This window comes from Streptomyces sulfonofaciens, from assembly GCF_014656295.1.
Lineage (GTDB): Bacteria > Actinomycetota > Actinomycetes > Streptomycetales > Streptomycetaceae > Streptomyces > Streptomyces sulfonofaciens.
This window is the reverse complement of sequence record NZ_BNCD01000018.1, coordinates 1-115343: the sequence shown is the minus strand read 5'-3', so window position 1 is coordinate 115343 and position 115343 is coordinate 1. Positions and strand designations below refer to the sequence as shown.

The window sequence follows — 115343 nt, the reverse complement described above, 5'->3', positions numbered from 1 at the left end:
GCGGTGCATATAGCCGATGACGGGCTCGGCCTCGACGATGCGCTCACCGTCCAGCACCAGGCGCAGCCGCAGCACACCATGGGTCGACGGGTGCTGCGGGCCGATGTTGAGCACCATGTCGGTGCTCTCCGCGGCGCCGCCGACGCCGACCGTGGTCTCCGTGGTGGGACTCATGCCGCCGCTCTCTCCTCCGTCGCTCCTCCAGGGGGCCCCGGCCAGTGTCCCCTACGTAGGCTTGCGGCATGGAGACGGGGACTGGGACGGGTACGGGCGCCGGTGGCCCCGGTGCCGGGTCCGGAACGGGTGCGGCCGCTTCCGGTCCCGTGTGGGTGGGGCTGCCGCCCGGACTGCTGCGCATGCGGCGTCTGATGCTCGTGGTGTGGCTGGTGCCGGTGGCGGTGGCCGCGGGGGTGGTGCCGTGGCTGCTCGCGGGGGCGGTCTGGGCGCCCTGTGCGGCCCTGCCGGCCGCGGTGCTGCCGGCCGGGTGGCGGATGCTGGGCCGCAACTGGCGCTCGTGGCGGTACGCCGAACGGTCCGACGACCTCCTCATCAGCCGGGGCGTGCTCTGGCGCGAGGAGACGGTGGTGCCGTACGGCAGGATGCAGCTCGTGGAGGTCACCTCGGGACCGGTGGAGCGGTACTTCGGCCTGGCGAGCGTGCAACTGCACACCGCGGCCGCGGCCACGGACGCGCGCATTCCCGGACTGCTGCCCGAGGAGGCCGAGCGTCTTCGCGACCGCCTGACCGAGCTCGGCGAGGCCCGATCGGCGGGACTGTGAAGGGGGCGGGGCCCGATGGCGGCACCGGGTCCCGCGAAGGCTCGGAGGCCGACGACGGCGCCGCCGACGCGGCGCCCGGCGGCGGGGACGGAACCGGGGGCGTGCTCGGGGGCATGACCGGGGGCGCGCCCGAGGCCGGTGCCTGCGCCGGGGGCGTCGAGAGCCCGGTGCCGGGCGCGTCAAGCCCGGTGCCGGGCGCGTCAAGCCCGGTGCCGGGCTCATCCCGGGTGCCCGGCGAGGCTGTGGTGTCGGGTGAGGGCGCGGTGTCCGCCGATGTCGGGGTTCTCGGTGAGGCCGGAGGGCCCGGTGAGGAACGGGTGACGCCGATGGCCGACGGGGGCGGTGCGCTCAGCGGCAGCGGCGAGCCCGGCGGTGGCGGCGCGACGACCGTGGCGGCCGGGGGTGCCGCGTCCGCCGCGTCCGCCGAGGACACCGCGTCCGCCGAGAGCGCCGGTCCTACGGAACGGGGCGACGCCCCCGCGGAGGGCGGGCGCCCGCCCACGAAGGACGGTGGCGAGGGCGCGGTGGACGAGGGCGGGAGCAGGCCCGCAGAGGGCGGGAGCGAGGCCGCGGAGCAGCGGCTGCACCCCGTCACCCCGCTGCGCCGCGCCTGGGCCCCCATCGCGCTGATCATCGGCTGGGCGGTGCACGACCCCGACCAGGCGCAGCACCGGGTCTCCCAGTTGACCACCACCACACTGGTCACGGGCCTGGCGCTACTGATCCCCGCCGCGGCCCTCTACGGCTTCCTGAGCTGGTGGTACACGCATTTCGCGGTCACCGACACCGAGCTGCGCATCCGCACCGGGCTGCTGTTCCGGCGCACCGCGCACATCCGGCTCGACCGGCTGCAGGCGGTGGACGTCACCCAGCCGCTGCTGGCCCGCTTCATCGGCGTCGTCAAGCTGAAGCTCGACGTCGTCGGCACGGAGAAGAAGGACGAGCTCGCCTACCTGGGCGAACGGGAGGCGCGCGGCCTGCGCGCCGAACTCCTCGCGCGTGCCGCCGGTTTCGCGCCGGAGGCGGTCCGCGAGGTCGGAGAGGCCCCGGCCCGCCAGGTGCTGCGCATCCCGCCGCGGATGCTGGCGCTGTCGGTGGCGCTGACCGGCACCGCCTGGGGCCCGGTACTGACGGCGCTGGTGATCCCGCCGGTGCTCTGGTCGCTCACCCACAGCCCCTGGACGGTGATCGCGGTGGCCGTGCCGCTGCTCGGCGGAGCGGGCGCGCGGACGGTGGGCCGGTTCGTCGCCGAGTACGACTGGACGGTGGGCGAGTCGCCGGACGGCCTCCGCATCGACCACGGACTGCTCGACCGTACCCACGAGACGGTGCCGCCCGGGCGGGTGCAGACCGTGCGGCTGGTCGAGCCGCTGCTGTGGCGGCGCCGCGGCTGGGTCAGGGTCGAGCTGGACGTGGCCGGGTCGGCGAACTCGGTTTTGATGCCGGTTGCGCCGCTCACCGTGGCACAGGACGTGGTCGCCCGGGTGCTGCCCGGCGTGACGGTGCCGCAGGACTTCGCCCCGGCACCCCGGCGGGCACGCTGGTGCGTGCCGGTGTGGTGGCGGGGCCACGGGTTCGCCGTCACCGACAGCGTCTTCGCCGCCCGGCGCGGACTGCTGAGGCGCACCGTGTCTCTGGTGCCGCACGCGAAGGTGCAGAGCGTGCGGCTGGTACAGGGCCCCTGGGAGCGGTTCGCGGGCCTCGCGGACGTGCGGGTGGACACCGGCGCCGGGCGGACCGTTCCGGCCCGGCTGCGTGCCACCGAGGAGGCCGAGGCCCTCCTGTACGCCCAGGCGGACCGCTCCCGCACGGGGCGGCGCACGGCGCGACCGGATCGGTGGATGGCGTAGGCGCCCCTCGCGGCGCCGCTCCTAGGAGACGGCGCCGCGCAGGTCCGTGACGTCCAGTCGCTCCGTCTCGTCGTGCGCGGTGAGGTCGATGATCTGGCCGACACCACGCTCGGCCGCGCCTGCGGGCCTGAACGTCGCCTCCTCCTCGGCCTTGTGCAGGGCCAGCGCCTCGTCGCCGACCACGTCCGCGAGATCCGTGTTGTGCACGGCGTCCAGGGCGGACGGCTCCGCCACGGCCGCGGCCTTGTTGCCGAAGAAGTCGAAACCGCCCGCCAGGGCAGGGCGCATCGGCGCCGCCGGCGCCACCACCACCGCCGCCGCCGCGGCCGGGACAGCGCAGGGCCCCGCCTGCTGGGTCTCCCCGGCGCGCTCATGGCCCTCACCGGCACCGGGGGCGTCCGCCGGGGCCACCTGACCCGCGGCCCGCGCCGCCTCCTCCCGGGACGCCCCCTCCCGAGCCGACGCGGCCTGCGCCGCACCGGCCCGCTCGGGCCCGTCCCCTGCCGACGCGACGTCCGCCTGCGCGGTCCCCGGGGCGCCCAGGGTCCGTACCGAGGCGATCCGCGCCGCCCCGGCGGGCGTCGGCCGCGCCGCCGTCCGCACCCGGGCCAGGCCCTGCCCGTCCTGCGGACCCGCAGGGCGCTCCGCCCGCTGGGCCGGTCCCGGCGCGGGCGTCCGCGGCTGCCGCTGCGCCTGCTCCGGAACCCGGTGCGCGCCCTGCGCCCCGGGTGCACCGGGCCGCCGCGGCCCGGGAGCACCGGGGCCATGGGGTCCGGCCGGTGCGGTCCTGCCCCGTGGCGGTGTGGGTTGCGGTCCCTGGGGGGTGGGCGGTGCGGCCCTGCGAGCCAGTAGTTCGAGCGCGGCGTTCGCACGCAGGAAGAGCGAGGCGGGCGGGGTCGTGCCGCGCGCCCTCGCGGCCTCCGCGCTGCGCCGCACGGCGGGCAGCCGCTCCTCCGGCGTCAACTCGGGCACCGGCTCCGGTGCGGGCTCGGGACGTACCTCGGATTCGGGACCCGGCCTGCCGCCCGCCGCGTCGTCCGCCGCCCCGGGAACCGCCTCGATCGCGAGCAGACGGCGCCCTTCGAGCGCACTGGCACGCTCCGTCTCCGCGGTGGCGTACCGCCGCAGCAGCGCGGCGTGCTCATTGCGCAGTCCCGCCAGCTCCGCCCGCTTCGAGCGGAGCTTCCTCTCCAGCTTCTGCCTGAGCTCGCGCGACTCGTCGAGGTCCGCCTCCAGCTCGGCCACCCGCTCCTCGTGGGTCCAGCCGTCGCTCTCCCGTGCCCGCACCAGGTCGGCCACCTGTCTGCCCGCCAGCCGGTCCCAGCTCCGCATCACGACCGAGCCCACGACGGCGGCCGCCGCGGCACCCACCGCAAGGCCGCGCAGCACCACGGGCTCCGCCGAGAACCAGGTGCCCGCGGCGCAGACGACGGAGACGCCCGCGATCGCCGAAGGCGGCAGCAACTTGTGCAGAGGGGGGGAATGGCGGTGACGTCCACGTGGCATGGCCAGAAACTTACCGCGCAAGGGGTGCCCGTGGTGGGCCGCCCGGCAAAAACCCAGTACCAGATGCCGAAGAAGAGCGCCAGATACACAAAAAGAGACTCCGGCCACTCCAACATCCACACAAAAGCCCCCGAACATCGCAGACTTGGGGCAGTCGGCGCCGGGGCGCGACAGCGCACCGCGGCACGCCCCCCACGACGGGACGAGCCGTGAGGGGGCAGGGAAGCGCAACGGGACGCGGCCGACTGAGCACGATGACGACGCCGACGGTCCTCCTCCCTCACCGCCCGCCGGTGGGGCGGCCTCCACCCGGCGGTCTGCACGCGCCGGTCTCCACGCGCCCGTCTGCACCCGGCGGTCTCCACGCGCCCGTTCCCGAGCAGGGGGCCCCACCCCCTGGGGCCACCCGGCGGAGCCACCCGGCCGGGCAACCCCGGCGGGCCCCGCCGCCGGACAACCCCGGCGGGGCGGCCGTGTACGGGGGCCGGGCCTCCCGGCCTCCCGCCGCGCGGCCCCCGGGCTCCCGCACCGCACGTCCCCGGCCCAGGACGCCCCGCACGTCCCCGGCCGAGGCGCAATCGGAGCGAGCCGCACGCGGCCGGGTGTCGGACGGCGGGCCTAGGCTGGAGGCATGAGTACGTTGCGTGGCCACGGCCGAGTCGCGGGGCTGCCCGAATGGGACCGCTGCGCGGTCATGGGGGTCGTGAATGTGACACCCGACTCCTTCTCCGACGGCGGCCGCTTCTTCGACGCCACGACCGCGGTCAAGCACGGCCTCGACCTGGTCGCCCAGGGCGCGGACCTGGTCGACGTGGGCGGCGAGTCCACCCGACCGGGCGCCGCCCGGGTGGACGAGGCGGAGGAGCTGCGCCGGGTGGTGCCGGTGGTGCGGGGCCTGGCCTCGGAGGGGGTCGCCGTGTCCGTGGACACCATGCGCGCCTCCGTCGCCGAGCGGGCCCTGGCCGAGGGAGCCCTGCTCGTCAACGACGTCAGCGGCGGCCTCGCCGACCCCGCCATGATCCCCGTGGTGGCCGAGGCGGCCGCACCGTTCGTGGTGATGCACTGGCGCGGCTTCCTGGAGGGCCCGAACGTCCGCGGCGTCTACGCCGACGTGGTCTCCGAGGTCGTCACCGAGCTGCGCGCGCGCATCGACGCCGTCGTCGACGGCGGTGTCCGCGCCGACCGGATCGTCATCGACCCCGGCCTCGGCTTCTCCAAGGACGCGGAACACGACCTGACCCTGCTGGCCCACCTCGACCGGCTGGCGGACCTGGACCGCCCGGTGCTGGTGGCGGCGTCGCGCAAGCGGTTCCTCGGCCGGGTGCTCGCCTCCCCCGACGGCGCTCCACCGCCCGCCCGCGAGCGGGACGCGGCCACCGCCGCGGTCTCCGCCATCGCGGCGCACCAGGGCGCCTGGGCGGTCCGGGTCCACGAGGTGCGCCCCACCGCGGACGCCGTCCGCGTCGCCCGCGCCGTAGCGGGTGCCCGCACCGCGACCGGTGCCGGCACCACGGAAGGAGCCCTGTGACCGGCGCAGCCCGTACCGATGCCGAACGGGTGGAGGGCGTCAACACCGCCTTCTACGAGGCGCTGGAGCGCGGTGACTTCGAGGAACTCGCCACCCTCTGGCTGGGCGACGGCGAACCGCAGGTCTCCTGCGTGCACCCGGGCTGGCCGGTACTGACCGGCCGCGGCGAGGTGCTGAGGTCCTACGCCCTGATCATGGCGAACACGGACTACATCCAGTTCTTCCTCACCGACGTCCAGGTCGCCGTCACCGGCGGTACCGCCCTGGTGACCTGCACGGAGAACATCCTCAGCGGCGGCCCCGCCCCCGATGACAGCGACGAGCCGGGACCGCTCGTGGGCCAGCTCGTGGTCGCCACGAATGTGTTCCTGCGCACACCGGACGGCTGGAAGCTCTGGTCCCACCACGGCTCCCCCGTTCTGGCCGAATCCGAGGACGACGAAGGTGACGACACCGCCGTCTGAGTGGGTAAGGGCTCTGATACGCCGAACGGTCCGGCCTGGTCGTCCGGCCTGAACAAGCTCAGCCGCGCCGCCCCGGACGCCGCGCGACGACGTCGTCCGGAGCGTCGGCCGGGGGCACCTGCACGGTGTTCCCGGGCCGGTGTGCCAGGACGGGGGTTACGCCCGGTCACGGTCCCGGCCCGGGGCACTGTCGGTGCCCACGGGTAGATTCCCTCCCGGGCCGGTGACCGACCGCACCGCACACGGCCCGGCCATGACCGACGACTGCAGGAGTGATTCGCGTGGATCGTGTCGCGCTGCACGGACTCAGAGCCCGAGGGCACCACGGGGTCTACGCGCGGGAGCGCGAGGAGGGCCAGCCCTTCGTGGTGGACCTCGTCCTGGGCCTGGACACCCGCGCGGCCGCGGCCGACGACGACCTCACGAAGACCGTGGACTACGGCACCGTGGCGGAAGAGGTCGTGGGCATCGTCGCCGGGGAGCCGGTGGCCCTCATCGAGACGCTGGCGGAGCGCATCGCCCAGGCGTGCCTGACCCACGAGGGGGTGCTGGAGGCGGAGGTCCGCGTGCACAAGCCGGACGCACCGATCACGGTCCCCTTCGACGACGTGACCGTCACCATCATCCGGAGCCGAGCATGACCGCATTCTTCGCCGAGGGGCAGGGCGACCCGACCGTACAGCCGGTACCGGCCTCCGTGGTGCAGCAGGTGGACGCGGCAGACGTCACGCTCAGCAACCCCAAACGCGCGGTGATCTCCCTGGGGAGCAACCTCGGCAACCGCCTGGAGAACCTCCAGGGCGCCGTCGACGCCCTGGAGGACACCCCGGGCCTGCGCGTCAAGGCCGTCTCGCCGGTGTACGAGACCGAGCCCTGGGGTGTCACGCCGGGCAGCCAGCCGACGTACTTCAACGCGGTCGTGGTGGTGAGGACGACCCTGCCGCCGTCCTCCCTGCTGGAGCGTGCGCAGGCCGTGGAGGAGGCCTTCCACCGGGTCCGCGAGGAGCAGTGGGGGCCGCGCACCCTCGATGTGGACATCGTCGCCTACGCCGATGTGGTCTCCGACGACCCGGTGCTCACCCTCCCCCATCCGCGCGCCCACGAGCGCGCCTTCGTCCTGGTCCCCTGGCACGACGTCGACCCGGAGGCGCAGTTGCCGGGCCGGGGGCCGGTGGCGGGGTTGCTGGAGGCGGTGCGGCAGGAAGGCGTCGCAGTCCGTGTCGACCTGGAACTCCGGCTGCCCGAGTAGTCGTTAAGGTCTACCGGAAAGGTCCGCGGGGACGGGACCGGTCACGTCCGGTGACCCACCGGCCGCTCCGGCGGCCCCGCGGACGAACCAGCGTGCCCGCACCCACCGCGCGCTCCGGCCGGAGCGGGTGTACGGCCGCCGTCGGTGAAGGGGCGAAGTGAAGCAGCTGCGCATCAGGATGCTGGCCGGGGTTTTCGTCGTCGCCGGGGTGCTGTCCTGGGCCGGCGCCCGGCTGTGGGACTCGGTGGGCACGCTGCCCCGGGTCCCGCTGGCCGCACCCATCGTGCTGGCGGTCATCGCCGTCGTCCTGCTCGCCACCGCACTCTCGCTGCGGGCCAGGTTGCGCGCCCAGCGTGAGCGCCGGCCGGGAGCCAAGGGCGTCGATCCGCTGATGGCGGCCCGTGCCGTGGTCTTCGGCCAGTCGAGCGCGCTCGTGGCGGCCCTGGTGGCGGGCCTGTACGGGGGCACGGGCGTCTTCCTGCTGGAGTCGCTCGACATCCCCGCGCGCCGTGACCAGGCCGTCTATGCGGGCCTGTCGGTGGTCACCGGTGTCGCGGTGATAGCGGCGGCGTTCTTCCTCGAGCGCGTCTGCAAGCTCCCGGAGGACGACGACGAGAACTCCGGTTCGGGGGCGACCCGCGCCGAGTAGCGGACCGACTCCCCCGCCCCCACCGCGGTGGGACACCGAACCGCACGGCCGGCCACGGCGAGACCGGGCACGGTGGGAAATGGGCCCGGCACGGCGGCGGATGCCGGAGACGGCCGGCCGGACGCGACACCTGCCCGAAGGGGCGGATGCGCTCGCGTCCGGGCCACCGGCCGGCCGGGCGCCCGGGACACGGCCGGAGCAGGCGCGCAGGCATCCGCTTCGGCAAGCAGACGTCCGCTCCGGCGAACAGGCGCGTGCTCCCGGCAAGCGCGCAGGGGCTCCGCTCAGTGCGCCATGATCAGGCTCATCGCCTCGTTGCGGGTCGCGGGATCGCGTAGCTGGCCCCGCACCGCGGATGTGATCGTCTTGGCCCCGGGCTTGCGCACTCCCCGCATGGTCATGCACATGTGCTCGCACTCGACGACCACGATCACCCCGCGCGGCTCCAGGATCTTCATCACCGAGTCCGCGATCTGGGTGGTCATCCGCTCCTGCACCTGGGGCCGCCGGGCATAGACATCGACCAGCCGGGCCAGCTTCGACAGTCCCGTGATCTTGCCGTCGGCGGAGGGGATGTACCCGACGTGCGCGGAGCCGACGAACGGCACCAGGTGGTGCTCGCAGGTGCTGGTCACCTCGATGTCCTTGACCAGCACCATCTCGTCATGGCCGAGGTCGAAGGTGGTGGTGAGCACGTCCTCTGGCTGCTGCCGCAGGCCCGCGAAGATCTCCTTGTACGCCCGCGCCACCCGCGCCGGGGTCTCCCTGAGGCCCTCACGGTCGGGGTCCTCGCCGACGGCGATCAGCAACTCGCGTACCGCACGTTGGGCACGCTGCTCGTCGAATTCGCCTATCGGCCCCTCGCCGGCCAGCGTCACGGGGTCGGTCATGTGTCATCGCTCCTGTGCGTACGTCTGCGCAGTGCCCGGTGCCCTGCGCGCTGTTGCGATCCACGCAGGGCCGTCTGCTGTGCGCCTCGCGGGGCCACCTCGCCGCCCGCCCCAAGCAGCCTGCGGCGGGGCACGCGGCAACGCCGCGTCCCCCAGGCTAGAACCTGGGGGACGCGGCGTTCATTCCGGCCTCGGACCGAGGGGCCCTGGGCCCGGCGTTCAGTTCTCCGGGCGGTCCTCCGGGACCTGCTCGGTGGGAGTCGCCGGACCGGTCTCCGTGGGCGCTCCGGTCGCGATCGCCGGCGCGGTGCCGTTGGCCCCGTTCGTCAGCGAGAGCTCCTTGGGCGAGAGCACCGGCGGACGGGTCGAGGGCGTGCGCCGCGAGGAACCGGTCCACGCAGGGCGGGCGGGGCGCTTCACGATGGGGGCGAAGATCTCTGCGATCTGCTCCTTGCCGAGGGTCTCCTTCTCGAGCAGCGCGAGGACCAGGTTGTCCAGGACGTCGCGGTTCTCGACCAGGATCTCCCAGGCCTCGTTGTGCGCGTTCTCGATGAGCTTCTTGACCTCCTCGTCGACCAGGGCGGCGACCTCTTCCGAGTAGTCCCGCTGGTGAGCCATCTCACGGCCGAGGAACGGCTCGCTCTGGTCACCGCCGAACTTGATCGCGCCCAGCCGCTCGGTCATGCCGTACTGGGTGACCATGGAGCGGGCCGTGGAGGTGGCCTTCTCGATGTCGTTGGCCGCGCCGGTGGTCGGGTCGTGGAAGACGAGTTCCTCCGCGGCCCGGCCGCCCAGCATGTAGGCGAGCTGGTCGAGCATCTCGTTGCGCGTGGTCGAGTACTTGTCCTCGTCGGGGAGGACCATGGTGTACCCGAGCGCCCGGCCGCGGGACAGGATCGTGATCTTGTGTACCGGGTCGGAGTTGGGAGAGGCCGCCGCGACCAGGGCGTGGCCGCCCTCGTGGTACGCGGTGATCTTCTTCTCCTTGTCGGACATGATCCTGGTCCGCTTCTGCGGGCCCGCCACGACGCGGTCGATCGCCTCGTCCAGCATCTGGTTGTCGATCAGCTTGCGGTTGCTGCGGGCGGTGAGCAGGGCGGCCTCGTTGAGGACGTTGCTCAGGTCGGCTCCGGTGAAGCCGGGGGTGCGGCGGGCCACGGCCGACAGGTCGACGTCGGGAGCGACCGGCTTGCCCTTCTGGTGGACCTTGAGGATCTCCAGACGGCCCTGCATGTCCGGGCGGTCGACGGCGATCTGGCGGTCGAACCGGCCCGGGCGCAGCAGCGCGGGGTCGAGGATGTCCGGGCGGTTGGTGGCGGCGATCAGGATCACGCCGCCCTTCACGTCGAAGCCGTCCATCTCGACGAGGAGCTGGTTCAGCGTCTGCTCGCGCTCGTCGTGGCCGCCGCCGAGGCCCGCGCCGCGGTGCCGGCCGACGGCGTCGATCTCGTCGACGAAGACGATGGCCGGGGCGTTCGCCTTGGCCTGCTCGAAGAGGTCGCGCACCCGGGAGGCACCGACACCGACGAACATCTCGACGAAGTCGGAACCGGAGATCGAGTAGAACGGCACGCCCGCCTCGCCCGCGACGGCGCGCGCGAGGAGCGTCTTGCCGGTTCCGGGCGGGCCGTAGAGGAGCACGCCCTTGGGGATCTTGGCGCCGACCGCCTGGAACTTGGCCGGCTCCTGCAGGAACTCCTTGATCTCCTGGAGCTCTTCGACGGCCTCGTCCGATCCCGCGACGTCGTTGAACGTCGTCTTCGGGGTGTCCTTGGTGATCAGCTTGGCCTTGGACTTCCCGAAGTTCATGACCCGGGAGCCGCCGCCCTGCATCTGGTTCATCAGGAACAGGAAGACCACGACGATGAGCACGAACGGGAGCAGGGAGAGCAGGATCCCGACGAACGGGTTCTGCTTCGAGGGCGAGACGGTGTAGCCGTCGGGGATCTGCTTGCCCTCGAACTTGGCCTGGAGCGACTTGGCGAGGTCCACGCCCTGGTCGCCGATGTAGCTCGCCTGGATCTTGCTGCTGCCCTCCACCTTCTGGCCGTCCTTGAGCTGGACCTTGACGGTCTGCTCATCGCCAGTGGTGATCTTGGCCTCTTGTACCTGGTTCCTGTCGATCGCCTGTACGACCTGACCGGTGTCCACCGTCTTGTAGCCACCGGACGAACCGACGACCTGCATCAACACGACCACGGCAAGGACGGCCAGCACGATCCACATGACCGGCCCACGGAAGTATCGCTTCACGTCCATCCATACGGAGCGGTGCCGCCCCGTCCCTCCTGCCATAGTGAGTTTGATAAAAACTGTTCTTCGGACGGTACCCCAGCATTGTGGCCCGTAGCCGCTGGGGATGACGGGCAGTCCCGTCCTCGCATGCTCCAACGGCTCAAGCCCCGCGAGGGTTCCCGGCCGAGCTTCCCGGCTCCGTCGCCGGGTCCGCGGCCCGGGTGCGCACCGGGCCGCGGGGTGGGGAATCAGCCGCCGTAGACGTGCGGGGCCAGGGTGCCGACGAAGGGGAGGTTCCGGTACTTCTCGGCGTAGTCCAGGCCGTAGCCCACGACGAACTCGTTGGGGATGTCGAAGCCGACCCACTCCACGTCGATCGCGACCTTGGCCGCCTCCGGTTTGCGCAGCAGTGTGCACACCTTGAGCGAGGCGGGCTCGCGCGAGCCGAGGTTGGACAGGAGCCAGGACAGCGTCAGCCCCGAGTCGATGATGTCCTCGACGATGAGGACGTGCCGGCCCTTGATGTCGGTGTCGAGGTCCTTGAGGATCCGCACCACACCGGAGGACTGGGTGCCCGCGCCGTACGAGGACACGGCCATCCAGTCCATGGTGACAGGGGTGGACAGCGCACGCGCCAGGTCCGCCATGGCCATCACGGCGCCCTTGAGGACGCCGACGATCAGCAGGTCCTTGCCCGTGTACGCCGCGTCGATCTTCGCGGCCAGCTCGGCCAGCTTCGCGTCGATCTCTTCTTTGGTGATGAGCACCGCCTTGAGGTCGGTGCCCATGTCTTTCGCGTCCACCCGCATCACTTTCGTCGTCCGAGCCGCTGCCGCCGTCTTCCGGGAGCCCCTCTCCCGTGGGGACGGGGGCGCGGGGAGGCGGCGTCAGCCTTGCCGGATAACCAGTCTGCCATCCTGCCGCTGGGCGACGACGCGGCCCGGGAGATTGATGGCTCCCTGGCCCCGCCACCCGGTGATCAGGCGGTCGACTTCCTCGATGTGCCGGGCGAAGAGCGAGCCGGCCGGGGCGCCGGCTCCGATCGCGGCCCTGCGCAGCACCCTGCGGCGCACCGCGGGCGGCAGGGCGCAGAGCTTGGCGCACTCCAGCAGGCCCGTGGCGTCGCGCACGGCCGACTCGGCCTGGTCGGCCCAGGCGTCGAGGGCGTCCGCGTCGTCGCGGGAGAGCTGGGCGGTGCGGGCGAGCGCCTCCACGACGCCCTTGCCGAGGGCCTTCTCCAGGGCGGGCAGGCCCTCGTGGCGCAGCCGGGAGCGGGTGAAGGTGGGGTCCGTGTTGTGCGGGTCGTCCCAGACGGGCAGGGACTGGGCGAGGCAGGCCCGGCGGGCGGTCTGCCGGTCGAGGTGCAGGAACGGCCTGCGGTAGCGGCCGGCGGCCCCCGAGACCGCGGCCATGCCGGACAGCGAGCGGGTGCCGGAGCCGCGGGCCAGGCCGAGCAGGACGGTCTCCGCCTGGTCGTCGCGGGTGTGGCCGAGCAGGACCGCGAAGGCGCCGTGCCGCTCGGCGGCCTCGTCGAGGGCGGCGTAGCGGGCGTCGCGGGCGGCGGCTTCGGGGCCCGCACCGCGTCCGACCGTGACGGCGACGGACTCGACGGGGTCGAGGCCCAGGGCGGTGAGGCGGGCGGCGACCTCGGCTGCGCGGACGTCTGAGCCGGCCTGGAGGCCGTGGTCGACGGTGATGCCGCCGGCCCGGATGCCGAGCTTGGGCGCCTCGAAGGCGAGCGCGGAGGCCAGCGCCATGGAGTCGGCGCCGCCCGAGCAGGCGACCAGCACGAGGGGGGCGGGGGAAGCGGGGGCGTCGGCGGTGGGGTCGGTCAGGGCGTCGGCGATCAGGGTGTCGGCGGTGTAGGCGCGCACGGGGAGGGCGCCTCGGGCGGCGGGGGGCGCGGGGAAGGGAGCGGGCGCCGGGTCGGTGCCCTGGGCGGAGCCGGTGGTCGGGGTGGCGGGGACGGGGGCGGCGTCGGTACGGGGGGCGGGGCGGTGAGGGGCGGCTGATGCGCGGAGTCCGGTGTCCGCGCGGGTGTCCGCGCCGGTGTGCGGCGAGGTGCCCGCGTTGGGGGCTGCGCCGGCCCGCTGGGCGGCGGCGTGGTCGGAGAGGACGTCGTGGAGTACGCGGCGGACCGCCAAACGTATCGCCGCGACCGCAGGATGGGGACCCATGTCCGGTTCCCTTCGTGAAGTTCGAGGGTGGGCCTCGGTGTCTGACACTCGGTGGCTGGGCGACGGTGGCGGTGGCGGTGGCCTTGGGGTCATCGCCGCAGCCGCCGGCCCACCGACCGGGCCGTCACTCAGAGTGTGTTGATGGTGACAGAACCGAGCCGTTCACCGAGCATTGCACGCCTGCCTATGACCCACGGTCCCTCGGACGGGTGATTGTCCGGGCGTTCTTCTGCCCCCGGCCGGATCCGGTGCGGGCCGCTCACTACTCGGCCTTGCGGTGCACCCGCGCGATCCAGTCCGCCGGTTTGGCGATCTCGTCCTTGGTCGGAAGGGTGTTCGGGGAGGTCCACACGCGGTTGAACCCGTCCATACCGACCTCGCCGACGACGGCCCGCACGAACCGCTCGCCGTCGCGGTACTGGCGGAGCTTGGCGTCCAGGCCGAGCAGCCTGCGCAGCGCCTGGTCCAGGCGGGACGCACCGCGGGCCCTGCGCTGCTGGAACTTCTCGCGGATCTCGGCGACGGAGGGCACGACGTCGGGGCCCACGCCGTCCATGACGTAGTCGGCGTGCCCCTCAAGGAGGGACATCACGGCCGTCAGCCGGGAGAGGATCGCGCGCTGGGCCGGGGTCTGGACGATCTCCACCAGGGAGCGGCCGCCCTCGCCCTTCTCGCCCTCGGGCCGGCCGCCCGCGAGGGACTGCGCCGCCTCCCTGATGCGTTCCAGGAAGGTCATCGGATCGACGTCGGTCTCGGCGAGGAACGACTGGATCTCGCCCTCCAGGTGGTCCCGGAGCCAGGGCACCGCGGTGAACTGCGTGCGGTGCGTCTCCTCGTGCAGGCAGACCCAGAGGCGGAAGTCGTGCGGTGCGACGTCCAGCTCGCGTTCCACGTGGACGATGTTGGGGGCCACGAGCAGCAGCCGGCCGCCGCCGTTCGCGCCCGCGGGCAGGTCGCGGGAGGCGGGGGCGAACGTCTCGTACTGGCCGAGGACGCGCGAGGAGAGGAACGACAGGAGCATGCCGAGCTCCACGCCGGTGACCTTGCCGCCGACCGCACCCAGCACGACACCGCCGGGTCCCGTGCCGCGGCGCTGCTGCATCTTCTCCAGCAGCGGGGCGAGGATCTCCCGGAAGCCGGCCACGTTCGCACGGACCCAGCCCGGGCGGTCCACGACGAGGACCGGGGTGTCGTCGGCCGCGTCGGCGGCCAGCCGGGTGAAGCCGCGGACGTGCTCCTCGGAGGCCCTGGCATGCCGGCGCAGCTCCGTGACGACCGCCCTGGCCTCGTCCCGGGTCACTTCCGGGCCCGGGCGAACCAGCCTTGTCGCGGTTGCCACCGCGAGGTTCCAGTCGACCATCTCCGCACCACCGATGCTCGTCATGCGTCAACGGTACGTGCTCGGGTTCCGGAACGACGTGGCGTTCCTCCCACCTGCACGGTCGTGACGGCACCGGGGACCCCGGCCGCACGGGGGCCGGGGCGATCGCGCGAGGCGATCAGCGACAGCCGCAGCCCGCCAGGGCCGCGGCCAGGTGGTCGAGGGTGGCCTGGGTGGCCGCCGGGGAGTCGGCGCCCGTCGTCATGAAGGCGAACGCCAGCAGGCGGCCGTCCGCGTCGACGACCGTGCCCGCGAGCGAGTTGACCCCGGTCAGCGTGCCGGTCTTGGCGCGCACCAGACCCGTGCCGCCCCGGTCCACCCCGTCGGCGTAACGGTGCTCCAGCGTGCCGGTGAACCCGGCCACCGGCAGCCCCGTCAGCACCGGCCGCAGCTCGGGCCGGTCCGGGGCGCCGGCCCTGGCGAGCAGCTCGGTGAGCAGGCCCGGAGTCAAGAGGTCGGCCCGGTCGAGCCCGCTGCCGTCCCTGAACCGGGCCCCCGCCACCGCGAGCCCCAGCCCGGCCAGCCGCGCCCCGACCGCCTGCTCGCCGCCCGCGAAGCTGGCAGGCCGGTGCATGGCCAGCGCCGTCTGCCGGGCCAGCGCCTCGGCGATGTCGTTGTCGCTGTTCGTCAGCATCCGCTCGACGAGCGCCGACAGCGGCGGCGACTGCACGGCCGCCAGCCGCCGCGCCCCGCCGGGTGCCTTCGCCGCGGCCGGCCCGCCCTGCACCCCGATGCCCTGCTGCGCCAGGAAACCCGCGAAGGCGGTGGCCGCGTCGAGCTGCGGTTCCGCGGAGCGCGGCGCGGGCCCGGCGGCGGAGTGGTCGAGCCGTCCTTCGTCGACCATCAGCGCGGTGACCGGCGCCAGGTTCTCGTTCGGCCCGATCGGATGCATCCGCGGGCCGGTGTACAGCGAGTCGTCGTAGCCCACCGCGACCCGGCGGACATGGCGGGCCGTCAGCGCGCGGGCGGTGGCCGCTGCGAGCCGCTGGAGGGCGGCGGCGCCCTTGGGGTCCGGCCGGGCGGTGAGGGTCGGGTCGCCGCCGCCGACCAGCACGACCCGCGCCGGTGCCCGGCGGCCGCCCCCCGCCAGGACGGTGCGGGTGGTGATGCGGTGGTCGGCGCCCGCGGCGGAGAGCGCGGCGACGGCGGTGGCGAGTTTGGTGGTGGACGCGGGCGTCAGCGCCTGCCCCGCGTTCCTGTCGTAGACCCGCCTGCCGGTGGCCACGTCGACGACCGCGGCCGCGCGGGTGCTGCCGAGCGAGGCGTCCGCGAGCAGCGGGTCGAGCAGGGCCCCGAGCGACCGCTCGGACGGTCCGCCGGCGGCTGCCGCGCGCCCTGGGCCGCGCCCCGGCGCACCGAGCGCGGTGAGCACCGGCGGGGCGCTCGGGGCGGCTCCCGGCTCGCCGCCGGGCCCGTTCCGACCGTGATCTGCGCCACCCCAGGGACCCCGCCCGACGGCCCTGTCGCGCTCCGCCGTACGCTGGCCGGAGGAGTCCCAGGGCCCCGCGGCGAACACGGTCCCGGCCGCGACCGCCATGCCGAGCACGGCCGCACCCGCTGTGACCTGCCAGGTTTTCAGGGCCATGGGATTCACGAGATCCGCGAGCCGCGCCGCGGCGGGCAGGGACGGTCGCCGGGCGAGCAGCCGGGTCCGCAACCCCGGCCCGCGTTCCGGCTCTGGCAGCTCCGGCACGACAACCAGCCCCTTTCGCGATCACACACCTGCGTGAGGGACACTTAACCATCAGAAGTATGTGCTGATCATGGAGGAGCCACCGGTGGAGTTCGACGTCACGATCGAGATCCCGAAGGGTTCGCGGAACAAATACGAGGTGGACCACGAGACCGGTCGTATCCGCTTGGACCGTCGCCTCTTCACGTCCACCAGCTACCCGGCGGACTACGGCTTCGTCGAGAACACGCTCGGCGAGGACGGCGACCCGCTCGACGCGCTGGTCCTGCTGGAGGAGCCGACCTTCCCGGGGTGCCTCATCAAGTGCCGCACCATCGGCATGTTCCGGATGACGGACGAGGCCGGCGGCGACGACAAGCTGCTGTGCGTGCCGGCGTCCGACCCGCGGGTCGAGCACCTGCGCGACATCCACCACGTGTCCGAGTTCGACCGCCTGGAGATCCAGCACTTCTTCGAGGTCTACAAGGACCTGGAGCCCGGAAAGTCGGTCGAGGGGGCCAACTGGGTGGGCCGCACCGAGGCCGAGAGCGAGATCGAGCGGTCGTACAAGCGTTACAAGGAGGAGGGCGGTCACTGACCTCCGGTTCCCCGCTGGACCAGGCCGCGCGATCCTCGCCCCGAGGACGCGCGGCTTCTTCGTGTGCCCGTTCGACGCACGGCCGTACGAACCCGGGGACCGCTTTGTGCCTCCCAACCCTGTATACGACATCCTGTACGACTATTGGGCTTCATATACCCAAATCCACCCATTACCGCAACCATCGAGCGTGTAACCCAAACGGCGCGCAACCACCCACGCGAGAGCGGCGCCCGTTCAGGCGCACAGAAAGGGCAAGTCCGGTGACCGATTCGGGCTCCGCGGGTACTGCCGGGCCCCCGGGCCATGCAGAGGACCGCAAACCGCCGTCGGACGAGGCGAGGAGCGCGTTCGCCCCGCCGGGAGGCGTGCCATCCCCCGCGCACTCCCCCGAGGACGAACCGCACACCACCTCGGAGTTCGCGATCCCCCAGGGCCTCGCGCCGCCGGGGGGACCCCAGGACCGGGAGCACTCGGGGTTCAGCGCCCCGCGGACCTACAGCGCGCGCAACGCGCCTCCCGCCTTCACCCCGCCGTCCGGGATCCCCGTGTTCCGGATGACCAAGGAGGTGCCCTGGCAGGACCGGATGCGCACCATGCTGCGGATGCCGGTCGCCGAGCGCCCCGCGCCCGAGCACCCCTACAGACCCGTCGAGGACGAGGTGGGGCCCGCGGTGCCACGCGTCCTGGACCTGACGCTGCGTATCGGGGAGCTGCTGCTGGCGGGCGGGGAGGGCGCGGAGGACGTGGAGGCGGCGATGTTCGCCGTCTGCCGGAGCTACGGCCTGGACCGCTGCGAGCCGAACGTCACCTTCACACTGCTGTCCATCTCCCACCAGCCGTCGCTGGTGGAGGACCCCGTGACCGCCTCGCGGACGGTACGGCGCAGGGGCACCGACTACAACCGGCTCTCGGCGGTCTTCCAGCTTGTCGACGACCTCAGCGACGCGGACACCCAGATCTCCCTGGAGGAGGCGTACCGGCGCCTCGCGGAGATCCGGCGCAACCGCCATCCGTTCCCGGGCTGGGCACTGACCGTGGCCAACGGCCTGCTCGCGGGCGCCGCCTCGATACTGGTCGGCGGCGACCTGGTGGTGTTCGTGGCCGCAGCGGTCGGGGCCATGCTGGGCGACCGGCTCGCCTGGCTCTGCGCGGGGCGCGGGCTGCCGGAGTTCTACCAGTTCACGATGGCCGCGATGCCGCCCGCGGCGCTGGGCGTCACGCTCACGCTGCTGCACGCGGACGTGGACACCTCCGCGGTGATCACCGGTGGCCTCTTCGCGCTGCTGCCGGGCCGCGCGCTGGTCGCGGGCGTGCAGGACGGCCTGACCGGCTACTACATCACCGCCTCGGCACGTCTGCTGGAGGTCATGTACTTCTTCGTGGGCATCGTGGTCGGGGTGCTGCTGGTGCTCTACTTCGGCGTCCGGCTCGGCGCCAAGCTCAATCCCGACGAGGCGCTGGGGGTGGTGGACCGGCCCGGTGTGCAGATCGTCGCCTCCATGCTGGTGGCGGCGGCCTTCGCCGTCCTGCTCCAGCAGGAGCGGTCGACGGTGCTGATAGTGACGCTGAACGGCGGCGTGGCCGGGCTGATCTACGGTGCGCTGCACTACACGGGCCACATCTCGCCGGTGGTGTCGACGGCGGTGGCGGCCGGTCTGGTGGGCCTGTTCGGGCAGCTCTTCTCGCGCTACCGGTTCGCGTCCGCGCTGCCCTACATCACGGCCGCTATCGGGCCGCTGCTACCGGGTTCCGCGACGTACTTCGGGCTGCTGGGCTTCGCCGAGAACGATCCGATCGCGGGGCTGGTCTCGCTCACCAAGGCGGTGGCCCTCGCCATGGCCATCGCGATCGGGGTCAACCTGGGCTCCGAGGTCTCCAGGCTGCTCATCAGGGTGCCGTCCGCGGCGAACCGGCGGGCGGCCAAGCGGACCCGCGGGTTCTGAGACCTCGCTCCCCGGCCCGCCCCGCCCGCCGTCGACCCCCTGGGCGGCGGTCGGTGCCGGCCCTGCGCGGCCCGACGGCCGGTGCGGACGCTCCGCGGCCCACGGCCGGTGCGGGCGCTCGGCGGCGGTGGTCCGGCTTCCCGGTCCTCGGACGGCGGCCGCGGGTCCACCGCCCGTGCCGGCGTACTAGCGCTTGGCGTGCCGGCCGCGGCTGCCCGCCGACGGGCGCGGGGGCTGCCCGGGCCGTGCCTGGACGTACGCGGATGCGGTGGCGCCGGACGGGGCGCGGCCGGCGCCCACGGGCCCCGGTCCCGCGGCACCGGGCCCCGCGGGACCCGGACCTGCCGGGCCGGGGCCCCGGTCCCCCTCGGCTTCGGCTCCCTCGCCCGCCTCCCGCTTGGCCTTTGAGCGGGCCCGCAGGAACTCGATGCCTATCGGGACGACGGAGACCAGCACGACGAGGACGAGCATCGCCTCGATGTTGTCCCGGACGAAGGCGTGCCTGCCGAGCCAGGCGCCCAGCAGGGTGACACCGGAGCCCCAGAGCACCCCGCCGATGACGTTGAAGAGCAGGAACGGGCGGTACCTCATCCCGCTGACGCCGGCGATGATCGGGGTGAAGGTGCGCACGACGGGCACGAAGCGTGCCAGCACCAGGGACTTCGGGCCGTGCTTGGCGAAGAACTCGTGCGCCTTGGCCACGTTCTCCTGCTTGAAGAGGCGGGAGTCGGGGCGGTTGAAGAGCGCCGGGCCGACCTTCTTGCCGAAGAGGTAACCCGCCTGGTCGCCGAGGACCGCGGCCAGCGAGACCAGGGCGCAGACCGCCCAGAGCGGGAAGTGCAACTGGCCCGTGGTGATCAGCAGGCCGGTGGTGAACAGCAGGGAGTCACCGGGCAGGAAGAAGCCGATGAGCAGGCCGGACTCGGCGAAGACGACGAGCAGCAGACCGTAGATCCCGAACTGGTTGATCAGGTGGTCGGGGTCCATCCAGCTCGGTCCGAGCGCAAGCGTCATCACGGTTCCGGGCTCCTGTGAGGGTGGTGGGGGCGGGGCGGGCGCCGCTGCGTGTCCGACAAAGTTATCAACGCCCGGTGCCCCCGCCGGGTTCCACCACCCTCATGGGGCCGCGACTGTGCGTACGCCGGTTGGGGCGCACCGGGCGCCACGCGTCCGTTCGGGCGCCGCATGCGCCGGCTCGGGCTCCGCGCGCCTGCTCCGGCCCGGTGTCCGCCGGACCGTACAGGACCCCTCGGGCCACCGGCCGGGCGCGGCTCCGCGCCCCGGCCGGGCGGGGCCGGTCCCGGCGTGCCGCGTTCGCCGCCCTCGGCCCACCGGGCCGGCCGCCGTCCCCGGGCCAGTGGCCCGCCGCGGGTCCGGCGCGGGTGCCCCTGCGGCGACGGCCCGGCGGGCGGGCAGGCGGGTTCGTTCGTATTCTCGGTTCCTGAGGACGGACACGTCCCCGGTCCCGGTCCCCGAGGACGGACGGGCCCCGGCCCGGCGAGGAGGCCCCGATGCCGCTCCACCGCGGACCCCAGCACGGCGAGGATGGCCGGCCCGCCCTGGTCAACCCCTTCCACGGGGAGGCCAACCCCGTCGGCGGCATGACGGAGGCGCCGCCCAAGCACCGGCTCCCCGACGGCCCGCTGCCGCCCATCACCGCGTACCGCCTCGTGCACGACGAGCTGATACTCGACGGCAACTCCCGGCTGAACCTGGCCACCTTCGTCACCACCTGGATGGAGCCGCAGGCGGCCGAGCTGATGCGGGAGTGCCAGGACAAGAACATGATCGACAAGGACGAGTACCCGCGCACCGCCGAGCTGGAGCGGCGCTGCGTCGCCATGCTGGCCGACCTGTGGCACGCACCCGACCCTTCGGCGGTCGTGGGCTGCTCGACGACCGGCTCCAGCGAGGCGTGCATGCTCGCCGGCATGGCGCTCAAGCGCAGGTGGGCGCGGCGCCCCGGGGCGGCAGGCGGCAGACCGAACCTGGTGATGGGCGTCAACGTCCAGGTCTGCTGGGAGAAGTTCTGCACCTTCTGGGAGGTGGAGGCCCGCCAGGTGCCCATGGAGGGCGACCGCTTCCACCTCGACCCGGTGGCCGCCGCCGAGCTCTGCGACGAGCACACCATCGGCGTGGTCGCGGTCCTGGGGTCGACCTTCGACGGCTCCTACGAACCGGTGGCGGAGCTGTGCGCGGCCCTGGACGACCTCCAGGAGCGCACCGGTGTCGACGTCCCCGTGCACGTGGACGGCGCCTCGGGCGCCATGGTCGCGCCGTTCATCGACCAGGACCTGGTCTGGGACTTCCGGCTGCCCCGGGTGGCGTCGATCAACACCTCGGGGCACAAGTACGGGCTGGTGTACCCGGGGGTGGGCTGGGCGCTGTGGCGCTCGACGGCGCAACTGCCGGAGGAACTGGTCTTCCGGGTCAACTACCTGGGCGGCGAGATGCCCACGTTCGCACTGAACTTCTCGCGGCCCGGTGCGCAGGTCGTGGCGCAGTACTACACGTTCCTGCGGCTGGGCCGGGAGGGCTTCCGGCTGGTCCAGCAGTGCGCCAGGGACGTGGCGGGCGGGCTGGTCGACCGCATCGAGGAGCTGGGCGACTTCCGCATGCTCACCCGGGGCGACGAACTGCCGGTCTTCGCCTTCACGACCCGGCCGGAGGTGACGGCGTACGACGTCTTCGACGTCTCGCGCCGGCTGCGGGAACGCGGCTGGCTGGTGCCCGCGTACACCTTCCCGCCGCACCGCGAGGACCTGGCGGTGCTCCGCGTGGTCTGCCGCAACGGGTTCTCCAGCGAACTGGCGGACCTGCTCGTGGACGACCTGGAACGGCTGCTCCCGTATCTGCGCGCCCAGCCTCGTCCGCTCACCCACGACCGGGCGGCCGCCACCTCGTTCCACCACTGACGCGCGTGCCGACGCCCGGCCCCCGCGGGGACCGGGGGCTCCCGTACGGGTTCGGCGGTAGGGCGCCGGCGCTCCACGGCGGGCTCTTCGGCGGTCCTTCGCGACCTTCGTTCGCGACCTGCGTTCGCGACCTTCGTTCGCGACCCGTGTTCCGCGCCCTGTGATCCGCGTCCCGTGTTCGCGACCCCTGTTCGCGACCCCTGTTCGCGTCCCGTGTTCGCATCCCGTGCTTGCTACCCGCGTCGGCAGCGGTTCCGGGCGGGCGGGGCGAGGCTCCGGCGGTCCGGGCCGGCGGGCCACGGGTAGCCGGGGCGAGCGTGAGGTGGTCCGGAGCGCCGCGTCGACCCCTCCGGCGCGCCCGCGGGTCCCGCGGGCCCGCGCGCCCGCGGCACCCGGTCGGCGCGGGGCCCTCGGTGTCAGTCCCCGGCCGCGCCGCGCTCCATGGCGAGGAGTTCGAAGGCGGTCCTGCCGTCCAGGGACTCCCGCACGATGTCCGCGTGGCCGGCGTGGCGGGCCGTCTCCTCGATCAGGTGGAGGACGAGCCAGCGCATCGAGACCTTGCCCTCCTTCGGGAACCAGGGCGCCTCGGGCAGCGGGAAGGTGTCGTCGAGACTGGGGACGGAGCGTACGAACTCCTCGGTCCTGGCGGCGACGTCCGCCCAGAAGTCGAGCATCCCGGCCAATGTCTCGCCTTCGGCGAGGCGGAAGCCCTCGGCCCAGGTCTCCGGGGTGCGCGCCCTCTCGTTCGGCCGCTGCTGCGCCATCCGCAGCCAGTTCAGCTCCGTTTCCGCGGCATGTTTGACCAGGCCGGACAGCGACAGCTCGCTGGCGCTCGGACGCTGCGCGGCCTGCTCGTCGCTCAGCCCGAGCACGGCACGCCGGATCCCGCCGCGCTGCGCCGCCGCGAACGCCAGCAGCGCCGTGCGCTCGTCTCCGCGGGGCTCCGGGGGAACGTGGGTGACCATGGGGGACCGCCTTCCGGGGTGGTGCCGTCTTCCTCTGACGCTCAGGAAGGTACGGCCCCTTGCGGTCAGTTCCGGTCCGCGATCGCCGGCGGTCGGCGCCGCGGGCGGTGGCGGGCGGTGGCTTCAGAACGGGAACGCGCTCCGGCCGTGCTGTACGGAGATCCACTTCTGGGTGGTGAACGCCTCCACCATCTGCTCGCCGTTCAGCCGCCCCAGACCCGAGTGCTTCTCACCGCCGAAGGCGACGGCGGGCTCGTCCTGGACGGTGCCGTCGTTGACGTGGATCACGCCCGTGGCGATCCGGCGGGCGAAGTTCACGCCGCGCTCGACATCGGAGGTGTGCACGGCACCGCTGAGCCCGTAGGGGTTGTCGTTCACCAGGCGCACCGCCTCCTCCTCGCCGTCGAAGGGGATGAGCAGCGCCACCGGGCCGAAGATCTCCCGCCCCATGACCGCGGAGTCGGACGGCAGGCCGGTGAGCACGATCGGCTCGACGAGGTTGCCGCTGATCCTGCCGTTCACCAGGGCGGTGGCACCCTCGGCGACGGCCTGTTCGACGGCGGCGGCGACGGCGTCCGCCTGGGCGGAGTTGATGACCGGGCCGATCACGGTCTCCGGGTCGCTCGGGTCGCCCGCCTTGAGCGCCCTGACCTTGGCGACGAACTTCTGCGTGAACTCCTTCTCCACCTTGCGGTCCACCAGGATGCGGTTCGCCGCCATGCAGACCTGGCCCTGGTGGACGTAGCGGCTGTAGACGGCGGCGTCGACGGCGTAGTCGACGTCGGCGTCGTCCAGGACGGTGAGGGCGCTGTTGCCGCCGAGTTCGAGGATGGCGTGTTTGAAGTGGGCGGCGCAGACGGTGGCGACGTGTCGGCCGATGGTGTCGGAGCCGCTGAAGGAGATCACCTTGGGCACCGGGTGGTCGATCATCGCGTCGCCGATCTCGGCGACATCGGTGATCACGACGTTCAGCAGGCCGCCCGGCAGCCCGGCGTTCTCGAACACCCTCGCCAGCAGTGCCCCGCCGCAGACCGGCGCCTCCTCGTGCGGCTTGAGCACCACCGCGTTGCCGAGCGAGAGCGCGGGTGCCACCGACTTGACGGCCAGCAGGAAGGGGAAGTCGAAGGGCGTGATGACCCCGACCACACCGACCGGGACGCGGTAGACGCGGTTCTCCTTGCCGTCCACCGGCGAGGTGATGAGCCGGCCCTCGGTGCGCAGCGGCAGGTGGACCGCCTCCCGCAGGAACTCCATGGCGAGGTGCACCTCGTAGGCGGCCTTTTGCCGCGTGCTGCCCAGCTCGGCCACGATGGCCTCGGTGATCTCCTGCTCGTGCTCCTCGATACAGCGCAGCGCACGCTCGAAGACCAGTCTGCGCGTGTACGGGTTGGTGGCGGCCCACTCCTTCTGGGCGCGCTCCGCGGCGCGGTAGGCGAGGTCGACCTCGCCGCGGGTGGCGATGGTGATCGAGGCGAGTTTCTCGCCGTTGTAGGGGTTGACGTCGATGTTGTCCCAGGAGCCGCTGCCGTCCCGCCACTCGCCGTCGATGTACTGCCGGGCCAGGTCGGTGAAGAAGGACATGTGATCCCCTTACTGCAGAACCTCTCCGCAGGAGGTGCAGGCTCCCGATGTCCGGTCATCGTATCGGCGACGCACGGAAGTTGGCTGTGAATGATCGGAGGTCCCGGCACTTTGTATACAAAATTTTAGTGCAGATGGCGTGTGCGCGGAGCCGCGGGGCGGCGTGCGGAGGGCACCTTGGAACGACACTGACCTTCGAACGACACTCGGGCGCGGCGCATGAGCGCGGCGTGTGGGCGCGGCGTGTGGGCGCGGCGCATGAGCGCGGCGCTCCGTGACGGCTCCCTCGGGTGGCCGCGGTCGGGAGCCGCGGGGGCCGTGATCCGCGTGGCCGGTGCCGGAGCCCCTCAGAGCAGCCGCTGGAGGTCCCTGAGCAGGTCGCGGGTCTCCGCGGGGCTCGGGGCCGCCCGCTGCAACTCCCGCATGACGTGCTCGTACTGCTCGACGTCCTCGCCCTTGTCGAGGTAGAGCGCGCTGGTGAGCTGCTCCAGGTAGACGACGTCGGAGAGGTCGGACTCCGAGAAGCTCAGCATCGTGAAGGAGCCGGACTCCCCTGCGTGCCCGCCCGCGCTGAAGGGCATCACCTGGAGTCTGACGTTGGGCCGCTCGGAGACGTCTATCAGGTGCTGGAGCTGGCCGCGCATCACCTCGGGGCTGCCGTACGGACGCCGCAGGGCCGCCTCGTCCAGGACGACGTGGAAGTCGGGGGCGTTCTCGGAGACCAGCACCTTCTGCCGCTCCAGGCGCAGCGCGACCCTGCGCTCGATCTCCGCGGGCTGCACCTCGGCGTTGCCGCGCGAGACGACCGCGTGCACGTATGCCTCGGTCTGGAACAGGCCGTGCACGAACTGCACCTCGTACAGCCTGATGAGGGACGCGGCGCCCTCCAGCCCCACGTAGGTCTGGAACCAGCCCGGCAGCACGTCCGAGTAGCTGTGCCACCACCCCGCGACGTTGGCCTCCTTGACGAGCGACAACAGCGCCTCGCGCTCGGTCTCGTCGGCGACGCCGTAGAGCGTCAGCAGGTCCTCTACATCCCTCACCTTGAAGCTCACCCGGCCCAACTCCATGCGGCTGATCTTCGATTCGGAGGCCCGGATCGAGTAACCGGCGGCCTCGCGGGTGATACCGCCCGCCTCCCGCAGCCGCCTCAGGTGCGAGCCCAGCAGGATGCGCCGAACCACCGAGCCGCCGCCGGTGCCGGACGCCTGGGGATAGCCCCAAGACTCTCCTGCGCTCACTTCGTCAGCCCTCCCACAACGTCTTCAAGGAACGAAGTCTGCCACTAAAACGCTCCAGCCCGTACTCATGCGGTTACGGAAACAGAGAATCCCCGAAAGGGCAGTACAACATGGTGCGAGAAGAAATGGTGTGCAACTGGCGCGGGTGATCACATAACCGGCGCGTGCACGTGCATCTGCCCTTGCATCTGCTGGGGGCATTGGGAACCATGGTCGGCGCACCACAGCACCACAGCACCACCGCGCACCACCACAGCACCGCAGTAGCGCTACGGCCGCTCATCACGGGAGTGCCTCGCATGGGGACGAAGAGATCGACCATGCTCGTCGATCCGTTAAGGCAGGGGCTCCCTCCTGTCGACCCCGCGTCCGCTTCCAGCGCCGCGTCCTGCGCGCTTCCGGCACGCTACGAAGCGGTCCGCGAGGCCAGGCAGTTCACCGCGAGGACACTCGCCCACTGGAAGCTGGGCGACCGCTCCGAGGACGTCTGCCTCGTCGTCTCCGAGCTTGTCACCAACGCCCTGCGGCACGCACTGCCTTCGGACACCCCGCGCGATCACGAGCCGCCCGTGCGGCTGCATCTGATGCACTGGAGCTCCCGACTGGTGTGCGCCGTGCGCGACCCGAGCGGGGACGGCCCCCTCGCCGCCGAGCCGGACGGCGCGGACCTGGCCGCGGAGTCGGGGCGCGGATTGTTTCTCGTCGAATCGTTCAGCGACGGCTGGGGATGGCATCCGCTCGCGGGCACGCTGCGCGGGAAGGTCGTCTGGGCGCTGTTCCATCTGTGAGCGGGGCGGTCTCGGGACGGCTCAGGGCCCGGCTATGAGGTGGTCGAACTCCCCGTCCTTGACGCCCAGCAGCATGGCTTCTATCTCGGCACGCGTATAGACGAGCGCGGGGCCGTCGGGGTCCCGGGAATTGCGTACGGCCACTTCTCCGCCCGGCAGCTTGGCGAACTCCACGCAGGCGCCCTGGGAGTTGCTGTGCCTGCTCTTGTGCCAGGCCACCCCGCAAAGCTCCGTGGCCGCCATGCCGTTGTACACGTGGTGCACAGGTCGCTCCCAGGTGGTGCAGTGGCCAATATGGCGATTGATGCAGCGGTCAACTGCTTCGGATCATAGCTGCGACCCCAAGCCAATGCATGGGCATATGCGCCCCGCAGATGCATGCGCAGATGCACGTGCACGGGGGGTGTTCCGTTGATTACAGTCGACCGTTCCCGAACTAACGGTTCTCCGGTGTCCGTTCCCGCTCACCAGGAGCGCAGTCCTGCCTTTGCCGAAACAGCGGCCCCGAGCCGCTTCGTACGCCTCCCCTTGGCGGAAACAGATGCCCCGTAGGAATGACGAATAAGGCGCCGTTCGTGTTCCGTCGGCTTCATGCGGACGGCATCTGGCTCAATCCCGCCTATGGAACCACCCCTTCCTTCTCCTTCCGCCGTCGGCCGACGAATCATGGAGAATTCGGATCGAACGGGAAAGAAGTGAAGAGAAGTACAGAGAAGCACTGAGAAGTGCCGAGAAGCGCAGAGAAGTGCCACGAAGTGAGGAGCGGGAGAAAAGCCCGGGAAACAGGGAAGGGAGGCGCGGGCGGGAGGCCCGGGTCCCGGAAGCGGACGGGAAGCCCCGCGCCCCGGAAACCCGGCGGACGAGGGAAGCCCTGCGGGTGGGCCGGAGGGCGAGGACGGTGGGCGGAGGGCGAGGACGGGGGCAAGGCGAGGACGGGACGTGGGGGCGAGGACGGGGGCGGGGCCTGGCGGAGCCGGAGGGTTCCGGTCGGAGCACCGCCGGGCGGTCCGCTTATCCTGACTGGCGTGAGTTGGCTCCGGGCGCTGAAGGAGACCGGGCGCTCCGGGCTGACGGTCGAGCGCAAGCGGCTGGAACCCCTGGTCGCCGCCCGGGGTGCCGTGGGCCTGGCGCTGGTGATCGCCTTCAGCCAGTGGGCGTTCGGCCCGGCGGTCGCGGCCGGTTCGGCGTTCGGCGCGTTCCAGGCCGCCATCGCGACGTTCCAGCGCAGTTGGCGCCCCCGCCCCGAACTGGCCATCGCCTCCGGGACCAGCCTCGGCGTCTCCACGTTCCTCGGCTACCTCACCGGCGCCCACCACCTGCTGTTCCTCGCCCTGCTGGCGGTGTGGACGTTCCTCGCCGGGCTGAGCTGGGCCGCGGGGCCCACGGTGGGCTTCATCGCCTCCACCAACGTGGCGATCATGCTGGTCACGGTCACCCTGCCGACCTCCGTGGCGCAGGCCGCCGCGCACGGCGCCATGATGATCTTCGGTGGTCTGGTGCAGGCGGCGCTCGTGGTGCTCCTCCCCGTCCGCAGATGGGGCGCGCACCGTGACGTCCTCGCCGACGCGCTGGCGGCCGAGGCGCACTACGCGCGCCGGTTGCGCGACGACCCGGTGGCGCCGTTCGACCCGCAGCCGCTGATGCAGGCGAGGGACGCCGCGGCCCTCACGTCCCGTCAGGCGCGCACCCGCCCGGCCGAACTGCACGGCGCCCGTGGCCTCGCGGAGCGGATCCGCCCGGTGCTCGCGGCGCTGGCCGACCCGGCGGTGGGCGCCGCGGAGTCGGGCCGGCAGCGCGAGCGGGTGCACGAGCTGCTCGGCGCCGCCGCCGCGATCCTGGACGCCGTGGCCGCGGCGATCCGGCACGGCCGGCGGGCCGAACTGCCCGCGAACGCGGTGGCCGCGTTCGCCACCCCCGACACCGGCACCATCCTCACGGGCCCGGCCCGCCGTGCGGCCACCCGTCTGAGCACGCTGCTCCACGACGTCGTCGAGGCGGCCGGCGGTGCGAAGGGCGGCAGCGGGCTACCGGTGCGCGAGACGGCCCGCGCCGCGGAGACGGAACCGCCTCCCGCCGCGGAGACGGGACCTCGTCCCGCCGCGGAAGCGGGGCCCCGGTCTGCCGCGGAGGCTCGGCGGCGTCCTGGCGCGGATGCGGACCGGGCGACGGGTTCCGGGCAGCGGCCGCTGCGGCGGCCGGGGCTGTTCGGGCTCCTTTCGGGGGCGGTGCAGGCGATGCGCCGCGAGGCCCGGCTCGGGTCCCAGGTGATGCGGCACGCGCTGCGGGTGGCGGTGGTGGCGGCCGCGGGCTACGTGCTCGGTGCGGCGCTGCCGCTCGGACATGGTTACTGGGCGCCGATGGCGGCCGTCATGGTGATGCGGCCGGACTTCTCGCAGACCTACTCCCGGGCCGTGGCGCGGTTCGGCGGCACCCTGGTGGGCGTCACGCTCGCCACCGGCGTCGTACGCCTCGCGGTGCCTGACACCTCGCTCGCGGGCGCGCTCGCGGTGCTCTCGGCGGGGCTGATGTACCTGCTGCTGCGCACCGGCCAGCTTGCGGCGCAGGCATGCATCACCGCGTACGCCGTCTTCCTGCTCGGCATGGGCGGCGAGCAGTGGACGCAGACCGTGCCGCAGCGGGTGCTGCTCACCCTGCTCGGCGGAGTGCTCGCGATGCTCGCCTACGCCCTCTACCCGGACTGGGAAACGCCCCGGCTGCCGGGCAGACTGGCGGACTGGCTGAGCACGAACGGCCGGTACGCGGCCGCCGTCGTCAGCCACTTCGCGGACCCGGCAGGCAGCGACCGTGCACAGGTGCGCGCCGCGCTGCTGACCGCTCGGGACGCCCGTATCGCCTGGCGGGAGGCCTCGGCCCGGGCCCGCACGGAGCCGGTCCGGCAGCGCGGTCCCTCGCGCGCCGCGGTCGACGGGGCCGCACGGGCCGTGGGGCAGCTTGGCCGGGTCGCCATGCTGATGGAGGCCCACCTCCCGGACGGCGGCACCGCCCCGTGGCCTGCCGCGGCCCGCTTCGCGACCGCCTTCCGCGACGCGACGGAGCGCGCCGCCAAGGAGGTGCGCGAAGGGCGCGTACCGCACTGGGAGGACGTGCGCGCCGTTCTGGAGGCGGAGGCGAGCGGCCCGCCGGACGGGCGCCCGCTGGACGGTGTCGTCCTGAGCAGCGCCCGGCTGCTGCTCGACGCGCTGGAGGAGTTGTCGCGCGCGCTGCGGGACGAGGCGGCGGAGAAGGACGAGCGCACGGCGGCCCCGGATCCCAGACCCTCCTGACCGTGCGCGCCGGGCCCTGGGGGCTCGGGCGCGCTCGACCTGTGCGGGCTCGGGCACATCGTCCGTGCGGGCTCGGGCGCGCTCCACCGCGGGGGCCCGGGCGCGCTCGACCGTGTTGCCCCGACCGTGGGTGGCGGCCGTTCTCCGGGGCCGCCGTCGGGCGCGGGACGGGCACCGGCACTGTGCGGCGCGGTGGAACGGGTGCGGACCGCACGCGCGCGGTTGGCGGTCCCGCACCACTGGACGCCGGGTCTCAGGCGGATGCGGGCCGCACGTACGCAGGGGGCGGGCAACGCGGCGCGACCTGCCGGGTGGTGCCGTGACGGGCGGACCGCACGCACGCGTGGCGGGCGGGGCGAGCTGCCGGCCGTCGTCGCCCGCGTGTCCGGACCGCACGCGCGCGCGTGACGGGCGGAACTCTGCGTCCGGGTGCGCGACGCACTCGGACGGACCGCACGCGTGCGCATGGCGGGCGGGTACCGTGCCGGCCGGTCAGGCAGCGCGGCCGGGCCTGGCCGGGCCCTTCAGGACGCGAGCCCGTTCGTCGGCAGGCCCTTGGGGAGCCTGCCGTCCTCGGACCTCGTGTAGGTCTCCTCGCCGAAGCCCTCCCACTTGACCTTGAGGGTGGTGTCGGTGACGGAGCCGACCATGCCGTGGCCGCGGTCGTCGTTGCCGTCCGTGCACTTCAGGGCGATCATCCGCATGCCCGTCCGGTCCCCCGCGGTGCCCGAGCAGGTGTTGCCGCCGGAGTCGAAGAGGCCGGCCTTCCCGCCGGTGATCACCAGTGCCACCGTCTTGCCGTCGGTCGTGGCGAGCCAACTGCCCTCCAGGGTGCCGCCCCTGGCGCCGGAGCCGCCCGAGTCGCCCGTACCCCCCGAGGGCGCGGCGGACGGCGTGCCGGTGGGCGTGGAGGCCGGAGTGGAGGCCGCACCGCCGCCCCCGGCCGCGTCGCCGCCCTTGCCGTCGCCGCTGCCGCACCCGGTCAGCACGAGCGCGGCGGCGAGCCCGCCGACGACGGCACCGATCCGGACCCGTGCGAGGAGAGAGGCCGAAGTCACTGGTGTCCCCCTAGGGCACTGGCGTGCAGACGTGGTTCCTGCGTGAAGACGTGGGTTCCTGCGACCGCTGGACGCCCTGCGGTCCGCAGCAAGCTACCAGGGGGCGGGTGCGCCGGCCGGGGAGCGATGGTGAAGGTGCGGTGATGCGGTGGGGGCGCCGGGGCCCAGGGCGGCCGGCGCGGTCGGTGGGCGACGCGAGGGTGCCCGGTTGCGCGGGGGCGGGGCGGGGGCGGAGCGGCTGGTCGCATGGGTGGCCTGGTCGCACGGGAGGGCCAGGCCCCGCGGGGCGGCCAGGCCCCGCGGGGCGGCCAGGCCCCGCGGGGCGGGGCTCTGGGGCGCCGGGAGGCGCACGGAGCCGACGGGCGCACGGCCGGGTTCGGCGCCAGGCCCGGGTCGGCGGTGCCAGGCCCGGGTCGGCCGCCTGCCGGCCGCCTTGCGGCCACCGCCCGAGCGCCGTGCGGCGGATTGTCAGTGGGGCCTGTCAGACTCGCGCACATGACCGAACGGTGGGCGGTGGCGCCGGTCGAGGGCGGTGGGGCCGAGCTAGTCGCACTCGGCCCCGGCGCCCTGCCCGTGGGCCCGGTGCGCAGGGAGCCGGACCTCGCCGCGGCGGTCCGCTCCCGCGGCGAGGTCGCACGCTGGGTCTGGCGGGCGACGGCCGACATCTACCCCCGGCTGCTCGCCGCGGGCGTACGCGTCCCGCGGTGCTACGACATCGAGGCCGCCGAAACGCTCCTGCTCGGCCACGAGGGGCGCTACGGGGAGCCGCGCTCCGCGGCGGCCGCCCACGCGCGGCTGCACGGCGGACCGGTGCCGCAGGACCCGCCGCAGCGCGCCGCGGTACCCGGCGCGCAGTCGTCGCTCTTCGAGCCGGGCCCCGTCCCCGTCCCGCTGGAAGCGCTCCTTGAGGTCTACGCGGAGCAGCAGCGCCGTCACGCGCGTGCCGCGCACCCGGACCGCATGCACCTGCTGACGGCGGCCGAGTCGGCGGGCACGCTGGTCGCGGCGGAGATGCACGCGGCGGGTCTGCCGTGGCGCGCGGACGTGCACCGCGCGGTGCTGAACGAGCTCCTGGGCGAGCGGTACGCGGGAGGCGGCGAGCCGCGGCGGCTCGCCGAGCTCGCCGAGCAGGTGTCGGAGGCGTTCGGGCACCGGGTGCGGCCCGATCTGCCCGCGGAGGTGGTGAGGGCGTTCGCGCGCGCCGGCCTCAGGGTGCGCTCGACGCGCCGCTGGGAACTGGAGTCGCTGGACCACCCGGCCGTCCCGCCGCTGCTGGAGTACAAGAAGCTGTACCGCATCTGGGTGGCGCACGGCTGGTCCTGGCTCAAGGACTGGGTGCGCGAGGGCCGGTTCAGACCGGAGTTCCTGCCCGGCGGCACCGTCTCGGGCCGTTGGGTGACCAACGGCGGCGGCGCCCTGCAGATCCCGAAGGTGATGCGGCGCGCGGTGGTCGCCGACCCCGGCTGGCGGCTGGTGGTGGCCGACGCGGACCAGTTGGAGCCGCGGGTACTCGCCGCGCTCTCCCGCGACCCGGGCCTGATGGAGGTGGCGAGCCGCCCCGCGGACCTGTACCAGGCGGTGTCGGACCGTGCCTTCGCCGGTGACCGCGGCAGGGCCAAGCTCGCGGTGCTCGGCGCCATATACGGCCAGACGTCCGGTGACGGCCTGAAGAACCTGGCGGCCCTGCGCCGCCGCTTCCCCAAGGCCGTGGCCTATGTCGACGAGGCGGCGCGCGCGGGAGAGGAGGGCCGCCTGGTACGCACCTGGCTGGGCCGCACCTGCCCGCCCGTGACGGCCGCCGGCGCGGGCACCGGTGACGGCGGGCCGACGGGGCTCGACGAGGCCGGGCTCCCGCAGGACGAGGACGCGGGCGCCGGTACCGGTCCCGCCGGGGGCTGGTGGCCGGCCGGCGGGGCAGCCGCGTCCGGTGCCGGGACCGCGGGGGCGGACGGCGAGGAGGAGTCCGGCGAGGGTGGCGTCCGGGGCGGCAGGGGGGCTGGCGCCGGCTCCGCGGCCCGGGCCCGCGGCCGCTTCACCCGGAACTTCGTCGTGCAGGGCAGCGCCGCGGACTGGGCGCTGCTGATGCTCGCCGCGCTCCGCAGCCGCTGCACCGGGCTCGCCGCCCAGATCGTCTTCTTCCAGCACGACGAGGTCATCGTGCACTGTCCCGCGCCGGAGGCGGAGCGGGTGTCGGTGGCGATCCAGGAGGCGGCGGACGAGGCGGGCCGCTTCACCTTCGGCGAGACCCCGGTCCGCTTCACCTTCAGCACCGCGGTGGTGGAGTGCTACGCGGACGCGAAGTAGCAGGCCGGGCGCGGGAAACCAGCACGCAAGGCAGTACCGGCACCGGGAGTCCGGCGGCTGCGGGACGTCACGTGCCCCGGCCCCGGGGGTGGTTGCACCGTGTTTCGCGGTACCTGTCGGCAGACGTGTCGAACGGCACGGAATGCCGAAGGGACCACCCCTATTCAGGCGCGCAAGACATCTTTACGCGCCCCCCTGAACCGCTCTTTGCGCCCCCCACAGGGCGTACTCATCGGTAAGAACGTCTCCCTGCGAAAGAAACCGGTCGCCCGCATCACCGTCGAGGCGGAACCGGAATATGCACATGGCGCTTGTACTCGCCGCGCGGACACAGGGCTCTGCCTGGCACAATGCCGCCGGAACGCGGTGTGTCCGCCTGCCGGGCCGGTGCACCGGCCCGGCAGGCGGACACACCGGCCCGGCTGCGCGGATCGGACGGCGCGCGCCTGCGAGTGCCTCGGCGGCGGAGTACGCCCTCCGGAGGCGCTGGATGGCCCGTACAACGATCCGCGCCGCGGGACCCGTCGAAGACCGGCCACCCGGCACTGTCGACCACCCGCCGGGAACGCCCGCTTGTCACGTGTTTGTCGCATGCTCGGCACCCGCTTGCCGGGTGGCGGGGGACCCGCGAACTCCACCGCGGCGCCACGCAGAAGAACACGGCGGAATCCGCCCGGGCAGCTCACCGCATACGCCTTCTCGCCCGCCACGGAATTCCCCGCGTGACCGAAAGGAGCGCACCGAGAAGGCACACGGGCGTGTACCGCGTTGCGCGCGATAGGTAATTCCAGAACCAGACGGAGTTCATGGCTCCGCGCCGAATTCGGGGGTTCCGCGATTCCTTGGGAAATCCCTCCGAATACCCGTGCCGTTCGGCGATCGGGCGCCTTTTCGGAGCCACCGCGCCTCGTTCGGGAGCACCGCGCGGTACTCGGCGGCACGGCACCGTATTCGCGTTCGCGGACCCCGCACCGGCGGCGGTCCCGGCCGCTTCTGCCGGACCCGCCACCGGTGCGCCGCCGGTGCGCCGCCATCCGCCGCACGTCCGCGGTGGCGCCGCGTGTACCGCGCCACCGCGGACGGACGCCCGCGGAAGGACGCCCCCACGGACGAGAGGCCCACGGACGAGGACCCACGGACGGAGCACCACAGCCGCCCGGGCCACCGTGCCACCGGGCCACCGGGCCACCGGAGGTCGTCGCGTGGTCGTCGCATCCGCGTGCACCCGGCCCGTTCCGCTACGACACCGTCCACACGAACGTCGCCGTGTCCGCGGCCCCGGTGCGGTCCGTCGCGGTCACCGTTACCGTGCGGGTGCCGCGCGCCGCGGCGGCGCCGGAGATCACCCCGTCGCGCCCGATGGCGAGGCCGGGCGGCAGTCCGGTGGCCCTGAACGTGACCGCGGAGCCGGCCGGGCCCGCGGTGGAAGCGGCCCTGACCGGCAGCGTGACGGCCCTGTGGAGCAGGCTGCTCATGCCGTGCGGGTTGGTGATCGTCACCGTCCGGCCCCCGGTGCCCGGCGAGGCGGTCGGGGACGTCGGCCTGAACGTGCACGGGACGGTCAGCGTGCCCTTGAGCGGCAGGGCGCGCGAGGAGTCGCCGACCTCGACCGTGTAGGCGCCCGCCGTGGTGGCCCAGCCGTGCGCCTTCTCGTCCCAGTGCGCCAGGTCTCGGGCGCTCAGCCTGAACGCCACCCGCTTCCCGGCGCCCGGGGCGAGCTCGACGCGTTCGAAGCCCTTGAGCTGCCGCACGGGTTCACCCGCCGCGGCCGGGGCGCCCGCGTAGAGCTGGACGACCTCGGCGCCCGCCACGTCGCCGGTGTTGGTGACGGTCGCCGTGACCGTGGCGTTGCCGCCGCCGTCGACCGCGCCCACCCGCAGGTCGGAGAAGCCGAAGGTGGTGTAGGACAGACCGTGGCCGAACGGGAAGAGCGGCTCGATGCCCCTGGCGTCGTACCAGCGGTAGCCGACCTGCATGCCTTCGGAGTACCTGACGGCGTCCCTGCCGTTGCCGGGCCACTGCGCGGAGGTGTGCGCGGGTACGTCGGCGAGGCTCCTGGGGAAGGTGACCGGGAGCTTGCCGGACGGGTTGACGTCGCCGAACAGCACGGCGGCGATGGCGTTGCCGACCTCCTGGCCCGCGTACCACTGCTCCACCACGCCCCGGACGTCGTCCAGCCAGGGCATGGTGACGGCGGATCCGGTGTGCAGGACCACGACGGTGTTCGGGTTGGCGGCGGCGACCTGCTCGATCAGGGCGTTCTGCCGCCCGGGCAGGTCGATCCCGGCGAGGTCGTTCTTCTCCTCCTCGGAGTAGCCGGCGAAGACCACCGCGACGTCGGACCTCCTGGCGAGGTCGACGGCGGCCGCCTGGTCGCCGGCGTCGTCGTACCGGACGTCGATGCCGGCGCCGGCACGGTCCGCGATGCCGTCGAACGGTGAGACGGTGCCGGAGCTGGTGACGGTGGCGGCGCCGCCGCCGGCGGTCCGCACGCCCGCGCCGCCGTCCGCGCCGAGCACCGCGATGGACCCGGTGCCGGAGTCGGACAGCGGCAGGATGCCACCGTCGTTCTTCAGCAGCACGCTCCCCTCCTCGGCGACCCGGCGCGCGGTCGCCCGGTGCGCGGCACTGGTGACGACGGCGCCCGGGGAACCGCTCGGCCGCCGGTCGAAGAGGCCGAAGGAGAACATCGGGGTCAGCACCCGCCGGACCATGGTGTCCAGGGTGTCCATGGCGACTTCGCCGTCCGCCACGGCGCGGGCGAGACGGTCCGCGTAGAAGTGGCCGTTCGGCATTTCGACCGTCAGGCCGCCGTTGGCCGCCTCGACGGTGGAGTGGGTGCCCTTCCAGTCGCTGGTGACGAAGCCCCCGAAGCCGGCCTCCTCGTACAGCGCCTCTTTCAGCAGGTCCTTGTTCTGGCAGGCGTGGACGCCGTTCACGGTGCTGTATGCGCACATCGCCGAGGCAGCGGCCCCTTCGGAGACGGACGCCTGGAAGGCGGGCAGGTAGATCTCGTGCAGGGTGCGCTCGTCGACGACGGCGTTGTCGGCCGGGGTGTCGCGGTGGGTCTCCTGGTTGTAGACGGCGACATGCTTGACCTGCGCCATCACACCCTCGCTCTGCAGGCCCCCGATGTTGGCCACGCCCATCCGGGCGCTGAGGTAGGGGTCCTCGCCGTACGACTCGAAGGCGCGGCCCCACCGCGGGTCGCGCACGATGTTGGTGGTCGGGCCGAGCGCGACGGACACCCCCTTGCCCGCGAACTCACGGCCCGCGGTCCTCCCGTAGGCGGTCTGCAGCGCGGTGTCCCAGGTCGCCGCGGAGGCCACGCCCGAGGGCAGTTGCGTCACCCCGCCGAGGCCGTCGCCGACACCGCTCGGGCCGTCCTGATAACCCATCGCCGGGATGCACAGGTCCGGGATGGCGTCCGTGTTCCCGACGTACGGCGCTGCCTTCCCGTTGCCGTGCAGCAGCACGATCTTCTGGGCCGTGGACATCTCGGCCAGCAGTCGCTCGACGCGGTCCCCGACGGGGGCGCCCGAGCCGACCCACGGGCAGTCGGCCGCCGCGCGGGTCCCCGCCGCGGACGCGAGCGGCACGGCGGCCAGTTGGGGGGAGGCGGTGAGGGCCGCCGCCAGGACGAGGCCGGCGGCGGCGAGGAGCCGGGACCGCCGGGAGCGGGGCGCCCGGTTCGGCGGGTCCAGGCGGTTGGGCCGGCCCAACCGGCCCAACCCGTACAGCCGGTCGGACTCGTTCGGGCGGTTCAACTTGTTCAGTCGGCTCAGTCGGGTCAGTCGGGTCAGTCGGCTCAGTCGGTCCAACCGGCTCGGTCGGTCCAACCGGCTCGGCCGACGGGGCCGAACAGGCCGGTCGGGTTGTTCGGGTGGGCCGGATCCGTCGGGTCGGTGCGGGCCTTCGGGGCGCCGGGCGGTCTTCCCGTGTGTGTCCGGCTGCCTGTGGGGCATGCGGGCACCTCTTTCTGCGGGGGTGCGGCGGTCGGGACATGGAGCTCGCGCGTCCCGGTCGCCGGGCCGATCGGTGCCGGGCGGGCGGGCTCCCCCTGCGTCGGGGTGACGCCCTGGGCCGGCTCGCCGCACCGTCCCCTCCGTACGCCGGGCCGGGCGCGCGTGGTGCGCGTCCATTGCACCGGGCCGCAGGCTGCGGGTTCGCCGGGGACACGCGCGTGTCCCCGGCGAAGCCCTGTGTGGGGGGTGGGGAAGATGGCTATGGGGTTGCGCCGTGCATACGCGGGGCGTGCGGGCGTGCACGCTGACGGCATACCGGGCCGACCGCCCCCGAGGTGCCGATCCGTTCGGTTCCTGGCGCCGGAACGTCCGCGCACACCGCCGGAGCCGGAGGCAGGGCGACTCCAGAGAGCGCTCTCAATGAGCCGATGATGGCGGTTTTGGTGCGAGCACGTCAAGAAGATGAACGCAGATCGGTTCGGGGGCGGCGGCCGGGGGCACCCGCGGTCCCGAGTCGCCGGGCGCCGGTTGCGTGCCGTGCGGGCGATTGACACCGGGAGTGCCCGTTGCTTGGATTCGGCGAGCCTTTCGGTCGGAACGCTGACATGTGGAGCGGCCATGGAGCTGTCACGGCGTGTTGTGTTGTCCATGGGAACCGCGGTGGGACTTTCGGCCGTGTCAGGGGCGGCCCAGGCCCAGGCCCAGGACGGGACCGGGGCGCGGCCGGACGGTGGGCCCACCGGGTCCGGTACGGGTCCCGGGGCGGGCGACACCGCCACCGTGCTGGAGAACACCGTGGCGATGCTCGCCGGAACCGAGGAGTCCAACGCCCGGGCCGATGTCGGCGCCAAGGTGGCCGCGATCCGGAAGACCGCACGGGACCGGCTCGCGCTGCTGGCGGCCGGCGGGGACGGCGAGTTGTTCGCGGGAGTGCCGCTCGGCACCAGCGACCCCAATCTGACCAAATCGTTCCAGTACCTGTACGACATCGCACTGGCCACCCGCACACCACCGGGCCCCGCGGGAGACACGGGGACGCCAGGGGACGCGAGGACGGCGGGAGACACGGGAACGGCGGGAGACACGGGAGCGGCGGGAGCCGCAGGCCCCGCGTTGTACGGCGACGCGACCGTCCAGCGCCAGGTGATCGACGGGCTCGTCCGGCTCTACGACGAGTACTACGGGGACCAGTCGAAGGGCTACTACGGCAACTGGTTCAACTGGGAGATCGGGATCTCCCAGCACGTCAGCAGGACCCTGGCGCTGCTGAAGGACCGGCTCGCCGACTACCGGCCGGGCCTGGCGGCCACCTATGTCGCCGCGATGGACGCCTACCTGCGCAACGGCAGGAACGGTGACGTCGACCTCGACTCACGCTTCCACACCGGGGCCAACCTCGCCGACATCACCACCAACAGGATCCTCCAGGGCGCGGTGCTCGGTGACGGTGCACGGATCTCCAAGGCGGTCTCGGACCAGTCGACCGTGCTCGCGACCATCGACCCGTACATGCTGCGGCACGGCGTCACCGACGGTTTCTACGCGGACGGCTCGTTCGTCCAGCACGCCTCCGTCGCGTACACGGGCACCTACGGCACGGGACTGCTCAGCCGGGTCGTGCAGACGGTGAAGCTGCTGGACGGCACCGGGTACCTCGGCGGCGCGGACCCCGCGGCCGTGGCGCGCGGCTGGGTCAGGGACGGGTTCGCGCCGCTGCTCTTCGAGGGCTGGATGATGGAGGTCGTCAAGGGCCGCGGCGCCTCACGGGCCAAGAGCGGCTACGGCGACGCGGCCACCGTCGTGGAGGCCGTGACCGACCTCTGCGCCTACAGCACCGGATCGGACGCCACCGCGCTGAAGGGCTACGTCAAGCACCTGCACCTGACCACCAGGGCGCCGCTCGATCCGACCGGGTTCACCTCCCCCGTCAGCGTGGCCCGGTACGCCGACATCCTCGGCGACACCTCGGTCCCGGCCCGCGACCTCAGGGACCCGTCGTACACGGCGGCCTTCCACGCCATGGAACGCACCGTGCACCACCGCCCCGGCTACGCCTTCGCACTGGCCCGCAGCTCCGAGCGGATCAGCAAGTACGAGTACATGAGCGGCGAGAACCTCACGCCGTGGTTCCTCGGCGACGGCGCGCACTACCTCTACCTCTCGGGGCAGGACCAGAGCGAGGGCTTCGGCGCCGCTTACTACGCCACCGTCCCGCCGTACCGGCTGGCCGGTGTCACCGCGCCCGTCGAGACCCGCAGGACCGTCCCGGAGCTGTACGGCACCCAGTGGTACGACAATCCGGCGGCCGGCTTCACCTCGTCCTCCGAGTCACAGAACACCTACGTCTACTTCCCGCGCGGCACCAACTCCTTCTCGGGCGGCGCCACGCTCGGCGCCTACGGCACGGCCGGCCTCGTCCAGTCCGACGACGTCGCCTACGCCGCCGAGCAGGCCGGTCTGCTGCCGGCGGACTTCGTCGCCTACCGCAACGCCACCGCCATAAAGTCCTGGTTCCTGTTCGACGACGAGATCGTGGTGCTGGCCGCGGGGGTGGGCGACCCGGCGGGCCGGGCGGTGACCACCACGGTCGACAGCCGGGTCGCCGGCGCCGCCGAGACGCTCACCGTCACCGGCCGGCTCGCCGACGGCAGCCCCTGGCCGGGCGGCGGGGAACGGAGCACCGGCGCACCGGGCAGCGGCGCACCGGACGCCCGCGCCGCCGCGCCGGTCTGGCTCCGGTACGCCAACGAGGACCGGCGGACCGCCGTCGGCTACGTCTTCCTGCCCGGGCCCGCGGGCCGCACCCCGGGGCACCGCGGCACCGGCGCGGACCGCGCGGCGGCCACCGTGGCGCTGGAGACGGTCACCCGCAGCCTGCGGGACGTCAACTCCACCAACCCGGACACGCGGGTGACCAAGCAGGTCTTCACGCTCGGCGTGGACCTGCCCGCGGGCGCCCCGGCCACCGCGCTGGCCTACGCGCTGGTGCCGCACGCGTCCGAGGCGCAACTGGCGTCGTACGCGCACGGCCCGCTCACGGTGCTCGCCAACACGCCGGACGTCCAGGCGGTCGAGCACACGGGCCTGGGCCTGCTCGCCGTCAACGCCTTCTCCCCCGGCGCCCACCGGGCGGGCCGGCGGCTCACGGTGGAGGGACCGGCGTCGGCGCTGCTGCGCGGGAACCGCGACGGCACCGTCTCGCTCGCGCTGTCCGATCCGACCACGCACCGGGACACGGTCGCCGCCACCGTGCACGGCAGACCGCTGCGGACGGTGACGGCGGACGACGGCGTCAGCGTCCGCCGGGTCACGGGCGGCACCAGGATCGAGGCCACCACCCGGCACGCCTACGGCCGCTCCCTCACCGTCACCCTGCGCTAGGGGGTCGCCGATCCACCCGGCCGGCGGGCCGCGGGAGGCCGTGCGGCCCACCCCGTCCGCGCCACCCGGGCCGCCCGCCCCGTCCGCGCCACCCTGGCCACGTGGCCCGTGCCAGCCGACCCGTGCCCCGTGCCGGTGAAGCGGTCCGCCGGGGCCGCCGGGGACGGGGGGTGCGCGACCGGCGGGTGCGGTGGCAGCCGTACGGCGGACGGTCCGGCGCCCTGGGCAACGGCGTGCCCGCGGCCGACACTGTCGACGTGACGACGACGTGCTGGTTCTGCCACCGCCCGCTGGCCGACGGCGAGACCTGCCGGATCACCTTGGTGCGCGACGCGGTCCCGCCCCCGCACCACGAGCGGGCGGTCGAGATACCGGGCTGCCCCGACTGCGCCTCTCTCTACGACGCCCAGTTGCACGGCTGGTCCATGACGTCGTGCGGCTGCTGGGCGGTCACCACCGGGTTCACCGCGCTTCTCCTGTGCCTCGTCGGCGCACTGGCGAACCTCCCGGCCGTGGCGCTGCCCGGCGCCCTGCTCGTCCCGGCGGCGTTCGCCGTCTGGCCGGTGGAGAACGCGCTCAGACGCAGGAGGGAGCAGTACCGCCCGCAGGGCCGCCTCACCCACCGCGCGACGGAGCACCCCGAGGTGAGCGGACTCCTCGACCGCGGATGGCGGGTGAAGGAGCCGCCGCCCGAGGCGAGCGCCTGAACGGGCCACCGGCCCGCGGCGCCCGTCGCGACCGCCCCACCCGGTCCGGCGGCACCGCCACCGGGGGGCGCGCACCGCGGGTCGCGCACCGCACCACGGGTCGCGCACCGCGGTCTCGCACACCCACGGGTCGCGCACCGCGGGTCGCGGCCCGCCGGTACGCCTGTCCGTGGGCCTGCTGTGCGTGGGCATGCTGTGCATGGGCCCGCTGTGTGTGGGCCGTGCCGCGCGGCCGGTTCGCGGGGCGGTCCTGCCGGGTCTCACGGGGCCGGGGCGCCCGCGCGTCAGGCCCCGCCCTGCCGGCCCGTCACCAGGCCACCGGCAGCCGGTGGACACCGTAGACGAGCATCTCGGTGCGGTACGAGACCTCCTCCACGGGCTGGTCGAGGCGCAGCGTCGGGAAGCGCCGCAGCAGGGCCGGGTAGGCGAGTTGGAGTTCGATCCTGGCGAGGTTCTGGCCCAGGCACTGGTGCGGTCCCGAGCCGAAGGCGAGGTGGCGGCGTGCGGCCTCGCGGTCCACGTCGAGGCGGTCGGGGTCCTCGAAGACGTCCGGGTCGCGGTTGGCCACGTCGTTGGCGCAGATCACGGCGTCACCGGCCTTGATGAGCCGCCCGCCCACCTCGATGTCGGCGACGGCCACCCGGCGCCGGCCCATGTGTGTGATGGTCAGGTACCGCAGCAGCTCCTCCACGGCGTTCGCGGCGCGGGCCGGGTCGCCGTCGCGGACGGCCGCGAGCTGGTCCGGGTGCTGGAGCAGCGCACAGGTGCCGAGCGCGATCATGTTGGCCGTGGTCTCGTGCCCGGCCACCAGGAGCAGCCTGGCCTCCTTGGCGCACTCCTCGCGCGTCTTCCTGCCGGTCACCACGTACTGGGCGGCGAGCCTGCTCAGCAGGTCGTCGCCGGGGCGGGTGACCTTGGCCCCGACGAGGTCGGCGAGGTAGTCGACCAGTTCCGCCGAGGCGGCGAGCGCGGCCTCCGGCGAGCTGGTGGTGTCGATGAGGACGGCGCTGGCCCGCTGGAAGAAGGCGTGGTCCTCGTAGGGCACGCCCAGCAGTTCGCAGATCACCAGGGACGGCAGCGGCAGGGCGAAGGCGCCGACCAGGTCGGCGGGCGGCCCGGCCTCCTCCATCGCGTCCAGCAGCTCGGTGATGATCGCTTCTAGGCGGGGACGCAGGGCCTGCATGCGGTGCAGCGTGAACTCGCCGGTGAACTTGCGGCGCTCCGCGTTGTGCTCCGGCTCGTCCATGTTGATGAACGTGCGGTTGTGCGCCCGTGACGCCGCCGATCCCGCGCTGGGGCTCGGGAAGGACGGGTGGTCGTTGTCCGCGCTGATGCGCCCGTCCCTGAGCAGCATCACCTGGTCGGCGTGCCGGGTGACCAGCCAGGCCGTGCCGCCGTTCCACAGGGTCACCTCGGACACCGGCTCCGTGCCGAGCAGCCGGGTCTTCTGCGGTGGGGGGTCGAAGGGGCAGCCGGGGGCGCGCCGGTTGGTCCATGCGGGGGGTGCGGTGGGGGTCTCGGTCATGGCCTTCCTTCCCGGATCAGGGAGGTGCTTCCCGAATCGGAACTGCGTTACTTAACAAAAGCAAGCAAGCTCCTACCGCGGAACGTAACACCCTGGTCACCGGGCGAGAAGAGGTCGTAGGTGTAAAGGGCAACTTTCTGGCCACCTCGAAGAGGGCCCCGTACCGGCCGTGCGCCTCCTCACCGCGGTTGGGCGCCGCCTGCGGCATACGCCACCATCAGCAGGTGGACCACGAAGAACCCGCAGCCGATTCAGGCTCCGCACCGGGAGCCGAACCCGGGACGGCGCCCGCGCGAAGGCCGGTACCCGCGCCCGGGAGCACGACCGCGCCCGGGACCGTACCGGCACCCGCCACGCCCGGGGTGCCGGCCGCGCCCGGGGTGTCCGGGGTGCCCGGGGCGCCCACCGCTGACGCATCCCCTGCGCCCGGCGCTCCCCCGACCGCCGAGCTGTACCGCTCCCTCGCCGACCTCGCCTACGCCATGGCGGGCCCGCGCGCCCACACCCGCCTGCGCACGGAGGCGGAGGTGCCCGTCGACCGGGCCTCCCTCGCCCTGCTGCGCACCGTCACGGCGGCGTCCTCGCCCCTGCGGATAGGCGAGTTGGCCGAGGCCCTGATGGTGCGTCCCTCGCACGTCAGCCGGGAGGTGCGGCGCCTTCAGAAGCGGGGCCTGGTCGCCTTCCTCACCGACGCACGGGACCAGCGGGTGCGGCAGATCACCGTCACCGAGGATGGCCGAGACCTTGTGGACCGCGCGCAGGCAACGGGACGGCGCTGGCTCAGCGACGCCCTTGACTCGTTCACGCCCCAGGAGCTGAACACGACCGCGGCGGTCATCCGCCGGGTGATCGAGGCGTACCGCAACGAGTGAACGGGCGCGGCGCCGACCCGGGCCGCTCGGCGGGGGCCCCGGCCCGCTCGGCGGGGGCCCGGGACCCCGCCCCGGCCCCGGTTCGGCCCCGGCCCCGGTTCCGGCCCGGGTCCGGTTCCGGCCCCGGATGTGGGCCCGGTCTGCTGTCCGGCCCCGGTCCCGGATGCGGACCCCTCTGCTGTCCGGCCCCGCACCGCCCCGCCCGTCCCCGCCCGTCCCCTCCTGTCCAGCCGCGTCCCGTACCGTCCCGCCCCGTCCCGGCATAGGCTGGCCGCGTGGCGACAGCACTGGTGGTGCAGAACACGAAGACCGGCGGTCCGGGCCGCTGGGCCCCCTGGCTGGCCGGGGCCGGACTGGCCCCGCGGGTGGTGGAGCCGCACACGGGCGCGCCAATGCCGTCCCGGCTGGCACACGACGCCCTGATCGTGCTGGGCGGCCCCTTCATGCCGGACGACGAGGAGCGCGCCCCGTGGCTCCCGGCGGTACGGCGCCTGGTGGACGAGGCCCTGGATCGCGCCGTCCCCTACTTCGGCATCTGCCTCGGCGGCCAGTTGCTGGCGCAGCACGCGGGCGGCGAGGTGCGGCCGTCGTACGGCGCTCCCGAGTTCGGCAGCGTCCGTCTGACCCTGCGCCAGGAGTCGTCCGAGGACCCGCTGTTCTGCGGGCTGCCGCCGGAGGTGACGGCGATCGAGAACCACATCGACCGGATCACCCGCCTTCCCGCGGACGCGGCATGGCTCGCCTCCTCCGCCGCCTGCCCGCACCAGGCGTTCCGGCTCGGTACGGCGGCCTGGGGCGTGCAGTTCCACCCGGAGGCCGGCGCCGACCGCATCCCGCACTGGAACACCGCCCGCCTGGTCGCCCACGGCGCCGACCGCGCCACCCTGCACCGCCGGGCCCTGGCCGTGGAGGAAGCCTCGGCCAAGACCTGGCACACGGTGGCGGAGCGCTTCGCGCACCTGGCCGCGGGAGCCTAGTCTTCTTCGTTTGGATCGGGCTGGATCGGGGAGCGCGGTCCGGTGCGTGCGGCTGCCAGGCGGAGGAGGGAGTCGACGCGGAGCGTCGGGGACCGACGGCGACGCCGCAGACGCGCGTGCCAGGGTCCACGAGCCCAGCATGCTGCGAACGGCAGGCCCTGCGCGGGCGACACGGGCTCGACCGCGCGCCCGGCCGCGTACACGGCGCGCCCGGGCGCGCCGGCTCACCGCCGCCGCCTCAGCCAACCGGCGAAGGCCGCGAGCCCCTCCTCCGGATCGGCCCGCCCGATGCCGATGCGGAAGCGGTCCGTGGGCGTCGGGGTCAGCTCGGAGCGGTAGACACCGGCCGGCAGCAACAGCACACCCGCCTCCCGCACCAGCCGCGCGCACATCTCCTCGACGCCGTCGGTGCCGAGGTAGCGCGGGTAGGCGATGCAGCCGCCGTCCGGCGCGCGCCACTCGAAGGTGTCGGCGAACTCGGCGAAGAACGCGTCGAAGATCGGCAGGTTGCGGGCGATCAGGGCCCGGTTGCGCGCCAGGATCGACGAGCTGGACTTGAGCGCGATGCGCGCGAGGACCTCGCTCGGCCCGGAGTTGCAGATCGTCGTGTAGTGCTTGGCCCGCTCAAGGCGGGCGAGGAGTTCGCGGTCGCGGCACGTGATCCAGCCGATGCGCAGGCCCGGCAGCCCCAGCGCCTTGGAGGTCACGTTCAACGACAGGGCGCGCTCGGAGACGTCGGCGGCCTGCGGCAGGGTGCGGACCGGGTCGCGTTCCAGGCCGCGGTAGACCTCGTCGCTGAACAGCCGGATGCCGCGCTCGTCGCACATCGCGGCCAGTGCGGTGAAGTCGGCGGCGCCGATGACCTTGCCCGTGGGGTTGTTCGGGAAGTTCACCGACACGACCCTGGTGTTCGGCCGGATGGCCGCGGCCACCCGGTCCAGGTCCAGGGCCCAGTCGCGGGCCGGGTCGAGGGCGACCCCGGTCACCTCGCACAGGGCCATCGGCACGGTCTCCGCGGCCTGGTAGTTGGGGGTCACGACGACGGCGTGGTCCCCGGCGTCCAGCAGGACGTTCATGGCCAGGTACAGGCCCTCCTCCGCGCCGGCGAAGCAGAGCACGTCGGCGGCCTCGGCCCGCTCGTAGGTCCCCGCGACGGCCGCGCGCAGGGCGGGGTCCCCGAACGTCTCGGTGTAGCCGAGGCGGAGGTTCTCGAACGCGGCCCGGTCCTCCTCGTCGGCCAGCGCGAGCAGTTCGCCGAGGGCCATGGTCTCGGCGTCCGAGGCCGTCATGTGGTGGCGGGCGGTGAACTCCCAGCGGGAGAAGAAGGTCTCCAGGCGGAAGTCGGGCAGCCTGACCATGCGGTTCAGTCCTCCTCGCCGGCGGCGGGCCCGGCCGGCCGTGACGCTCTGAGTTCGGCCAGCAGGCCGTACAGGGTGGAACGGGAGACGCCCAGCACTTGGGCCACCACAGGCACCGCCCGGCGCACGGCGAGCACTCCGGCCTGCTCCATACGGCCCAGCACGGCGAGCCGGTCCTGCCTGGTCAGCCTTTCGACGGCCCGGCCGGACTCCCTTACGTAGGCGCCGACGATGTGCGTGGCGGTCTCCCGCCAGTCCTGCTCGAACAGCGCCTCCGGCCGGTTCGCGTGCGGCGCGGCGAAGGCGGCGAGCACCTCGGCCGCGCGCACCAGCGGACCGCGGTCGAAGTTGACGCACAGCACCGCCGAGGCCCGCCCCTGCTGGTCGCGCAGCACCGCGCTGACCGAGGAGAGCCGCCGGCCGTCGGCGAGCAGCTTCTCGTACGGCCCGAAGACGTCCCGGGCCGAGGGGTCGAGCGCGTCGAGCTCGCCGAGCAGGGAGGGGTCACCGGGCCCCCGCGGGGTGAGCGGGTTCCATATCTCCAGGATCCGGTCGGTGTCGGGATCGTGGAGGACGACCTCGGCGTACGGCGCGAGAAGGGCGGCGATCGCCTGGCACACGGGTGCCCACATCGCCACGCGCGCGTGCGGATGCGTGTGCGGGTGCCGATTCGGGTGCGGGTGCGGCTGTCGGGGCGCGTCCTGCGTGGCCATGGCTGGACTATAAGTCCAGATCGAACAAAACGTCCACCACACGACTCGACCGGGAGCCAACCGGGAAGACCAACCGGAAGGACGCACCCGGGAGGACGCACCCGGGAGGACACAGCCGGGAAGGCTCACCGAGGAGGGCGCAACCGGGCGGGTCCACCCGCGGCCCTGGCGGGTCCACCCGCGGCCCCCGGCCGCAGAAGCGCGACCGGGAAGCCCACCCGGCCACACGGAGCCGACCGCAGGAGCGCAACCGCGAGCCCGGCCGGCCGACCCAGCCCCGGACACCCCACCCCGGACACCCGGCCCCGGACTTCCCTCCGCAGACACCCAACCCCGGACACCCGGCCCACCCCCCGACCGCAGACGCTCAGCCGTGCGGGCCGCCCGCCGCACCCCCGCTCCGCCGGGTCTCCGCGTGGTGGCGCCGGTAGTGGCGGGCCACCCGGGCCCGGTTGCCGCAGGCGCTGGTGCACCACTCCCTGCGCGCGTGCGCCTTCACGAAGTAGCGGTCGCAGTTCGGCGCCAGGCAGGCCCGGAGCCGGGCGCGCTGCGGCCCGGCGAACAGCTCGACCGCCTCCTGCGCGATCAGGGACACGGCCCGGTCGCCGAGGGCCGCGGCCGAACCGAACCGACGCGCGGGCTCCGCGCCGGCCGGCCACGCCAGCTCCGGCCTGAGGCGTCCGAGGCCGCTGAGCCGGTTCACGATCTCGACCGCCTCGTCGTGCGCCGAGCTCGGCCCGACGAGGAACAGCTCGGGGGGCGCCTGCGTCACCTCCGCGGCCAGGCTCCGCAGCGCGTCGCGCAGCTCGCGCAGCCGGCGCCCGGTCCGCTCGTCGCCCCACCCCCCGCCAGGAGACGGGTGGCCGCCGGTGGCGGGCGACAGGCGGTGGCCGACGGCGTCGAGCCAGGCACCCGCCCGTGCGGCGTCGCCCACCACGTCGTACCCGTCACCGCCCCGGTCCAGATGGACGGTGTTCATCAACTCGACCGGAAGCGGTTCACCCAGCAGCGGCAGCTCTCCGGTCACCTCTACCTGTCCCATACCCCCACCCTACCGGAACCTAATGCTTTCAGTGAGAGCAACCATTTGACAGAGGGATGGACGTGTGTCACTCTCCTAATGCCTGAACGACACACAAGCATTAGAAAGCCCCGCATGAGCCCCACAGGACGGGGCCGAGCGACGGCGCACGAGCACACGCAGGGACGACCGGCCGCACCCGCGGCCGGCGCACGAAGGAAAGAGAAGGGTCACTCCGATGTCGCGACTTCCGCAGATCGATCCGGCGACCGCCACCGGCAAGGCCGCCGACCAGCTCAAGGAGACGCAGAAGGCGCTGGGCTCCGTCCCCAACCTCTTCAAGGTGCTGGTCAACAGCCCCGCGGCGGTGAAGGGCTACCTGGGCATGAACGGAGCGCTCAGCACCGGCGCGCTGCCCTTCCCGGTCAGGGAGCGCATCTCGATCCTCAGCGCCGAGTTCAACGACTGCACGTACTGCCTGTCGGCCCACACCTTCACCGGGGGCAAGTTCGCGAAGCTGAGCGAGGCGGAGCTGGCCGCGGCACGCGAGGGCAAGTCCGAGGACCCGCATGTGCAGGCCGTCCTGACCCTGACCCGCAGCGTCCTCGAAGGACGCGGCCAGGGCGGCGAGGCGGCCGTCGCGGCGGCACGCGAGGCCGGTGTCACCGACGCGGAGATCGCCGAGGTCGTCGCGAACGTCGCCCTCAACATCATGACCAACTACTTCAACGAGCTGGTCGACACCGAAGTCGACTTCCCGCAGGTCACGCCGCACGAGCGCTGATGCCGCCGCACCGGGCCGGCAGCGCCCGGAGGGCTGCCGCCAGGGGCCGGCGCGAGGTGGCGTGCTCCCCGCACCGCCCGCGCGGGCCCGCCCCCGGGCCCACCGCAGCCGTCCGGCAGCGGTGGGCCCGACCCGTGCACCACAGCAGCCCACCAGGAGAGAACAGGAGAGAGGCAGATGCCGACCAGTCGGGCCACCGCGTACAAGAGGATCGAGTTCCCCGGTTCGCAGGGGTCCCCCCTGGCCGGCCGCCTGGAGCTGCCGGACACCGACCCGCGCGCCTTCGCCCTCTTCGCACACTGCTTCACCTGCGGCAAGGACACCGTCGCGGCCGCACGGATCGCCAGGGCGCTCACCCGGCACGGCATCGGGGTGCTCCGCTTCGACTTCACGGGCCTGGGGCAGTCGGGCGGTGACTTCGGCAACACCGACTTCAGCTCCAACATCGCCGACGTGGTGAGCGCGGCCGACCACCTGCGGCGCGAGTTCGAGGCCCCCGGCGTCCTCGTCGGCCACTCGCTGGGCGGCGCCGCGGTCCTCGCGGCCGCACCCGGCATTCCCGAGGTGCGGGCGGTGGCCACCCTGGGCGCGCCGGCCGACCCCGCGCACGTCACCCACCTGCTGGGCGACAGCACGGACGCCATCGAGGAACGGGGCGAGGCCGAGGTCCGCCTCGCCGGCCGCACGTTCCGCATCCGCCGCCGCTTCCTCGACGACATCGCCGCCCAGCCCCAGGCGGAGCGCATCGCGGGACTCGGCGTCCCGCTCCTGGTCATGCACTCCCCCACCGACGACATCGTCGGCATCGACAACGCCCGCCGCATCTTCGACGCGGCCCGCCACCCGAAGAGCTTCGTGGCCCTCGACGGCGCCGACCACCTGCTCACCGACCCCGCCGACGCGCAGTTCGCCGCGGACGTGCTCGCGGTCTGGGCGTTGCGGCACATCGAGCGGCGCTCCGGCGCGATGGCTCGGCGGCGGGAGCGGGCGACCGGCGGCCTCCCGCGCTGAGGTGCCCGAACGCCGCCGAAAGGGCCCGGCTACTGTGGTCGGCGCGACCGGTGCGTCCCGGCCGCCCCCGCGCAGCGCAGCCGGCCGGCCCCGGGGGCACCGCGGGCCGCCCGGCCCCGTCCACCGCCCGAAGGCCCGGTGGACGGCACGGCCGGCCCGTCGAGGCACGGGCAGCCGGGGACCAGGCCCCGAGGGAACGAGGAACCCATGACCACCACCGCACCGTACGGCTCATGGGCCTCACCGATCACGGCAAGCATCGCCACCGCCGGTATGGCCGCGGGCCAGGTGGCCTCCGCGTCGTACGTCGGACTCGTCGACGGCGAGGTCTGGTGGATCGAGCCGCGCCCCGAGGAGGACGGCCGCGCCGCACTGGTGCGCCGGCGGCGGGACGGCTCGGTGGACACGCTGCTGCCGGCCCCGTGGGACGTCCGGAGCAGGGTGATCGAGTACGGCGGCCGGCCCTGGGCGGCGGTGGCGGGCGAACGGGGCCCGCTCGCCGTCTTCGTCCACCTCCACGACCAGCGCCTGTACGCCTTCGAGGCGGGGGTGCCCGGCGCACTGCCGCGCCCCCTGACCCCGCTCTCGCCGGTCGGTGGCGGGCTGCGCTGGGCGGAACCGGAGATCGACGCGGAACGCGGCGAGGTCCGCTGTGTGCTTGAGGAGTTCACCGGAGAGGGCCCCGCGGACCTGCGGCGACTGCCGGCCGCCGTCCCGCTGGACGGCTCCGCGGCACAGGACCGGGCGGCCGTGCGCGAACTCGGCGGCGACGAGAGCCGTTTCCTCACCGGCGCCCGTATCTCCCCGGACGGCGGGCAGGCGCTCTGGCTCGCCTGGGACCACCCGCACATGCCGTGGGACGCGGCCGAACTACGCATCGCGGACGTCCTGCCGGACGGCACGTTCTCCGGCGCCCGCACCCTGCTCGGCGGTCCCGGGCAGCCGGTCGCCCAGGCCGAGTGGACGGCGGACGGCGGCGTGCTGGCCGCCTGCGAACGCACCGGCTGGTGGAACCTGTACCGCGTCGACCCCCGCACCGGCGCCGCCGAGGCGGTGCACACCGCCGAGGAGGACGTCGCCGGGTGCCAGCGCCTCGGCCTGCGCTGGTTCGTCCCGCTGTCGGACGGGCGCGTCGCGCTGCTGCACGGGGTGGGCGCGCAGCGGCTGGCCGTCCTCGATCCCGGCGGCGGCGCGCCGACGGACGTGCCCGGGCCGTGGACCGAGTGGCTGCCGCACCTCGACGCCCGCGGAACACGCGTCGTCGGAGTGGCGGCCGGCAGCCGCGCACCGTACGAGGTCGTCGAGGTGGACCTCGCCCCCGGAACCCGGACCGGCGCCGGGACCGGGACCGGGACGGCCGGCGAAACCGGCACCGGAACCGCCACCACCGAGACCGCCGCCGGAACCCCCGCCGGAACCGACACCGGAACCGACAGCGGAAGCCCTGCGGAAGCCGCCGCCGGAACGGACACGCACACCGGCGCCGGAACAGGCACGCACACCGACCCCGGAACGGACACACGCACCAGCGCCGGAACGGACACACGCACCGGCGCCGTGCGGGCCGTGAGCCGGCCGTCCGGTACCCGGGTCCCCGACGGCTTCCTCCCTGAGCCCGTCCCGCGCGTGTTCACCGGACCCGACGGCCGCCAGGTGCACGCCCATGTGTACGCACCGCGCAACGCGGACGTCACCGGGCCCGGTGACGTCCGGCCGCCGTACGTCCTCTGGGCACACGGCGGCCCCCAGCTCCGCGCCACACTCGCGCTGAACACGGAGATCGCCTACTTCACGTCCCGCGGCATCGGCGTCGTGGACGTCAACTACGCGGGCACGCCCGGCTACGGGCGCGCCTACCGGGAACGGCTGCGCGGGCAGTGGGGCGTGGTGGACGTCGAGGACTGTGCGGCCGTCGCCCGCGCACTGGTCGCGGAGGGGCTGGCCGAGACCGGGCGGCTCGCGGTCCGCGGGCACAGCGCAGGCGGCTTCACCGCCGCCGCCTCCCTCGCCGCCACCGACATCTACGCCTGCGCGACCCTCTACTACCCCGTCCTCGACCTCTGCTCGTTCGCCCGCGGCCTCACGCACGACTTCGAGTCGCACTACCTCGACTGGCTGGTCGGCCCCCCGGCGTCGGTGCCCGAGCGGTACCGCGAGCGGTCTCCGGCCTCCCATCCGGCCCGGGTCACCGCGCCCTTCCTGCTCCTGACCGGCGCCCAGGACGTGATCTGCCCGCCCGAGCAGAGCGCCCCGTACCTCGCACGGATGGCGGAGCGCCGGGTCCCGCACGCCCACCTGGAGTTCGAGTCCGAGGGCCACGGCTTCCGCCGGAGCACCACCATGCGCGCCTGTCTGGAGGCGGAGCTCTCCTTCTACGGTCAGGTCTTCGGCTTCCGCACCCCGGGTGTCCCCGGGCCGGCCTGGACGGTGGCCCCGGTGTCCGCCCCCTGACCACGCCGCCCGTCCTGACCGCCCCGGCTTCCCTGACCGCCCCGGCTTCCCCAGTTTCCCTGATTGCCCTGATTGCCCTGACTCCCCCGAACGCCTCGGCCGCCCTGACCGCCACGGGGCACACGCAACCCGCAGAAGGGGCACCGCCGGTCGGAATGCCCGGCAGGGCAGCGCAGTTGAGTCCTGTGTACCGCACACCGGCAATGCCCCTGCCCCCAAGGAGCCCCACCCGTGACCGTCGCCGCCTCCGACGCCGCATCCCGCGCCGCCCAGATCCTCTCCCGCCCCGTCGCCCTGGGCGGCCTGACCGTCCCGAACCGGATCGCGATGGCGCCGATGACGCGCCAGTTCTCACCCGGCGGCATCCCCGGGGAGGACGTGGTCTCGTACTACGCCCGCCGTGCCGCCGCGGGCGTCGGCCTGATCGTCACCGAGGGCACCTACGTGGGCCACGAGTCGGCGGGCCAGAGCGACCGCGTCCCGCGGTTCCACGGCGAGGAGCAACTGGCGGGGTGGGCCAAGGTCGCCGAGGGCGTGCACGCGGCGGGCGGCAGGATCGTCCCGCAACTGTGGCACATCGGCATCACGCGCAAGCCCGGCCAGCCGCCCTACCCCGACGCCCCGTCCGTGAGCCCCTCCGGCATCAGCCTCGACGGCACGGAGAACGCCGGCAAGGCGATGACACAGCAGGACCTGGACGACGTCATAGCCGCCTTCGCCGACGCCGCGGCCGCCGCCGAGCACATCGGCTTCGACGGCGTGGAACTGCACGGCGCCCACGGCTACCTGCTCGACCAGTTCCTGTGGGAGCGCACCAACCGCCGCACCGACGCCTACGGCGGCGACCCGGTGGCCCGTGCGACGTTCGCGGCCCAGATCGTGGCCGCGGTGCGGCAGAGGGTCTCACCGGGCTTCCCCGTCATCTTCCGCTACTCGCAGTGGAAGCAGGACGCGTACGAGGCGCGGCTCGCCGAGACCCCCGAAGCGCTGGAGGCCGTACTGAGCCCGCTGGTGTCCGCGGGCGTCGACGCCTTCCACGCCTCCACCCGCCGCTACTGGGACGCGGAGTTCGACGGCTCCGACCTGAACCTGGCCGGCTGGACGAAGAAGCTGACGGGCAAACCGGTCATCACCGTGGGCTCGGTCGGCCTCGACCGCGACTTCGTCAAGGCGGCCCAGCAGGAGGGCGCGACCCGGCGGGTCGGCGCCGAGACCGCTGCCGTCCAGGGCCTCGACGGCCTCCTCGACCGCTTGGAGCGCGAGGAGTTCGACCTGGTCGCCGTGGGCCGCGCCCTCCTCCAGGACCCCGAGTGGGCGGCGAAGGTCCTCGCCGGCCGCTTCGAGGAGCTGGAGCCGTACGACCCCCAGGCGCTCAAGAGCCTCAGTTGAGGTCCCTGCTCGCCGTCGCGGCGATGGCCGGCAGCACGGCGAGCGCGAGGATGCCGCCGGTGAGGGCGAGGACGGGGTAGCCGGCGGCTGAGACGACGAGACCGGAGGAGAGCCCGCCGGTGGCGCCGGCGACGGCGACGGAGACGTCCACCATGCCCTGGCTCCTGGCGCGGGTGGCCAGCGGCAGGGCGTCGGTGACCATCGCGGTGCCGGAGACGAAACCGAGGTTCCAGCCCAGCCCCAGCAGGGCGAGCGCGAGGGCGAGCAGGGCGACGGAGTCCGCCGGCGCCACGGCGGCCGTGCCCCCCGCCACCAGGAGGGTGAGGCCGGAGGCGGCGGCGACGCTGCGGCGACCGCAACGGTCGACGAGCCGGCCGGTCAGGGGCGAGGGCAGGTACATGGCACCGACGTGGACGGCGATGACCAGACCGGACGCGGCGGTGCCGTGGCCGTGGTCGTGCATGTGCACGGGGGTCATCGTCATGACGGCGGTCATGACGAGCTGGGTGAGGATCATCGTCAGCGCGCCCAGCACCAACCCCGGCCGGCGGGCTGGGCCCGGTGCGGTCAGCCGTGCCGGGACCGCTGTGGTGTCGCCCGAGGCCGGCGCGGGGTCGCCCGAGGCCGGCGCGGAGTCGCACGGGGTCGGCGCGGCGGCCTGCGTCTGCTGCCGGAGGTCGAGGCTGCGGGCGAGCAGCAGGGGGTCCGGGCGCAGCCAGACGGCCAGGACCAGGGCGGCCAGGGCGTGGGCGGCACCGGCGAGGAGGAAGGGTCCGGCCAGGGCGGGGATGCCGAGGGCGGTGGCGAGACTGCCGGTGGGAGCCGCGAGGTTGGGGCCGACGACGCCACCGAGGGTGCTGGCGACCAGGACGGTGGAGACCGCGCGTGCGCGGTGGGCCGGGGCGGCGAGGTCGGCTCCGGCGTACCGGGCCTGGAGGTTGGTAGCGGTGCCTGCGCCGTAGACGAACAGCGCGGCGAAGAGCAGCACGGGCTTGCCCGCGACGACGGCGGCGATGACGCCCGCGCTGCCGACGGCACCGGTCAGATATCCCGCGGTCAGGCCCGGGCGGCGGCCCCGGACCTGGGAGATGTGGCCCACCGCGATGGCGGCGAGGGCCGAACCGGCGGTGAACAGCGCACTGGGCAGTCCCGCGAGGTCGGTGGAGCCGAGCATGTCCTGCGCGATCAGGGCTCCGACGGTGATGCCGGCCGCAAGACCGGCCCCGCTGAGGACCTGGCTGACGACCAGCACGGTCAGAACGCGGCGCTGGGCCTCGGGGCGGGCGGCCGTGCCGCCGGATATGCCGCCCGGGGTGGCGGCATCGGTCGTGGTCATGGGCGGCTCTCTGTCGGGTGCCGGAGGTGCGGCACGGGGCAGGACGGCGGGGTGCGGGGCGGCACGGCGCGGCGCAGGACGGGGGCGCGGGGCGGGACGGCGCGGCGCAGGACGGGGGTACGGCGGGGGGCGGACGGGACGGCGGGGTGCGGCGCGGGACAGGACGGCGGGGGTGCGGCGGGGGTGGGGGACGGCGTCCCGGGCCCGGGTACAGGCGCTCGTCCGGGCCGCTCTCGACCGGCCCGGCTGCAAGTCGTCGACCGGCCCGGCTACAGGTTGTCGACGACGAGGTAGCCGTCGAGGCGGCGTACGTGGTCGCCTGCCGGATCCGGCGGGAGCGCGTGGCCGAGGTCGCCGGCGCGTACCTCGCCGATCCACTGGTCGTGCTGGTACTCGTGGTTGACGAGCGCGGTGAGCAGGTGGACGGCGACGATGGTGAGTTGCTCCCGTGCCGTGACCTGCCCGGACCCGATGGCGCGCATACGGGCGTGTACGCGCTCGGCGACGGTGTCACGGAACGCGGTGAGCCGTTCGACCGTGGGCAGGGCGCCGCGGAACCGCTCGGGGTTGGCCGAGTCCATCAGCGCGTCGAGGGCGGGGTCCGGGCTGGGCTCGGCCGCGGTGAGGTTGCGGACCATGAAGTGGGCGACATGGGCCTGGTGGCCCAGGTGCCATCCGATGGCGCTGGAGTTCTCGTGCGGACGCCAGGTCACCTCGTCCGGGGTGAGGTCCTTCCACAGCTCGTCCGTGTAGGCGCGGGCGCGGTCGTACTCGCGCAGCAGGGCATCGATCCGGTGCATGCGGTCACCTTCCTCGGGTGCGGGGTAACGCGGTCCTGACCAGGTCGCGGGGTCACCGGTGGGCGGGGATCCGGTGGGCGGGTTCACCGGTGGGCGGGGGTCCGGTGGGCGGGGATCCGGTGGGCGGGTTCACCGGAGCCGGGCGACGGCGCGTCCCATGCGGTTGGTGCCGCCGAGGGCTGCGGCCTTCCGACCGGTGACGTAGGAGGTGCTGAGGGACACGTACTGCTCCTTGCGCTGGGCACCCGCGCGGGTCTCCTTCCCGGGCTCGTCGGGGACGGGCGGCACGATGCGCGCCGCGACGACCTCTGCGACGTTAGGGACAGCACGCGAGGACCGGTAGGGGACCTCGGCGAATCGCGGCACGAACAGCGTGTGTGCCCCTGGGCTCGTCGGGCCGCACAGGACCCGGCTCACCGCCCGGCCCGAGACCGGTGCGAGTCAGCCGCCCGGCTCGGCCATGACGGCGCCCAGCGCGGCCACGGCACGGCCGATCAGCGGTAGCGTCCGCCCCGCGAACGCGGCCGGGACCGTCCTGCGCGGAAACGGGGCCGCCCCGCGCGAACAAGGGGCCGCCCCGGGCGGACAAGGGGTAGCCCTACGCGGAGAACGGGGTGACTCGGTGCGGAGAACGGCCGAACCGCTTGGCCTCGGCGACCGTCAGCACATGGTGGAGCCGGTGTTCCCGCTGCGGACGTCCACGGTCGAACACGACCACCGTCTCGTCACCCTTTGCCCCACCGGCCCCATCCCTACCAGCCCTGCGCCTACCAGCCCCGCCCCACCGACCCCTGCCTCCCCCCAACCTCTCCCCTACCGCCCCCTGCCTCCCCCCACCCCTTCCCCACCAGCCCTTCCCACCAGCCCTTGCCTCATCGGCCCTTGGCTCGTCGGCCCTTGGCTCGTCGGCCCTTGGCTCGCCGGTTCCCGCCGACGCGGCCGGCGAAGGCACGTCAGTGGTGGTGACCGCGCCGGCCCAGTGTCTCCACGGGAGTCGCGCCGGGGCGGGTCCACTGCGGCACGGGGCGGCTGGTCGGACCCCAGGTGGCGTTCCCGTCCGCGTCCGAGCGCCAGGACCAGCACGGGCCGCGCCCCTCCGGCCGGCCCTCGGGGTTGTCCTCCCACGCCTCGCCGCGACCGAAGGGAGTCATGTCGAGCAGGCCGAGGGACCCGTTGACCCGCTCGTTGCCACGGCCCGTCGTGGAGTAGGTGAGGAACGCGCGGTCGCCGTCGCGCAGGAAGCAGGTGATGTGCCCCATGTCGCCGCCGATCGGCGCGTCCACGTCACGCACCGAGTACCAGGGCTGGGTGTAGCCCATGAACTCGGTGTAGGAGGCCACCTCGTCCCACGCGCCCGTGGTCAGGACGGCGAACGAGACACCGCGGGCGTTGAGGTAGACGGCGTCCTTCAGGTGCCAGGCCGTGGTGGTGCAGCCCTCGCACTGCCCCTGGTGCGGCGCGCCGTCGTACCACATGTGCTTGTAGACCACGAGCTCGTCGCGGCCCTCGAACAGGTCCAGGAACGGGACCGGCCCGTCGGGCCCGACGACCCGCACCGTCCCGTCGAACTCCACCATCGGCAGCCGCCGCCGGGCCGCGGCGATCGCGTCCCCCTCGCGGGTGTGCGCCTTCTCACGGACCAGCAGCTCCTCGCGCACCGCCTGCCAGGTGGCCAGGTCGACGACCGGCGGCCTGCCGGGGATACCGCCGCTCGCGTTGCCGGGCGTGGTCGTCATGGTGTCCTCCGTGGTGTCTCGTGCCGAGCAGCGTCGTACGACGCCGTGCAACAGTCACCAGAACAGACTCGCGACCCACCCGGAACTCATCGCGGCACATGCCACATACGCCCTGACCTGCATGGAGCACGCCCCCCGCCTTCGCACCCGCGCACACGGGCACACGGGCACACAGGCACACAGGCACACAGGCAGACGAGCCACGGCGAGCGCCGGGAGCCGGACCGGGCCGGGCAGGTCCGGCCGCAGGAAGACCGGTGCGAGCCGCCCTCCCCGACTGATGACGGTCGCTGCCGGGTTCCCCGCACCGGATCACGCGTGACACCTACCAGGGCGTTCTGCCCCCGCGTGGGCAAGAGCGCCGCCGAGGCCAGGGCAAGCTGGGGCGGCTCCAACGCGAAGCGGAGGCCGAAGAGGGTTGCGCACAAGGCTAGGAGAACGAGGAAGAAGGCCAAGCGCGCCAAGAAGGCCCAGGCCGAGGGCAAGAGGAAGGGCCGACGGAAGAGGCGCCCGGACATAGGGCCGCCTCCCCTCCACTCACGCACCGCCCACGCAAGCAATCCCACGGCACCCCGGCCGTGTGCCCCGCCATGCCCCAACGAACAGAAAACCCCAGGTCAGCGACTATCTGACCTGGGGTTTGATGGAGCCGCCTTCGGGATTCGAACCCGAGACCTACGCATTACGAGTGCGTTGCTCTGGCCATCTGAGCTAAGGCGGCGTGCGTGTCGCACTCATGGTGCGATCAGTTGCGCCGCCAAGTCTACACAGTTTCCAGGGGTGCTCCGTACGCGCCCCGAGCGCGCGGTTCGTGCGGCTACGAGCAGCGCTTGCCGTCCTTCGGGGCGGTGCCGGAGACGAGGTAGCGGTTGATCGCGCCGTCGATGCAGGTGCTGCCGCGGCCGTATGCGGTGTGGCCGTCGCCGTTGTAGGTGAGGAGGCGGGCGGAGGAGAGCTGGGCGGCCAGGGCGCGGGCCCAGCGGTAGGGGGTGGCCGGGTCGCGGACGGTGCCGACGACGACGATGGGCGGGGCGCCGTCCGCCTCGATGCGGTGCGGCCGGCCGGTGGCGTGCTCCGGCCAGTAGGCGCAGGTGAGGGATGCCCAGGCGAGGCTCTCGCCGAAGACGGGGGACGCCTTCTCGAAGTCGGGCAGGGCCTTGGCGACCTGGTCCGCGGTGGTGAAGGCGGGCGGCAGGTCGAGGCAGTTCACGGCGGCGTTGGCGAACATCAGGTTGGCGTAGCGGCCGTCGTCCTCCCGTTCGTAGTAGCTGTCCGAGAGGGCCAGCAGTCCTGAGCCGTCGCCGTCCTCGATGGCGGAGGTGAGGGCGGCGCGCAGTTGCGGCCAGGCCGCCTCGTCGTACATGGCGGCGATCACTCCGGTGGTGGCCAGCGCCTCGCCGAGCATCCGGCCGCCCCCGGGCGCGGAGCCGCGGTGACCGCCGGAACCGGCACCCGTGGAACCCGTGGAACTTCCGGAGTCCCCCGCACCTTGTGATCCGCGCGCTCCCCCTGCTCCGCCCGGGCCCGCGGCGGCCAGCGGTGCACGGTCCAGCCGCCGGAAGAACGACTTCAGGTGAGCGCCCACGTCGGCGGGTGTCGTCCTCCTGCCGGGTGCCGCTCCCTCGTGCGCCCGGTCGTCGCCGGCGGTGCCCGGCGCGGCGGTACCGCTCGTCCGGTCCGTCCGGTCCGTACCGATGCTGGTGCTGGTGTCGTCACCGGTGCCGGAACCCGGCGCGTCGCCGAGCGGGCAGTCGGAGCGGCGGGCGCAGTCCTTGGCGAACGACTCGAAGGCGGTCTCGAACCCGGCCGTCTGCTCCAGGTTCATCCGGCGCGCCGACAGGGTCGGATCCATCGCACCGTCCAGCACCATGCGGCCCACGCGCCGCGGGTAGAGGCCCGCATAGGTCGCGCCGAGGAAGGTGCCGTACGACGCGCCGACGTACGTCAGCCTCTTGTCACCCAGCACGGCGCGCAGGATGTCCATGTCACGGGCCGCCTCGACGGTGGAGACGTGCGGCAGGACCGCGGCGGAGTGCCGTCGGCAGCCCGCCGCGAACGTCTTGTACGCCGACACCAGCTTGGCCCGCTCACGGCTGTCGTCCGGTGTGGTGTCGGTCTGCGTGTACGTGTCCATCTGCTTGCCGTCCAGGCAGGTCACGGGCTCGCTGTCGGCCACGCCCCGGGGGTCGACGGCGACCATGTCGTAGCGGGCGCGGACGTCGGCGGGGTAGCCGAGCGCGGCGTACGACTGGAGGTAGCCGATCGCCGAGCCGCCGGGCCCGCCCGGGTTGACCAGGAGCGAGCCGAGCCGCTTGCCCGGGCCCGTGGCCTTCTTCCGTGCGACGGCCAGCTTGATGTCGCCCGCGCCCGGCTCGGCGTAGTCCAGCGGGGCCTTCATGGTGGCGCACTGGAAGCCGGGAGTGCTGCACGCGCGCCAGCCCAGCCGCTGGCCGTAGTACGGAGCCAGGGCCCTCGGGGTGGCCTCCGGCAGTGCCACCACCGCTTCCACCGCCGCCTCCTGGGCGGTGGAGCGCCCGGAGGAGCAACCGGAGACGAGCAGGCCGCCGGCGGCCAACAGGGCGCCCGCCGTACGGAGGAAACCGAGCCGGGCAGCGCGGCCGGCGGACGCACGGCCGGTGCCGGGTCCGGGAGCGGTGGGGTCGGTCGGGTGCGCGCGTGCGCTGGGGCTGGTGGAGCGGCCGGGACGGCGGCTGGTGTTCATTCGGCGACTTTAACGCTGCGCAATGGACTGGTCGCGTTGTGTGGCACCCGGGTCGCCACCATCGTGGGCGTGGCGCATAGGTGTGGACGGTGGAGTGGTGGGGGCCGGTCGGGGTGGTGGGCGGTGGGGGCGCTCGTGTCGGTGGTGCGGTGGCGTCGGCGACTACCGGTGGTGCGGCGGGGACGGCGGCGGTCCGTGGTGCCGTGGGGACGGCGGCGGTCCGTGGTGCCGTGGGGACGGCGGCTGCCGGTGGTGCGGTGGCAACCCGTGGTGCGGTGGCAGCCCGTGGTGCCGTGGGGACGGCGGCGGCGCCCACTGGTTGTGCGGCGGGGCCGCGTGTGCCCATGCCTTGGGTTTCCCGGCCGCCCGTCGTCCGGAGGGCACGGCTTCCAGGGGCAAAAGTCATGCCGGGGCCGGAGGCCGGCGGCCCTCTTGCAGGACCGCGAAAAAGGTAACAGGGCGGGCCGGTGCCGGGGCTGCTGGCGGGATCGGTGTCGAGGGCGTTAGCGGGGTCGGTGGTGGGATCGGTGCCGGGGCCGCTGGCCCGCGGCTTTCCGGGGCGCGCGGACGGCTACGGCTTCCCCGGGGCGTCGGGGTGCGGTGCCGCCTACGGCACCGCGCCGCCGTGCCCGAGCCCAGGAGCCCGTGTCCCGGAGCCCGTGTCCACGTGAGCCGCGCGGAGTTCGTGCCCTGTCAGCCCGCGCGGAGCGCGAGCGTCATCGCCTCCACCGCGAGCAGCGGGGCGACATTGCGGTCCAGCGCCTCGCGGCAGGCTCCGATCGCCTCTATCCGGCGGAGCGTGGCTTCGGGCGAGCTGGCGTCGGCGATGCGCTCCAAGGCGTCCTGCATGTCGGTGGTGGCGAGGGCCAGTCGGGAGCCGAGCTGGAGGGCGAGCACGTCGCGGTAGAAGGCGGTGAGGTCGGTCAGGGCGAGGTCCAGGCTGTCCCGCTGGGTGCGGGTCCTGCGGCGCTTCTGCCGGTCCTCCAGGTCCTTCATCACGCCGGCCGTGCCGCGTGGCATCCGGCCGCCCTGGGCCGCGCCGAGCGCGGTCTTCAGCTCCTCGGTCTCCTTGGCGTCGACCTCCTCGGCGACCTGCTTGGCGTCCTCCGCGGCGGCGTCGATCAGTTCCTGGGCCGCCTTCAGGCAGCCGCCGACGTCGTCGACCCTGAGGGGGAGCCTCAGCACGGTGGCGCGGCGGGCGCGGGCGCGCTCGTCGGTCGCCAGCCGGCGGGCCCGGTCGATGTGGCCCTGGGTGGCTCGGGCTGCGGACTCGGCGACGGCGGGCTCGATCCCGTCACGCCGGACGAGCACGTCCGCCACCGCGGCCACGGAGGGGGTGCGCAGCGTCAGCAGGCGGCAGCGGGAGCGGATGGTGGGGAGGACGTCCTCCACGGAGGGGGTGCAGAGCAGCCAGACCGTCCGGGGGGCGGGCTCCTCCACCGCTTTCAGCAGGACGTTCCCCGCGCCTTCCGTGAGGCGGTCGGCGTCCTCCAGGACGATGACCTGCCAGCGGCCGCCCGCGGGGGAGAGCTGGGCCCGGCGGACCAGGTCGCGGGTCTCCTTGACTCCGATGGAGAGCAGGTCCGTCCGGACGATCTCCACGTCCGCGTGCGTGCCGACCAGGGTCGTGTGGCAGCCGTCGCAGAAGCCGCAGCCGGGGACGCCGCCGAGCGCGCGGTCCGGGCTGGTGCACTGGAGGGCGGCGGCGAAGGCCCGCGCGGCGTCGGCACGGCCCGAGCCGGGGGGGCCGGTGAAGAGCCAGGCGTGCGTCATCTTGGATGCCTCGGGGGGCGGGGCCTGCTGTTCCACGGCGGTGACGAGGGCGTCGGCATCCCGCGCGGCGTCGGTGAGCTGGGCGCTCACCTGCTCCTGGCCCACCAGGTCGTCCCACACGGACATGAGGTCTCCCCCCTCTCGGCTTCGGCCCGTCGGCGCTCGTCGCGGTGCACGGGCTCGTCGCGGTTCATCGGTCGTTCTTCATTGTGCGGGAGGGGTCTGACATCCGGGGGCCGGCCGACGCGGGCCCGGGCCGTCGCCGTTGCCTTCGCCCCCTGGCGACCGCTGGATCACGGGACTGCAGCACCCCCGGCGCCGACGCACGACATCCCGGAGCCACCGGGGAACGGCCGGCCCGCGGACCCGGCCGACCCGACGCCCGGCGGACCCGACGCCCGGCGGACCCGGCAGACCCGCCGAATCCGCCGAACCCGGCAACCCGGCACCTCGCGGGCCACGAAGTCGCCCGGGCACGGCCCGCGCACCGGCCCCCGCACCGACCCGCACACCGGCGCGCACGCCGCCCGCACCGATCCCGCAGTAGCTCGCGCGCACCCGAACCCGGCAACCGTGCCCAGCAGCCCGAACCCGGCACCCGCACTCGCACCCGCCGACCCGCCCCGCCAACCCGGCCTCGGCAACCCGAACCCGAACCCGGCACCCCGTTCGCCGCCCCCGCGATCGCCACACCGCGATCGTCAGCGTCCGCGGCCCCCGCGGCCCCGGCGGCCCCGGCCGTCGTCCTCGTCCTCATGGGGGCCGAGGAGTTCGTCGGCGAGGGTCGGGAGGTCGTCGAGGGGAGTCTCCTCGGCCCAGTCGGGACGGGGCCGGGAGCGCGGCGCGCCCGTCTCGGGGTCTATCTGGGGCAGCTCGCGGGTCTTGTCGTTCGCGCCGGTGAGCCCCGCGCCCGGGGCTGCCTCCTGCTGCTCGTCGCGGAAGTACCCCGGCGGTACCCGGTCGCCCGGGCCCTCGGACGGGTGCGGCACGTCGGCGTCGCGTACGGGCGGCAGCTTGGCCGTCTCGTCCACGGCACCCGGAACGTTCGCGCCGGGGCGCGGCAGCACCGCGGTGTCCTCGGACTCCCGGCTCGGGCTGCGCCGCTCGGCGGCCTCCCGCGGCGAGACGACGGGGGTGGGCACGGTCTCCACCACGTCCGGCGAGCGGTACACCGTGGAGCCGGGCGCACCGGAGGCCGACGCACCCGCCGCACCACCGGTGCCCGCGGTGGCCGTGGGGCCGCCCGGGGCCGCCGGGCCGTGCCCGCCGTCCCGGTTCGGTCCCGGGTCCGCCGGGCCGGCGTCCGGCCGGTGATCCGGCCACGAGCCGCCCGGGGCACCGCCCGCACCGCCCGCGCCACCGGAACGCCGCTCCTGCTCCGCGCGCCGCAGAGCCTCCTCGGCCTTCCGCTGCTCCTCGGCGCGCCGGGCCTCCTGGGCCGCACGGACCCGGGCCTCGTCCTCGGCGCGCTGGCGGCGGCGCTGCTCCTCCTCGGCGCGTGCCTTCTCCTCGGCGAGGACGCGGGCGCGCTCCTCCTCGGCGCGACGCTGGGCCTCCTCCGCGCGCTTCCTGGCCTCCGCGGCCTGACGCTCGGCCTCGCGCTGCTGCGCCTCCTCCAGCTCGCGCTGCTTGCGCGCCTCCTCCTCGGCGCGGAGCCTGGCGAGCTCCTCCTGGCGCTCACGCTCCAGGCGCTCCTCCTCGGCCTTGCGCCTGGCCTCTTCCTCCGCGCGCCGCCTGGCCTCCTCCTCGGCGGCCTTGCGGGCCTCCTCCTGTGCCTTCACCTCGGCCTCGGACAGCGGCAGCACGGCGTCCAGGCGGTGGCGGATCACCATGCTGACCGCCTCCGGCTCCTGGCCCGCGTCGACGACGAGGTAGCGGGCGGGATCGGCGGCGGCGAGGGTGAGGAAGCCGCTTCGTACGCGCGCGTGGAACTCGGCGGGCTCCGACTCCAGGCGGTCGGGTGCTTCCGTGAACCGCTCCCGCGCGGTGTCCGGGGAGACGTCGAGCAGCACCGTCAGGTGCGGCACCAGGCCGTCCGTCGCCCAGCGGGAGATCCGGGCGATCTCCGTGGGCGACAGGTCGCGGCCGGCGCCCTGGTAGGCCACGGAGGAGTCGATGTAGCGGTCGGAGATGACGACGGCGCCGCGCTCCAGCGCGGGCCGCACGACGGTGTCGACGTGTTCGGCGCGGTCGGCCGCGTACAGCAGGGCCTCGGCGCGGTGCGAGATGCCCGCCGACTGGACGTCGAGCAGGATGGAGCGCAACCGCTTGCCCATGGGGGTGGCGCCCGGCTCGTGGGTGAGCACGACCTCGTGCCCCTTGGCGCGGATCCACTCGGCGAGCGACTTCGCCTGGGTGGACTTCCCTGCGCCGTCCCCGCCCTCCAGGGCGATGAAGAAGCCGGTCGCCGCCGGGGCCTCGACGGGGTCGGCGCCGCGTACCGCGTCGCGCAGGTCGTGCCGCAGCGAGACGCCGGAGCGGTCGTCGACCTTGGCGAGCAGCAGCGCGGCCACCGGCAGCAGCAGGGCGCCGACGAGCATCAGGACGAACGCGGCCCCGCCGTGCGCGAAGACGAACTTGCCGCTCTCCACCCGGTGCCGGCCGATCGCGCCGGCGAGCACGGGCGCCAGCAGGGCGCCGACGCCCACGAAGACGCGTGCCACGGCGTGCAGATGGGCGGTGGTGCGGGTGCGCCGGGCCTCCTCGGTCTCCTGGCCGAGCAGGGTGTGGCCGGTGTTCGCCGCGATGCCCGCGGTGAGGCCGGCGACGGTGGCGATGCCGAGGACGGTGGCGACGTCGGGCACGAGGCCGGCGGCGAGCAGCGCGACACCGGTGAGTGCGGTCGCGAACGCCAAGAGCCTGCGGCGGGACAGGGACGGCAGCACGGCGGGCGCGGTGCGGATGCCGAGGGTGGTGCCGCCGGTCAGGGCGAGCACCAGCAGGCCGAAGGTCACGGGGCCGCCGCCGAGGTCCTTGGCGTGCAGCACGGCGACCGCGACGGCCGCGGCGATCGCGCCCGCGACGGCGGCGCAGGCGAACACCAGGAGCGGTACGGCGCCGGTGCGGCCCCTGTCGACGCCGTCCGGTGTCCTGGGGCGGCGCAGTCCTTCGAGCGGGGACCTCGGGCGCGGCGTCCGGGTGCTGGGCAGTTCGAGGAACGTGAGGATGGACAGCGACGCGGCGAAGAGGCCGGCGGCCACGTACGACGCGAGGGCGGCCTGGTGCTCGCCGAACCAGTCGATGCCGGTGGCGAGGAGGTTGCTGACGAGGGTTGCTGCGACCAGTACGGCGGCGGCCAGCGGCAGCGCCACGAAGCTGGTGCGCAGCGAGAGGCGGCGCAGGGCGTCCATGTGGTCCGGCAGCGGCCGCACGGCGGCGCCCTCCGGTGGCGGCGGGGGCAGCAGGGCGGGCGCGGCGCTCTCCCTGCTGACCGTCCAGAACCGCTCGGCGACGCCGGTCACGAACGCGGTGACGAGCAGTAGCGCGGGCGCGTCGCCGGGGGTCCAGTCGATCCACAGGGGCGCGATGATCAGCAGCACGGCGCGCAGCCCGTCGGCGCAGAGCAGGGTCCAGCGGCGGTCGAGGGGACCGTCGGGGGCCGTGAGGGCCGTGAGCGGTCCGAGCAGGACGGCGCCGAAGAGGAGCGTCGCCACGATCCGGGCGGCGAAGACGGCTGCGATCGCAAAGGCGACGCCGCGGTACCCACCGCCGAACGAGCCCTCGGCGATGGCGGCCTGGAGGACGAGGACCACCAGGGCGAGGAGGGCGAGGGCATCCGCCACTCCGCCGACGAGGTGGGCGCTCCACAGGCGTTTCAGCGCGGGTACGCGCAGGAGGGCACGGACGGCGCGCTCCCGGGAGTCCGCGACCAGGGCGTCGTCTGGGGCCGTTGCATGCTCGGCTCGCGTCATCCGTCCAGCCTATCGGCCCCCACCGACACCACGACGCTCGCCCGCGCTTTGCACGGTCCCAAGGGTCTTCCCCCTCGCGAGGGCTCCAGCGGGGACGCACGCCGTGCGGCGCCGCCGGCGGCCGCGGCCGGGGGGTGGGCCGATCAGCCGGCCCCGCAACCGGACCCGTGCACGCCGGCCCGCCCGTCCAGCGGGTGGGCGCGCCCGCGACCAGCGGCTACTCGCCCTTCGACGGAGCGGCTACTCGCCCTTCGGCAGAGCGGCTGCTCGCCCTTCGACGGAGCGGCTACTCGCCTTTCGACGGAGCCGCCCGCTTTGCCGAAGCGGTCTTCTTGGCGGCGGTCTTCTTGGCGGCGGTCTTCTTGGCCGGTGCCTTCTTCGCGGGCGCCTTCTTGGCCGCCTTCTTCACCGGCCCCTTGGCGCGCTTCTCGGCCAGCAGCTCGAACCCGCGCTCGGCCGTGATCTCCTCCACGCTGTCGGCGGCCCGGAGTGTCGCGTTCGTCTCACCGTCGGTGACGTACGGCCCGAACCGGCCGTCCTTGACCACGACGGGCTTCCCGCTCACCGGGTCCTCGCCCAGCTCCTTGAGGGGCGGCTTGGCGGCCGCGCGCCCCCGCTGCTTCGGCTGGGCGTAGATCGCCAGGGCCTCGTCCAGGGTGATGTCGAAGATCTGGTTCTCGCTCTGGAGCGACCGCGAGTCGGTGCCCTTCTTCAGGTACGGCCCGTACCGCCCGTTCTGCGCGGTGATCTCCACGCCTTCCGGGTCGGTGCCCACCACCCGCGGCAGCGACATCAGCTTGAGGGCGTCCTCCAGCGTGACGGTGTCCAGGGACATCGACTTGAACAGCGAGGCGGTCCGCGGCTTGACCGCGTTCTTGCCGGTCTTCGGGGTCCCCTCGGGCAGTACCTCGGTGACGTACGGCCCGTAGCGCCCGTCCTTGGCGACGATCTGACGGCCCGTGTGCGGGTCGGTGCCCAGTTCGAAGTCGCCGCTGGGCTTGGCGAGCAGTTCCTCCGCGTACTCGACGGACAGCTCGTCGGGGGCGAGGTCCCCGGGCACGTCGGCGCGCTGGTGGCCCTCCTCGTCGCGCACACCGCGCTCCACATAGGGGCCGTAGCGCCCGACACGGAGCACGATGTCGTTGCCGACGGGGAACGAGGACACCTCGCGCGCGTCGATCGCGCCCAGGTCGGTGACGAGTTCCTTGAGGCCGCCGAGGTGGTCGCCGTCGCCGTTCCCCGCGGCGGCGGCGCTCTGGGCGCCTTCCGGGCCGCCCTCACCGAAGTAGAACCGCCGCAGCCACGGCACGGACTGCGCCTCACCGCGCGCGATGCGGTCGAGGTCGTCCTCCATACGGGCGGTGAAGTCGTAGTCGACGAGCCGCCCGAAGTGCTTCTCCAGGAGGTTGACCACGGCGAAGGAGAGGAAGGAGGGCACCAGCGCGGTGCCCTTCTTGAAGACGTAGCCGCGGTCGAGGATGGTGCCGATGATCGACGCATAGGTCGACGGACGGCCGATCTCGCGCTCTTCCAGCTCCTTGACCAGGGACGCCTCGGTGTAGCGGGCGGGCGGCTTGGTCGCGTGGCCGTCGGCGGTGATCTCCTCGGCGGCAAGGGCGTCGCCCTCGGTGACCTGCGGCAGGCGCCGCTCGCGGTCGTCCAGCTCGGCGTTCGGGTCGTCGGCGCCTTCCACGTACGCCTTCAGGAAGCCGTGGAAGGTGATCGTCTTGCCGGAGGCGCTGAACTCGGCGTCCCGGCCGTCGCTCGCACGGCCGCCGATCTTCACGGTGACGCTGTTGCCGACCGCGTCCTTCATCTGGGAGGCGACGGTGCGCTTCCAGATGAGCTCGTAGAGCCGGAACTGGTCGCCGGTGAGGCCGGTCTCGGCCGGGGTGCGGAAGCGGTCGCCCGAGGGGCGGATCGCCTCGTGCGCCTCCTGGGCGTTCTTGACCTTGCCGGCGTAGGTGCGGGGCCGCTCCGGCAGGTAGTCGGCGCCGTACAACTGCGTGACCTGCGCGCGTGCGGCGGCGACGGCCGTGTCGGAGAGCGTGGTGGAGTCCGTACGCATGTAGGTGATGAAGCCGTTCTCGTACAGCTTCTGGGCGATCTGCATGGTCGCCTTGGCACCGAAGCCGAGCTTGCGGCTGGCCTCCTGCTGGAGGGTGGTGGTGCGGAACGGCGCGTACGGGGAACGGCGGTAGGGCTTGGACTCGACGGAGCGCACCGAGAACGCCGAGTGCTCCAGGGCGGCGGCCAGCGCGCGGGCGTTCCCCTCGTCGAGGTGGAGGGTGTTCGCCGTCTTGAGCTGCCCGACGGAGTCGAAGTCGCGGCCCTGGGCGACGCGCCTGCCGTCGACCGTGGTCAGACGGGCCACCAGCGCGGCCGGGTCGGAGGCGTCCCCCGTGCGACCGGTCGCGAAGGTGCCCGTGAGGTCCCAGTACTCGGCGGAGCGGAACGCGATGCGCTCGCGCTCGCGCTCGACGACCAGCCGGGTGGCGACGGACTGCACGCGGCCCGCCGACAGCCTCGGCATGACCTTCTTCCAGAGCACCGGGGAGACCTCGTAGCCGTAGAGGCGGTCGAGGATGCGGCGGGTCTCCTGGGCGTCGACGAGCTTCTTGTTGAGCTCGCGCGGGTTGGCGACGGCGTCGCGGATGGCGTCCTTGGTGATCTCGTGGAAGACCATCCGGTGCACCGGGATCTTCGGCTTGAGCACCTCCTGGAGGTGCCAGGCGATCGCCTCGCCCTCCCGGTCCTCGTCGGTGGCGAGGTAGAGCTCGTCGGATTCCCGCAGCAGGTCCTTGAGCTTCTTCACCTGCGACTTCTTGTCGGCGTTGACGACGTAGACGGGCTGGAAGTCGTGTTCGACGTCCACGCCGAGCCTGCGTACCTCGCCGGTGTACTTCTCGGGGACCTCCGCGGCACCGTTGGGGAGGTCACGGATGTGCCCGACACTCGCCTCGACGATGTATCCGGGCCCGAGATAGCCCTTGATCGTCTTCGCCTTGGCAGGCGACTCGACGATGACGAGTCGGCGGCCGCCCTGTGCGGTCTCGCTGGTCGGGGACAACTTCGCTCTTCTCTCCGGTCGACGCTCGGTGGACATCTGCTGACGCTGCGGAGTGTGACGGTACCTCCCGCCCCCGTGTCAAACGGGAAAAGCCCGCAACGGCCACTCGAACGGTAACCCGACTTCCGCTGTTCCTGCCGCCCGGAGCGACGACCTGCCGATTCGCCGTTATGCGGAGCGTCACCTCTCAGTTACCCGCGGGCGGTGGCCTATGCCGAGTTCAGATGCGGCTCAGGCACCAGAAGCCGAGGGACACCGCGGCCACGCCCGCGAGCGTCGCGACGGTGGCCGATGCGATGGGATTCACACCTTCCGCGACGGGTTCGCCGTGCCGCAGCCGCATCGCCGTCCACACCAGCAGCGCCGCTCCGAACAGCGTGAACACCACGCCCGCGAAGACCGCGGGAACGCTCTCCATCTCCGTGCCGCCTCCCCGCCCACCTCTGCCGGGGGCCCGTCCGGCGCGCCGGCCCGCCGCCGGAGCTCCCGGCCGCCCGGGACCGCCCTACCGGGCCCGCCGTCCGCCCGGGGCCTCCGCACGGCCCTCCCGGGCCCTCCTCGGGGTACCTGTGGGCTCGCCCGGTACCGAGGGTCGGAGGCTGACACGCGCGTACGACCGGGGGAAGAACCGGGAGTGAACGGAGGGTGGCGCGAGCGGCGGGGTCGGCGCCGTGGGGCGGCTCGGGGCGGCTCGGGCGGTGCGACCGGGGCGGTGCGACCGGGGCGGCGCCCGGTGCCGTCGCGCCCGGCTGCGGGCGCCCCCGGCTGCGGACGCTCCCTGCCGATCCGGCGGGCGACTCGGGAGGGCCCCGTACAAAATGGCCTCCCCGGGCATGGAACGGCCTCCCAGGGAGGTCGACGGGCGCCGTTCGCGGCGGCCGGCGGCTCCCGGGGAGGGCGGGGCGGGTCCCGGGGGAGGGCGGGTCCCGGGTCGCCCTCCGCTCGCGGCGGCCCGCCGCCCTAGGGAAGCGGGTCCCGGTCGCCGCCGGGCTGCGGGGCGGGCTCCAGGAAGCCCTGTTCGATCAGCAGGCGGATCTGGGCGGGGATGCGGTCCCGCAGCAGTACCGGGTCCTCGCCGACGAGCTGGGCGATCGCGTCCAGGATCCGTCCCGCGCCCAGCGAGCCGTCGCAGACCCCGGCGAATCCGGCGCCGACCGTGTCGACCTTGGTGGCCCTGCGCATCCCGCGGTGCTGGCGCAGCACGACGTGCTCGGGGTCCTCGGCGCCGGGCAGGCCGATCTGCTCCTGGACGATCTCGTCGGCGAGCCGGAAGTGTGCTTCCAGCAGCGCGGCGTCGTCATGGGACGCGAGGTAGGCCTGGCGGCGGAAGTGGTCCCGCACGGTCTCGCCGAGGGGCTGCTCGACGGGGTGCGGCCACTCCTCCACCGTGACGGAAGGCGCCGCCGCGTCGGTCCTGTGCAGGGTGATCCAGCCGAAGCCGACGGCCTTGGCCTTGCGCCGCTCGAACTCGTCCAGCCAGGCGTCGTACCGCGCCGTGTACGCGGCCGGGTCCGCACGGTGGTCGCCGGCGTCCCTGAGCCACAGCTCGGCGTACTGGGTGACGTCCTGCACCTCGCGCTGGACGATCCAGGCGTCGCAGCCGCGCGGCAGCCAGGAGCGGAGCCGGTCGGTCCAGTCCTCGCCCTCGACGTGCTCCCAGTTGGCGAGGAACTGGGCGTAGCCGCCCTCGTTCAGCCGCTGTCCCGCCCCCTGCACCAGCGCACGGCAGAGGTCGTCACCGCCCATGCCGCCGTCCCGGTAGGTGAGGCGCGCACCGGGCGAGATCACGAACGGCGGGTTGGACACGATCAGGTCGTACCCGGCGTCGCCCACCGGTGCGTAGAGGGAGCCCTCGCGCAGGTCGGCCGCCGGTGCGCCGGAGAGCGCGAGGGTGAGCGCGGCGCAGCGCAGGGCGCGGGGGTTGGTGTCGGTGGCGGTGACACGGCCGGCATGCCGGGTGGCGTGCAGCGCCTGGATCCCGGACCCGGTGCCCAGGTCGAGCGCGGCGGCGACCGGTGTCCGGACGGTGAGCTGCGCGAGCGTCGTGGAGGCGCCGCCGACGCCGAGCACCACGTCGGCGTCCGGTTGCCGGCCGTGCCCGCCGATACCCGAGGCGCCGCCGACCGCGCAGCCGAGGTCCGAGACGACGAACCAGTCCTCGCCCGCGGGGCCGCCGTAGGGCCGTACGTCCACCGTGGCCGCCACCTCGTCGCCGCCGGCCGGGGCGAGCCATCCGGCCTCCAGGCAGTCCTGTACGGGCAGCACGTCCGCCACGCGCGCGTGCGGCACGGGCTGCTGGAGCAGGAAGAGGCGGACGACCGACTCCAGCGGCGTGTCCCCACGCGTGGCCCGCAGCGCGGGCACCGTCTCGCCGCGTGCCAGGGCCGCGTAGGCGGCGGCGCCGAGCAGGTCGAGGAGGCCGTCGGCGGTGAAGGCGACGGCCAGGAGGGCGTCCCGCAGCCGTGCGGTGGCGCGGTCGGGAGCCGTCGCGCGTCCGGACGACTGCTGGGCGGCGGGCGACGGAGAACTGGGCGGCAGGGGCAGGCCCGGCGGGCGGGTGGTACTCACAGGCCCATTGTGTCCGCTCGGGCCATCCGCCCGGGGACGTGGCTGCGGCACGCGGGCCGGACAGGGCACGGCCCTTCGGGGACGGGCGGCCCTACGGGGCGGGGGCGGCGGCCCTGTGGGACGGGGGACCCTCCGGGGGCCCCTCCGCGGCGGGGCCCTACAGGGCGGGGCCCTCCGCGGCGGGGCCCACCGGGACGGGGCGGCACGCCTCCGGACTGTGCCGTACGCCGCGGGGTGCGCAGGCGCCACAGGGTGCGTGGCCGCCGCGGGCTGCGCGGGCGCCACGGGCTGCGCGGGCGCCACGGCTGCCTGGTTACCGCGGGGTGTGCGGGTACCGCAGGGCGCACGGGTGCCGCGAGCCGCTTGCCGGTCTTCCCGGCAGCCCGCCGGGCAGTCGCCGCCCCCGGCGTGCCTACGTGCCGGCCGTCGGGGTCGCCGAAACCTTCTGGCAGGTCTTCTGCCTGCCCATCGACTTGCCGACGTCGCCCTCTTCGAGCTTGGCCAGGGCGTCGTTGCCGTTCTTGCCGAGCTTGTCGAGGCTGGTGGCGATGTCGTTGAGGCCGTCCGCGAACTTCGCCTGGTCCTTGGTGTCCAGGCCGTCCACCTGCTTCTTGAGGTCGGCGTAGGAGGCGGCGGTGTCCTTGAGCTCCTTGACGGCGTCCTTCTGCTTCTTGTCGCCACCGTCGACGGGCGGCGCGCCCGCCTTGCCCACGGCTGAACCGATCGCCTCGTAGGCGTCGGACATGTCCTGGAAGGCCTGCGCGTCGGTCTTCTGCACGTCCTCGGGCTTGCTGGTGTCCGAGGTCTGCTGCTGGATGGCGGCGTTCGCCGACCCGATCTTCCTGGCCTGCGGCTGCACGGAGTCACAGACCGACTTGGCCCAGGCGTCGAGGTCCTTGTTGCCGTTGCTGCACCCCGAGAGCGCCAGTACCAGTACCGCACCACCGGACAGCGTGGCTGCGAGCTTCTTCTTCACCGGATGGCCCCTTCCATGGCTTCCGGCCCCGGAACATACACGCCGCACGGGTGACGACCATGGGTCGAATGCCCAACTATTGCGGTCTTGGTGGTTTTTGCTCCGAGAGAGATATGACTCACGGGCGCCAGGAGCGGCGGGGCGGCGGTCACGCCGGTCGCGTGCGCTGAGGCCGCGCGCCGGGGCCCGCGGCCAGGGCCTCGACACCCGCGTCGCGCTGTCGGCTGCGGACGGCCCCCGGACCGACTTCGGCTTCGGGGCGGCTTCGGCGCGGAAGTGGCTGCGGCCGCGGGGGTGACCCGGTTGCGGGGGTGACGCGGTTGCAGGGGCGTCCGAGGAGGCGGCCCGGCCGCTGGAGCGACCCCGGCCGCTGGAGCGGCCTCGGCCGCCACACGCGAACGGGCGGGCAGCACCCATGCTGTGTGCTGCCCGCCCGTCGTGAACGGACTTTGGTCCGCCCCCCGTTACGACACCACCGCCGCATCGGCCGACTCGTTCACCTGTTCGCCTTTCCCGTTTTTCCCGGTCTTCTTGCCGCTCCCGCCGGCACCGCCCGACGTGCCGTCCTCGTCGTCCTCGTCGTCCTCGTCGCCGACGGTGATCCCGCGCCGCTTGGACACGAAGACCGCTCCGACGATCACGGCGAGGGCGAGCACCGCGATGATCACCCGTACGGCGACGTTGGCACTTGCGCCGAAGCTGAACTTGATGATCGCGGGGGCGATGAGCAGCGCCACCAGGTTCATCACCTTCAGCAGGGGGTTGATCGCGGGACCCGCGGTGTCCTTGAAGGGGTCGCCGACGGTGTCGCCGATCACGGTCGCGGCATGGGCCTCGCTGCCCTTGCCGCCGTGGTGGCCGTCCTCGACGAGCTTCTTGGCGTTGTCCCAGGCACCACCGGAGTTGGCGAGGAACACCGCCATGAGCGTGCCCGTGCCGATCGCGCCCGCGAGGTAGGCGCCGAGCGCCCCGACGCCGAGCGTGAAGCCGATCGCGATCGGCGCCAGGACCGCGAGCAGCCCGGGAGTGGCCAGCTCGCGCAGCGCGTCCTTGGTGCAGATGTCGACCACACGCCCGTACTCGGGTTTCTCCGTGTAGTCCATGATCCCGGGCTTCTCCCGGAACTGCCGCCGCACCTCGAAGACCACGGCTCCGGCGGACCGGGACACCGCGTTGATGGCGAGTCCGGAGAACAGGAACACCACGGCGGCGCCCGCGATCAGGCCGACCAGGTTGTTGGGCTGCGAGATGTCCATCACCAGGCTCAGCGGGCCGCCGTCGCCGACCCGCTCGTTGACGTCGCGCGCCGCCGAGGTGATCGCGTCACGGAACGACCCGAAGAGCGCCGCCGCCGCGAGGACGGCGGTGGCGATGGCGATGCCCTTGGTGATGGCCTTGGTGGTGTTGCCCACCGCGTCCAGGTCGGTGAGCACCTGCGCGCCCGCGCCCTCGACATCGCCGGACATCTCGGCGATGCCCTGGGCGTTGTCGGAGACGGGGCCGAAGGTGTCCATGGCGACGATGACGCCGACCGTGGTGAGCAGTCCGGTGCCGGCGAGCGCCACCGCGAACAGGGCCAGCATGATCGACGTACCGCCGAGCAGGAACGCCCCGTACACACCGAGCCCGATCAGCAGCGCCGTGTACACGGCGGACTCCAGACCGAGCGAGATGCCGGAGAGCACCACGGTGGCCGGCCCGGTCAGCGAGGTCTTGCCGACGTCCCGGACGGGGCGGCGACTGGTCTCGGTGAAGTAGCCGGTCAGTTGCTGGATGACCGCGGCGAGCACGATGCCGATGGCGACGGCGACGACCGCGAGGACCCGCGGATCGCCGTTCTTGGCATGGATCGCCGCGTCGGTGACGCCGTCCAGGTCGGCGTACGAGGACGGCAGGTACGTGAACACGGCCACGGACACCAGCACCAGCGAGATCACCGCGGAGATGAAGAAGCCGCGGTTGATCGCCGACATACCGCTGCGATCGGCGCGGCGGGGTGCCACCGCGAAGATGCCGATCATCGCCGTGATCACACCGATGGCGGGCACGATCAGCGGAAAGGCGAGCCCGGAGTCGCCGAACGCCGCCTTGCCGAGGATCAGCGCGGCGACCAGCGTGACGGCGTACGACTCGAAGAGGTCGGCGGCCATACCCGCGCAGTCGCCGACGTTGTCGCCCACATTGTCGGCGATGGTCGCGGCATTGCGCGGGTCGTCCTCCGGAATGCCCTGCTCGACCTTGCCGACCAGGTCGGCGCCGACGTCGGCGGCCTTGGTGAAGATGCCGCCCCCGACGCGCATGAACATCGCGATCAGCGCCGCGCCGAGACCGAAACCCTCCAGGACTTTCGGCGCGTCGGCCGCGTACACCAGCACCACACAGGAAGCGCCCAGAAGACCGAGCCCCACCGTGAACATGCCGACTACGCCACCAGTACGAAAAGCGATCTTCATTGCCTCGTGCGAGACGGTGGTGAGATCTTTTTCCGGCTCTCCTTCGCCGGGAGTGGCCTTTCTTGCAGCAGCGGCCACACGGACATTGCTCCGCACCGCGAGCCACATGCCGATATAGCCGGTGGCGGCCGAGAACGCCGCACCGATCAGGAAGAACACCGATCGCCCGGCTCGTTGATTCCAGTCGTCCGCGGGCAGCAGGAAGAGCAGGAAGAACACCACGACGGCGAATACGCCGAGGGTGCGCAGTTGCCGGGCCAGATAGGCGTTAGCGCCTTCCTGCACCGCAGCCGCGATCTTCTTCATGCTGTCGGTGCCCTCGCCCGCGGCCAGGACCTGGCGGACCAGGATGCCTGCGACGACGAGTGCGGCGAGGGCGACAATCCCGATGACCACCACGATGAGGCGGTTGTCGTCGGTCAGTACTGCGGCTGCGAGGGTCGAGGGGTGGTCAAACTGTTGAGGGGTAGAAAGCCCCGCCATTCGTCCTCCTTGACGCTTGGGCTGAGCTCAAGATGTGGACGGATTGTAGGGAGCAGATCCAGATCCAAACAGTGGGCTGCAATCGAAATTGGCGCACACCTGAGACCCCGCAAATGATCGCCGCGAACGGCCCGCACACGAAAGGTGTAACGCCTTTGAGGCATTGACCCGAACTTAATGATCGACAATCACTTGATCCATCGCCACAATACCCGGATAAACGATCAGCAGATTCTTTACCACGATGATCCGAGAAATGATCAGTGAATTGATCGATAATGTGCGGGGCGGGATGCGGAGGGCGTTCGGAGTAAATGGAACCCGCCCTGTTCGCAGCGGCGCCGCGCGGTTTTCCCGACCGTTTCTGCCGGCACCCGGCCCGCGCGGGCCGGCACGGGGCCGGCGCCCTCGCCGGTGCGCGGTGGCGTCGGTACAACGGGTGCCGCGTGCCCCTCGACGGCCCGCGGGCCCCGCGGCTGGGCGGAGGACGCAGCAGACACGGGCCCGGATGCGGACGGGACTCCGCTGAGGCAGGAGGAACGGGTGCGTGCTGCCCGACCGGTGGGGTCGCTGGGACGTCGGCGCGCGATGAGGGGTGGGCGCTGCAAGTTGGCCGACTTCGGAAGTGCGCGCCTACCCGGGTGCGCGGGTACGGGAGTGCGCGGGTGCACCGGTGTGCGTATGCGGGGTGCACGGGGACCCGGCATACGCGGGCGGCCTTCAGGCGCCGGGCCGCGGGCGGCTGCGGGGCCGCACGTGCGCCCTGGGTGCCCGTGCGGGCCGCACGGGCTTCTGCGGCCCGCACGGACACCCGGGGCATCCGGGGCATCCGGGGCGCACGGGCAGCTTCCGCGGGCCCCTCTAGGGCGCGCAGGGCGCATACAGAGGCACAGGGAGGATGCGGCACACGCGGAGGGCGGTGGCGCCGATCCCGAACCGGTCTTCTCGGCCCGACCTGCCGAGCGCGACCGGGCCGGGCATCCGGCTCAGGGCGGTCCGAGAACCCGCCTCAGGACGGTCCGAGGATTCAGCTCAGGGCAGCAGGGCCGTCGGCGGGGTCGGCCAGCTCATCCGGATGTGGCCGCCGTGTTCGTCGGCGCTGACCTCGACGTCGTCGACGAGGCCGCTGATGACGGCGAGGCCCATCTCGTCCTCGCTCTCCGCGTCCATCTCGTCACCGCCGCCCGCGAGGGCGCCGGCCGCCGAGCGCGGTGCCTCGTCACCGACCTCGATGGAGAACTGCTTCTCCTCCTCGATCAGCAGCACCCGCACCGGCGCCGAGACGCCGCTGGTCTGGTGCAGACCGACGGCACGGGTGCAGGCCTCGCCCACGGCGAGCCGCACCTCGTCGAGCACGGCCTCTTCGACCCCCGACCTGCGCGCCACTGCCGCCGCCACCAGACGAGCGGTCCTGACGTGCTCGGGCAGCGCGCTGAAGCGGAGTTCGACGGTGGCCATGCATCCCCCTTTGGCATACGCGTGCTTGCGGGGGCCGGGCCGGGGCCCAGACCCCCCGCTGGGTGAACACCCCGGGCCCGGAGCCCGGGGACCGGCTCAGTCGGTGGCCGCGACCGCTTCCTCGACCGAGGTGTGGATGGGGAACACCTTCGTCAGGCCGGTGATACGGAAGATCTTGAGAATGCGCTCCTGGTTGCAGACCAGGCGCAGCGAGCCCTCGTGCGCGCGCACGCGCTTCAGGCCACCCACCAGTACGCCAAGCCCGGTGGAGTCGAGGAAGTCCACGCCCTCCATGTCGACGACCAGGTGGAAGTTGCCGTCGTTCACGAGCTCGACCAACTGCTCTCGCAGCTTGGGCGCGGTGTACACATCAATTTCGCCACCGACCTCGACGACCGTACGGTCGCCGACAGTACGGGTCGACAGGGACAGGTCCACGGATCCTCCAGCACCTTGCTATCGAGCGGTCATCCCTAGGGACACCTCGGCTTGAACCCCGGGACGGATCGCCAGCCGCGATGGCATTCAATCACTTACGACAGACGTGCACGACGCCTTGGGGCCATTGTCCGCCGTGCCGGTGACACACTCGATGCCGATGGCCAAGAATCACCGTCCCGAAAGATCCCCGGCGGACACCGCAGCTCGGCCCTCCCCGCAGACGGTCCTGGACCGTCTGGCCCCGGGGCGGGACCGGGCTTCGCGCATCACCCATACGGAGCACTTGCCCCCGCGTGCGGGACGCCATGCCGTCTGGCCCGACCGTATCCGACCGGAGATCATCCGCGCTGTGGAAGGCGCAGGAATCGAGCACCCCTGGGCCCATCAGGCGCTCGCGGCCGAACACGCGCTCGACGGCGAGTCGGTCGTCGTCTCCACGGGCACCGCCTCCGGGAAGTCCCTCGCCTATCTCGTACCGGTGCTCAGTACCCTGCTGGACGGATCCGAAGCACCGAACGGGCGGGGCGCGACCGCCCTCTACCTCGCTCCCACCAAGGCACTCGGAGCAGACCAGTGCCGGGTGGTGAAGGAGTTCGCCGAGCCGCTGGGCAACGCGGTGCGACCGGCCGTCTACGACGGGGACACCGCCTTCGAGGAGCGCGAGTGGGTGCGCCAGTACGCCACGTATGTGCTGACCAACCCCGACATGCTGCACCGGGGCATACTTCCGTCCCATCCGCGCTGGTCGTCCTTTCTGCGCGCGCTGCGCTACGTCGTCATCGACGAGTGCCACACCTATCGCGGGGTGTTCGGTTCGCACGTCGCCCAGGTGCTGCGCCGGCTGCGCAGGCTCTGTGCCCGCTACGGCTCGTCGCCGGTCTTCCTGCTCGCCTCCGCCACCGCCGCGGAGCCTGCCGTGGCCGCCGGCCGGCTGACCGGGGTGCCGGTACGCGAGATCAGCGACGACGCCTCCCCGCGCGGCGAGCTGCTCTTCGCCCTCTGGGAGCCACCGCTCACGGAACTGCACGGCGAGAAGGGTGCGCCGGTCCGCCGCTCCGCCACCGCCGAGACCGCTGACCTGCTGACCGACCTGGTCGTCCAGGGCGTGCGCACGGTCGCCTTCGTCCGGTCGCGGCGTGCTGCCGAGCTGATCTCGGTGATCACCCAGGAGCGGCTCGCCGAGGTGGACCGCTCGCTGGTCCCGCAGGTGGCCGCCTACCGCGGCGGCTACCTCCCCGAGGAGCGACGGGCCCTCGAACGCGCACTGCACACCGGCGAACTCCTCGGCCTCGCCGCCACCACCGCCCTGGAACTCGGCGTCGACGTCTCCGGCCTGGACTCGGTCCTGATCGCGGGCTATCCCGGCACCCGGGCCTCGCTGTGGCAGCAGGCGGGCCGGGCGGGCCGCTCGGGGCAGGGCGCGCTGGCCGTCCTGGTCGCGAGGGACGACCCGCTGGACACCTATCTCGTACACCACCCGGAGGCGGTGTTCCGCCAGCCGGTGGAATCCACGGTGCTCGACCCCGACAACCCGTACGTGCTCGCCCCGCACCTGTGCGCAGCCGCCGAGGAGCTTCCGCTCACGGACGAGGACCTGCCGCTCTTCGGACCCGCCGCGGCCGAGCTGCTGCCGCAACTGGAGGCCGCGAAGCTGCTGCGCCGCCGTACCAGAGCCTGGCACTGGACGCGCCGGGAGCGGGCCGCCGACCTCACCGGCATCCGCGGCGAGAGCGGCGACCCGGTGCAGGTCGTGGAGGCCGGCACGGGACGGCTGCTCGGCACCGTGGACGCCTCGGCCGCCCACACCGCGGTGCACGACGGCGCGGTCCACCTCCACCAGGGCCGTACGTACGTCGTCAGGGAGCTGGACCTCGATGCAGGGGCCGCGCTGGTCGAACGAGCCGACCCGCCGTACACGACCATGGCCCGGGACACCACGGCGATCTCCATCCTCGACACCGAGACCGAGGTGCCCTGGGGCGACGGCCGGCTGTGCTACGGCTCCGTGGAGGTCACCAACCAGGTCGTCTCCTTCCTGCGCCGCCGGCTCATCACCGGCGAGGTGCTGGGCGAGACCAAGCTCGACCTGCCGCCCCGCACGCTGCGCACGCGTGCCGTCTGGTGGACGGTCACCGACGACCAACTGGACGCCGCCCGCATCAACCCCGAGCAACTGGGCGGTGCGCTGCACGCCGCCGAGCACGCGTCGATCGGCATACTGCCGCTGTTCGCCACCTGCGACCGCTGGGACATCGGCGGTGTCTCCGTCCCACTGCACCCCGACACCCTGCTGCCCACCGTCTTCGTCTACGACGGCCATCCCGGCGGCGCGGGCTTCGCCGAGCGCGCCTTCCACACGGCCCGCGAGTGGCTCACCGCCACCCGCGAGGCCATCGCCTCCTGCGAGTGCGAAGCGGGCTGCCCCTCCTGCATCCAGTCCCCCAAGTGCGGCAACGGCAACGATCCCCTGCACAAGCGGGGTGCGGTTCGGCTGCTGACCGTGCTGCTCCGGGGCGCCGAGCAGACCGGGAGCGGCGACCCACGCCCGGACGGGGGCCCGGACCGTCATGACGGTGCCCTGCCCGCGCCCGCCGACGGCGCTCGGGACGACCGCCCGAGCGAGGCCACCGCGCCGCGCGACGCCTGAGACTCCGCTCGGGTGCGGTGACGCGCCTGGGCGCGGAGACGTGTGCGGCTGCGGAGACGTGTCCGGGTGCGGAGACGTGTCCGGCTGCGAAGACGTGCCCGGGTGCGACGGGATACTCGCTGGGTCGGGTGGGGTGCTCGGCTCCGATGGGAGCGGTGGTGGCAGGAAGGGCTCCGGTGGGACCTGGGCCGCCGGGCCGGCGCGGGAGCGTTCCTCGGGGCTGAAGAGGCCGACGACCGCCGTGGCGGTGACGTCCGAGACGTCACCGAGCAGGGCGCACCGCACGAGCCGGGCCCTCTGGGCCTCGGCCACCCGAACGGCCTCGGCACAGGCCGCCACGGGCCCCTCGCTCCAGTGGTCGGCGGCGGCGAGCGCCGCGAGATCGGCCGCGCCGCCCGCCCGGTGCCTGGCCAGGACCGCCTGCGACATACCGAGCAGTGCTCCGAACACCCCGACCAGCACCGTGATCGTCACGACACTCAGCACGGTGGCAGAGCCACGGTCGCTCATGGCGGCGGGGTCACCTCGCCGGTACGGCCCTTCGGCTGCGGGGTCGGCCCGGCCCAGGCTTCGGCGTGTCATGCCGGGCCCCTCCCCGCGGTGGTCGCGGTGGTCCCGATGGCCCCGGTGGTCGCGGTGGTCCCGATGGCCCCGGTGGTTGTCGTGCTCCCGGTGGTTGTCGCCGTCGCCGTCTCCTCGGCCAGTGCCACGGCCTCCTGGCGGAGGTGGAGCGCGAGCGTGCCGAGCCCCGGGGCGTCGGCCTCCACCCGTACGCGCACCAGGTCACCCTCGCGGCGCAGTGTGACCCGGGCGCCTTCGGGTGCCGCCTGTTCGGCGGCGGCAACCGCCGCGGTGTCCGGGTCCTGGCGGGCGGCCACGCGGGCCCCGGCTCTGGCCGCGTCCACACACTGGATCTGAGCGGCCGCGGCCAGCAGCGCCCAGACCAGACCCATCGCGAAAAGGACCAGCGCAGGCAGCACCACCGCCGCCTCCGCGGTCACGAAGCCGCCGTCGGGGCCGCGCAGGGCGCGGGGACGACCGCCGGACCGCGGGCCGGGGCCGCAGCGAGCACGCTGCGCGCCCCGGGCCCGGTCCGGGCGCTCCTCGGCACCCTCAGAACTGGACATCGAACGCCTGTCCCACCATGCCCTGGAGCATCCCTCGCACCGCGGGGCTGTTCAGCACCTTGTACAGCACCACGGCCAGCCCGACTGCCGCGATCATGCCCATCGCGTACTCGGCCGTGACCATCCCGGCGTCCCGCGCTGCCGGACGATCGGCGACGACCCTGCGGAACAGTCGGGCGGTACGGCGGCAGCCCGCACCCGCACCCGCACCGACACCGACACCGACACCGACACCGATGGTGGGACGTCGCCTTTGGTCCTCCCGGCCCTCCCAGCCCTCCCAGCCGTTCCGGCCCTTCCAGATCTTCCGGCTCTTCCGGTCCTTCCTGTCCGTCCAGTTCTTCCAGTTCCTCCGGTCCTTCTGAGCCGATGCGGGGCGTGACGGCCCGTCCGGCGGGGCCTGCCCACACGGCGCCGCTCCGCGCTGCCCTGCCCCGCGCCGAACTGCTTCTCCCCGGTCTTCTTCGCACGGGTCAGCCGTCCTGTTCACGGCGGCCATCGCGGCCCGCTTCCTCGGTTGCGCGGCTCGCGTGCTGCATGCGTCCATCTCGTCCCCCGTGTCGTTCGTCATGTGTGTCGCGTGTGTGTCGTGCACCTGGTCGGTTCGTGCGTCGTGTCCGCACCGGTCGTGTTCAGCGGCATCGGTCAGTGATCCGCTCAGCTCGGCCACCGGCCCGACCCGGCGGCTGGTCCCACCCGGGCACCGCCCAGGCCACCGGAACGGCGAGTCGGGTCGCGCTTCCCTCGCTGCCCTCTTCGGTCACCGGCTCACCAACCCGCTCGCCAGTCCGATGACGACCGGCAGAACGCCGACCGCGATGAAAGCCGGCAGAAAGCACAGCCCGACCGGAGCCGTGATCAGAACGCCGGCGCGATGTGCCCTGGCCGTGGCGGTCCTGCCCCACTCGGCCCTGGCCTCGGCGGCCAACCGGGCAACCGGGGCGGCGGCCGGGGCACCGGAGTCGCCGGCGCGCTCCAGAAGCTTGGCCAGACGGCCGGCACCGGGAAGCGCGGCCAGCCGCCGCCACGCCTCCGCAGGCTCTCCGCCGAGCCGTATCTCCGCGGCACCCCACGCCAACCGCTCGCCGACGGGGCCGCCCAGCGACTCCCCCACCACCCGTGCGGCCGTGACGGTGTCGGCTCCCGCGGTGACACAGGCCGCCAGGAGGTCGGCGGCGAGGGGGAGTTCGCGTACGGCGCGGGCGGTGTCGAACTCCTCCTCCGGCACCGGCCTGCGCTGCCACCACCAGACGGCACCACCGCCCAGCCCTCCCAGTGCCATCCCGACAGGCCCTCCCACCAGGACGTACGCCGTGCTGATCGCGCCGAACACCGGCAGCCACCGCCGCGCCCGTGCCCGCCCCCACGCGCCCCATCCCGCGGCACTCTGCGTCCCCGTGTCCCGGAGCGCACGCTCCGGTCCGGTATTCCTCAACGCGCCCGGCGAACCGGCGGCCCGGCGCGACCAGCCCGGCCCCGCCACTCGGGATGAGCCCCACGGCACGCCTCCTCGTGTGCCGCGGAACTCCTGCCCCCCGGGCCGGGCCGGAGCGCCGCGCGTACCGTCGGCCCGGCGGCGCCACCGGTCGGTCCGGCGCCGTGTCCCGTCCGTCCAGCCTCGTGTCCCGTCGATCCGGCCGAGGGTCGCGTGCAGCCTGCGCCGTATCCGGTGTCGCCGCTCCACCATGCCGAGAAAGACCACCGTCAGCAGCACACCGGCCGCGACCCACGACGCCGCCCCCAGCCTGTGGACAACTTCCGCGTTCATCCGCCCTCCGTGTTCTGTACGACGTCCTGTACGACGTTCTGCACGCCGGTCATCCGCCCGCCCCGTTCCGTACGATCCGCAGTGCCCACCACAGGCCGCTGCCCTCCAGCAGGCCGCCGACGGCCAGGCAGCCGAGGCCGGCACCGGTGTGCAGCAGGACCCGCAGGGGATCGGCACCGAGGGCGCTGCCCAGTAGCAGGCCCAGTACGGGGAGCACGGCCAGCAGGACCGCCGTGGAGCGGGGTCCGGCCAACTGGGCACGCAGCTCGGCGCGCCGGCTCTCCTCGGCGCGCAGGGCGGCCTCCAGACGGTCGAGTCCGGCCGCGAGACCGGCGCCGCTGTCCACGGCTACCCGCCAGCAGGCGGCAAGTCCGATCAGACCCTCGGCACCCGGCTCCCTGGCAGCGCCTGCGAGTGCCCTGGGTACGTCGCCGCCGAACCGTGCGGCGGCCAGCACGGCGGTCCGAGCGGCAGGCAGGCCGTCCGTGTCCCGGGTACTGGTGAGGAGGGCCTCACCGGGGTGCCGCCCGGCCCGTACCTCGCCCGCCAGTGCACCGCAGAGAGCGATCACCGCCGTGGCCCGCCGGTCCCGGTCCCTCCGGGCCTCGCGCGCCCGCCGTGCCCGCCGGGCCACGGGCAGCGCCCCGACGCCCAGCAGCAGCGGCAGGACCGAGTGACCGAGGCCCGCCCCGCATGCCCCCACCACCACGCACCACGTCTCGGGCCGCGCCGCCACGCGCGCCAGGGCCACCGCACGCGTTGCCGGGCCGCCCTGGTCACCGCCTCCGCCACCGTCCTCGGGGTGGTGCCGCCCGGGCCTTTGGCTTCCCGGGGCACCGTGCCTGAGCACCCTCAGGCGCCGAACTGCCGCCGTCAGGGCACCGGCGGGCGCCTGGCCACCGCGCCGGAACAGTGAGCGGGCGCGGCGCGCCCCGCCGTCCCCCGCGCCGGCCAGCCATCCCGCGGCGCCGGCGCAGACCATGGCCGCGCCGAGGCAGAGCAGACCGAGCAACCGGCCCGCCGGGGACCTCGTCGGAACCGGCACGGTCGGCGCGTCGGCCACGGCTGCCGCCACGGTGATCGTCAGTGCCGTCATGCCCGGCCTCCCCCGAGCAGTCGCTCCAGGTGCTGCCAACCCGTCTCGTAGGCGAAGGCCGTAGTGCCCCAGCGCAGCGCGGGCACCGTCACCACCAGTCCCGACGGATCCCGCCGCAGCACATGCACCTCGGCGATCCGGCGCCGGCCGCCGCGGTCCCTCACCAGGTGGAGCACCACCGAGAGGGCGGCTGCGAGTTGGCTGTGGAGAGCGGCGCGGTCCAGGCCGGCCGCCGTGCCGAGGGCTTCCAGCCGGGCCGGCACATCGGCCGCGGCGTTGGCGTGCACCGTGCCGCAGCCCTCGTGGCCCGTGTTGAGTGCGGCCAGGAGGTGGACGACCTCCGGTCCGCGGACCTCGCCGACCGCCAGCCGGTCGGGCCGCATACGCAGCGCCTGGCGCACCAGGTCCTGGAGCGTGACGCGCCCTGCGCCCTCCTGGTTGGCGGGTCTGGTCTCCAGGCGCACCACATGGGGGTGGTCGGGCCGCAGCTCGGCCGAGTCCTCGGCGAGCACGATCCGCTCGTCCGGTTCGACGAGACCGAGGAGGGCGCTGAGCAGGGTGGTCTTGCCCGAGCCGGTGCCGCCGCTGATCAGGAAGGACAGGCGGGCGTCGAGCAGGGCGCGCAGGACGCGGTCGCCGCCGGGCGGAACGGTGCCCGCCGCGACGAGTTCGGCGAGGGTGAAGGCGCGGGGCCTGACGACCCGTAGGGACAGGCAGGTGCAACCGACGGCCACCGGAGGCAGGACCGCGTGCAGGCGGGTGCCGTCCGGGAGGCGGGCGTCCACCCATGGGTGGACGTCGTCCAGCCGGCGGCCCGCCACGGCCGCGAGGCGCTGTGCGAGGCGGCGTACGGCGGCGGGATCGCGGAAGGTGATGCCGGTCAGTTCGAGGCCCGCGCCACGGTCGAGCCAGACCCGGTCGGGCCCGGAGACCAGGACGTCCGTCACGGTCGGGTCGGCGAGCAGCGGCTCCAGCGGGCCGGTGCCGACGAGTTCGGAGCGCAGGTGCGCGGTGGCGGCCAGCACGTCGGCGTCACCCAGGATCCTCCCCTGGGCGCGAAGGGCCTCGGCGACCCGTGCCGGGGTGGGGTCGTGGCCGCGCTCGGCGAGCCACTGGCGGACCCCGTCGAGCAACCCGTGCCCGCCCCGCCCGCCTGCCACCGGCGGCGCCGGCCACCGGAGCCCTGCCGCGCCCGCCGGATGCCTCGCCGGTGATGCCCGCGGCACGACCGGTGCCGGTGGAACGGGAGACACCGGCGGAATCGGCGAGGCGAGGGGGACAGAGAACGCCGGTGGCGGCGAGGACGCGAGCGGGGTCGTCGACGCGGATCGAGACGGCCCAGCCGAAGAGGCTGATGGCGCCGGTGGAAGGGGCCACCCCGGTGGCACCTCCGTCGGCGTTCCTTTCGGCGTTTGTGTCGGCGTTTCCGTCCGCGTTCCTGTCGCCGGCCCGACTGGCGGGGCGGGCGGAGCCAGTGGGGCCGACGGCGTACGCGGCGCCGGGGGCACCGGAGGCACGAGGGGCACCGAGGGGACGGGCACCGGGCGCGTCGCAATCCGGGCGGGCCATGCGGTACCGCCCATCACCGCACCGCCCCCTCCGCCGGTGGCCGGCACCTGGCCGGCCACCACGGCTTGGCCGCGCCCGGAGCCCCCGGGCGGATCCGCTGTCCCCGCCCGGCGGTGCACCGCATCCCACAGCGGGGCGACCACGCTCCCGTGCGCACCCGCCGCCCCCTCGCGCGCGGCACCCGCCGCCGTCCCGCACCTCGAAGCAACCGGGGCGGCCCTCTGCGCGGCGCCGCCCACGGCCGGGCCTCCTGCGCAAACGCCCGCCGCCGCACGCGCAGCTTCCTGCGGGCCTCCCGCGGCCGCCACCGGCGAGCCTGCCGAGCCCGCCCCGTCCGCCGGCAGTGGCACGCCTTCCGGGCGCACCACCAACCGCCTCGCACACCGCTGCGTCTCGTTCACCGGGCACCGCCCACGGCCGGCAGCCGGTCCCACAGGGCCGTGCAGAAACGGGCGAGGGGGCCCTTGGGGTCGCGGCCCGGAGGTGCTCCGGCCTCCTGCGCGGACGACAGGCCGGGCTCATCGGGGAGCTCGCCGGCGAGAGGCAGGCCCAGGAAGCGGCCGACCCCGTCCGCGGTGAGGGCGCCCGAAGGGCGGCCCGAGGCCGGTGGCCGCACCACGATCCGCAGGTCGCGCAGCACCATGCGGGCGGCCGAGGCCACCTTTCCCGCGGCGGCTACCGCGCGCAGCTCCGCGGGCACCACCAGCAGGCCCAGGTCGAGCTGGGCGAGGGCCTCCGCCGTGCCCTCGTCCACACGCCGGGGCAGGTCGACGACGACCACGCCACCGCGGCGGCGGGCGGCCGCGAGCACCGCCCGCATGGCCTCCGGCGCCACAGCGACCGTGTCCCCGCGGTCCCAGCTGAGGAGCCTGAGCGAGTGCAACTCGGGCAGCGACTCCTCCAGGGCGCCACCACCCACCCGGCCCCGGGACGCGGCCAGGTCGGGCCAGCGCAGGCCCTGGGCCGACTCGCCGCCCAGCAGCACATCGAGACCGCCGCCCAGCGGATCGGCGTCCACGAGCATGGTGCGGTGTCCGGCGCGGGCCGCGGTGACGGCCAGCGCGCAGGCCAGGGTGGACGCACCGGCTCCGCCGCGGCCGCCGATCACGCCTGCGGTGAACGCGGGCCGCCCCACGCCCTCTGCCACGTCCGCGATGCGGTCCACCAGCCACTGCTCGCCGTCCGGCAGGACCAGCACGTGGTCGGCGCCGATCTCGACACCGCGCCGCCACACACCGGGGTCGTCCTGGTCCCGTCCGACCAGGACCACCCCGCGCCGGCGGACGGCGCCGCGCACCCGCGGGACCGCGTCGTCGCCGACCAGGACGAGCGGTGCCTTCGCCCAGGCGTTTCCGGCGACCCCTCGCGCGGGGACGCCGTGGTGCACCTCCGGTCGTGCGCCTGCCGCCGCACACAGCCGCAGCAGATCGTCCAGGAGGTCGAAGTCCTCGGTGATGATCAGTGGTGTCCGGCGGCCCGCTTCCGTGCCCACCGCCAAGTCGCCCGCCCCTGCCGCGTCCGCATCCCCCGGGCCGTCCATCCCCGCCAGGTCGTGCGCCCCCGCCGGGGCACCGGCCCCCGCGGGGTCGTTCACACCCGCCGGAGCGCCGGCCCCCGCCGGGGCGTTCGTGCCCATCGGATTGCCGGTGTCCGTATTGCCGATGTCCGAATTGTTGGTGTCCGGCGGGTTGTCGACCCCCACCAGGTTGTTGATGTCCGGCGGATCGTTGGAGAGCGCTCCAACCACGATTTCCAGCCCCCTTCGCCGCGCATCTCGCGACGCCCCCGTGGGCCCGCGAATGCCCTTCGCCCGAAGAAACCGGCCAGTGGACGGCTTACGAAGCGTCGATAAGAACCGGCCATTGGAACCGGTCCCAAACCGAAGCGCTCATGAACTCCGTGCGCAGGACGCGCTGAATCACGGTGCCGCGAACCTGGAAATCGTGTGGATCTTGGTCCATAACTGTGGACAAGCGGGCGGTTGTGAATATCCTCATCACCCAAACCAGTGACATCGCGGGCACAGGGTCGCAGCCTCCGCAGCGCAGCACGAAACTTACGGAGAGTGACGATCTTCATGAGGACGCGGCGCGGGCACGAGAGGCCGTCGCGCGGCTCCGGAGAGACGGGGGAAGAGGAAGAAACCCGTCCGGACATGCGACGACCCCCGCCGGGGGGGAGAGCGGGGGTCGTCCCCACGGCCGACTCGGGGGGGGAGGAGTCGGGCCGGGTTAGCACGGTCGCGAACGATCCGTGACTTCCATGGTGTACCCGAGAGCCTTCTCAGGCAAACCCACGCGCCACAGCTTACGCCGAATGGCGGGCGCATATGCTCATGCTCGTGGAAAACCACTCCTTGCCTCGCACAGCGGCCTTCTTTGACCTGGACAAGACGGTCATTGCGAAGTCGAGCACGCTCACCTTCAGCAAGTCGTTCTACCAAGGCGGACTCATCGGCCGCAGGGACGTACTGCGGACCGCCTATGCGCAGTTCGTCTTCCTTGCGGGCGGCGCCGACCACGACCAGATGGAGCGCATGCGCTCGTACCTGTCGGCGCTGTGCCGCGGGTGGAACGTCCAGCAGGTGAAGGAGATCGTGGCGGAGACTCTGCACGATCTCATCGATCCCATCATCTATGACGAGGCGGCCTCGCTCATCGAGGACCACCACTGCGCGGGGCGCGATGTGGTGATCGTCTCCACCTCCGGCGCCGAGGTGGTGGAGCCCATCGGTGAGCTGCTGGGCGCGGACCGCGTCGTCGCCACCCGGATGGTGGTGGGCGGCGACGGCTGCTTCACCGGGGAGATCGACTACTACGCCTACGGACCCACCAAGGCCGAGGCCATCAGGGACCTGGCCGAGTCGGAGGGGTACGACCTGGCCCACTGCTACGCCTACAGCGACTCGGCGACGGACCTGCCCATGCTGGAGTCCGTCGGCCACCCCTGCGCCGTCAATCCCGACCGTGCGCTGCGCAGGGAGGCGTTGGCCCGGCGGTGGCCGATCCTCGACTTCCACCGCCCGGTCCGGCTGAAGCAGCGGCTGCCCTCCCTGTCCGTGCCACCGCGGCCGGCACTGATGGCGGTGGCGGCGGTCGGCGCGGCGGCGGCCACCGCAGGTCTGGTCTGGTACGCAAGCCGGCGCCGCGCCGCAACAGCCTGACCGTGGCGCACAGGGGCGTCTGACGCGCGTAGCGGTCGACGCACGCACCCTCCGCGTGTACTCCCGCGCGCGCACCTTCCCCTCGCACGGTGCACAGCCGCACCGCGCACACCCTTCGCCCGCCTGCTCTTCGCCCACGCCCCCCTTGTCCGCGCACCTTCGACACACGCACCCTTGGCACACGCACCCCCACTTCGCGCGCGTACCCGTTGCTCCCGCGGACGAGCCGCTCGCGAGGCCCGTCCGCCCCGGGATGCTTGAGCATGAAAGTAAAACCCTGGGGAGAGGGTTTCCCGGCGTCCCGCGCAGGAGTACAAAGGAAGTGACGGCCCGCGAGACCAGGGACATCCGAGAGGATGACCCCGACACGCACACGGCCCCACGGACCGCGCATGGACGCCTGGCACCCACGCGACGCCGACCCGTCGAATACGGGCCAGCCGCACCGGGCAACGGACTCGGTTCCGACCTGGTGGGCGCTACACAAAGGACGCATGGTAACCGGGTGCACATGCCAGCGGCGGTACGAGTCCTCGTACCGCCGCACCCCTGTGCCGGGGCGGGCCCCCGCGCCGCGGCCGACGTCCGCTTGCCAGCCCGTGCCCCCGCTCAGCCCGCGCTCGGCCTCTCGACGCGATGGCGGTCAGGCGGCGCCTCGTTGCAGGGCCTCGCAGACCGCCGTCGACTCCCTGGCGCCCAGTTCCACCGCGCGCCCGCAGTGGGCGATCCAGGACGCCACTCCCCGGGAGGTGCCGGAGACGTAGTCCTCAAGGGCTGCCAGATACGCCGTGCGGCCCTGCTCGGCGTGGCCCACCTCGACGGGGCAGACCGACTTGGGGTCGAGCCCGCTGCCGACCAGGACGACGCGTGCGGCCGCTCGGGCCACCAGGCCGTTGTGCGACGCGAAGGGACGCAGCGCGAGCAGTTCGCCGTGCACCACGGCGGCGGTCACCAGGGCGGGCGCCGAGCTGCCGGCCACGAGCAGCCGGGACAGCCCGTCCAGACGTCCTGACATCTCCTGCGCGTCCGGCAGCGGCAGCTCGCCGAACTCGTCGTCGACATCCTCCCCGGCCCGGCGGGGGCGGCCCACCCGCTCGTCCTGGTCCGCGGCGGCCAGCAGGTGGAGGCGGGCCAGCACCCGCAGCGGCGACTGCCGCCAGACGGACAGCAGTTGGCCGGCCTCGGCGGTGAGCCTCAGGGCCGCGCCCACCGTGCGCGCGGGGTCGTCGGTATCCGCGCCACGGAAGTCGGTCCGCCTGCGCACCTCTTCGAGCGCCCAGTCGGCGCCGGAGAGCGCAGCCGACCCGCGAGCGCCTCGCAGAGCCGCCTCCGAGGCGATCTCCGGGCTGCGGCGCCGCATCACCCGGTGGCCGTAGACGCGGTCCACGGCGGCACGGACGGAGTCCACCGCGGCGCCGACGCCCGGCAGCGCCCCCAGGGTGACCAGCGGATCAGCGGACGCACCTGTCGTACTCATGAGTACGACCCTACGCACTCCGGTGAGCGACCCCACGATGGAGTGGCTTCCTGTGTTTGGATGACCACTACAGGCAGTCAGGTGACTACCCTAGGTGAACATGAAGATCGCTTTCGTGGGAAAGGGCGGCAGTGGCAAGACGACCCTGTCCTCCCTGTTCATCCGCCACCTCGCCGCCGCCGGTGCCACCGTCGTCGCGGTGGACGCCGACATCAACCAGCACCTCGGGCCGGCGCTGGGCCTCAGCGAGGACGCCGCCGCCGCACTGCCCGCCATGGGGGCCAGACTGCCTCTGATCAAGGACTACCTGCGTGGCTCCAACCCGCGGATCAGCTCGGCCGACACCATGATCAAGACGACCCCGCCCGGCAGCGGTTCGCGACTGCTGCGGATCCGCGAGGACAACCCCGTCTACGACGCGTGCGCCCGGCCGGTGGAACTCGACGGCGGCGCCGTGCGTTTGATGGTCACGGGGCCCTTCACGGAGGCCGACCTCGGCGTCTCCTGCTACCACTCCAAGACGGGCGCCGTGGAACTCTGCCTCAACCACCTCGTCGACGGTCCCGACGAGTACGTGGTCGTCGACATGACCGCGGGCTCAGACTCGTTCGCGTCCGGCATGTTCACCCGCTTCGACATGACCTTCCTGGTGGCCGAGCCGACCAGGAAGGGCGTATCCGTCTACCGCCAGTACAAGGAGTACGCACATGACTTCGACATCACCCTGAAGGTCGTCGGCAACAAGGTCCAGGGACAGGACGACATCGACTTCCTGCGCGCCGCCGCCGGGGACGACCTGCTGGTGACCGTCGGGCAGTCCGACTGGGTACGGGCCATGGAGAAGGGCCACCCACCCCGCTTCGAACGCCTGGAAGCCGGCAACCACCGGGCCCTGGAGACGCTCAGGACCGCCGCCGACGCCACCCATGCGGCGCGGGACTGGGAGCGCTACACACGCCAGATGGTGCACTTCCACCTGAAGAACGCGCAGAACTGGGGGAACGAACGGACGGGCACCGACCTGGCCGGCCAGGTCGACCCCGATTTCGTGCTGCGGGAGCCGGGGAGCGGCCCGGGAGCGAGGACCGGCTCAGCAGGAGCGGGCACGGGAGCGGGAGCAGAAGCGGGCGCACAAGCAAGCGAAGGGACAGGAGCGGAGGCAGAAGCGGGAGCGAACGCAGAAACGGGAGCGGGCGCCGCACTCCCGGCCTGACACGCACGAGGATGCCGGGGCCCGCCGGGCCCGACACCCCAGGGTGCCGGGTTCGCAGGCCCACCCGGCACCCGGGTTCGCAGGCCCACCCGGCACCCTGAGCGGCACCACGGCACATCCCCGGGCGAGCGACTGCCGACCGCCACTGGGAACCCAGCCCCGCGCCCGGCATCGGCCCGCCGCCGGCAGGCACCACCACAGGGAACCCAGCCCCGGACCCGCCGCCGAAAGGCACCATCCCCAGGAGCCCGGCCCCGACCCCAGGCCCCCACCACGCAAAGCCCCACCACGCAAAAGCCCCACCCGGGGAGCCCGACCCCGCACCCCGGCTCCAAAGCCCCCACCCCTGGGAGTCCGGCCCCGCACCCTGCCACCCAAAGACCGCACCACCGAAAGGCACCACCCGAAAGACACCACACCAAAAGGCCCACCACCGCGCCCCGTCGTCCAAGGCCCGACCGCCCGATGCCGCCACCGGAAGCCCGCCGTGAGCCCCGCTCCCGACCCCTCCGGGAAACCGGCCCCCAGGGGGCCTACGCTGACCGCAGAACCAAGGGTTCCAGCACCCGGCAACAGGTCTAAACCAGTTACCGGTCAGCTCTTGTCACCAGGGGTACGCGTCTGATGAGCTGTGGCTTGGGACACAACGGACACCCTGGGAAAGGGAGATGTCGTGAGCAACGAAAGCCTGGCCAACCTCTTGAAGGAGGAGCGTCGTTTTGCGCCCCCCGCTGACCTGGCCGCGCATGCCAACGTCACCGCTGAGGCGTACGAACGGGCCAAGGCTGACAGGCTCGGCTTCTGGGCCGAGCAGGCCCGCCGCCTGACCTGGGCCACCGAGCCCACCGAGACCCTGGACTGGTCGAACCCGCCGTTCGCCAAGTGGTTCGCGGACGGCAGGCTCAACGTCGCGTACAACTGCGTCGACCGCCATGTCGAAGCGGGCCACGGCGACCGGGTCGCGATCCACTTCGAGGGCGAGCCGGGCGACGGCCGGGCCATCACCTACGCCGAGCTCAAGGACGAGGTCTCCAAGGCCGCCAACGCCCTGACCGAGCTCGGCGTCACCCAGGGCGACCGGGTCGCCGTCTACCTGCCGATGATCCCCGAGGCCGTGGTGGCGATGCTGGCGTGCGCGCGGATCGGCGCCGCCCACTCGGTCGTCTTCGGCGGTTTCTCCGCGGACGCCATCGCGGCCCGGATCGACGACGCCGACGCCAAGCTGGTGATCACCGCCGACGGCGGCTACCGGCGGGGCAAGCCGTCCGCGCTCAAGCCGGCCGTCGACGACGCCGTGGCCCGCACCCAGAGCGTCGAGAAGGTGCTGGTCGTGCGCCGCACCGGGCAGGACGTGGCCTGGACCGAGGGCCGGGACATCTGGTGGCACGAGATCACCGGGCGGCAGTCCGCCGAGCACACGCCCGAGGCGTTCGAGGCCGAGCAGCCGCTGTTCATCCTCTACACCTCCGGCACCACCGGAAAGCCCAAGGGCATCCTGCACACCTCCGGCGGCTACCTCACCCAGACCTCCTACACCAGCCACGCCGTCTTCGACCTCAAGCCGGAGACCGACGTCTACTGGTGCACGGCCGACATCGGCTGGGTCACCGGCCACTCGTACATCGTCTACGGCCCGCTCTCCAACGGCGCCACCCAGGTGATCTACGAGGGCACGCCCGACACCCCGCACCAGGGCCGCTTCTGGGAGATCGTGCAGAAGTACGGCGTCACGATCCTGTACACGGCGCCCACGGCGATCCGCACGTTCATGAAGTGGGGCGACGACATCCCCGCCAAGTTCGACCTCAGCAGCCTGCGGGTGCTGGGCTCGGTCGGCGAGCCGATCAACCCCGAGGCATGGGTCTGGTACCGCAAGCACATCGGCGGCGACCGCTGCCCGATCGTGGACACCTGGTGGCAGACCGAGACCGGCGCGATGATGATCTCGCCGCTGCCCGGCGTCACCGAGACCAAGCCCGGCTCCGCACAGCGGCCGCTGCCCGGCATCTCGGCCACGGTCGTCGACGACGAGGCGAACGAGGTGCCCGACGGTGGCGGCGGCTACCTCGTCCTCACCGAGCCCTGGCCGTCCATGCTCCGCACCATCTGGGGCGATGACCAGCGGTTCCTCGACACCTACTGGTCGCGCTTCCCCGACCGCTACTTCGCGGGCGACGGCGCCAAGAAGGACGACGACGGCGATGTGTGGCTGCTCGGCCGCGTCGACGACGTCATGCTGGTGTCCGGCCACAACATCTCCACCACGGAGGTGGAGTCCGCGCTGGTCTCGCACCCCTCGGTCGCCGAGGCGGCGGTCGTCGGTGCGGCCGACGAGACGACCGGCCAGGCCATCGTCGCCTTCGTGATCCTGCGCGGCACGGCGAGCGAGGACGCGGGGCTGGTCGCGGCGCTCCGCGACCACGTCGGCAGGACGCTCGGGCCGATCGCCAAGCCGAAGCGGATCCTGCCGGTGGCGGAACTCCCCAAGACGCGCTCCGGAAAGATCATGCGCCGGCTGCTCCGCGACGTCGCGGAGAACCGGGAGCTGGGAGACGTCACGACCCTCACCGACTCCTCGGTGATGGAACTCATCCAGTCGAAGCTGCCGTCGGCACCCAGCGAGGACTGAGAGCGCACTGTCCGGCCACGGAGGGCGTCCTCTAGGAGGGCGCCCTCCGGCGTGCTGTCCGGGTTCCCGCCGACCTGATCGCGGAGCGGATCGGAGGGCGCCCTCCGGAGACGGGGCGGACGAGGACGCCCCTGACCGACCCCGCACCACACCGACCCGCCCTGTCCGGCCGCACCAGACCGACCCGCTCTGTCCGGGCCTGCACCACGCCGACTCACCCTGACCGGCCCGCCCTCACCGGTCCTCGCATATAGGGTTTACCGCGTAAAGTGGGGCAAACCACCGGCTGGGGCGCCGCCAGCCGACCCCTCCGGGAGGACCGCCGTGCCGACCCCCCGCCGCAAGGCACTGGGCCGCCTCTCCCTCCCCGAACGCACCTTCGTCGCCGATGCCCTGCGTGCCGAGACGGTCGGCGGCATCCTTCTCCTCGTCGCCGCTCTCACCGCCCTGATCTGGGCGAACCTTCCGGCCGAGGCCGGCTACGAGACGGTGCGCACCGCCCGTGTCGGCCCGTCCGCAGTGGGCCTGGACCTCACGCTCGCGCACTGGTCCGCGGACGGCCTGCTGGCCCTCTTCTTCTTCGTCGCGGGCATCGAACTCAAACGCGAACTGGTCGCCGGCGATCTGCGCGACCCCCGGGCCGCCGCCCTGCCCGTCGTCGCCGCGCTCTGCGGCATGCTGGCGCCCGCGCTGGTCTACGTTCTCGTGAACGCCGCCGGCGGCGGCTCGCTGGACGGCTGGGCGGTCCCCACCGCCACCGACATCGCCTTCGCGCTGGCCGTGCTCGCGGTCATCGGCAGCGCGCTGCCGTCCGCCCTGCGCGCGTTCCTGCTGACACTCGCGGTGGTCGACGACCTCTTCGCGATCCTCATCATCGCCTTCTTCTTCACGGATGACGTGCGCTTCCCCGCGCTCGGCGGCGCCGCGGCCTGCCTCGTCCTCTTCTGGCTGCTGCTGCGGCACACCCGGGTGCGCGGCTGGTACGTCTACGTCCCGCTGGGACTGGTGGTCTGGGCGCTGACGTACCGCAGCGGGGTGCACGCGACCGTCGCCGGTGTCGCCCTGGGCCTGGTCCAGCGCTGCCACCGCAGGCACGGCGAGTCCCGCTCACCGGGTGAGCGGATCGAGCATCTGGTGCGGCCGCTCTCCGCGGGATTCGCCGTGCCCGTCTTCGCCCTGTTCAACGCCGGGGTGGCGGTCTCCGGCAGCGTACTGGCCGATGTGTTCGCCAGGCCCGAGACACTGGGGGTGGTGCTCGGCCTGGTGGCCGGCAAGACGCTCGGGGTGTTCGGCGGTACCTGGCTGACGGCCCGTTTCACCCGGGCGCAGCTCAGCGACGACCTGGTCTGGCCCGATCTGTTCGCGGTGGCGGTGGTCGCGGGCATCGGCTTCACCGTCTCGCTGCTCATCGGCGAACTGGCCTTCACCGGCGCCCCCGCACTGACCGACGAGATCAAGGCCGCCGTCCTCGTGGGTTCCGTCATCGCCGCACTCGGCGCCGCCGTCCTGCTGAGGAGCCGCAACACCGAGTACCGCAGGCTCCGGGCGGACGAGGAGCGCCCGACGGACCGCGACGGACCGCCCTGACATGACGGCCTTTCCCGAGACGACGGCCTTCCCGGAGACGACGGTCTGCCCCGACCCGACGGCCTACCCTCACATGACGGGCTTCCCGGCGCGGCGTGCCAACGTTCCCTGACATCTCGTGAGCCCACGGCGCGCAGGGCGCTGCGAGCGCCCCCGGGCGGAGATCCGGAGGGCCACGTGCCGTGCCGGAAGGTCACCGAGACGTGCCGAAGGGCGGGCGGGTCACGCGACTCGGACGGCCGTCCGGCATGATCTGAGGCCATGGGTGACGCGGGCCGTGCGACCGGTGTTCCGCGGGACGGCCAACGGTTCCGCGGCTTTCCGGACTTGTCCGGCCGCCCGCCGCGGCCTCCGACAGGCGGCCGGCAGGCGGCGGGCGGCCCGTGGACCACGGCACGAGGCCGGCGGATCACGGTGGTGGCCGCAAACCAGCGGCAGCAGACCGTGGGCCGATGGCGGCAGGCCGTGGGGCCGACGGCAGCGGGCCGGCGGCCCACGAACGGGTGGCGGGCGGACCCGTCCGCGCCGCCCCCGACCCGGACGAACACAGTACGACGACGCAGAGGGAGAACCCGATGAGCGCATCCGCATCCGACGAGCCCGTCGGCGCCGAGCGCAGCCTCGGCGCGCTGGTGGCGACGGCGACCGGCGAACTGTCCGCCCTGATGCACGACGAGATCGCGCTGGCCAAGGCCCAGTTGCGACAGGACGTCAAGCGCGGCGCGGTCAGCGGCGGCGCGTACACCGCGGCCGGGGTGCTGCTGGTCTTCTCCCTGCCGATGCTGAACTTCGCCCTCGCCTACGGCATCCAGGCCTGGAGCGGCTGGCACCTGTCGGTCTGCTTCCTGCTGTCGTTCGCCGCCAACGTGCTGGTGGCCGGGCTGTTCGCGCTGATCGGCACGGTGTTCATGAAGAAGGCCCGGCGCGGCCACGGCCCCCAGAAGGCGATCGCCTCGGCGAAGGAGACCGCCGCGGTCCTGGGCAACGTCAAACCGCACCCGCGCTCCGTGACCCCCGCGCGGGACGCCGAGCACCCGGCCATCGAAGAGAGGCCGACTGTGGCACGCTCATCCTCATGACCGACCCCGCCACACCCTCGGCCCCGCCCGCCACCGCGGTACGCATCGACGGCCCTTGGACCCACCGCGACGTGGCCGCCAACGGTGCGCGCTTCCACATCGCGGAGCTCGGCGAGGGCCCGCTCGTCCTGCTGCTGCACGGGTTCCCGCAGTTCTGGTGGACCTGGCGGCACCAACTGGTGGCGCTGGCAGAGGGCGGTTTCCGTGCGGTGGCGATGGACCTGCGCGGTGTGGGCGGCAGCGACCGCACGCCCCGCGGCTACGACCCGGCGAACCTCGCCCTGGACATCACCGGCGTCGTACGGTCCCTGGGCGAGCCCGACGCGGCACTGGTCGGTCATGACCTCGGCGGCTACCTGGCGTGGACGGCGGCGGTGATGCGGCCCAAGCTGGTGCGGCGGCTCGCCGTCTCGTCCATGCCGCATCCACGGCGGTGGCGTTCGGCGATGCTCTCCGACCTCAAGCAGACGTCGGCGGGTTCCCACATCTGGGGCTTCCAGCGGCCCTGGGTGCCCGAGCGGCAGTTGGTGGCGGACGGTGGAGCGCTGGTGGGGCGGCTGATCCGGGAGTGGTCAGGGCCCCGGCTGCCCGACGACGACGCCGTGGACGTCTACCGGCGCGCGATCTGCATCCCGTCGACGGCGCACTGCTCGATCGAGCCGTACCGGTGGATGGTGCGGTCGTTGGCGCGGCCCGACGGCATCCAGTTCAACCGGCGGATGAAGCGTCCGGTGCGGGTGCCGACGCTGCATCTGCACGGGTCCCTCGATCCGGTGATGCGGACCAGGAGCGCGGCGGGATCCGGCGAGTACGTCGAGGCGCCCTACCGCTGGCGGCTCTTCGACGGGCTCGGGCACTTCCCGCACGAGGAGGACCCGATGGGCTTCTCGACGGAGCTGGTGGGGTGGCTGCGCGATCCGGAACCGGACCGGTAGGGGCCCCTGACCGGACCGGCGCCGCCCCCGGGCCCCGGCCCGCGGACACGTACGGTACGCCCTCGGCGGCGGTCCGTAGGACGGTGCTGCCATGTGCCGGGCGCATAGGCCGATCGGGGGGTACGGGGGAGGTTACCGACCATGAGGTCCGGGCAGACGTCCCGGTATGGGCTGGAGGCACGACTACAGTGACGTAGCAAGCAATCGCCGCTCGGCCGCCACGCTGAACGCTCTGCGCGGCGGCCCCCCGGACGAGGGTCACGGGCCCTCTTCGGAGGCCATCGGCATCCCCCGCATCCTGCGGCGCAGGGCGCGCTGGGTGTCGGCACGGCTACGCCACACCCGGGGCTGAGCACCGCACCGCGCGGGCGAACCGTACGCGGCGCACCCACGCCCTCCGCGGCGCACCCCTCTGGCGCAGGGCGCGCTCACCCGGAGTGCACCCCGGCGCATACGCACAGCGCACACCCGCGCCCAGACGCATGCCCGAGGCTGAAGCACACACCCCGCGCTCAGAGCGCGCGCCCGGGACGGGAACACACGCCCCCGGCCCCAGCACGGGTGCCGGAGGCTGGAGCAGACACCCGCACCGAGCGCGCACGCCTGTGGTCAGAGCGCGCACCCCTGGCTGTCGACCTCCTGGTTCGCGGTGCGCCCTGTGGTGATGTCCGGCCGGATCTCGTCGGCGGTCAGCGCGTACCCGGTGTCGGGGTCGTCGAGCGATTTGGCGAAGACCACGCCGTAGACCTTGCCGTCCGGGGTGAGCAGCGGGCCGCCGGAGTTCCCCTGGCGCACGGTCGCGTACAGCGAGTACACATCGCGTCGCACGGTGCCGCGATGGTAGATGTCCGGACCGTTCGCCGCGATCCGGCCGCGGACCCGCGCGGAACGCACGTCGTACCCGCCGTTCTCGGGGAAGCCGGCGACGATCGCGCTGCTGCCGGTGGTCGCGTCGGTTCCGGAGAACGTGAGCGCGGGCGCGTCCAGGCCGGGCACGTCGAGGACGGCGATGTCCCGCCGCCAGTCGTAGAGGACGACCTTGGCGTCCAGCAGGCGGCCCTCACCCCCTATCTGCACGGTGGGCTCGTCCACACCGCCCACGACATGGGCGTTGGTCATCACCCGGCGCGGCGCGAAGACGAAGCCGCTGCCTTCGAGCACCTTCCCGCAGCCGGGCGCGGTGCCGACGACCTTGACGATGGACTGCTTGGCCTGCGCGGCGACGGGACTGCCTTCGAGCGCCGGGTCGGGAGGCTGCACCTCGTGGATGGGCTCGTTGGCGAACGGGCTGAAGACCTGCGGCAGACCGTTCTGCGCGAGGACCGAGGAGAAGTCGGCGAACCAGGTGTCGGCCTGCGCGGGCAGCGCCCGGGACACCCCGAGGAGCACCTTGGAGTCCCGTACCTCCTTGCCCAGCGTCGGCAGCGTGGTGCCCGCGAGCGCCGAGCCGATCAGCCAGGCCACCAGCAGCATCGCCACGGTGTTCACCAGGGCGCCGCCCGTCGCGTCGACGGCGCGGGCGGGCGACCAGGTGATGTGGCGCCGCAGCTTGTTGCCGAGGTGCGTGGTGAATGCCTGGCCCACGGAGGCGCAGACGATCACCAGGACGACCGCGACGACGGCCGCGGAGGTGCTCACGCTCGCGTCATGGGTGATGCTGTCCCACAGGACGGGGAGGGAGTAGACGGCGATCAGGCCGCCGCCCAGGAACCCCATCACCGACAGGATGCCCACGACGAAGCCCTGCCGGTAGCCGACCCACGCGAACCAGACGGCGGCGGCCAGCAGCAGGTAGTCGAGTACGTTCACCGTTGCAAGCCCCGCCTTGCCTCGCCGCCGGCCGCACGGTGCCCGTGACCACCGCCGGCCCTGTGCTCCTCACCGCTCACTGCCTGCTGCTCCCTGCCTGCCGCCGCACCGCTGCACGGCTCGCTCTGCTGCGCGCCCATCGGCTCCACGGCTCTGGCTCCTGCTGTGCGCCTGTCGGCCTACCTTGTCATGCGTGATGTTCGAGCGGGACCAGCCTCTCCCGGTTCCAGGGCCGTTCCCAGCCGGCGTAGTGCAGGATCCTGTCGATCACTCCGGCAGTAAAACCCCAGACCACGGCCGATTCCACGAGGAACACCGGACTTTTGTGGCCACGCGGGTGAACCGCCATGGCGCGATGCTCCGGATCCGTGAGATCCGCCACGGGAACCGTGAAGACCCGGGCGGTCTCGCCCGGGTCCACCACACCCACGGGGCTCGGGTCGCGCCACCAGCCGAGCACCGGGGTGACGACGAAGCCGCTCACCGGGATGTAGAGCTTCGGCAGCACACCGAAGACCTGCACACCGCGCGGATCGAGACCGGTCTCCTCCTGGGCCTCGCGCAGGGCCGCGCGTATCGGTCCGGCCCCGGCCGGGTCGCCGTCCGCCGGGTCGAGGGAGCCGCCGGGGAACGAGAGCTGTCCGGCGTGCGAGCGCAGCGAGCCCGCCCGCTCCGTCAGCAGCAGCTCGGGCCCGCGCTCCCCCTCGCCGAGCAGGATCAGAACGGCCGACTGCCGCCCCGCCCCGTCCTCCGGCGGCAGGAATCGGCTCAGTTGCGCCGGCTCGACGGTCTTCACGGCCTGTAGGACCGGGTCCAGCCAGGCGGGCAGGCCCTCGGTACGGACGTCCACGGTGTCCGGGACGAGGGTGGGGACAGGCGCGTGCGCCGGCGCACGGCGCCCGCTCCCCTGCGCACCTCTGTGCGCGTCCGCCTGCCCGGCATCGGGCCGGACCTGCCCGGCGCCGGACCCGGCCCGACCGGAGTCGGTCCCGCTCTGCCCGGTGTCGGACCCGGCCCGACCGGCAGCGGGGCGGGCCCGGGCCGCTTCCTGATCCCGGCTTCGGGCCGATTCACGGCCCTGGCTCCGGGGCGCTTCGTGGCTCTGGTTCTGGAGTGCTTCGTGGCTCTGGTTCCGGAGTGCTTCGTGGCCCTGGTTCCGGAGTGCTTCGTGGCTCCGGCTCCGGGGCGACTCCTGACCCCGGCTCCGGGCCGTCTCGCGTCCGCCGGCGCGGGCCGTCTCGTGGCCGCTCGTCATGCGGAGCCCAGCGGGGACGCGGGAATGCCGCCGGCCTCCAGATAGCCCGCGGGAGGCTTCAGGCGCTGGCCCGGCATCCCGCCCTTCTCGTACTTGAGCAGCTTCTTCGCCTTCTCCGGGTCCATCTCGCCCTCTCCGTACGCGGGGCAGAGCGGGGCGATCGGGCAGGCGCCGCAGGCGGGCTTGCGGGAGTGGCAGATACGGCGGCCGTGGAAGATCACGTGGTGCGAGAGCATCGTCCACTCACGCTTGGGGAAGAGCGCGCCGACGGCCGCCTCGACCTTGTCGGGATCGGTCTCGTCGGTCCACTTCCAGCGGCGCACCAGCCGACCGAAGTGCGTGTCGACGGTGATCCCGGGGACACCGAACGCGTTGCCGAGCACCACGAACGCGGTCTTGCGGCCCACGCCGGGGAGCTTGACGAGCTCCTCCAGGGTGCCCGGGACCTCGCCGCCGAACTCGTCCCGCAGCGCGGTGGCGATTCCTATGATCGACTTCGTCTTGGCCCGGAAGAAGCCGGTCGGCCTGATCAGCTCCTCGACCTCCTCGGGGTTGGCCGCGGCCAGGTCCTCGGGGGTGGGGTAGGCGGCGAAGAGGCGCGGGGTCGTCTGGTTGACCCTCAGGTCGGTGGTCTGGGCGGAGAGCACCGTGGCGAGCAGGAGCTGGTAGGAGTTCTCGAAGTCGAGCTCCGGGTGCGCGTACGGGTACACCTCGGCCAGGGCCCTGTTGATCCGCCGCGCACGCCGCACCAGTGCGGTGTGCGACTCGGCCCGCACCGCCCCGGCGGGTGTCGGCGGGCGCGCGGTACCGGCGGCGCGGGCCTTGGTGCGCTTCGCGGCCCCGGCGGTCGGCCCGGACGCGTCCGAGCCCTCTCCCGCGGGCTCCCCGGCGGGCTGCGCCGACGGTCCGTCGTCCACCGGTTGTGATGTCTTCACCGATTTCACCGCTGTTCCTGCCTCCGCCTCCGTATCCGCTTCCGCCCGCGGTGCCGGATTCGCCTTGCTTGCACGGTCCGGTGAGTGCGGCGGGTGTGTTCGCCCACAGCGGAATCGTGCGCACACCTGCCAGCTCGGCCTCTTCGGCCTGTGCTCCCACCGGCTATTTGGACACCCGGCCAGCCTAAAGCCACCCACCGACATCCGCCCCGGCCCTCGGGGATCAGCCCCCAATTGGCCCCCTCCCGCACAGCATGCCGCGCCGGTACGGCAGACTTGTGACTGATCACACTGTTTGGACTGTCCAGCACAATGGGGAGCAGGAACCCCTGTATGCCGATCCCGACGCACCACTGACGCAGGTCTACAAGGAGAGAACTCGTGGACGACGTTCTGCGGCGCGCCCCGCTCTTCGCCGCGCTCGATGACGAGCAGGCCGCGGAGCTGCGCGCTTCCATGAGCGAGACGACCCTCGCACGCGGCGACGCGCTCTTCCACGAGGGCGACCCCGGCGACCGTCTCTACGTGGTCACCGAGGGCAAGGTCAAACTGCACCGCACCTCCCCCGACGGCCGGGAGAACATGCTGGCCGTGCTCGGCCCCGGTGAGCTGATCGGCGAGCTGTCGCTCTTCGACCCGGGCCCGCGCACCGCGACCGCCACCGCCCTCACCGAGGTGAAGTTCCTCGGTCTCGGCCACGGCGACCTCCTGCCCTGGCTGAACGCCCGCCCGGAGGTGGCCTCCGCCCTGCTGCGTGCCGTGGCGCGGCGCCTGCGCAAGACCAACGACCAGATGTCCGACCTGGTCTTCTCGGATGTGCCGGGCCGTGTCGCCCGTGCGCTGCTCGACCTGTCGCGGCGCTTCGGCGTGCAGTCCGAGGAAGGCATCCACGTGGTGCACGACCTCACCCAGGAGGAGCTGGCCCAGTTGGTCGGCGCCTCGCGCGAGACGGTCAACAAGGCCCTGGCCGACTTCGCCGGCCGCGGCTGGCTGCGCCTTGAGGCCCGTGCGGTGATCCTGCTGGACGTGGAGCGGCTGGCCAAGCGGTCGCGCTGACGCACGCCGGAGTGGCCCGGCACCCCGCCGTGGCCCGGCGGCCGGAAGCGGCCCGCAGACGGGAGCGGCCCGGTGGACGGCAGCACCGCGCCGCCCTGGGCGCCGTTCTGAGCACCCAGCGCACCGAGCGCCTGGAGCACTTGAAGCGCACGGAGTCGCACCTGTGGCCGACGGCCGGTGTCCCTGACGGGACCAGGCGCACACTTCCCGGGGGGAAACCGCGCGCACCTCTCCATGGAAGCGACCCGCCCGCTTCACCCCGGGACGAGCCCTACGAGCCCTACGAGCCCGCCTACGGCCTTACGGCCTACGGGATGAGCCCGTGCTCTGTCAGGTACTGCAACTGGGCCCGCACCGAGAGCTCCGCGGCCGGCCACAGGGAGCGGTCCACGTCCGCGTAGACGTGGGCCACCACCTCCGAGGGCGTGCGGTGGCCGTTCTCGACGGCGGTCTCCACCTGGGCGAGACGGCTGGCGCGGTGCGCGAGGTAGTACTCGACGGCGCCCTGCGCGTCGTCCAGGACCGGACCGTGGCCCGGGAGCACCACGCTCACGCCGTCGTCGACGGTCATGGAGCGCAGCCTGCGCAGCGAGTCCAGGTAGTCGCCGAGCCGCCCGTCCGGGTGGGCGACGAGGGTGGTGCCGCGCCCGAGGACGGTGTCCCCGGTCAGTACGGCCCGGTCGGCGGGCAGATGGAAGCAGAGCGAGTCGGCCGTGTGCCCCGGGGCGGGGATCACGTACATCTCCAGCCCGCCCACCCCGATGACGTCACCCGTCTGCAGGCCCTCGTCGCCGAGCCGCAGGCCGGGGTCCAGAGCGCGCACCTTGGTGCCCGTCAGCTCGGCAAACCTCGCCGCGCCGGCGGAGTGGTCCGCGTGCCCGTGTGTGAGCAGGGTCAGTGCGACCCGTTTGCCGGCCTCCCCCGCGGAGTCCACCACCCGTCGCAGATGGCCCTCGTCCAGCGGACCCGGGTCGATCACCACGGCGAGCTCGGAGTCCGGCTCGGAGACGATCCAGGTGTTGGTGCCGTCCAGCGTCATCGCGGAGGGGTTCGGCGCCAGCACGTTGACCGTCCGGGCCGTGGCGGCACCGGAGCGCGCCGCGCCGCCGCGCGGCCGGCCGGGCAGGGCGGCGGCGTCGCTCATGCCGAACCCTCCCCCGGCGCGTGCGCGGGCAGGCGCCTGGTGAACTCCTCGTGGCCCGGCCAACTGAGCACCACCTCGTCGTCCTCCAGGCGGGCGCGGGCGAGCACCGGTGTGAGGTCGCGGCCGGACGCGGCCCCGAGGACCTCGTCCACGGTGGAGTGGCCGGCCAGCTCGCGCAGGGCCGCGATGGTCGGCGGGAGCATCAGCAGCTCGCCCCGGTCGTAGCGCGCGGCGGCCTCGGAGGGGGCGATCCACACCGTGCGGTCGGCCTCGTCGGACGTGCCGGCCGTGCGCTGGCCCGTGGGGAGCGCCGCCACGAAGAACCAGGTGTCATAGCGCCGCGGCTCGAACTCGGGGGTGATCCAGCGGGCCCAGGCGCCCAGCAGGTCGGAGCGGAGCAGCAGGCCGCGGCGCTCCAGGAACTGCGCGAACGACAGCTCGTGGGCGACCAGCGCCGCGCGGTCCGCCTCCCAGTCGGCTCCGGTGATGTCACCGACCACGGCGTCCGGAGCGGGTCCGGCGAGCAGCACGCCCGCCTCCTCGAACGTCTCGCGGACGGCGGCGCACACGATGGCCTGTGCGGCGGCCTCGTCGACCCCGAGCCGTACCGCCCACTGCTCCCGCGACGGTCCGGCCCAGCCGACCAGGACGTCGTCGTCGCGCGGGTCGACGCCGCCTCCCGGGTAGGCGTAGGCACCGCCGGCGAACGGCATGGTCGTACGGCGGCGGAGCATGTGGACGGTGAGCCGGGCGGCGGCCTCCGTCCCGGAACCAGCCGCGGGGGCACCCACCGCAGGGGCGTCCGCAACGGAGGCGTCCGCTGCGGGGACCTCTGCCACGGGGGCGTCCCTCAGCAGCATGACCGTGGCGGCCCGCCGCGGTGTGCTGACGGTCAGGCTGCCACTCGCCAGGGCCCTGATGCGCCCGGGCCACTCCGGTGGGTACCACTGCCCAGAAGCCATGCTCGGAGGCTAACCCGGTCACGCCCGAATGTTCGACCCCGCCTGCGGACCTGGCGGCTCCGGGCGGTCGGGCGGTCGGGCGGCTTCGCACGTGTCCGTCGCAGACGGACCGTGTGGCCACCCGCCGCCCGCCACCCGCAGCCCGCAGCCCGCAGCCGGATGCCTCAGTCCTCCGTCAGCTCGACCTGGATCTCCACCTCCACCGGTGCGTCCAGCGGCAGCACCGCCACGCCCACCGCGCTGCGCGCATGGACGCCCTTGTCGCCCAGGACCGCGCCGAGCAGCTCGCTGGCGCCGTTGACCACGGCGGGCTGGGCCGTGAAGTCGGGGGCGGAGGCGACGAAGCCGACGACCTTCACCACGCGGGCGATGCGGTCCAGGTCACCGGCGACGGTCTTGACCGCCGCCAGGGCGTTCAACGCGCAGGTGGCGGCGAGTTCCTTGGCCTGCTCCCCCGTGACCTCGGCGCCGACCTTCCCGGTGGCCGGCAGCTTGCCGTCCACCATGGGGAGCTGGCCGGCCGTGTACACATAGGCGCCGGACCTGACGGCGGGCTGGTAGGCGGCGAGCGGGGGCACGACCTGGGGCAGGGCAAGGCCCAGCTCGGCGAGCCGCGCCTCCACGGCGCCGCTCACGCCTGCTTCTCCCGCTTCAGATAGGCCACGAGCTGCTCCGCATTGGGCCCGGGCACCACCTGGACGAGCTCCCAGCCATCCTCGCCCCAGGTGTCCAGGATCTGCTTGGTGGCGTGGACGAGCAGCGGCACGGTTGCGTATTCCCACTTGGTCATGGGCCGACTGTAGCCGTTGCATGCCACGGCCCGTATTCGCCTGTGGACAACCGGCGCCGGCCACCGGCGCCCGTGCGCAACACCTCGTCCGCACCCCTGCGTCCACGCCCCGATCCGCAGCCCCTCCGTCCACGCCGTCCTCCGCGATCTCCTCCGCACTCTTCTCCGCGCTCCTCGTCCGCAATCTCCTCCGCGCTCCTCGTCCGCAATCTCCTCCGCGCTCCTCGTCCGTGCTCCTCATCCGCAAAGCGCCTCCGCCGCCGCCTCCGTTCCCCTCGTCGGCGCAACGGAGGGGATCCGGTGCGGGCGGGAACCGAAGCGGGACTCGACATGGAGGAGTGTTGGGATGAACCCGCACTCCGCAGCAGGCGCCCGCCCGCCGGCGGGCGGTAGTCCCTGCCCGGCGTACGGCACCTGGCGTGCGCCTGGCGCCCGGTGCCGCACGCCGCGGTGCCGGCCGGGTTGTCCACAGGAAGGGCGGCCACCTGCGTACGCCGGCGCGGCACTGGTTAGGCTCGAATACGTGAGCAGGCTCCAGGTCGTCAGTGGCAAGGGCGGTACCGGCAAGACCACGGTCGCCGCAGCCCTCGCGCTCGCCCTCGCGACCGAGGGTCGGCGCACCCTTCTGGTCGAGGTGGAGGGCCGGCAGGGCATCGCACAGCTCTTCGAGACGGAAGCGCTCCCGTACGAGGAGCGGAGGATCGCCGTCGCCCCGGGCGGCGGCGAGGTGTTCGCGCTGGCCATCGACCCCGAGCTGGCCCTGCTGGACTACCTCCAGATGTTCTACAAGCTGGGTGGCGCGGGCCGCGCGCTGAAGAAACTCGGTGCGATCGACTTCGCCACCACGATCGCTCCCGGCCTGCGTGATGTGCTGCTCACCGGCAAGGCCTGCGAGGCCGTCCGCCGCAAGGACAAGCGCGGCCGCTTCGCGTACGACTACGTGATCATGGACGCCCCGCCCACCGGCCGCCTGACCCGCTTCCTGAACGTCAACGACGAGGTGGCGGGTCTCGCCAGGATCGGGCCGATACACAATCAGGCGCAGGCCGTGATGAGGGTCCTGAAGTCACCGGAGACGGCGGTGCACCTGGTGACGCTCCTGGAGGAGATGCCCGTCCAGGAGACCGCGGACGGCATCGCGGAGCTGCGCGCCGCCCGCCTCCCCACCGGCCGGATCATCGTGAACATGGTCCGGCCCACCCTGCTCGACGAGACCTCGCTCGCCCTGGTGCGGGAGGGTGTCCCGCGCGCGGCCGTCGCCAGATCGCTGTCGGCGGCGGGCCTGGGCGGGGCACGCCGCGGCGGCGGCGCGGACCGCCTGGTCACCCCGTTGCTCGGCCAGGCCGACGAGTACGCGGCCCGTCATGCGCTGGAGCGGGACCAGCGCACCGTTCTCGCCGAGCTGGGCCTGCCGCTGCACGAACTGCCCCTGCTCGCCGAGGGCATGGACATGGCAGGACTCTTCCAGCTCGCCACTCGACTGCGGAGGCAGGGGATCTCATGACGCCGCGCACGCAGGGGACGCCGTCCGAGGAGAGCCCCGTTCCCATCCGCGGCCTGGATGTCGATCCGCTGCTTGACGATCCGCAGACCCGCATCGTGGTGTGCTGCGGCTCCGGTGGCGTCGGCAAGACCACCACGGCTGCCGCGCTGGGGCTGCGGGCCGCGGAGCGTGGCCGCAGGGTGGTGGTGCTCACCATCGACCCGGCGCGCAGACTGGCCCAGTCGATGGGCATCGACTCGCTCGACAACACCCCGCGCCGGGTCAAGGGCATCGACGACACCGCCGGCGGCGAACTGCACGCGATGATGCTCGACATGAAGCGCACCTTCGACGAGATCGTCGAGGCGCATGCGGACGGGGACCGGGCCCGCGCGATCCTTGAGAACCCGTTCTACCAGTCCCTGTCCGCCGGTTTCGCCGGTACGCAGGAGTACATGGCGATGGAGAAGCTGGGCCAGCTACGGGCGCGCGACGAGTGGGACCTGATCGTCGTGGACACCCCTCCGTCCCGCTCCGCGCTCGACTTCCTCGACGCGCCCAAGCGGCTCGGCTCGTTCCTGGACGGCAAGCTGATCCGGGTGCTGATGGCCCCGGCCAAGGTCGGCGGCCGTGCGGGCATGAAGTTCCTGAACGTCGGCATGTCGATGATGACCGGCGCCCTGGGCAAACTGCTCGGCGGCCAGCTACTGCGGGACGTGCAGACGTTCGTGGCGGCGATGGACACCATGTTCGGCGGTTTCCGCACCCGTGCGGACGCCACGTACCGCCTTCTGCAGGCGCCCGGCACGGCGTTCCTGGTGGTGGCCGCACCGGAGCGGGACGCGCTGCGGGAGGCCGCGTACTTCGTGGAGCGGCTCGCCGCGGAACGGATGCCGCTGGCCGGCCTGGTACTGAACCGCGTGCACGGGAGCGGCGCCGCCCACCTGTCCGCGGAGCGCGCCACGGCCGCCGCGGAGGCACTGGACGAGACCGCCGCGGAGGACCTCGACGAGGCCGGTGCGAGCGCACTCGACGAGACCGCCGAGACCGCCGAGACCGCCGCGGAGGTACTCGACGAGGCCGATGGCCAGGTGGTCGACGAGACCGATATGGAAATGGACCGCCCGGAGGGCATAGCGGACCGGCCGGAAGGGAAAGCTGAGGATCGTACCTCCGGCGTCACTTCCGGATCCGGCTCCCCCTCCGGATCCGACTCATCCTCCGGATCCGACTCATCCTCCGGTTCCCGCTCCCCCTCCGGATCCTCCCGTCCGAACGGCACCCGCGACCAGCAGGCCGTGGATCATCTGACGTCGGGGTTGTTGAAGCTGCATGCCGAGCGCATGCGGTTGCTGGCGCGCGAGCAGCGCACCCGTGAGCGTTTCGCGGCCCTGCATCCGGAGGTGTCGATGACCGAAGTGGCGGCCCTGCCCGGCGATGTGCACGACCTCGCTGGGCTGCGGGACATCGGTGACCGCCTGGCAGCCCGGCCGCCAAAGACCCCGGGAGGCTGATCCGCGAAGGCGGACTCGGGTCCTCGTCCGGCCGGAGAGGGCGGCTCGGGCTCGACGGAGAACGGTCGCTGAGCAATGGCAGTAGCAGTAGGGGCGGCACGCTGAGCAGGCTGAGCAGTACGGGACGGCACAGGGCACGCGAGCGGGAGTTCTCGGACCCCGGCGAGACGGTTCGCATGGGCGCACGAACGCCCGACGGGAACACACCGGCCCGTACACGACCACCGCGGGACCCACCCCGGACGGCGGCGCCCTCAACACAGAGACCCACGGGCGGACGGCGCTCGGGCGGACGGCGCTCGGGCGGAAGCGAGCCACGAGCGGGAACGAGAGCGGCCCGAAAGGGCAGCCCACAGCTCAACCGGTGCCCGGGCGACACGTGTGGGTGCCCGAGCGCAGCACGCTAGATGCCCGAGCGCATACGCGCGCAGGGCCGAGCCCCAGCGCGACGAATCCCTTCAGCCGACTGTGCAACGCCAAGAGGGGGACGGGCGCCGGGCGCTCCTCAGCCGACCGCCGCGTACCTCTCGTACACGTCTTCGAAGGTCTCGTCCTCCGCTTCCAGCGGCAACAGGCCGGCGCCACGCTCGTACTCCGTACGCGCGGTCTCCAGCAGTCTGCGCCAAGAGGTGACGGTCGGCCGCCGGCGCAGCAGTGCACGGCGCTCCCGCTCCGTCATCCCCCCCCACACGCCGAACTCGACGCGGTTGTCCAGCGCGTCGGCCAGGCACTCCGTCCGCACCGGACAGCCGGTGCACACTGCTTTTGCCCTGTTCTGCGCTGCTCCCTGCACGAAAAGTTCGTCCGGATCGGTCGTGCGACAGGCAGCCTGCGCACTCCAGTCGGTCACCCAGCCCATACCGGCGCCGTCCTCTCCCGAATCGAGGCTCCCCCACGGCGGCAGCGGCATATTCACCGCAGCCAGTTGAGGACGTTACGGAAGGTGGGCAGAGCGCAACACCCCCCTCGGGCCCAATCTTGAATGGTCCGAACGGACTATGCGTACGCGGCAGATCACCCAACGGAGTGAGCTGAGGACATAAATGATCATCCTGGCAAACCAGGGCAGTCCCGCTCGACTCTCCGAAGCGGAGACCAGTACATAAGGCGCAATCAGCTACAAGCACGGACACGCGGCCTCGAACGGCTCGACGGTCCGCAGGGCGGTCGCGGTGGTCCGCAATGGTCGGGGGACGGGAGTACCGGGCCGGGTCCCGGCCGGATCCAGGGACGGCGGAGAGTGTGATGCGCCACACCACTGCTGTGACAGTTGAGAGCAGCTTAGGCCAAGGGATACCGGTCTGTCCGGCGAATGCGAACGTCCCCGCCCGGGTGCGAACGTCCCCGCCCGCCGCGAACGCCCGCGGTCGAACGCGAACGCCCGCGGTCGCCCGTGAACGTCCCAGCCCGCACGCGAACCTTCCGTTCGCAAGCGAACTCCCCGTTCACCCGCGGGCGGGGTCGCTCGCGGGCGACCGTCCCAGCCCGGGTGCGAACGTCCCCGCTGCGGGGGCGCGCCCGGAGGGGCCGGCGCCTCCCGGGCCCCCGCCGCGGCAAGGGCCAAGGGCCAAGGCATCACGATCCGGCCACCCGACGCCGGGAGAGGTCCTCACCGCCCGGACTGCCCCCGCCCACGGATTAGGCTGTCCCCATGGCAAACAAGCGCTCGGGCGGGGGCGGCGGGCTGTCGCCGGTTCAACAGGCCGCGAAGTTCCTCGGCGTCAGCGTGCTGGCGGGGGCCGTGATGGCGGGCATCGCCCTGCCCGCGGCAGGCGCACTCGGCCTCGCGGCCAAGGGCTCGGTCGAGGGGTTCGACGACATACCGGCCAATCTGAAGCGCCCGCCGCTGAGCCAGCGCACCACCATCCTGGACGCGAACGGCGGTCAGATCGCGGCGGTCTACTCGCGCGACCGCACCGTCGTCCCCTTGAAGGACATCTCGCCGTTCATGCAGAAGGCGATCGTCGCCATCGAGGACTCGCGCTTCTACCAGCACGGGGCGATCGACCTCAAGGGCGTGCTGCGCGCGCTCAACCAGAACGCGCAGAGCGGCGGCGTCGCGCAGGGTGCGTCCACCCTCACCCAGCAGTACGTGAAGAACGTCTTCGTGGAGGAGGCGGGCGACGACCCCACCAAGGTCGCGCAGGCCACCCAGCAGACCCTGGGCCGCAAGGTCAAGGAGCTGAAGTACGCGATCCAGGTCGAGGAGAAGCTGGGCAAGAAGCGGATCCTGGGGAACTACCTGAACATCACGTTCTTCGGGCAGCAGGCCTACGGCATCGAGGCCGCCTCCCAGCGGTACTTCTCCAAGCACGCCAAGGACCTCGACCTGGGCGAGTCGGCACTGCTGGCCGGCATCGTCCAGTCGCCGAGCCGCTACGACCCGGTGAACGACCCGGACGAGGCCATCCAGCGGCGCAACGTGGTGCTGCAGCGCATGGCCGACGTCGGCGACGTCTCCCAGGCGGACGCGGACGCGGCCAAGAAGAAGCCGCTGGGCCTGAAGGTCAGCAAGCCGGAGAACGGCTGCATCACCGCCGTCAAGGGCGCCGGCTTCTTCTGCGACTACGTGCGCGACGTGTTCCTCACCGACCCGGTCTTCGGCAAGACCCAGGAGGAGCGCTCGAAGCTCTGGAACCGCGGCGGCCTGACGATCCGCACCACGCTGGACCCGAAGGCCCAGGAGAGCGTCCAGGACTCGGTCAAGAAGCACGTCTACAGCTCCGACGAGGTGGCCACCGCCGTCACCCTCGTCCAGCCGGGCACCGGCAAGATCCTCGGCATGGGCCAGTCGCGACCGTACGGCTTCAAGGGCAACGACACCCAGATCAACCTGTCGGTCAACCACGACATGGGCGGCGGTGCCGGGTACCAGCCGGGTTCGACGTTCAAGCCGATCGTCGCCGCGGCCGCCATCGAAGGGGGCATACCGGCGACGAGGACGTACGACTCGCCGTACGAGATGCCCTACCCGAGCCCCGTCCCGAAGTGCGACGGCAAGCAGTGGGTGAACACCGACGGCACCACCCTCACCAACGAGAACACCTCCGAGCACGGCACGATGGCCATGAAGGAGGCGACCGCCAAGTCGGTCAACACCTACTACGTGAAGCTCATCAAGGACGTCGGGATCTGCCCGGTGCTCAAGATGGCGGGCAAGATGGGCGTGTCCCGTGCCGATGGCCAGGAGATGCTCCAGACGCCGTCGATCGCGTTGGGCGCCCAGGAGATGTCACCGCTGACCATGGCGAGCGCCTACGCCACGTTCGCCTCCCGTGGCACGTACTGCACCCCGATCGCCATCGAGTCGATCACCGGCCCGGACAAGAAGTCGATCCCGGTGCCGAAGTCGACCTGCACGCGCGCGATGTCCGAGAAGACCGCGGACACCATCAACACGCTCCTCAACGGCGTGGTGGAGGACGGCACGGGCAAGGAGGCGGGCCTGAGCGACCGCCCGAGCGCGGGCAAGACGGGCACCACGGACAGCCGGTACGCCGCCTGGTTCGTCGGCTACACGCCGAACATCTCCGGCGCGGTCTGGGTCGGCGACCCCGCGCACAAGCGGAAGATGTTCAACATCACGATCGGCGGCGTCCCGCACGCCAAGGTCTTCGGTGAGGACACACCGGGCCCGATCTGGAAGGACGCGGTCAGCGGCGCCCTGGTGGGCAAGCCGGCCCTGAACTTCAACCTGGTCAACATCCCCGACGGCGGCGACAAGCCCCACGGCAGCCACAAGGGCGGCGACAAGCCCGGCCGCGGCGGCACCCCGCCCCTCCCGCCCGACTTCATCGGCGGCATGGGCAACGGCGGGGCGGCCAACGGCGGCCCCACGGGCGGAACGACGGACGGCGGGCTGACCGACGGAGGCGCGGGCAACGGCGGGCTGACCGACGGAGGCCTGACGAACGGCGGTATGACGGACGGCGGCCCGACCGACGGAGGCACGGGCGGAAACGGACAGGCGAACGGCGGGAACGGAGGCTGGCCGCAAGGCTGAGGGGCCACGGCTTGGGCCGGCCTGTTGGCTTGGGCCGGCCTGTTGGCTTGGGCCGGCCTGTTGGCTTGGGCCGGCCTGTTGGTTTGGGCCGGCCCGTTTGCTTGGGCCGGCCTGTCAGCTTGGGCCACGGCTTGGGTCGGCCCGTTGGCTTGGGTCACGGCTTGGGTCGGCCTGTTGGCTTGGGCCGGCCTGTCAGCTTCGGTCAGCCGCTCCGCTTCGGTCGGCCCATCGGCTTGGGTCGGCCCATCGGCTTCGGCCCGGTCCGTTGGCTTCCGCCCGGTCCGTTTCCTTCGACTCGGTCAGTCGGCTCTCCGGTCTGTCGGCTTCGGCCGGTCCGTCGGGCTTCGGCCCGTCGGCTTCCGCCCGTCGGCTACGGCTCATCGGCTTCGGTCCGTGGGCTCCGGCTGCTCGGCTATGGCTGGTCGACTTTGCCCCTGAGCTTCGGCCCGTGGGCGTGAGGTTCTGGGACACGGTTCCGTGGCGCGCGGTTCCGGGGCTCGACCCCGGGACGTGAGCCGGGAACTTCAGCCCGGAACTTCAGCCCGGGGCATGAGGTTGGTTCCGGAGCCTGAAGCTCCGGGGTGTGAGGGACGTGTACGCCCCTCACACCCTGAACCGGGCTCCCGGGGAACCGGGGGGCACCCCCGGAACCGTCACTCCGCGAGAAGCCGCTTGACGACGGCGGCGACCCGGCCGCCCTCCGCCTGGCCCGCCACCTTCGGGTTCACGATCTTCATGACCTGGCCCATGGCGCGCGGCCCCTCAGCTCCGGCGCCCACCGCCTCCGCGACCGCCGCGGCGACGATCTGCTCCAGTTCCTCGTCCGAGAGCTGCTTGGGCAGATACGCGGCGAGCACCTCGCCCTCCGCCTTCTCCCGCTCGGCCTGCTCGGGGCGGCCGCCCTTCGCGAAGGCCTCGGCGGCCTCCCGCCGCTTCTTCGCCTCGCGGGTGATCACCTTCTGCACTTCCTGGTCGGAGAGCTCACGCGCGCTCTTCCCGGCAACCTCTTCGTTGGTGATCGCCGAGAGGGTCAGCCGGAGCGTCGAGGAGCGCAGCTCGTCGCGCTCCTTGATCGCCGCGGTGAGGTCTTCCTGCAGCTTCGACTTGAGCGTGGTCATGGCCAGATTGTCGCAGGTAAGGGGAACAGGCCGCCGAATGATTTCCAGGCAGCTCATTACTCGTGAGTAGCCACACGGGACGAACGCACCCCCGTCGCCCCCGCACGATCACCCTCTGCGCACCCACCCGCCTGTACGAGTGGCGAGAGTACCCGCCGGGTCTGACACGATGGACGTATGCGCGCGCTATACGGAGTACCCCTGGGAATCACGGCGGTCGGCGCCGCCGGTCTGCTCTACGCGGCGGGCTTCGAGGCCCGTTCGTTCCGGTTGCGGAGGATCACCGTCCCGGTACTGCCCCCCGGCATGGGCCCCCTGCGCGTGCTCCAGGTCTCCGACATCCACATGGTGTGCGGCCAGCGCAAGAAACGGCGGTGGCTGCAGTCCCTGGCCGGCCTCCGCCCGGACTTCGTGATCAACACCGGGGACAACCTCTCCGACCCGGAGGGCGTCCCCGAGGCCCTCGACGCGCTCGGCCCCCTCATGGAGTACCCGGGGGCGTACGTCTTCGGCTCGAACGACTACTACGGCCCCAAGCTGCGCAACCCGGCCCGGTACCTCGTCGAGAAAGCTCAGCGCAAGCACGGACTGAACGGCAACCCACCCGCCGTGGGCGCCGTCCACAACCCGTGGGAGGACCTGCGGGACGGCTTCGACGCGGCGGGCTGGCTGAACCTGACCAACACCAGGGGCTCACTCAAGATCGACGGCATGGAGATCGGCCTCACCGGCCTGGACGACCCCCACATCAAGCGCGACCGGCACGCACAGGTGGCCGGTGGCCCGGAAGCCGGCACCGACTTCTCGATGGCGATAGTCCACGCCCCCTACCTGCGCGTACTCGACGCCTTCACCGCCGAGGGCTACCCCTTGATCCTCGCCGGCCACACCCACGGTGGCCAGCTCCGCATCCCCTTCCGCGGCGCCCTGGTCACCAACTGCGACCTGGACACCGACCGCGCCCGCGGCCTCTCCACCCACGAGTCGGCCGACCACCGCGCCTACCTCCACGTCTCCGCGGGCTGCGGCACCAACCGCTACACCCCGGTCCGCTTCGCCTGCCCCCCGGAGGCAACGCTGCTCACACTGGTGGAGCGCCGCGGCTGACCCCGCCCGCCCTCCCCACCCGACCACCTGGAACCCACGCACCCCGCACCTCCCGCCCCGCCGAAACCGGATTTCGTCTGGGGCCCGCGGTGGGCTAAAGTAAACGATGTCGCCGCGAGAGCGGCGACACTCGGGGTGTAGCGCAGCTTGGCAGCGCGCTTCGTTCGGGACGAAGAGGTCGTGGGTTCAAATCCCGCCACCCCGACAGAGTAGTACCAGGTCAGGGGCCTGATCCGCTTGGCGGGTCGGGCCCCTGAGTGGTTCCTGAGGTCATCTTGGGAGCCGTTTGGGAGCCGAGTCGGAAGCTGGCTCCCGGGAGCCGGTGGGTACGCCCGCAAGGTCACCTCTATCGACCCACCAGTAGGCGGTCTCTGGGTGAACTGAACGGAGTGTGCTCAGTCGCGGTCGGCGGCGAGGGCACGGCAGTGGACGCTTTCCCAAGTCCCTGCTGACGCCGCCGAACCCGGTGCGGGATACTGCGGAAGGTTCCGATCCAGTGATCACGCACTGAGCTGGGGGCGAACAGCGGCGGGCGGGAACGACCCTTACGCACGAGAACTCGCGCGGCAGGCCAGAGAACGAGAGAAGACGCGGAAGGCCGCCGAGGCCAAGGCCAAGCGAAAGGCCCGCGAGGAGAAGCTTGCGTACGAGGCTGCCCGCGCCCAGGAGGCGGTCGACCGCACCAGCGTCGCCGAGCACGATGCCGAGCTACTTTCGAACCTGCTACGCACGGCAGTGTTGGACGGTCAGCCGCTGACGTTCGATCGGCTGAGGTAGGAGTTCGTCCCTTCACCGTTCGTGCCGCCCAAAGGGCGCACCAAAGCCGCATCCCTGCCCCGCTGGGAGGAGTACGAGCCAGTGAACCGCCCCGGGTTCGGTGGAGAACTCAGACTGTGGTGGTGACCTGGGGTTTTGTGAGTTCGGTGTAGTAGTTGG

The 115343-nt window shown here is 73.2% G+C and carries 84 protein-coding genes, 2 tRNA genes and 1 pseudogene (1 of these 87 running past the window's edge); 36 read left to right on the top strand and 51 right to left on the bottom strand.

What is annotated here, in order from left to right; translation table 11 throughout:
- On the bottom strand, positions 1 to 174 hold the start of the coding sequence (locus tag IE313_RS26015; RefSeq protein WP_189936319.1) for an NADH-quinone oxidoreductase subunit D. It extends 978 nt beyond the left edge of the window; only the first 174 of its 1152 coding nucleotides appear in the window; its start codon is at positions 172 to 174; its stop codon lies beyond the left edge, outside the window.
- Between the two features lie 68 nt (positions 175 to 242).
- Here IE313_RS26015 and IE313_RS26010 point away from each other — a divergent pair, with 68 nt between their 5' ends.
- Both IE313_RS26010 and IE313_RS26005 read left to right on the top strand, forming a co-directional pair.
- Positions 243 to 779: a PH domain-containing protein gene (locus IE313_RS26010; RefSeq protein ID WP_189936317.1), complete on the top strand. Its 537-nt coding sequence runs from the start codon at positions 243 to 245 to the stop codon at positions 777 to 779.
- A gap of 326 nt (positions 780 to 1105) precedes the next feature.
- Positions 1106 to 2629, top strand: coding sequence for a PH domain-containing protein (locus tag IE313_RS26005; protein ID WP_189936315.1), 1524 nt, complete (start codon positions 1106 to 1108; stop codon positions 2627 to 2629).
- Positions 2630 to 2650: 21 nt separating this feature from the next.
- Here IE313_RS26005 and IE313_RS35520 read toward each other — a convergent pair whose 3' ends face one another.
- Positions 2651 to 4135 carry a hypothetical protein gene (locus IE313_RS35520; RefSeq protein WP_229924960.1) on the bottom strand — a complete coding sequence of 495 codons (1485 nt, stop codon included), beginning with the start codon at positions 4133 to 4135 and terminating at the stop codon, positions 2651 to 2653.
- A gap of 631 nt (positions 4136 to 4766) precedes the next feature.
- Between IE313_RS35520 and folP the strand changes: the two genes are divergently transcribed.
- From folP to IE313_RS25970, 5 genes are all read left to right on the top strand, one after another.
- The gene (gene folP / locus IE313_RS25990; RefSeq protein WP_189936313.1) at positions 4767 to 5663 is read left to right on the top strand and encodes a dihydropteroate synthase; all 897 of its coding nucleotides are present in this window, start codon (positions 4767 to 4769) and stop codon (positions 5661 to 5663) included.
- Positions 5660 to 6127, top strand: a complete 468-nt coding sequence (locus IE313_RS25985) for a nuclear transport factor 2 family protein (RefSeq protein ID WP_189936312.1) — start codon at positions 5660 to 5662, stop codon at positions 6125 to 6127. The genes folP and IE313_RS25985 overlap by 4 nt, the downstream gene beginning before the upstream one ends.
- Before the next feature lie 281 nt (positions 6128 to 6408).
- The gene (gene folB / locus IE313_RS25980) at positions 6409 to 6768 is read left to right on the top strand and encodes a dihydroneopterin aldolase (RefSeq protein WP_189936310.1); all 360 of its coding nucleotides are present in this window, start codon (positions 6409 to 6411) and stop codon (positions 6766 to 6768) included.
- A complete protein-coding gene (gene folK, locus IE313_RS25975) occupies positions 6765 to 7376 on the top strand; it encodes a 2-amino-4-hydroxy-6-hydroxymethyldihydropteridine diphosphokinase (RefSeq protein WP_189936309.1) in 612 nt (203 codons plus the stop codon). The genes folB and folK overlap by 4 nt, the downstream gene beginning before the upstream one ends.
- A 157-nt stretch (positions 7377 to 7533) precedes the next feature.
- Positions 7534 to 8025, top strand: coding sequence for a DUF3180 domain-containing protein (locus tag IE313_RS25970; protein WP_189936307.1), 492 nt, complete (start codon positions 7534 to 7536; stop codon positions 8023 to 8025).
- A 284-nt stretch (positions 8026 to 8309) separates the two neighbouring features.
- Here IE313_RS25970 and folE read toward each other — a convergent pair whose 3' ends face one another.
- From folE to dacB, 6 genes are all read right to left on the bottom strand, one after another.
- A complete protein-coding gene (folE, locus tag IE313_RS25965; protein ID WP_189936305.1) occupies positions 8310 to 8915 on the bottom strand; it encodes a GTP cyclohydrolase I FolE in 606 nt (201 codons plus the stop codon).
- Positions 8916 to 9134: 219 nt separating this feature from the next.
- Positions 9135 to 11174, bottom strand: a complete 2040-nt coding sequence (ftsH, locus tag IE313_RS25960) for an ATP-dependent zinc metalloprotease FtsH (protein ID WP_189936410.1) — start codon at positions 11172 to 11174, stop codon at positions 9135 to 9137.
- Between the two features lie 224 nt (positions 11175 to 11398).
- On the bottom strand, positions 11399 to 11959 hold the full coding sequence (hpt, locus tag IE313_RS25955; RefSeq protein ID WP_189936303.1) for a hypoxanthine phosphoribosyltransferase: 561 nt from the start codon (positions 11957 to 11959) through the stop codon (positions 11399 to 11401).
- 78 nt (positions 11960 to 12037) lie between these two features.
- Complete coding sequence (gene tilS, locus IE313_RS25950; protein ID WP_189936301.1) at positions 12038 to 13327, bottom strand: tRNA lysidine(34) synthetase TilS; 1290 nt, start codon at positions 13325 to 13327, stop codon at positions 12038 to 12040.
- Positions 13328 to 13589: 262 nt separating this feature from the next.
- Positions 13590 to 14711, bottom strand: a complete 1122-nt coding sequence (locus tag IE313_RS25945; RefSeq protein WP_189936299.1) for an Rv3626c family coenzyme F420 biosynthesis-associated protein — start codon at positions 14709 to 14711, stop codon at positions 13590 to 13592.
- Positions 14712 to 14826: 115 nt separating this feature from the next.
- Positions 14827 to 16293, bottom strand: a complete 1467-nt coding sequence (gene dacB / locus IE313_RS25940; RefSeq protein WP_189936297.1) for a D-alanyl-D-alanine carboxypeptidase/D-alanyl-D-alanine endopeptidase — start codon at positions 16291 to 16293, stop codon at positions 14827 to 14829.
- A 193-nt stretch (positions 16294 to 16486) separates the two neighbouring features.
- On the opposite strand from dacB, the gene IE313_RS25935 reads away from it, so the two are divergent.
- A complete protein-coding gene (locus tag IE313_RS25935) occupies positions 16487 to 16978 on the top strand; it encodes an inorganic diphosphatase (protein WP_189936408.1) in 492 nt (163 codons plus the stop codon).
- A 263-nt stretch (positions 16979 to 17241) separates the two neighbouring features.
- Positions 17242 to 18924 carry a threonine/serine exporter family protein gene (locus IE313_RS25930; protein ID WP_189936295.1) on the top strand — a complete coding sequence of 561 codons (1683 nt, stop codon included), beginning with the start codon at positions 17242 to 17244 and terminating at the stop codon, positions 18922 to 18924.
- A 186-nt stretch (positions 18925 to 19110) separates the two neighbouring features.
- On the opposite strand, the gene IE313_RS25925 is transcribed toward IE313_RS25930, so the two are convergent.
- Entirely contained in the window at positions 19111 to 19938 is an 828-nt protein-coding gene (locus tag IE313_RS25925; protein ID WP_229924958.1) for a DedA family protein, read from the bottom strand.
- A gap of 497 nt (positions 19939 to 20435) precedes the next feature.
- Here IE313_RS25925 and gad point away from each other — a divergent pair, with 497 nt between their 5' ends.
- Positions 20436 to 21839 (top strand): glutamate decarboxylase, encoded by a 1404-nt coding sequence (gad, locus tag IE313_RS25920; protein ID WP_189936293.1) that lies wholly within the window; start codon positions 20436 to 20438, stop codon positions 21837 to 21839.
- A gap of 416 nt (positions 21840 to 22255) precedes the next feature.
- Here the strand turns inward: gad and IE313_RS25915 are convergent, their stop codons facing one another.
- The 3 genes from IE313_RS25915 to IE313_RS25905 all read right to left on the bottom strand — a co-directional run bounded on the left by IE313_RS25915 (position 22256) and on the right by IE313_RS25905 (position 25626).
- Entirely contained in the window at positions 22256 to 22804 is a 549-nt protein-coding gene (locus IE313_RS25915; RefSeq protein WP_189936291.1) for a DinB family protein, read from the bottom strand.
- A gap of 123 nt (positions 22805 to 22927) precedes the next feature.
- Entirely contained in the window at positions 22928 to 24385 is a 1458-nt protein-coding gene (locus tag IE313_RS25910) for an aldehyde dehydrogenase family protein (RefSeq protein ID WP_189936289.1), read from the bottom strand.
- 347 nt (positions 24386 to 24732) lie between these two features.
- Positions 24733 to 25626, bottom strand: coding sequence for a Sco1979 family transcriptional regulator (locus tag IE313_RS25905; RefSeq protein ID WP_189936287.1), 894 nt, complete (start codon positions 25624 to 25626; stop codon positions 24733 to 24735).
- A gap of 299 nt (positions 25627 to 25925) precedes the next feature.
- Between IE313_RS25905 and IE313_RS25900 the strand changes: the two genes are divergently transcribed.
- Complete coding sequence (locus IE313_RS25900) at positions 25926 to 26414, top strand: ATP-binding protein (protein WP_189936285.1); 489 nt, start codon at positions 25926 to 25928, stop codon at positions 26412 to 26414.
- 21 nt (positions 26415 to 26435) lie between these two features.
- On the opposite strand, the gene IE313_RS25895 is transcribed toward IE313_RS25900, so the two are convergent.
- On the bottom strand, positions 26436 to 26678 hold the full coding sequence (locus IE313_RS25895; RefSeq protein ID WP_189936283.1) for a DUF397 domain-containing protein: 243 nt from the start codon (positions 26676 to 26678) through the stop codon (positions 26436 to 26438).
- A 761-nt stretch (positions 26679 to 27439) separates the two neighbouring features.
- Between IE313_RS25895 and IE313_RS25890 the strand changes: the two genes are divergently transcribed.
- Positions 27440 to 29698 (top strand): FUSC family protein, encoded by a 2259-nt coding sequence (locus tag IE313_RS25890; protein WP_189936281.1) that lies wholly within the window; start codon positions 27440 to 27442, stop codon positions 29696 to 29698.
- Between the two features lie 524 nt (positions 29699 to 30222).
- Here the strand turns inward: IE313_RS25890 and IE313_RS25885 are convergent.
- The gene (locus IE313_RS25885; RefSeq protein ID WP_229924957.1) at positions 30223 to 30756 is read right to left on the bottom strand and encodes a hypothetical protein; all 534 of its coding nucleotides are present in this window, start codon (positions 30754 to 30756) and stop codon (positions 30223 to 30225) included.
- A 495-nt stretch (positions 30757 to 31251) separates the two neighbouring features.
- Here IE313_RS25885 and IE313_RS25880 point away from each other — a divergent pair, with 495 nt between their 5' ends.
- Positions 31252 to 33060: a bifunctional 3'-5' exonuclease/DNA polymerase gene (locus IE313_RS25880; RefSeq protein ID WP_189936278.1), complete on the top strand. Its 1809-nt coding sequence runs from the start codon at positions 31252 to 31254 to the stop codon at positions 33058 to 33060.
- A gap of 1238 nt (positions 33061 to 34298) precedes the next feature.
- Here IE313_RS25880 and IE313_RS25875 read toward each other — a convergent pair.
- Positions 34299 to 36827 (bottom strand): glycoside hydrolase family 3 C-terminal domain-containing protein, encoded by a 2529-nt coding sequence (locus tag IE313_RS25875; protein WP_229924956.1) that lies wholly within the window; start codon positions 36825 to 36827, stop codon positions 34299 to 34301.
- 846 nt (positions 36828 to 37673) lie between these two features.
- On the opposite strand from IE313_RS25875, the gene IE313_RS25870 reads away from it, so the two are divergent.
- A complete protein-coding gene (locus IE313_RS25870; RefSeq protein WP_444546257.1) occupies positions 37674 to 40406 on the top strand; it encodes a polysaccharide lyase family 8 super-sandwich domain-containing protein in 2733 nt (910 codons plus the stop codon).
- A gap of 257 nt (positions 40407 to 40663) precedes the next feature.
- Positions 40664 to 41113, top strand: a complete 450-nt coding sequence (locus IE313_RS25865) for a hypothetical protein (protein WP_189936275.1) — start codon at positions 40664 to 40666, stop codon at positions 41111 to 41113.
- Between the two features lie 307 nt (positions 41114 to 41420).
- Here IE313_RS25865 and IE313_RS25860 read toward each other — a convergent pair whose 3' ends face one another.
- A complete protein-coding gene (locus IE313_RS25860) occupies positions 41421 to 42638 on the bottom strand; it encodes a cytochrome P450 (RefSeq protein WP_189936273.1) in 1218 nt (405 codons plus the stop codon).
- Positions 42639 to 43027: 389 nt separating this feature from the next.
- Here IE313_RS25860 and IE313_RS25855 point away from each other — a divergent pair, with 389 nt between their 5' ends.
- Both IE313_RS25855 and IE313_RS25850 read left to right on the top strand, forming a co-directional pair.
- Positions 43028 to 43510: a MarR family winged helix-turn-helix transcriptional regulator gene (locus IE313_RS25855; protein ID WP_189936271.1), complete on the top strand. Its 483-nt coding sequence runs from the start codon at positions 43028 to 43030 to the stop codon at positions 43508 to 43510.
- 275 nt (positions 43511 to 43785) lie between these two features.
- Positions 43786 to 44487: a type 1 glutamine amidotransferase gene (locus IE313_RS25850; protein WP_189936269.1), complete on the top strand. Its 702-nt coding sequence runs from the start codon at positions 43786 to 43788 to the stop codon at positions 44485 to 44487.
- 224 nt (positions 44488 to 44711) lie between these two features.
- On the opposite strand, the gene IE313_RS25845 is transcribed toward IE313_RS25850, so the two are convergent.
- The 3 genes from IE313_RS25845 to IE313_RS25835 form a co-directional block, all read right to left on the bottom strand.
- A complete protein-coding gene (locus IE313_RS25845; RefSeq protein ID WP_189936267.1) occupies positions 44712 to 45845 on the bottom strand; it encodes an aminotransferase class I/II-fold pyridoxal phosphate-dependent enzyme in 1134 nt (377 codons plus the stop codon).
- Between the two features lie 5 nt (positions 45846 to 45850).
- The gene (locus IE313_RS25840; protein ID WP_229924955.1) at positions 45851 to 46558 is read right to left on the bottom strand and encodes a helix-turn-helix transcriptional regulator; all 708 of its coding nucleotides are present in this window, start codon (positions 46556 to 46558) and stop codon (positions 45851 to 45853) included.
- 367 nt (positions 46559 to 46925) lie between these two features.
- Positions 46926 to 47600, bottom strand: coding sequence for a CGNR zinc finger domain-containing protein (locus IE313_RS25835; RefSeq protein ID WP_189936264.1), 675 nt, complete (start codon positions 47598 to 47600; stop codon positions 46926 to 46928).
- A 217-nt stretch (positions 47601 to 47817) separates the two neighbouring features.
- Between IE313_RS25835 and IE313_RS25830 the strand changes: the two genes are divergently transcribed.
- The 4 genes from IE313_RS25830 to IE313_RS25815 all read left to right on the top strand — a co-directional run bounded on the left by IE313_RS25830 (position 47818) and on the right by IE313_RS25815 (position 53214).
- Positions 47818 to 48363, top strand: a complete 546-nt coding sequence (locus tag IE313_RS25830; protein ID WP_189936262.1) for a carboxymuconolactone decarboxylase family protein — start codon at positions 47818 to 47820, stop codon at positions 48361 to 48363.
- Between the two features lie 177 nt (positions 48364 to 48540).
- Positions 48541 to 49374, top strand: a complete 834-nt coding sequence (locus tag IE313_RS25825; RefSeq protein ID WP_189936260.1) for an alpha/beta hydrolase family protein — start codon at positions 48541 to 48543, stop codon at positions 49372 to 49374.
- Positions 49375 to 49581: 207 nt separating this feature from the next.
- On the top strand, positions 49582 to 51825 hold the full coding sequence (locus tag IE313_RS35515; protein WP_229924954.1) for a S9 family peptidase: 2244 nt from the start codon (positions 49582 to 49584) through the stop codon (positions 51823 to 51825).
- Between the two features lie 231 nt (positions 51826 to 52056).
- On the top strand, positions 52057 to 53214 hold the full coding sequence (locus IE313_RS25815; protein ID WP_189936258.1) for an NADH:flavin oxidoreductase: 1158 nt from the start codon (positions 52057 to 52059) through the stop codon (positions 53212 to 53214).
- On the opposite strand, the gene IE313_RS25810 is transcribed toward IE313_RS25815, so the two are convergent.
- The 15 genes from IE313_RS25810 to bldG form a co-directional block, all read right to left on the bottom strand.
- Positions 53207 to 54550, bottom strand: a complete 1344-nt coding sequence (locus tag IE313_RS25810; RefSeq protein WP_189936256.1) for an MFS transporter — start codon at positions 54548 to 54550, stop codon at positions 53207 to 53209. The two genes, IE313_RS25815 and IE313_RS25810, sit on opposite strands and share 8 nt — an antisense overlap.
- Before the next feature lie 269 nt (positions 54551 to 54819).
- Positions 54820 to 55350, bottom strand: a complete 531-nt coding sequence (locus tag IE313_RS25805) for a DinB family protein (RefSeq protein ID WP_189936253.1) — start codon at positions 55348 to 55350, stop codon at positions 54820 to 54822.
- A gap of 129 nt (positions 55351 to 55479) precedes the next feature.
- Positions 55480 to 55716: a hypothetical protein gene (locus IE313_RS25800; RefSeq protein ID WP_189936251.1), complete on the bottom strand. Its 237-nt coding sequence runs from the start codon at positions 55714 to 55716 to the stop codon at positions 55480 to 55482.
- A 587-nt stretch (positions 55717 to 56303) separates the two neighbouring features.
- Positions 56304 to 57086, bottom strand: coding sequence for a DUF899 domain-containing protein (locus IE313_RS25795; RefSeq protein WP_189936249.1), 783 nt, complete (start codon positions 57084 to 57086; stop codon positions 56304 to 56306).
- A 644-nt stretch (positions 57087 to 57730) separates the two neighbouring features.
- A tRNA-Thr gene (locus tag IE313_RS25790) sits at positions 57731 to 57807 on the bottom strand.
- A gap of 96 nt (positions 57808 to 57903) precedes the next feature.
- Positions 57904 to 59808 carry an alpha/beta hydrolase gene (locus IE313_RS35510; protein WP_229924953.1) on the bottom strand — a complete coding sequence of 635 codons (1905 nt, stop codon included), beginning with the start codon at positions 59806 to 59808 and terminating at the stop codon, positions 57904 to 57906.
- 693 nt (positions 59809 to 60501) lie between these two features.
- The gene (locus IE313_RS25775) at positions 60502 to 61707 is read right to left on the bottom strand and encodes a DNA polymerase III subunit delta' (protein WP_189936247.1); all 1206 of its coding nucleotides are present in this window, start codon (positions 61705 to 61707) and stop codon (positions 60502 to 60504) included.
- Between the two features lie 575 nt (positions 61708 to 62282).
- The gene (tmk, locus tag IE313_RS25770) at positions 62283 to 65492 is read right to left on the bottom strand and encodes a dTMP kinase (RefSeq protein WP_189936245.1); all 3210 of its coding nucleotides are present in this window, start codon (positions 65490 to 65492) and stop codon (positions 62283 to 62285) included.
- Between the two features lie 286 nt (positions 65493 to 65778).
- Positions 65779 to 68562, bottom strand: coding sequence for a type I DNA topoisomerase (gene topA / locus IE313_RS25765; RefSeq protein ID WP_189936243.1), 2784 nt, complete (start codon positions 68560 to 68562; stop codon positions 65779 to 65781).
- 220 nt (positions 68563 to 68782) lie between these two features.
- Positions 68783 to 68980, bottom strand: a complete 198-nt coding sequence (locus IE313_RS25760; RefSeq protein ID WP_189936241.1) for a hypothetical protein — start codon at positions 68978 to 68980, stop codon at positions 68783 to 68785.
- A gap of 542 nt (positions 68981 to 69522) precedes the next feature.
- Positions 69523 to 71022: a DUF7059 domain-containing protein gene (locus IE313_RS25755; protein ID WP_229924966.1), complete on the bottom strand. Its 1500-nt coding sequence runs from the start codon at positions 71020 to 71022 to the stop codon at positions 69523 to 69525.
- A gap of 520 nt (positions 71023 to 71542) precedes the next feature.
- Positions 71543 to 72106 (bottom strand): small secreted protein, encoded by a 564-nt coding sequence (locus tag IE313_RS25750; RefSeq protein ID WP_189936237.1) that lies wholly within the window; start codon positions 72104 to 72106, stop codon positions 71543 to 71545.
- A 464-nt stretch (positions 72107 to 72570) separates the two neighbouring features.
- Positions 72571 to 75042 (bottom strand): sodium-translocating pyrophosphatase, encoded by a 2472-nt coding sequence (locus IE313_RS25745; protein ID WP_229924952.1) that lies wholly within the window; start codon positions 75040 to 75042, stop codon positions 72571 to 72573.
- A gap of 1032 nt (positions 75043 to 76074) precedes the next feature.
- The gene (locus tag IE313_RS25740; RefSeq protein ID WP_189936236.1) at positions 76075 to 76500 is read right to left on the bottom strand and encodes an ATP-binding protein; all 426 of its coding nucleotides are present in this window, start codon (positions 76498 to 76500) and stop codon (positions 76075 to 76077) included.
- A gap of 96 nt (positions 76501 to 76596) precedes the next feature.
- On the bottom strand, positions 76597 to 76938 hold the full coding sequence (gene bldG / locus IE313_RS25735) for an anti-sigma factor antagonist BldG (RefSeq protein ID WP_010986038.1): 342 nt from the start codon (positions 76936 to 76938) through the stop codon (positions 76597 to 76599).
- Between the two features lie 154 nt (positions 76939 to 77092).
- Between bldG and sftH the strand changes: the two genes are divergently transcribed.
- Positions 77093 to 79588 carry a DEAD/DEAH box helicase gene (sftH, locus tag IE313_RS25730; RefSeq protein WP_189936398.1) on the top strand — a complete coding sequence of 832 codons (2496 nt, stop codon included), beginning with the start codon at positions 77093 to 77095 and terminating at the stop codon, positions 79586 to 79588.
- Positions 79589 to 79792: 204 nt separating this feature from the next.
- On the opposite strand, the pseudogene IE313_RS25725 reads toward sftH, so the two are convergent.
- The 3 genes and pseudogenes from IE313_RS25725 to IE313_RS35505 form a co-directional block, all read right to left on the bottom strand.
- A pseudogene (locus IE313_RS25725) lies at positions 79793 to 80098 on the bottom strand (Rv3654c family TadE-like protein); the annotation flags it as partial.
- 68 nt (positions 80099 to 80166) lie between these two features.
- A complete protein-coding gene (locus tag IE313_RS25720) occupies positions 80167 to 80715 on the bottom strand; it encodes a TadE family type IV pilus minor pilin (protein ID WP_189936234.1) in 549 nt (182 codons plus the stop codon).
- Positions 80702 to 80887, bottom strand: a complete 186-nt coding sequence (locus tag IE313_RS35505) for a DUF4244 domain-containing protein (RefSeq protein WP_268256750.1) — start codon at positions 80885 to 80887, stop codon at positions 80702 to 80704. Before IE313_RS35505 ends, IE313_RS25720 begins: the two co-directional genes overlap by 14 nt.
- Before the next feature lie 64 nt (positions 80888 to 80951).
- Here IE313_RS35505 and IE313_RS36045 point away from each other — a divergent pair, with 64 nt between their 5' ends.
- Entirely contained in the window at positions 80952 to 81080 is a 129-nt protein-coding gene (locus IE313_RS36045) for a hypothetical protein (RefSeq protein ID WP_268256751.1), read from the top strand.
- 395 nt (positions 81081 to 81475) lie between these two features.
- Here the strand turns inward: IE313_RS36045 and IE313_RS35500 are convergent, their stop codons facing one another.
- From IE313_RS35500 to ssd, 4 genes are all read right to left on the bottom strand, one after another.
- The gene (locus tag IE313_RS35500; RefSeq protein WP_373317068.1) at positions 81476 to 82198 is read right to left on the bottom strand and encodes a type II secretion system F family protein; all 723 of its coding nucleotides are present in this window, start codon (positions 82196 to 82198) and stop codon (positions 81476 to 81478) included.
- A gap of 334 nt (positions 82199 to 82532) precedes the next feature.
- Positions 82533 to 83465 carry a type II secretion system F family protein gene (locus IE313_RS25705; protein ID WP_189936392.1) on the bottom strand — a complete coding sequence of 311 codons (933 nt, stop codon included), beginning with the start codon at positions 83463 to 83465 and terminating at the stop codon, positions 82533 to 82535.
- A 110-nt stretch (positions 83466 to 83575) separates the two neighbouring features.
- On the bottom strand, positions 83576 to 84739 hold the full coding sequence (locus tag IE313_RS25700) for a TadA family conjugal transfer-associated ATPase (RefSeq protein ID WP_229924950.1): 1164 nt from the start codon (positions 84737 to 84739) through the stop codon (positions 83576 to 83578).
- Positions 84740 to 85545: 806 nt separating this feature from the next.
- The gene (gene ssd, locus IE313_RS25695; RefSeq protein WP_189936390.1) at positions 85546 to 86688 is read right to left on the bottom strand and encodes a septum site-determining protein Ssd; all 1143 of its coding nucleotides are present in this window, start codon (positions 86686 to 86688) and stop codon (positions 85546 to 85548) included.
- Positions 86689 to 87477: 789 nt separating this feature from the next.
- Here ssd and IE313_RS25690 point away from each other — a divergent pair.
- Positions 87478 to 88311 (top strand): HAD family hydrolase, encoded by an 834-nt coding sequence (locus IE313_RS25690; RefSeq protein WP_189936229.1) that lies wholly within the window; start codon positions 87478 to 87480, stop codon positions 88309 to 88311.
- A gap of 643 nt (positions 88312 to 88954) precedes the next feature.
- Here the strand turns inward: IE313_RS25690 and IE313_RS25685 are convergent.
- Positions 88955 to 89788 carry a Fic family protein gene (locus IE313_RS25685; RefSeq protein ID WP_189936227.1) on the bottom strand — a complete coding sequence of 278 codons (834 nt, stop codon included), beginning with the start codon at positions 89786 to 89788 and terminating at the stop codon, positions 88955 to 88957.
- Between the two features lie 100 nt (positions 89789 to 89888).
- Here IE313_RS25685 and IE313_RS25680 point away from each other — a divergent pair, with 100 nt between their 5' ends.
- From IE313_RS25680 to IE313_RS35495, 6 genes are all read left to right on the top strand, one after another.
- Positions 89889 to 91001, top strand: a complete 1113-nt coding sequence (locus IE313_RS25680; protein ID WP_229924949.1) for an ATP-binding protein — start codon at positions 89889 to 89891, stop codon at positions 90999 to 91001.
- 631 nt (positions 91002 to 91632) lie between these two features.
- On the top strand, positions 91633 to 93630 hold the full coding sequence (gene acs, locus IE313_RS25675; protein ID WP_189936225.1) for an acetate--CoA ligase: 1998 nt from the start codon (positions 91633 to 91635) through the stop codon (positions 93628 to 93630).
- Positions 93631 to 93954: 324 nt separating this feature from the next.
- Complete coding sequence (gene nhaA, locus IE313_RS25670; RefSeq protein WP_189936223.1) at positions 93955 to 95217, top strand: Na+/H+ antiporter NhaA; 1263 nt, start codon at positions 93955 to 93957, stop codon at positions 95215 to 95217.
- Positions 95218 to 95792: 575 nt separating this feature from the next.
- Positions 95793 to 96296, top strand: coding sequence for a phage holin family protein (locus IE313_RS25665; RefSeq protein WP_189936221.1), 504 nt, complete (start codon positions 95793 to 95795; stop codon positions 96294 to 96296).
- The gene (locus IE313_RS25660) at positions 96293 to 97231 is read left to right on the top strand and encodes an alpha/beta fold hydrolase (protein WP_189936220.1); all 939 of its coding nucleotides are present in this window, start codon (positions 96293 to 96295) and stop codon (positions 97229 to 97231) included. The genes IE313_RS25665 and IE313_RS25660 overlap by 4 nt, the downstream gene beginning before the upstream one ends.
- A gap of 166 nt (positions 97232 to 97397) precedes the next feature.
- On the top strand, positions 97398 to 97583 hold the full coding sequence (locus IE313_RS35495) for a hypothetical protein (RefSeq protein ID WP_229924948.1): 186 nt from the start codon (positions 97398 to 97400) through the stop codon (positions 97581 to 97583).
- 257 nt (positions 97584 to 97840) lie between these two features.
- Here IE313_RS35495 and IE313_RS25655 read toward each other — a convergent pair whose 3' ends face one another.
- The 3 genes from IE313_RS25655 to nth form a co-directional block, all read right to left on the bottom strand.
- The gene (locus IE313_RS25655; protein WP_189936218.1) at positions 97841 to 99040 is read right to left on the bottom strand and encodes a MarP family serine protease; all 1200 of its coding nucleotides are present in this window, start codon (positions 99038 to 99040) and stop codon (positions 97841 to 97843) included.
- Between the two features lie 187 nt (positions 99041 to 99227).
- Positions 99228 to 99890 carry an NUDIX hydrolase gene (locus tag IE313_RS25650; protein ID WP_189936216.1) on the bottom strand — a complete coding sequence of 221 codons (663 nt, stop codon included), beginning with the start codon at positions 99888 to 99890 and terminating at the stop codon, positions 99228 to 99230.
- 401 nt (positions 99891 to 100291) lie between these two features.
- Complete coding sequence (gene nth, locus IE313_RS25645; protein ID WP_373317064.1) at positions 100292 to 101356, bottom strand: endonuclease III; 1065 nt, start codon at positions 101354 to 101356, stop codon at positions 100292 to 100294.
- Positions 101357 to 101611: 255 nt separating this feature from the next.
- Between nth and IE313_RS25640 the strand changes: the two genes are divergently transcribed.
- Positions 101612 to 102286: a Crp/Fnr family transcriptional regulator gene (locus IE313_RS25640; RefSeq protein ID WP_189936214.1), complete on the top strand. Its 675-nt coding sequence runs from the start codon at positions 101612 to 101614 to the stop codon at positions 102284 to 102286.
- 307 nt (positions 102287 to 102593) lie between these two features.
- On the opposite strand, the gene IE313_RS25635 is transcribed toward IE313_RS25640, so the two are convergent.
- From IE313_RS25635 to sp36, 4 genes are all read right to left on the bottom strand, one after another.
- Positions 102594 to 103430 carry an MBL fold metallo-hydrolase gene (locus IE313_RS25635; RefSeq protein WP_189936211.1) on the bottom strand — a complete coding sequence of 279 codons (837 nt, stop codon included), beginning with the start codon at positions 103428 to 103430 and terminating at the stop codon, positions 102594 to 102596.
- Positions 103427 to 104392, bottom strand: a complete 966-nt coding sequence (locus tag IE313_RS25630) for an NUDIX hydrolase (protein ID WP_189936210.1) — start codon at positions 104390 to 104392, stop codon at positions 103427 to 103429. The genes IE313_RS25635 and IE313_RS25630 overlap by 4 nt, the downstream gene beginning before the upstream one ends.
- Before the next feature lie 164 nt (positions 104393 to 104556).
- On the bottom strand, positions 104557 to 105027 hold the full coding sequence (locus IE313_RS25625) for a RidA family protein (RefSeq protein WP_189936208.1): 471 nt from the start codon (positions 105025 to 105027) through the stop codon (positions 104557 to 104559).
- Positions 105024 to 105182, bottom strand: coding sequence for a Sp36 family protein (gene sp36 / locus IE313_RS25620; RefSeq protein ID WP_071828754.1), 159 nt, complete (start codon positions 105180 to 105182; stop codon positions 105024 to 105026). Before sp36 ends, IE313_RS25625 begins: the two co-directional genes overlap by 4 nt.
- Positions 105183 to 105705: 523 nt before the next feature.
- On the opposite strand from sp36, the gene bagA reads away from it, so the two are divergent.
- The gene (gene bagA / locus IE313_RS25615) at positions 105706 to 106686 is read left to right on the top strand and encodes an ATPase BagA (RefSeq protein ID WP_189936206.1); all 981 of its coding nucleotides are present in this window, start codon (positions 105706 to 105708) and stop codon (positions 106684 to 106686) included.
- Complete coding sequence (gene bagB, locus IE313_RS25610) at positions 106683 to 108179, top strand: ATPase BagB (RefSeq protein WP_189936204.1); 1497 nt, start codon at positions 106683 to 106685, stop codon at positions 108177 to 108179. Before bagA ends, bagB begins: the two co-directional genes overlap by 4 nt.
- A 505-nt stretch (positions 108180 to 108684) precedes the next feature.
- Here the strand turns inward: bagB and IE313_RS25605 are convergent.
- Complete coding sequence (locus IE313_RS25605) at positions 108685 to 109038, bottom strand: WhiB family transcriptional regulator (RefSeq protein WP_189936202.1); 354 nt, start codon at positions 109036 to 109038, stop codon at positions 108685 to 108687.
- 792 nt (positions 109039 to 109830) lie between these two features.
- On the opposite strand from IE313_RS25605, the gene IE313_RS25600 reads away from it, so the two are divergent.
- Complete coding sequence (locus IE313_RS25600) at positions 109831 to 112182, top strand: transglycosylase domain-containing protein (protein ID WP_189936200.1); 2352 nt, start codon at positions 109831 to 109833, stop codon at positions 112180 to 112182.
- Positions 112183 to 112835: 653 nt separating this feature from the next.
- Here the strand turns inward: IE313_RS25600 and IE313_RS25595 are convergent.
- Positions 112836 to 113300: a GatB/YqeY domain-containing protein gene (locus IE313_RS25595; RefSeq protein WP_189936198.1), complete on the bottom strand. Its 465-nt coding sequence runs from the start codon at positions 113298 to 113300 to the stop codon at positions 112836 to 112838.
- A gap of 177 nt (positions 113301 to 113477) precedes the next feature.
- Between IE313_RS25595 and IE313_RS25590 the strand changes: the two genes are divergently transcribed.
- Together IE313_RS25590 and IE313_RS25585 are read left to right on the top strand one after the other, a co-directional pair.
- Entirely contained in the window at positions 113478 to 114407 is a 930-nt protein-coding gene (locus tag IE313_RS25590; protein ID WP_189936196.1) for a metallophosphoesterase, read from the top strand.
- Positions 114408 to 114538: 131 nt separating this feature from the next.
- A tRNA-Pro gene (locus tag IE313_RS25585) sits at positions 114539 to 114612 on the top strand.
- The last annotated feature ends 731 nt before the right edge of the window (positions 114613 to 115343 follow it).

Coding starts and splice junctions, on each gene's coding strand:
- IE313_RS26010 (WP_189936317.1), top strand. CDS start 243: ATGGAGACGGGGACTGGGACGGGTACGGGCGCCGGTGGCCCCGGTGCC.
- IE313_RS26005 (WP_189936315.1), top strand. CDS start 1,106: ATGGCCGACGGGGGCGGTGCGCTCAGCGGCAGCGGCGAGCCCGGCGGT.
- IE313_RS35520 (WP_229924960.1), bottom strand. CDS start 4,135: ATGCCACGTGGACGTCACCGCCATTCCCCCCCTCTGCACAAGTTGCTG.
- folP (WP_189936313.1), top strand. CDS start 4,767: ATGAGTACGTTGCGTGGCCACGGCCGAGTCGCGGGGCTGCCCGAATGG.
- folK (WP_189936309.1), top strand. CDS start 6,765: ATGACCGCATTCTTCGCCGAGGGGCAGGGCGACCCGACCGTACAGCCG.
- folE (WP_189936305.1), bottom strand. CDS start 8,915: ATGACCGACCCCGTGACGCTGGCCGGCGAGGGGCCGATAGGCGAATTC.
- ftsH (WP_189936410.1), bottom strand. CDS start 11,174: ATGGACGTGAAGCGATACTTCCGTGGGCCGGTCATGTGGATCGTGCTG.
- hpt (WP_189936303.1), bottom strand. CDS start 11,959: ATGCGGGTGGACGCGAAAGACATGGGCACCGACCTCAAGGCGGTGCTC.
- tilS (WP_189936301.1), bottom strand. CDS start 13,327: ATGGGTCCCCATCCTGCGGTCGCGGCGATACGTTTGGCGGTCCGCCGC.
- IE313_RS25945 (WP_189936299.1), bottom strand. CDS start 14,711: ATGACGAGCATCGGTGGTGCGGAGATGGTCGACTGGAACCTCGCGGTG.
- dacB (WP_189936297.1), bottom strand. CDS start 16,293: ATGGCCCTGAAAACCTGGCAGGTCACAGCGGGTGCGGCCGTGCTCGGC.
- IE313_RS25925 (WP_229924958.1), bottom strand. CDS start 19,938: ATGACGCTTGCGCTCGGACCGAGCTGGATGGACCCCGACCACCTGATC.
- gad (WP_189936293.1), top strand. CDS start 20,436: ATGCCGCTCCACCGCGGACCCCAGCACGGCGAGGATGGCCGGCCCGCC.
- IE313_RS25915 (WP_189936291.1), bottom strand. CDS start 22,804: ATGGTCACCCACGTTCCCCCGGAGCCCCGCGGAGACGAGCGCACGGCG.
- IE313_RS25910 (WP_189936289.1), bottom strand. CDS start 24,385: ATGTCCTTCTTCACCGACCTGGCCCGGCAGTACATCGACGGCGAGTGG.
- IE313_RS25900 (WP_189936285.1), top strand. CDS start 25,926: ATGGGGACGAAGAGATCGACCATGCTCGTCGATCCGTTAAGGCAGGGG.
- IE313_RS25880 (WP_189936278.1), top strand. CDS start 31,252: ATGACCGAACGGTGGGCGGTGGCGCCGGTCGAGGGCGGTGGGGCCGAG.
- IE313_RS25870 (WP_444546257.1), top strand. CDS start 37,674: ATGGGAACCGCGGTGGGACTTTCGGCCGTGTCAGGGGCGGCCCAGGCC.
- IE313_RS25860 (WP_189936273.1), bottom strand. CDS start 42,638: ATGACCGAGACCCCCACCGCACCCCCCGCATGGACCAACCGGCGCGCC.
- IE313_RS25845 (WP_189936267.1), bottom strand. CDS start 45,845: ATGGTCAGGCTGCCCGACTTCCGCCTGGAGACCTTCTTCTCCCGCTGG.
- IE313_RS25840 (WP_229924955.1), bottom strand. CDS start 46,558: ATGGCCACGCAGGACGCGCCCCGACAGCCGCACCCGCACCCGAATCGG.
- IE313_RS25835 (WP_189936264.1), bottom strand. CDS start 47,600: ATGGGACAGGTAGAGGTGACCGGAGAGCTGCCGCTGCTGGGTGAACCG.
- IE313_RS25830 (WP_189936262.1), top strand. CDS start 47,818: ATGTCGCGACTTCCGCAGATCGATCCGGCGACCGCCACCGGCAAGGCC.
- IE313_RS25825 (WP_189936260.1), top strand. CDS start 48,541: ATGCCGACCAGTCGGGCCACCGCGTACAAGAGGATCGAGTTCCCCGGT.
- IE313_RS35515 (WP_229924954.1), top strand. CDS start 49,582: ATGACCACCACCGCACCGTACGGCTCATGGGCCTCACCGATCACGGCA.
- IE313_RS25810 (WP_189936256.1), bottom strand. CDS start 54,550: ATGACCACGACCGATGCCGCCACCCCGGGCGGCATATCCGGCGGCACG.
- IE313_RS25805 (WP_189936253.1), bottom strand. CDS start 55,350: ATGCACCGGATCGATGCCCTGCTGCGCGAGTACGACCGCGCCCGCGCC.
- IE313_RS25795 (WP_189936249.1), bottom strand. CDS start 57,086: ATGACGACCACGCCCGGCAACGCGAGCGGCGGTATCCCCGGCAGGCCG.
- IE313_RS35510 (WP_229924953.1), bottom strand. CDS start 59,808: ATGAACACCAGCCGCCGTCCCGGCCGCTCCACCAGCCCCAGCGCACGC.
- IE313_RS25775 (WP_189936247.1), bottom strand. CDS start 61,707: ATGTCCGTGTGGGACGACCTGGTGGGCCAGGAGCAGGTGAGCGCCCAG.
- tmk (WP_189936245.1), bottom strand. CDS start 65,492: ATGACGCGAGCCGAGCATGCAACGGCCCCAGACGACGCCCTGGTCGCG.
- IE313_RS25760 (WP_189936241.1), bottom strand. CDS start 68,980: ATGGAGAGCGTTCCCGCGGTCTTCGCGGGCGTGGTGTTCACGCTGTTC.
- IE313_RS25745 (WP_229924952.1), bottom strand. CDS start 75,042: ATGGCGGGGCTTTCTACCCCTCAACAGTTTGACCACCCCTCGACCCTC.
- IE313_RS25740 (WP_189936236.1), bottom strand. CDS start 76,500: ATGGCCACCGTCGAACTCCGCTTCAGCGCGCTGCCCGAGCACGTCAGG.
- sftH (WP_189936398.1), top strand. CDS start 77,093: ATGCCGATGGCCAAGAATCACCGTCCCGAAAGATCCCCGGCGGACACC.
- IE313_RS25720 (WP_189936234.1), bottom strand. CDS start 80,715: ATGTCCAGTTCTGAGGGTGCCGAGGAGCGCCCGGACCGGGCCCGGGGC.
- IE313_RS36045 (WP_268256751.1), top strand. CDS start 80,952: ATGGTGGGACGTCGCCTTTGGTCCTCCCGGCCCTCCCAGCCCTCCCAG.
- IE313_RS25705 (WP_189936392.1), bottom strand. CDS start 83,465: ATGGTCTGCGCCGGCGCCGCGGGATGGCTGGCCGGCGCGGGGGACGGC.
- ssd (WP_189936390.1), bottom strand. CDS start 86,688: ATGGACGGCCCGGGGGATGCGGACGCGGCAGGGGCGGGCGACTTGGCG.
- IE313_RS25690 (WP_189936229.1), top strand. CDS start 87,478: ATGCTCATGCTCGTGGAAAACCACTCCTTGCCTCGCACAGCGGCCTTC.
- IE313_RS25685 (WP_189936227.1), bottom strand. CDS start 89,788: ATGAGTACGACAGGTGCGTCCGCTGATCCGCTGGTCACCCTGGGGGCG.
- IE313_RS25680 (WP_229924949.1), top strand. CDS start 89,889: ATGAAGATCGCTTTCGTGGGAAAGGGCGGCAGTGGCAAGACGACCCTG.
- IE313_RS25665 (WP_189936221.1), top strand. CDS start 95,793: ATGAGCGCATCCGCATCCGACGAGCCCGTCGGCGCCGAGCGCAGCCTC.
- IE313_RS25660 (WP_189936220.1), top strand. CDS start 96,293: ATGACCGACCCCGCCACACCCTCGGCCCCGCCCGCCACCGCGGTACGC.
- IE313_RS35495 (WP_229924948.1), top strand. CDS start 97,398: ATGGGCTGGAGGCACGACTACAGTGACGTAGCAAGCAATCGCCGCTCG.
- IE313_RS25635 (WP_189936211.1), bottom strand. CDS start 103,430: ATGAGCGACGCCGCCGCCCTGCCCGGCCGGCCGCGCGGCGGCGCGGCG.
- IE313_RS25630 (WP_189936210.1), bottom strand. CDS start 104,392: ATGGCTTCTGGGCAGTGGTACCCACCGGAGTGGCCCGGGCGCATCAGG.
- sp36 (WP_071828754.1), bottom strand. CDS start 105,182: ATGACCAAGTGGGAATACGCAACCGTGCCGCTGCTCGTCCACGCCACC.
- bagB (WP_189936204.1), top strand. CDS start 106,683: ATGACGCCGCGCACGCAGGGGACGCCGTCCGAGGAGAGCCCCGTTCCC.
- IE313_RS25605 (WP_189936202.1), bottom strand. CDS start 109,038: ATGGGCTGGGTGACCGACTGGAGTGCGCAGGCTGCCTGTCGCACGACC.
- IE313_RS25600 (WP_189936200.1), top strand. CDS start 109,831: ATGGCAAACAAGCGCTCGGGCGGGGGCGGCGGGCTGTCGCCGGTTCAA.
- IE313_RS25595 (WP_189936198.1), bottom strand. CDS start 113,300: ATGACCACGCTCAAGTCGAAGCTGCAGGAAGACCTCACCGCGGCGATC.
- IE313_RS25590 (WP_189936196.1), top strand. CDS start 113,478: ATGCGCGCGCTATACGGAGTACCCCTGGGAATCACGGCGGTCGGCGCC.